At 63.6% G+C, this 85,243-nt stretch carries 85 protein-coding genes, 1 tRNA gene and 4 pseudogenes; 41 read left to right on the top strand and 49 right to left on the bottom strand.

Features of this window, described 5'->3' with window-relative positions:
- Positions 1–103: pseudogene (locus tag ACI8UR_RS01425) on the top strand (IS5/IS1182 family transposase); the annotation flags it as partial.
- Positions 104–688: 585 nt separating this feature from the next.
- Here the strand turns inward: ACI8UR_RS01425 and ACI8UR_RS01420 are convergent.
- The 15 genes from ACI8UR_RS01420 to ACI8UR_RS01350 form a co-directional block, all read right to left on the bottom strand.
- Positions 689–1,498 carry an ATPase gene (locus ACI8UR_RS01420; protein WP_411714225.1) on the bottom strand — a complete coding sequence of 270 codons (810 nt, stop codon included), beginning with the start codon at positions 1,496–1,498 and terminating at the stop codon, positions 689–691.
- Positions 1,495–1,758, bottom strand: coding sequence for a DUF5827 family protein (locus ACI8UR_RS01415; protein WP_411714224.1), 264 nt, complete (start codon positions 1,756–1,758; stop codon positions 1,495–1,497). Before ACI8UR_RS01415 ends, ACI8UR_RS01420 begins: the two co-directional genes overlap by 4 nt.
- A gap of 79 nt (positions 1,759–1,837) precedes the next feature.
- Positions 1,838–2,443 carry a superoxide dismutase gene (sod, locus tag ACI8UR_RS01410; protein WP_411714223.1) on the bottom strand — a complete coding sequence of 202 codons (606 nt, stop codon included), beginning with the start codon at positions 2,441–2,443 and terminating at the stop codon, positions 1,838–1,840.
- A 172-nt stretch (positions 2,444–2,615) separates the two neighbouring features.
- The gene (locus ACI8UR_RS01405) at positions 2,616–4,004 is read right to left on the bottom strand and encodes a cryptochrome/photolyase family protein (protein WP_411714222.1); all 1,389 of its coding nucleotides are present in this window, start codon (positions 4,002–4,004) and stop codon (positions 2,616–2,618) included.
- 65 nt (positions 4,005–4,069) lie between these two features.
- A complete protein-coding gene (locus ACI8UR_RS01400) occupies positions 4,070–4,834 on the bottom strand; it encodes a lysostaphin resistance A-like protein (RefSeq protein WP_411714221.1) in 765 nt (254 codons plus the stop codon).
- A gap of 37 nt (positions 4,835–4,871) precedes the next feature.
- Positions 4,872–5,066, bottom strand: coding sequence for a hypothetical protein (locus ACI8UR_RS01395; RefSeq protein ID WP_411714220.1), 195 nt, complete (start codon positions 5,064–5,066; stop codon positions 4,872–4,874).
- A 1-nt stretch (position 5,067) separates the two neighbouring features.
- On the bottom strand, positions 5,068–5,589 hold the full coding sequence (locus ACI8UR_RS01390) for an Lrp/AsnC family transcriptional regulator (RefSeq protein ID WP_411714219.1): 522 nt from the start codon (positions 5,587–5,589) through the stop codon (positions 5,068–5,070).
- A 6-nt stretch (positions 5,590–5,595) separates the two neighbouring features.
- Positions 5,596–6,453 carry an alpha/beta fold hydrolase gene (locus tag ACI8UR_RS01385; protein WP_411714218.1) on the bottom strand — a complete coding sequence of 286 codons (858 nt, stop codon included), beginning with the start codon at positions 6,451–6,453 and terminating at the stop codon, positions 5,596–5,598.
- Positions 6,450–7,646: an acyl-CoA dehydrogenase family protein gene (locus ACI8UR_RS01380; RefSeq protein ID WP_411714217.1), complete on the bottom strand. Its 1,197-nt coding sequence runs from the start codon at positions 7,644–7,646 to the stop codon at positions 6,450–6,452. The genes ACI8UR_RS01385 and ACI8UR_RS01380 overlap by 4 nt, the downstream gene beginning before the upstream one ends.
- A gap of 103 nt (positions 7,647–7,749) precedes the next feature.
- Positions 7,750–8,541, bottom strand: coding sequence for an enoyl-CoA hydratase/isomerase family protein (locus tag ACI8UR_RS01375; RefSeq protein ID WP_411714216.1), 792 nt, complete (start codon positions 8,539–8,541; stop codon positions 7,750–7,752).
- Positions 8,542–8,697: 156 nt separating this feature from the next.
- Positions 8,698–9,501 (bottom strand): ABC transporter ATP-binding protein, encoded by an 804-nt coding sequence (locus ACI8UR_RS01370; RefSeq protein WP_411714215.1) that lies wholly within the window; start codon positions 9,499–9,501, stop codon positions 8,698–8,700.
- On the bottom strand, positions 9,498–10,649 hold the full coding sequence (locus ACI8UR_RS01365; protein ID WP_411714214.1) for a branched-chain amino acid ABC transporter permease: 1,152 nt from the start codon (positions 10,647–10,649) through the stop codon (positions 9,498–9,500). The genes ACI8UR_RS01370 and ACI8UR_RS01365 overlap by 4 nt, the downstream gene beginning before the upstream one ends.
- A 1-nt stretch (position 10,650) precedes the next feature.
- Positions 10,651–11,514, bottom strand: coding sequence for a branched-chain amino acid ABC transporter permease (locus ACI8UR_RS01360; protein WP_411714213.1), 864 nt, complete (start codon positions 11,512–11,514; stop codon positions 10,651–10,653).
- Positions 11,515–11,517: 3 nt separating this feature from the next.
- Positions 11,518–12,843, bottom strand: coding sequence for an ABC transporter substrate-binding protein (locus tag ACI8UR_RS01355; RefSeq protein WP_411714212.1), 1,326 nt, complete (start codon positions 12,841–12,843; stop codon positions 11,518–11,520).
- A 93-nt stretch (positions 12,844–12,936) separates the two neighbouring features.
- Positions 12,937–13,692: an SDR family NAD(P)-dependent oxidoreductase gene (locus ACI8UR_RS01350; protein ID WP_411714228.1), complete on the bottom strand. Its 756-nt coding sequence runs from the start codon at positions 13,690–13,692 to the stop codon at positions 12,937–12,939.
- Positions 13,693–13,784: 92 nt separating this feature from the next.
- Here ACI8UR_RS01350 and ACI8UR_RS01345 point away from each other — a divergent pair, with 92 nt between their 5' ends.
- On the top strand, positions 13,785–14,069 hold the full coding sequence (locus ACI8UR_RS01345; protein WP_411714211.1) for a DNA-directed RNA polymerase subunit L: 285 nt from the start codon (positions 13,785–13,787) through the stop codon (positions 14,067–14,069).
- A gap of 3 nt (positions 14,070–14,072) precedes the next feature.
- On the opposite strand, the gene hisF is transcribed toward ACI8UR_RS01345, so the two are convergent.
- Both hisF and ACI8UR_RS01335 read right to left on the bottom strand, forming a co-directional pair.
- Positions 14,073–14,888 (bottom strand): imidazole glycerol phosphate synthase subunit HisF, encoded by an 816-nt coding sequence (gene hisF / locus ACI8UR_RS01340; protein ID WP_411714210.1) that lies wholly within the window; start codon positions 14,886–14,888, stop codon positions 14,073–14,075.
- A 58-nt stretch (positions 14,889–14,946) separates the two neighbouring features.
- Entirely contained in the window at positions 14,947–16,764 is a 1,818-nt protein-coding gene (locus ACI8UR_RS01335) for an LEA type 2 family protein (RefSeq protein ID WP_411714209.1), read from the bottom strand.
- Between the two features lie 219 nt (positions 16,765–16,983).
- On the opposite strand from ACI8UR_RS01335, the gene ACI8UR_RS01330 reads away from it, so the two are divergent.
- From ACI8UR_RS01330 to ACI8UR_RS01310, 5 genes and pseudogenes are all read left to right on the top strand, one after another.
- Positions 16,984–17,169: a hypothetical protein gene (locus ACI8UR_RS01330; protein WP_411714227.1), complete on the top strand. Its 186-nt coding sequence runs from the start codon at positions 16,984–16,986 to the stop codon at positions 17,167–17,169.
- Positions 17,170–17,250: 81 nt separating this feature from the next.
- On the top strand, positions 17,251–17,907 hold the full coding sequence (locus tag ACI8UR_RS01325) for an O-methyltransferase (RefSeq protein ID WP_411714208.1): 657 nt from the start codon (positions 17,251–17,253) through the stop codon (positions 17,905–17,907).
- A gap of 79 nt (positions 17,908–17,986) precedes the next feature.
- A complete protein-coding gene (locus ACI8UR_RS01320) occupies positions 17,987–19,687 on the top strand; it encodes a long-chain fatty acid--CoA ligase (protein WP_411714207.1) in 1,701 nt (566 codons plus the stop codon).
- Between the two features lie 188 nt (positions 19,688–19,875).
- Positions 19,876–20,018 (top strand): annotated as a pseudogene (locus ACI8UR_RS01315) (acyl-CoA dehydrogenase family protein); the annotation flags it as partial.
- A 43-nt stretch (positions 20,019–20,061) separates the two neighbouring features.
- Positions 20,062–20,853 carry an N-acyl homoserine lactonase family protein gene (locus tag ACI8UR_RS01310; RefSeq protein WP_411714206.1) on the top strand — a complete coding sequence of 264 codons (792 nt, stop codon included), beginning with the start codon at positions 20,062–20,064 and terminating at the stop codon, positions 20,851–20,853.
- Here the strand turns inward: ACI8UR_RS01310 and ACI8UR_RS01305 are convergent.
- The 3 genes from ACI8UR_RS01305 to ACI8UR_RS01295 all read right to left on the bottom strand — a co-directional run bounded on the left by ACI8UR_RS01305 (position 20,850) and on the right by ACI8UR_RS01295 (position 25,754).
- Positions 20,850–23,303, bottom strand: a complete 2,454-nt coding sequence (locus ACI8UR_RS01305; protein WP_411714205.1) for an efflux RND transporter permease subunit — start codon at positions 23,301–23,303, stop codon at positions 20,850–20,852. The two genes, ACI8UR_RS01310 and ACI8UR_RS01305, sit on opposite strands and share 4 nt — an antisense overlap.
- A complete protein-coding gene (locus tag ACI8UR_RS01300; RefSeq protein ID WP_411714204.1) occupies positions 23,304–24,953 on the bottom strand; it encodes a COG1361 S-layer family protein in 1,650 nt (549 codons plus the stop codon). It abuts the gene before it with no gap.
- Positions 24,954–25,031: 78 nt separating this feature from the next.
- Complete coding sequence (locus ACI8UR_RS01295) at positions 25,032–25,754, bottom strand: DICT sensory domain-containing protein (RefSeq protein WP_411714203.1); 723 nt, start codon at positions 25,752–25,754, stop codon at positions 25,032–25,034.
- Between the two features lie 200 nt (positions 25,755–25,954).
- On the opposite strand from ACI8UR_RS01295, the gene ACI8UR_RS01290 reads away from it, so the two are divergent.
- Positions 25,955–27,844, top strand: coding sequence for a 2-oxoacid:acceptor oxidoreductase subunit alpha (locus ACI8UR_RS01290; protein ID WP_411714202.1), 1,890 nt, complete (start codon positions 25,955–25,957; stop codon positions 27,842–27,844).
- A gap of 2 nt (positions 27,845–27,846) precedes the next feature.
- A complete protein-coding gene (locus ACI8UR_RS01285) occupies positions 27,847–28,782 on the top strand; it encodes a thiamine pyrophosphate-dependent enzyme (protein ID WP_411714201.1) in 936 nt (311 codons plus the stop codon).
- Between the two features lie 12 nt (positions 28,783–28,794).
- On the opposite strand, the gene ACI8UR_RS01280 is transcribed toward ACI8UR_RS01285, so the two are convergent.
- From ACI8UR_RS01280 to gatC, 3 genes are all read right to left on the bottom strand, one after another.
- Positions 28,795–28,938 carry a hypothetical protein gene (locus ACI8UR_RS01280; protein WP_411714200.1) on the bottom strand — a complete coding sequence of 48 codons (144 nt, stop codon included), beginning with the start codon at positions 28,936–28,938 and terminating at the stop codon, positions 28,795–28,797.
- A 118-nt stretch (positions 28,939–29,056) separates the two neighbouring features.
- A complete protein-coding gene (gatA, locus tag ACI8UR_RS01275; RefSeq protein ID WP_415087474.1) occupies positions 29,057–30,325 on the bottom strand; it encodes an Asp-tRNA(Asn)/Glu-tRNA(Gln) amidotransferase subunit GatA in 1,269 nt (422 codons plus the stop codon).
- Positions 30,322–30,591: an Asp-tRNA(Asn)/Glu-tRNA(Gln) amidotransferase subunit GatC gene (gene gatC, locus ACI8UR_RS01270; protein WP_411714021.1), complete on the bottom strand. Its 270-nt coding sequence runs from the start codon at positions 30,589–30,591 to the stop codon at positions 30,322–30,324. The genes gatA and gatC overlap by 4 nt, the downstream gene beginning before the upstream one ends.
- 202 nt (positions 30,592–30,793) lie before the next feature.
- On the opposite strand from gatC, the gene ACI8UR_RS01265 reads away from it, so the two are divergent.
- The 4 genes and pseudogenes from ACI8UR_RS01265 (at position 30,794) to ACI8UR_RS01250 (ending at position 32,654) form a co-directional block, all read left to right on the top strand.
- Complete coding sequence (locus tag ACI8UR_RS01265) at positions 30,794–31,759, top strand: transcription initiation factor IIB (protein WP_411714020.1); 966 nt, start codon at positions 30,794–30,796, stop codon at positions 31,757–31,759.
- 69 nt (positions 31,760–31,828) lie between these two features.
- A pseudogene (locus ACI8UR_RS01260) lies at positions 31,829–31,873 on the top strand (hypothetical protein); the annotation flags it as partial.
- 187 nt (positions 31,874–32,060) lie between these two features.
- Entirely contained in the window at positions 32,061–32,213 is a 153-nt protein-coding gene (locus ACI8UR_RS01255; RefSeq protein ID WP_411714024.1) for a hypothetical protein, read from the top strand.
- Between the two features lie 42 nt (positions 32,214–32,255).
- Complete coding sequence (locus ACI8UR_RS01250; RefSeq protein ID WP_411714019.1) at positions 32,256–32,654, top strand: universal stress protein; 399 nt, start codon at positions 32,256–32,258, stop codon at positions 32,652–32,654.
- Positions 32,655–32,663: 9 nt separating this feature from the next.
- Here the strand turns inward: ACI8UR_RS01250 and ACI8UR_RS01245 are convergent, their stop codons facing one another.
- Genes ACI8UR_RS01245 through ACI8UR_RS01235 form a run of 3 tightly spaced genes read right to left on the bottom strand, consistent with a single transcriptional unit; the run spans position 32,664 to position 35,297 of the window.
- Positions 32,664–33,755: an asparagine synthase C-terminal domain-containing protein gene (locus ACI8UR_RS01245; protein WP_411714018.1), complete on the bottom strand. Its 1,092-nt coding sequence runs from the start codon at positions 33,753–33,755 to the stop codon at positions 32,664–32,666.
- Positions 33,755–34,432 (bottom strand): PHP domain-containing protein, encoded by a 678-nt coding sequence (locus ACI8UR_RS01240; protein WP_411714017.1) that lies wholly within the window; start codon positions 34,430–34,432, stop codon positions 33,755–33,757. Before ACI8UR_RS01240 ends, ACI8UR_RS01245 begins: the two co-directional genes overlap by 1 nt.
- Positions 34,433–34,478: 46 nt before the next feature.
- The gene (locus ACI8UR_RS01235; protein WP_415087473.1) at positions 34,479–35,297 is read right to left on the bottom strand and encodes a hypothetical protein; all 819 of its coding nucleotides are present in this window, start codon (positions 35,295–35,297) and stop codon (positions 34,479–34,481) included.
- 114 nt (positions 35,298–35,411) lie between these two features.
- Here ACI8UR_RS01235 and purL point away from each other — a divergent pair, with 114 nt between their 5' ends.
- Positions 35,412–37,610 (top strand): phosphoribosylformylglycinamidine synthase subunit PurL, encoded by a 2,199-nt coding sequence (purL, locus tag ACI8UR_RS01230; RefSeq protein WP_411714015.1) that lies wholly within the window; start codon positions 35,412–35,414, stop codon positions 37,608–37,610.
- Here the strand turns inward: purL and ACI8UR_RS01225 are convergent.
- From ACI8UR_RS01225 to ACI8UR_RS01215, 3 genes are read right to left on the bottom strand one after another with little or no spacing between them, the layout of a single operon-like run.
- On the bottom strand, positions 37,588–38,478 hold the full coding sequence (locus tag ACI8UR_RS01225; RefSeq protein WP_411714014.1) for a phosphatase PAP2 family protein: 891 nt from the start codon (positions 38,476–38,478) through the stop codon (positions 37,588–37,590). The genes purL and ACI8UR_RS01225 overlap by 23 nt on opposite strands.
- Positions 38,478–40,232, bottom strand: coding sequence for an ABC transporter substrate-binding protein (locus ACI8UR_RS01220; RefSeq protein WP_411714013.1), 1,755 nt, complete (start codon positions 40,230–40,232; stop codon positions 38,478–38,480). Before ACI8UR_RS01220 ends, ACI8UR_RS01225 begins: the two co-directional genes overlap by 1 nt.
- Before the next feature lie 55 nt (positions 40,233–40,287).
- Entirely contained in the window at positions 40,288–41,547 is a 1,260-nt protein-coding gene (locus tag ACI8UR_RS01215; protein WP_411714012.1) for a hypothetical protein, read from the bottom strand.
- 112 nt (positions 41,548–41,659) lie between these two features.
- Here ACI8UR_RS01215 and ACI8UR_RS01210 point away from each other — a divergent pair, with 112 nt between their 5' ends.
- Complete coding sequence (locus ACI8UR_RS01210; protein ID WP_415087471.1) at positions 41,660–42,214, top strand: dolichol kinase; 555 nt, start codon at positions 41,660–41,662, stop codon at positions 42,212–42,214.
- On the opposite strand, the gene ACI8UR_RS01205 is transcribed toward ACI8UR_RS01210, so the two are convergent.
- The 4 genes from ACI8UR_RS01205 to ACI8UR_RS01190 all read right to left on the bottom strand — a co-directional run bounded on the left by ACI8UR_RS01205 (position 42,211) and on the right by ACI8UR_RS01190 (position 45,259).
- Positions 42,211–42,363, bottom strand: coding sequence for a hypothetical protein (locus ACI8UR_RS01205; RefSeq protein WP_411714010.1), 153 nt, complete (start codon positions 42,361–42,363; stop codon positions 42,211–42,213). The genes ACI8UR_RS01210 and ACI8UR_RS01205 overlap by 4 nt on opposite strands.
- A gap of 31 nt (positions 42,364–42,394) precedes the next feature.
- The gene (locus tag ACI8UR_RS01200; protein ID WP_411714009.1) at positions 42,395–43,192 is read right to left on the bottom strand and encodes a creatininase family protein; all 798 of its coding nucleotides are present in this window, start codon (positions 43,190–43,192) and stop codon (positions 42,395–42,397) included.
- Between the two features lie 60 nt (positions 43,193–43,252).
- Positions 43,253–44,815, bottom strand: coding sequence for an ABC1 kinase family protein (locus ACI8UR_RS01195; RefSeq protein WP_411714008.1), 1,563 nt, complete (start codon positions 44,813–44,815; stop codon positions 43,253–43,255).
- A gap of 87 nt (positions 44,816–44,902) precedes the next feature.
- On the bottom strand, positions 44,903–45,259 hold the full coding sequence (locus ACI8UR_RS01190) for a cupin domain-containing protein (protein ID WP_411714007.1): 357 nt from the start codon (positions 45,257–45,259) through the stop codon (positions 44,903–44,905).
- 93 nt (positions 45,260–45,352) lie between these two features.
- On the opposite strand from ACI8UR_RS01190, the gene ACI8UR_RS01185 reads away from it, so the two are divergent.
- The 4 genes from ACI8UR_RS01185 (at position 45,353) to ACI8UR_RS01170 (ending at position 47,944) form a co-directional block, all read left to right on the top strand.
- The gene (locus ACI8UR_RS01185; protein WP_411714006.1) at positions 45,353–46,036 is read left to right on the top strand and encodes a Bax inhibitor-1 family protein; all 684 of its coding nucleotides are present in this window, start codon (positions 45,353–45,355) and stop codon (positions 46,034–46,036) included.
- An 87-nt stretch (positions 46,037–46,123) separates the two neighbouring features.
- On the top strand, positions 46,124–46,354 hold the full coding sequence (locus tag ACI8UR_RS01180) for a hypothetical protein (protein WP_411714005.1): 231 nt from the start codon (positions 46,124–46,126) through the stop codon (positions 46,352–46,354).
- Between the two features lie 67 nt (positions 46,355–46,421).
- A complete protein-coding gene (gene thyA / locus ACI8UR_RS01175; RefSeq protein WP_411714004.1) occupies positions 46,422–47,450 on the top strand; it encodes a thymidylate synthase in 1,029 nt (342 codons plus the stop codon).
- Between the two features lie 2 nt (positions 47,451–47,452).
- On the top strand, positions 47,453–47,944 hold the full coding sequence (locus ACI8UR_RS01170) for a dihydrofolate reductase (RefSeq protein WP_411714023.1): 492 nt from the start codon (positions 47,453–47,455) through the stop codon (positions 47,942–47,944).
- Here ACI8UR_RS01170 and ACI8UR_RS01165 read toward each other — a convergent pair.
- Complete coding sequence (locus tag ACI8UR_RS01165) at positions 47,941–48,354, bottom strand: DUF5518 domain-containing protein (RefSeq protein WP_411714003.1); 414 nt, start codon at positions 48,352–48,354, stop codon at positions 47,941–47,943. The genes ACI8UR_RS01170 and ACI8UR_RS01165 overlap by 4 nt on opposite strands.
- A gap of 90 nt (positions 48,355–48,444) precedes the next feature.
- On the opposite strand from ACI8UR_RS01165, the gene ACI8UR_RS01160 reads away from it, so the two are divergent.
- Positions 48,445–51,495, top strand: coding sequence for an FAD-linked oxidase C-terminal domain-containing protein (locus tag ACI8UR_RS01160; protein ID WP_411714002.1), 3,051 nt, complete (start codon positions 48,445–48,447; stop codon positions 51,493–51,495).
- An 83-nt stretch (positions 51,496–51,578) separates the two neighbouring features.
- Here ACI8UR_RS01160 and ACI8UR_RS01155 read toward each other — a convergent pair whose 3' ends face one another.
- Positions 51,579–52,001 (bottom strand): HIT family protein, encoded by a 423-nt coding sequence (locus ACI8UR_RS01155; protein WP_411714001.1) that lies wholly within the window; start codon positions 51,999–52,001, stop codon positions 51,579–51,581.
- A gap of 208 nt (positions 52,002–52,209) precedes the next feature.
- Between ACI8UR_RS01155 and ACI8UR_RS01150 the strand changes: the two genes are divergently transcribed.
- A complete protein-coding gene (locus tag ACI8UR_RS01150) occupies positions 52,210–53,445 on the top strand; it encodes a helix-turn-helix transcriptional regulator (RefSeq protein ID WP_411714000.1) in 1,236 nt (411 codons plus the stop codon).
- Positions 53,446–53,537: 92 nt separating this feature from the next.
- Positions 53,538–56,372 (top strand): PAS domain S-box protein, encoded by a 2,835-nt coding sequence (locus tag ACI8UR_RS01145; RefSeq protein WP_411713999.1) that lies wholly within the window; start codon positions 53,538–53,540, stop codon positions 56,370–56,372.
- A gap of 2 nt (positions 56,373–56,374) precedes the next feature.
- Here ACI8UR_RS01145 and ACI8UR_RS01140 read toward each other — a convergent pair whose 3' ends face one another.
- On the bottom strand, positions 56,375–56,728 hold the full coding sequence (locus ACI8UR_RS01140; protein ID WP_411713998.1) for a thioredoxin family protein: 354 nt from the start codon (positions 56,726–56,728) through the stop codon (positions 56,375–56,377).
- 84 nt (positions 56,729–56,812) lie between these two features.
- On the opposite strand from ACI8UR_RS01140, the gene ACI8UR_RS01135 reads away from it, so the two are divergent.
- The 5 genes from ACI8UR_RS01135 to ACI8UR_RS01115 all read left to right on the top strand — a co-directional run bounded on the left by ACI8UR_RS01135 (position 56,813) and on the right by ACI8UR_RS01115 (position 59,390).
- Complete coding sequence (locus ACI8UR_RS01135) at positions 56,813–57,058, top strand: hypothetical protein (RefSeq protein ID WP_411713997.1); 246 nt, start codon at positions 56,813–56,815, stop codon at positions 57,056–57,058.
- Between the two features lie 246 nt (positions 57,059–57,304).
- Positions 57,305–58,039, top strand: coding sequence for an archaeal proteasome endopeptidase complex subunit alpha (gene psmA, locus ACI8UR_RS01130; RefSeq protein WP_411713996.1), 735 nt, complete (start codon positions 57,305–57,307; stop codon positions 58,037–58,039).
- Positions 58,032–58,724, top strand: a complete 693-nt coding sequence (psmB, locus tag ACI8UR_RS01125) for an archaeal proteasome endopeptidase complex subunit beta (RefSeq protein WP_411713995.1) — start codon at positions 58,032–58,034, stop codon at positions 58,722–58,724. Before psmA ends, psmB begins: the two co-directional genes overlap by 8 nt.
- 32 nt (positions 58,725–58,756) lie before the next feature.
- Positions 58,757–58,996, top strand: coding sequence for a hypothetical protein (locus tag ACI8UR_RS01120; protein WP_411713994.1), 240 nt, complete (start codon positions 58,757–58,759; stop codon positions 58,994–58,996).
- Positions 58,997–59,108: 112 nt separating this feature from the next.
- Positions 59,109–59,390, top strand: a complete 282-nt coding sequence (locus ACI8UR_RS01115) for a hypothetical protein (protein WP_415087470.1) — start codon at positions 59,109–59,111, stop codon at positions 59,388–59,390.
- 3 nt (positions 59,391–59,393) lie between these two features.
- On the opposite strand, the gene ACI8UR_RS01110 is transcribed toward ACI8UR_RS01115, so the two are convergent.
- Positions 59,394–60,029 (bottom strand): IS6 family transposase, encoded by a 636-nt coding sequence (locus ACI8UR_RS01110; RefSeq protein ID WP_411713992.1) that lies wholly within the window; start codon positions 60,027–60,029, stop codon positions 59,394–59,396.
- A 117-nt stretch (positions 60,030–60,146) separates the two neighbouring features.
- A complete protein-coding gene (locus ACI8UR_RS01105) occupies positions 60,147–60,758 on the bottom strand; it encodes a hypothetical protein (protein WP_411713991.1) in 612 nt (203 codons plus the stop codon).
- A 180-nt stretch (positions 60,759–60,938) separates the two neighbouring features.
- Between ACI8UR_RS01105 and ACI8UR_RS01100 the strand changes: the two are divergent.
- From ACI8UR_RS01100 to ACI8UR_RS01085, 4 genes and pseudogenes are all read left to right on the top strand, one after another.
- A pseudogene (locus ACI8UR_RS01100) lies at positions 60,939–61,049 on the top strand (phenylacetic acid degradation protein PaaI); the annotation flags it as partial.
- A 92-nt stretch (positions 61,050–61,141) separates the two neighbouring features.
- Positions 61,142–61,216 (top strand) — tRNA-Glu (locus ACI8UR_RS01095).
- 897 nt (positions 61,217–62,113) lie between these two features.
- Positions 62,114–62,941 carry a YqcI/YcgG family protein gene (locus ACI8UR_RS01090; protein ID WP_411714769.1) on the top strand — a complete coding sequence of 276 codons (828 nt, stop codon included), beginning with the start codon at positions 62,114–62,116 and terminating at the stop codon, positions 62,939–62,941.
- A 268-nt stretch (positions 62,942–63,209) separates the two neighbouring features.
- The gene (locus ACI8UR_RS01085) at positions 63,210–63,812 is read left to right on the top strand and encodes an LURP-one-related/scramblase family protein (RefSeq protein ID WP_411714770.1); all 603 of its coding nucleotides are present in this window, start codon (positions 63,210–63,212) and stop codon (positions 63,810–63,812) included.
- Positions 63,813–63,830: 18 nt separating this feature from the next.
- Here the strand turns inward: ACI8UR_RS01085 and ACI8UR_RS01080 are convergent, their stop codons facing one another.
- The 5 genes from ACI8UR_RS01080 to ACI8UR_RS01060 form a co-directional block, all read right to left on the bottom strand.
- Positions 63,831–64,058: a hypothetical protein gene (locus ACI8UR_RS01080; protein ID WP_411714771.1), complete on the bottom strand. Its 228-nt coding sequence runs from the start codon at positions 64,056–64,058 to the stop codon at positions 63,831–63,833.
- Positions 64,059–64,103: 45 nt separating this feature from the next.
- Positions 64,104–64,502: a VOC family protein gene (locus ACI8UR_RS01075; RefSeq protein ID WP_411714772.1), complete on the bottom strand. Its 399-nt coding sequence runs from the start codon at positions 64,500–64,502 to the stop codon at positions 64,104–64,106.
- Positions 64,503–64,542: 40 nt separating this feature from the next.
- Positions 64,543–65,403 (bottom strand): universal stress protein, encoded by an 861-nt coding sequence (locus ACI8UR_RS01070; protein WP_411714773.1) that lies wholly within the window; start codon positions 65,401–65,403, stop codon positions 64,543–64,545.
- Between the two features lie 2 nt (positions 65,404–65,405).
- The gene (locus ACI8UR_RS01065; protein ID WP_411714774.1) at positions 65,406–66,797 is read right to left on the bottom strand and encodes a sodium:calcium antiporter; all 1,392 of its coding nucleotides are present in this window, start codon (positions 66,795–66,797) and stop codon (positions 65,406–65,408) included.
- 141 nt (positions 66,798–66,938) lie between these two features.
- On the bottom strand, positions 66,939–67,547 hold the full coding sequence (locus tag ACI8UR_RS01060) for an FAD-dependent oxidoreductase (protein WP_411714775.1): 609 nt from the start codon (positions 67,545–67,547) through the stop codon (positions 66,939–66,941).
- Positions 67,548–67,657: 110 nt separating this feature from the next.
- Here ACI8UR_RS01060 and ACI8UR_RS01055 point away from each other — a divergent pair, with 110 nt between their 5' ends.
- The gene (locus ACI8UR_RS01055) at positions 67,658–68,602 is read left to right on the top strand and encodes a hypothetical protein (protein WP_415087469.1); all 945 of its coding nucleotides are present in this window, start codon (positions 67,658–67,660) and stop codon (positions 68,600–68,602) included.
- Between the two features lie 198 nt (positions 68,603–68,800).
- Here ACI8UR_RS01055 and ACI8UR_RS01050 read toward each other — a convergent pair whose 3' ends face one another.
- The gene (locus tag ACI8UR_RS01050) at positions 68,801–69,064 is read right to left on the bottom strand and encodes a hypothetical protein (RefSeq protein ID WP_411714777.1); all 264 of its coding nucleotides are present in this window, start codon (positions 69,062–69,064) and stop codon (positions 68,801–68,803) included.
- Positions 69,065–69,188: 124 nt separating this feature from the next.
- On the opposite strand from ACI8UR_RS01050, the gene ACI8UR_RS01045 reads away from it, so the two are divergent.
- The 4 genes from ACI8UR_RS01045 to ACI8UR_RS01030 all read left to right on the top strand — a co-directional run bounded on the left by ACI8UR_RS01045 (position 69,189) and on the right by ACI8UR_RS01030 (position 72,987).
- On the top strand, positions 69,189–69,830 hold the full coding sequence (locus tag ACI8UR_RS01045) for a dienelactone hydrolase family protein (protein ID WP_411714778.1): 642 nt from the start codon (positions 69,189–69,191) through the stop codon (positions 69,828–69,830).
- A 48-nt stretch (positions 69,831–69,878) separates the two neighbouring features.
- Entirely contained in the window at positions 69,879–70,337 is a 459-nt protein-coding gene (locus ACI8UR_RS01040; protein WP_411714779.1) for a YbhB/YbcL family Raf kinase inhibitor-like protein, read from the top strand.
- 76 nt (positions 70,338–70,413) lie between these two features.
- Complete coding sequence (locus ACI8UR_RS01035; protein WP_411714780.1) at positions 70,414–71,088, top strand: TMEM165/GDT1 family protein; 675 nt, start codon at positions 70,414–70,416, stop codon at positions 71,086–71,088.
- A gap of 96 nt (positions 71,089–71,184) precedes the next feature.
- Positions 71,185–72,987 carry a PAS domain S-box protein gene (locus tag ACI8UR_RS01030; protein WP_411714781.1) on the top strand — a complete coding sequence of 601 codons (1,803 nt, stop codon included), beginning with the start codon at positions 71,185–71,187 and terminating at the stop codon, positions 72,985–72,987.
- 2 nt (positions 72,988–72,989) lie between these two features.
- Here the strand turns inward: ACI8UR_RS01030 and ACI8UR_RS01025 are convergent, their stop codons facing one another.
- From ACI8UR_RS01025 to ACI8UR_RS01010, 4 genes are all read right to left on the bottom strand, one after another.
- A complete protein-coding gene (locus ACI8UR_RS01025) occupies positions 72,990–73,703 on the bottom strand; it encodes a sterol carrier protein (protein WP_411714782.1) in 714 nt (237 codons plus the stop codon).
- Positions 73,704–73,831: 128 nt separating this feature from the next.
- A complete protein-coding gene (locus ACI8UR_RS01020; RefSeq protein ID WP_411714783.1) occupies positions 73,832–75,835 on the bottom strand; it encodes a type II secretion system F family protein in 2,004 nt (667 codons plus the stop codon).
- The gene (locus ACI8UR_RS01015; protein ID WP_411714784.1) at positions 75,828–77,483 is read right to left on the bottom strand and encodes a type II/IV secretion system ATPase subunit; all 1,656 of its coding nucleotides are present in this window, start codon (positions 77,481–77,483) and stop codon (positions 75,828–75,830) included. The genes ACI8UR_RS01020 and ACI8UR_RS01015 overlap by 8 nt, the downstream gene beginning before the upstream one ends.
- Positions 77,484–77,578: 95 nt before the next feature.
- Entirely contained in the window at positions 77,579–78,463 is an 885-nt protein-coding gene (locus ACI8UR_RS01010; protein WP_411714785.1) for a 3-hydroxyacyl-CoA dehydrogenase family protein, read from the bottom strand.
- A 161-nt stretch (positions 78,464–78,624) separates the two neighbouring features.
- On the opposite strand from ACI8UR_RS01010, the gene ACI8UR_RS01005 reads away from it, so the two are divergent.
- Complete coding sequence (locus ACI8UR_RS01005; protein WP_411716405.1) at positions 78,625–79,716, top strand: sensor histidine kinase; 1,092 nt, start codon at positions 78,625–78,627, stop codon at positions 79,714–79,716.
- Between the two features lie 50 nt (positions 79,717–79,766).
- Positions 79,767–80,945 carry an alpha-hydroxy-acid oxidizing protein gene (locus tag ACI8UR_RS01000; protein WP_415087468.1) on the top strand — a complete coding sequence of 393 codons (1,179 nt, stop codon included), beginning with the start codon at positions 79,767–79,769 and terminating at the stop codon, positions 80,943–80,945.
- Positions 80,946–81,357: 412 nt separating this feature from the next.
- Here ACI8UR_RS01000 and ACI8UR_RS00995 read toward each other — a convergent pair whose 3' ends face one another.
- Positions 81,358–81,705 carry a hypothetical protein gene (locus ACI8UR_RS00995; protein ID WP_411716407.1) on the bottom strand — a complete coding sequence of 116 codons (348 nt, stop codon included), beginning with the start codon at positions 81,703–81,705 and terminating at the stop codon, positions 81,358–81,360.
- 138 nt (positions 81,706–81,843) lie between these two features.
- On the opposite strand from ACI8UR_RS00995, the gene ACI8UR_RS00990 reads away from it, so the two are divergent.
- From ACI8UR_RS00990 to ACI8UR_RS00980, 3 genes are all read left to right on the top strand, one after another.
- Positions 81,844–82,017, top strand: a complete 174-nt coding sequence (locus ACI8UR_RS00990; protein ID WP_415087467.1) for a hypothetical protein — start codon at positions 81,844–81,846, stop codon at positions 82,015–82,017.
- A gap of 215 nt (positions 82,018–82,232) precedes the next feature.
- Positions 82,233–83,189, top strand: a complete 957-nt coding sequence (locus tag ACI8UR_RS00985; RefSeq protein ID WP_411716416.1) for a transcription initiation factor IIB — start codon at positions 82,233–82,235, stop codon at positions 83,187–83,189.
- Positions 83,190–83,309: 120 nt separating this feature from the next.
- Entirely contained in the window at positions 83,310–84,893 is a 1,584-nt protein-coding gene (locus tag ACI8UR_RS00980) for a succinic semialdehyde dehydrogenase (protein ID WP_415087466.1), read from the top strand.
- Positions 84,894–85,243 lie beyond the last annotated feature (350 nt).

The raw sequence follows: 85,243 nt of genomic DNA, 5'->3' as shown, positions 1-85,243 counted from the left end.
CGCACGAACAGAAGTGTTCCTTGCATTGTGTCTCCGACTCGTCGTTGCAATCACCAACTTTGAGCGGGGCGATGACCCTGGCCGCGAGAAGCTCAAGCTATGAGATGGATTCTATGACAGGCTCCGTAATGGAAATCTATCGAGAGTAATGAATGAATTTCCTTTTTCTGAACCGCTCCCAAATCAGTGCGCGCATTGGCTTCGTGCAATCGTTGGATTGCACTTCTTCCCCGACGCCAACCACAGAACAGCGATGACAACATTGAATACTATATTCTCGCTCAATGACATAGAACGGATTTCATGGCGCAATAAACGCTACCGGACTGCTATTTTCAAATCCAAATTGATTCGACGCTTTGTGGTAGACGTTCGATTTGATAACCTGTGGTACGAGGATGAATTATTTCAGAACTGGCATAGATACTTTACAGAGATATTATACGATATTCCCGAGTATGAATATCCAAAGCCAGACTACCGAGATTTCGAGACGCTAATTAGTTAACTAGAAGAGTTGCCAGAATCCTTAGACGATTGTAACTGCACGTCACCCATATCGACGTAAGCGTCGTGGTTTTCGCGGTTGTCTTCTTTCAGGAGTGCCCGAGCTTTCCGTCCCATACTGATGGATACTGCCCTACACGTACTTAACGCTTGTTTCTATTAGGAGTGATCGTTCCGAGAATTAAATTACTGCCAGCAGTGCGTCGTAGGCGTCCTCGTAGGCATCGGCGACGACGCTGAGGTCGTCGCGTTCATCGCTCGACAGCGCCGCCAGCGTCACGGATTCACGCGGTTCGAGCAGCTCGATGACGTGTTCGACCCGTTCTTCGAGTCGGCCCTCGTGAGCGCTGCCACTTGCCACTTCGCAGGATTTGGCGTAGCGCTCGCCGTCGTAGATACGGCAGCGCCGTGGCTCGACCACCGCGACGGCGTCGGGAACGAACGCCGAGAGCGGGCGGGCGATATCGGAATACGATTCGACGATGGCCGAGTCGCGAGCGGTGATCGCGTCGCCGAGGTCGGCCAGTGCGGGCGCGTGCAGTTCCGCCATCAGGTCGTTGAGCTCCGGCAAAGTATCGACGACTGGTGCGTCCGAAAGCGGGAACGCCCGCTCGGCGGCCGGTGGCACCTCCACGTCGCCGTTGACGACGTAGTGTGTCGCTCCTTCGAGGGTCACTCTGTCCATAATGAACCGTCGGCCGTCGCGGCCGAGCGGGCCCTTCCCACGCCCCGGCGTCGGCAGCCACAGGCGGTGGACTGGGTTGATAGCCTCCGGTCGCACGTCGCCGGGCGAGGCGGCCGCGATGCGCTTTGCGTCCTTGCCGTAGAGTCGGCCGTTCTCGACCGCCCGGCGGTAATCGTCCTGGTCGTACCAGTAGCCGTTGCCGGCACGGGGTTTGTAGCCGCGGACGCCGACGCGGTCGATGAGGCCGGTCGTGAACGTCGTCTTGCCGGCGTCGACCTCGCTTGCGCCGCAGACGAGCAGTTTCATGCGAGGCCGTAGTAGCCCGGCTCGTCCTCGGCGTCGGGTTCAGCGAAGACGAACGCCTCACGGTGGTCGAGCATCCACGGAATCGCCCAATCGAGCAAGATGCTCTCGGTACCGGGGTCGAGTTCTCGCTCGGGGTCGAGCCCCTGCAGCATTTTTGCGATTTCGTACACCGTGTACATCTGCTCCTCCTCGAGCACTTCGTCGGGGTCGCGGAACTCGAAGGCCCGCAAATCGTCGAATTCCTCGCGTGGGCGTGGCATACGCGAAGCTACGCGAGGGGCCCTTTTGGCACTGACGGAGCGGCGCGTCGAAAAAACGCGACGGTGTGACTACGGCGCGTTACTGGCTCGTCGCCTTCTCGAACTGCTCTGCGACGTTGTCCCAATCGAGGACGTCGAAGACGTTGTCGATGAAGTCGCCGCGGTCGGGACCGTAGTCGTAGTAGTAGGAGTGCTCCCAGACGTCGAGCGCGAGGATGGGATGGCTGCCCCACAGCGCACCCTGGTCGTGCTTGTCGACGACGAGGTTGCGCAGCTGGTCTGCGACGGGGTCGTAGACGAGCAGCGCCCAGCCACCGGCGGCGCCGGCAGCGGCCTTGAACTCGCCCTTCCAGCCCTCGTAGGAGCCGAAGTCCTCCTCGATCTTGTCGGCGAGTGCGCCGGACGGCTCCCCACCACCGTTCGGGGTCATGTTCTCCCAGAACAGCGTGTGCAGGTAGTGACCGCTACCGTTGTGGGTCACGTTGCGAATGGCTGCGGGAGAGCCACCGAACTCGCCTGCCTCGCGGTTCTCCGCCAGGGTCTCCTCGGCCGATTCGAGGCCGTTGACGTAGCCCTGATGATGGGTGTCGTGATGCCACGTCATGACCTGCTCGGAGATGGACGGTTCGAGTGCGTCGTAGTCGTACGGAAGGGGCGGCAGTTCGGGGTTTGAATGTTCAGCCATTTATATCGTCCTCCAATTGTATCCTTCTGCTCGATAGCTGTTAAAAGTTCGCAAACCATTGTTAGCAACCCCCACGGAAATACCGGCCGAAAGCCCCGGGATTGTTCAGGGCTCGTCGCCGTTGCCACGCGCTGCCCGACCATCCTCTGCCCCGAACGTTTCCACCCGCCGGTCAGTCACTCTCGCCTCTCGCCCGCTCGAACATCGCAAGTGCCGTCTCACGACGTTCGCTGTGGTCGACAATCGGGTCGGGATACTCCGGCGCCGCGTTCGCCCGCTGTGTCCGCGAACACTCGTGCCACGAGTGGATGATTTCGGGGTCTGTCTTCCGCAGCTCCGGGACGTACTCCGTGATGTACGTGGCCTCGGGGTCGTAGCGTTCCCCCTGTGTCATCGGGTTGAAGATGCGGAAATACGGCTGGGCGTCCGTGCCCGTCGAGGCCGCCCACTGCCAGCCGCCGTTGTCGTTCGCGGTGTCATGGTCGACCAGCTGTGCCCGGAAGTGGTCATAGCCGTGCCGCCAGTCCACGAGCAGGTCTTTCGTCAGGAACGAGGCGGCAATCATCCGAACGCGGTTGTGCATGAACGCCTCCTGGCGAAGCTGACGCATCCCGGCGTCGACGATGGGATACCCCGTCTCGCCCCGTTTCCAGGCCTCGAGCAGCTCCGAGTCGTCCTCCCACTCGATGTCGTTGTCGTACGATTTGTAGTTCTCCGTGACCACCTCGGGATTGAAGTACAGAACGTGGGTGTAGAACTCCCGCCAGGCCAACTGCGAGCGGAACTCCTCGACGGACTCCTTGGCCTCGCCTTCCGCCGACGCGAGCGCCCCCCGGACGCGTTCGTCGACCGTCCGAATCCCGATGGTGCCGAACTTCAGGTGCGGTGAGAGCCGCGACGTGCACCCCTCGGCCGGGTAGTCGCGGGCGTCATCGTATCGGTACACATCGGTCGCGAGGAAGTCCTCCAGCTGCTCTCGGGCCGCTTCCGTGCCAGCTTCCGGAATGGCCGCTTCGGGAGCCTCGAAGCCGAGTTCATCGAGCGTCGGTATCGGCTCGTCGTCGGTGGCGTCCGCGAGGTCAGGAACCGCCCGCAGTGGCTCTTTCTCGCGGTCGCGCCACTTCTTCCAGAAGTAGGTGTACACCGAGTAGGGGTCGCCCTTGTTCGTCGTGATGGATCCGGGTTCGTGACAGATGGCGTCGTGGAATTTCTGTAGAATGATGTCGTCGGCTTTCAGTTCCTCGCTGACGTGGTCGTCGCGCCGCTGTGCCAGCCCGGAGTAATCACGGTTCCACGATACCACGTCCGCACCCTGTTCGTCAGCCAGCGCCGGGAGGACGGCGCCGGGGTCGCCGTGGCGAACGAAGAGGTCGCTTCCGCGCTCTCGGTAGCCGGCCCGAAGCTTCTCGAGGGCATCCAGCATGAACGCCACCCGCGGCGCCCCGGCGTGTTCGAGCACCACATCGTCGAAGACGAAGACGCCGGTGGGCGGCTCCGAGAGGTCTGCGAGGCCGCGATTGTCGGCGAGACGCAGGTCTCGCCGGTGCCAGTGGAGACGCATGGCCTGACACTCGCCCGGTTGGCGGGTAAATCTCCGGGTAGCACCACCGCCGTGCCGCTTCGGGCCTAGCCGAAGACGATCGACAGATACGCAAGCGAGAACAGCGTCGCGTTGTAGGCGCCGTGAATGAGCGACGGCACGACGATGTTATCCGTCAGCTCGTAGACGACGCCGAAGACGAGCCCGGGGAAAAACAGCATCACGATGGTCGTCGCCCGGCCGGATAGCGACCCGGCGAGGGCGGGGGCGTGGACGATTGCGAAGATGGCCGTCGCGATGGCGATTCCGGCCGGCGCGTCGAACGCTTCCCGGAGCCGGCTCTGGATGATGCCGCGGAACAGGAGTTCCTCGCCGGGCCCGATGACGACGAACGCGAGGACGATTAACACGAGGAACACTCGGGGGTCTTGCTGGCCGAGTTCGCCGACCCGGTTCTGGGCGGGTGTCAGGCTCAGAAGGAAGACGACGATGAAAATCATCGTGAACGCGGCCACGAAGGCGAGTACGTAGCCCGCTCCCGCGTACATCCAGCCTTCGAGGTCGGGCGTTCGCACGCCGATGTAGTCGAGCGAAGCGTCCCGGAAGCGAAGATACAGCGCTGCAAGCCCGAAGAAGGTGATTCCCTGTAACAGAAGCGTCGATAGTATCGTCGACGGGATGACAGAGAGTTCGATACCAAGCGCGGAAAGTGCCTCGCTAACGCCGAGGCCGAGCAGGCTGCCCCCGCCGAGTCCGGCGACGGCGAGCAGCACGGCCGTCAGCACGGCGAGGGCTGGCGCCGGCAGTCGCTCGGTGAGCTTCGCGATGGACGCCGAGAACGCATCGGACATACGCCCGGATACAGCCTGGGTGCCCCTAAAGCCACCCTTACTGCTTTCTGAAGAACCAGTAGAGGCCGGTCGCGATGAGTGGGACGGCGATGACAAGCGGGAGCGTCACCACGCTGGCGGCGCTTGCGCCGCCGAACTGGATGGCGAGCAACACACCGACGAAGACGATGGCGAGCATCGCAACCACGAGTGCGACCGTCCGAAATGGGTCGCTGTCGCCGTCTTCCGGCACGCTATTGCTCCGTTTCGTGCAGGCTTTCGAGTATTTCGGGGTCGGTGCGGAACTTCAAGACGTTGTGGACGATGGAGTTCCGGAGGTTATCGACCATCTCACCGTGTTCCTTGTAGAACTCGTGGATCCAGCTGGATTGGGCCCGGCGGTTCGGGAACATCATCACCGATTTCCACTGGTACTCCCCATCCGACAGGAAGTAAAACAGCGTGTTCGGCGAATCCCGGATGAACTCCATGGCGGGCCGCCAGCCGTCGTCGAAGTTCTCGGGGTTGAACTTGAACTCGAACAGCGCGAAGTGGAAGTACTCCTCGTTCGGGATGATAGCCTCGCGGAAGACGCCCTCCTCGCGCATGCCGCGAATCGACTCGGAGACGGTGACGTGTGAGACGTCGATGCCGTATTTGTCGTCGAGGATTCGCGCCAGGTCGCGCGAGGAGAGCTGTGGGTCACGCGAGAGCTCTCGGAGTACCAACACGTCACGCTCCTTGAACTCCCAATCAGGAGCACTACTCGATGCCATAGCCGGCTACTCACTCCCCCCTTTTGTGTCAGTTTCGGTCAAAAACTGCCGGAGTTCCTCCCGGTACGTCTCCGTCCGGTCTTCGACGACCCAGTGGAACGCGTCGTCGAGCTCGACGACTTTGCCGCCGACATCGTCGGCGAGTCGCTCGCCGTATTCGATGGGCTGCATCACGTCGTCTTTCGCCCACAGACAGAGCAGGTCGGCGTCGATGTCCTCGTAGGGAATCTCCATCGTGTGGTTCGTGTTCGTCGAGACGGCCGCGCGGGAGATGGCGCGTTTGCCACCCTCCCGAAGCCACGGCGCTTTCATCCCCTCGACGAACTCGGGGTCGGCCTCGCCGTAGGCGCCCTCCGCGAACGCGAAGTCGAGTTGGCCTTCGAACTCCTCGTCGTCCATCCCGGCGGTGTCGGGCAGGCCGAGGTTCACGATGAACTCGACGGGCCAGGAGTCATAGCAGACGATGTTCGAGGCGACGAACCGGTCGACGCGCTCGGGGCTGTGCGCCGCGAACCGGAGGGCAGCGCCGCCACCGATGTCGTGGGCGACGAGCGTCACTGTCTCCTGTCCGAGGCCGTCGAGCAGGTCTTCGAGCATCCCCTCTTGGGCGCGAATCGATCGGCCGAAGCCGTCGTGGCTCGCGGAGTTGCCGTAGCCGAGCAGGTCGGGGACGACGACGTGGTAGTCGTCTTCGAATTCTGGCGCGACGCCGCGCCAGAGGAACGACCACGTCGGAACCCCGTGGACGAACACGAGCGTCTCATCAGCGGGGTCACCACCCTCGTAGTAGGCGACCGAGAGGTCGTGCCCGTCAACCGTGACCGATGTCTCCGTCTGGGCCGCGCTCCACTCTTCGTGATTCATAGGACGCGGTCGGAGATGATGTTCTTCTGAATCTCGCTCGTGCCCTCGTAGATCTTCGTGATGCGGGCGTCACGGTAGATGCGCTCGACGGGGTGGTCAGAGACGTAGCCGGCGCCACCGTGTACCTGGATGGCCTCATCGGCGACATCGACGGCGTGCTCGGAGGCGAACAGCTTCGCCATCGATGCCAGGCGGACGGCGGTGTCGTCTTTGTCCTCATCGACGTGGGAGGCCGCGCGGTAGGTGAGCGAGCGGGCGGCCTCGACGTTCGTCGCCATCTCGGCGACCTTGTGCTCGATGGCCTGGAACTCCTTGATTTTCTGGCCGAACTGCTCGCGGTCGTTGGCGTAGTCGACGGCGGCGTCGAGTGCGCCCTGGGCGGCGCCGACGGCCTGGGCCGCGACGCTCGTTCGACCGGAGGCGAAGAAGTCCATGAGCTGGTAGAAGCCCTCGTTCTTCTCGCCGATGATGTTCTCCTCGGGAACGCGGACATCGTCGATGACGACCTCCGCGAGGTCGGAGGCACGGATACCGAGCTTGTTGTCGATCTTCGTCGGCTTGAACCCGTCCGAATCCGTGGGGACGAGGAATGCCGTGATGCCGCGGTGTGGCGGCTCCGCGTCGGGGTCGGTTTTCGTCATCACGACCGCGACATCGGCGACCGTCCCGTTCGTGATCCACATCTTGTTGCCGTCGAGGACGTACTCGTCGCCGTCCTGCGTCGCCTCGGTCGACGCGGGGCTCGCCGAGCCGTGCTCGGCGGTGTCCTTCTCGGCGACCGTCTCGATGCCGGCGACGTTCGAACCGTGGGCCGGCTCGGAGATGCAGGAACAGGACGCGGATTCGCCGTTCGCGATGCGCGGCAGCCATTCCTCTTTCATCCACTCGTCACCGTACTCCATAATCATCGAGGAGCCGAAGCCGGCCGAGCCGATGGCCGAGCCGATGCCGGGGTCGGCACGCCACAGTTCCTCGGTGACGATGGTTCGTGAGATTGCATCCATCCCAGCACCGCCGTATTCGAGCGGGATGTGCGGGGAGACGAAATCCAGTTCCGCCGCCTTCCGCCGAAGCTCTTCGGGATACTCCTGGGTTTCATCGTGCTCGCGCGCGACGGGTTTGATCTCTTCGTCGCCGAACTCGCGGACGGCTTCGCGGATCGCCTCGTGTTCCGCGGACAGTTTGAACGTCATACGCGGCACGTAGGCTTCCGCTGAAAAATAGATTGTCCCTGAAATCGAACAGCGTTAAGATCCGAACAACGACCGTTGCCGCGAAGCGAACCGTTCACAGCCGTTATTCGCCCTTGAAATCCGGCTCTCGCCCTTCCATGAACGCGGTCGCACCTTCCTCGTGGTCGTCGGTGGCGAACACCACCGCCTGCGCCGTGGCCTCGTTATCCATCGCTTCCTTCAGCGACGCGTTGAACCCCTGGTCGATGGACTGTTTCGAGGTGCGGAGCGCGACGGTCGGCCCGTTTGCGATGGGCTCGATGAACTCCTCGAACTCCGCCTCGAAGTCGTCCTCGAAGACGTGGTTGAAGAGGCCGAGGTCTTCGGCTTCTGCCGGGCCGAGCATCTCGCCGGTGAAGACGAGCTCTTTGGCCTTGCTGACGCCGACCTGTCGGGGCAGGAGATACGAGGTGCCCGTATCGATGGCGAGGCCGACCTGTCGGAAGCCGAAGCTGATGCGTGCGTTCTCGGAGCCGAGCGTGATGTCGGCCGCGATGGCGAGGTTCGCACCGGCGCCGTAGGCGACGCCGTCGACCTTCGCGATGGTCGGGAGGTGGAACTCCGCGATCCGCCGGATGGCACGGCTGGTCTCGTGTTGGATGCCCTCGACGGCCTCGTGGAGTTCGGCCGTCCCGCTCATCAACTCCACCATCGAGCTGACGTCACCGCCGGCACAGAAGGTGCCCTCGTCGCCGGTGACGACGAGACAGCGGGCTTCGTCCGAGGCTTCGACCTCGTCGATGGCGTCGATGATGGCACCTGACATCTCCGGGGAGAGTGCGTTACGGTTGTCCGGGCGGTTCAGCGTCAGCGTCGCGACTCCGTCCTCGATATCGAGGCGCACTGGGTCACTCATGATACACCCCGACATGCGCGGCCAGTGTCTAAAACTTTGCCACAGTGCTAACCATCGTTCATTCAGACGCGTCTATTGTCTTACAGCTGAAGGGGGTGGGGGGAGCATCGGGGACGGATCACGACTGCTCACCGATGTCGGAACGGCGGGGCGTCCTCAGACGCCTTCGCCGCCGAGATACGCTTCCTGCACGTCTGGGTTGTTCTTGATCTCTTCCGGCGTCCCCTTCGCGAGGAGTTCGCCGAAGTTGATGACGATCGCGCGGTCGATGAGTTCGAGCAGGCCGCGCATGTTGTGGTCGACGACGACGAGCGTCGCACCCTGCTGTCGGAGCTCCTCGAGCAGATTCGAGATCTGGCCGATCTCGTTGTCGGCCATGCCGGCGAACGGCTCGTCGACCAGGAGCATGTCCGGGTCGGTCGCCATCGCGCGGGCGAGTTCGAGCCGCAACATTCCCGCGTGAGGGAGTTCGTCCGGCATTCGGTGCATCTCCTCGCTGAGGCCGACGCGCTCGCAGAGCTCGATTGCCTCCGCGCGCGTCTCTCCTTTCAGCCCGGACGTCGAGAACAGCTCGTCGGGGATGAGCGCCGTCTGGACGTTCGCCAGAACCGTTCTGTCCTCGAAGGGTCGGAACTCCTGGAACGTCCGCGCCAGCCCCTTCTTGACCATGTCGTACGCCGTCGCGCCGGTGACGTCCTCACCACGGTAATACACCGTGCCCTCGGTGGGCGGATACCGGCCGGTGATGCAGTTGAACGTCGTCGACTTCCCGGCCCCGTTCGGGCCGATGAATCCGAGAATCTCCTGCTCTTCGACAGCAAAGGAGAGGTCGTTGACTGCGGTCAGGCCACCGAAGCGTTTCGTGAGGCCGTCCGCGACGAGAATGCCGTCGTCGGGGCCGTACTCCGCGCTCGACTCGCTCGTTACGTCCTCGGTCGACGGTTGTTCGCTTTTGCTCATCGCAGACCACCTTTGAGGATTTCTTTCAGTTCAGCGACCCACGCCTGGATAGCGCGGACGCCCGGCGTGTCGCCGCCGTCCGCGACCGCCTCGCCTTCCTGTGGGCCGGTGCGTTTGCGCCACTCGCTGACCAACCGTGGGACGATGCCCTCCGGCAGGAAGAACAGGAACCCGAGGGTAATCAAACCGAATAGGAGGAAGTACACCTCACCGATCGGCGTATCGATGATTGGGATGGTGAACTCGAGGTTCCGCAGCCACACGCGGAGCATATAGAAGAATATGCCCCCGATGGCCGCGCCCGTGATGGTTCCGATACCGCCGAGGATGGCGGCGATGATGACTTCGATACTGATGATGAGCGCCAGTAGTTCGGAGACGGCGATGCCACCGACGCTGTGGCCGTACATCGCGCCGGCGAAGCCGCCGACGAGTCCCGAAACGACGAAGGCGAACAGCTTGAACTTCGCCGGGTTCTTGCCCGTCGCGGCGACCGCGACTTCGTCGGAGCGGATTGCGGTGAAGACGATACCCGCATCAGAACGCGTGAGCGCGACGAAGATTCCCATCGCAAGCAGGAACACGAGCAACGCGAGGTAGTACCCCGCGAATGGGTCGAACCCCGGCGACGGAATCGGGCCGATACCCGAGAGTTTGTCGACAGTTCCGACGCTGATGAGGCCGAGCTCGCCACCGGTCAGATCCGGGAAGAACCGGAAGACGGAGATGAGAATAATCGGCGTCACAAGTGTGATGAGCGAGAAATACGGCCCTTTGACGCGGAGGGACGGGAACCCGATAACCAGACCCGCCACGGCGGCCGCGACGGCTCCAAGCGGAGCGGCGATCCACGGGTCGATACCCATATGCAGATTGAGCATCCCGGACGCGTAGCCACCGATTCCGAAGAAGAGACCGTGGCCGAACGATATCTCGCCGGTGTAGCCGGAGACGAAGTCCCAGCTCATCACGAACGTCGCGAAGAATAGCGCCGCGCCGAGCTGTATCGTGGTGATAGGTGGGGCGAACACCGGGAAGACGAACAGTCCCACGATGCCCAACAGACCGAGCTGATGATGGCGATCCATCTGTATCGGATTGAGGATGTCCCGCCACGATTTCAGTTCGGATCCTGTTTCGCTTGCCATCTTACTCCTCCACGAGTTCGCGGCCGAACAGGCCTTCCGGTTTGATGAGCAATACGAGCACCAGCACGACCAGCGCGGAGACGCCAGCGAGCCGTTCGCTGATGAACGTCACCGTCATCTGGTCGAGGAAGCTGATGAGATACGCGCCGATGACGCTGCCGCGGATGCTGCCGAGTCCACCGATGACGACGATGGCGAACGACAGCAGAAGCGGGTTCCGACCCATGAGGGGGTTCGCCGTCTGGAACGAGGCGAGGAACAGCCCCGCGAGCCCGGCGAGAATACCGGCGAGCACCCAGGTGTAGGTGTAGGTCTGCTCGGCGTCGATGCCCACCAGTGCCGCGCCTTTATCGGACATCGAGGTTGCCAGAATGGCCTGACCCGTTCGCGTCCTGTTGACGAAATAAAACATGCCTCCGATGAGCAGCCACGAGAGGGCGAACACCAGTATCCGGTTCGTCCGGATGCTGTCCCCGAGTATCTCGATTTGTCCGCCGACGAGCGACGATACCACGAGCTCTTGGCCGCCGAAGATGATGAGCACCAACTGCTCGATGATGATACTGATGACGAGTGTCAGTATGAGCACTGTCACCGGGTTGTGTCGTGCCTTGCTGATGAGCCCCTTGTACATGAACAGCGAGAACACCGCGGGTACCACCGCCGCGGCGACGGCACCGGCGTAGATACTGCCGGTGGCGGCGTTGACCGCGTACGCGGAGTACGCCCCGACCGTGAGGATGGCTCCGTGCGCGAGATTCAACACGCCGCCGACCCCGAAGATGAGGGTGAACCCAATCGCGATTAGTGAATACAGCGCCCCTAACAGCAGGACGTTCGTCGCAAAGCCGATGGCACTGACCATCGTTCAGACCCAGGGCGGCGACATGTATTCTGCTTCTTTGAGGTCGTCCGGCCAGAGCACCTTCTGGCGACCCTCGCCGTCCTCCTGCTGCCACTGGAAGTAGACGCCCTGTGAGAGTTCGGGGCCGTACTTCACGTCGTGGGGGAACTCCGAATCGGGGCCACCGAACTCGATTGTTCCGCCGGTGCCGGTGTACGACCCACCTTCCAGTTCGGGGATCAGGTCGCTTCCGGAGACGCTCTCGGTGCTCTCGATGGCCTCCTTGAGGATGTAGACCGCATCGTATGCGGAGTAGCCGGTGTAGACGGGGGATCCGCCGTACTCCTCCTGGTAGGCGTTCGCGTACGGAACCGTCTTCTCGGTGACCGCCGAGGTCGGCGTGGCGGTCGTTTGGGAGAACGTCGAGATAGCGGCGCCCTCCGTCGCCTCGTAGTACGACGGCAGCTGGGTCGGCACGTGGATGCCGCCGAAGCCGAACGGTCGCTGCTGTTTGGCCCACTGCACGAGCGCGGTCGTGCCGATGTGGGCGAGCGCGGTGTAGGCCCCATCGACGTTCGCGGATTCGAGGTCGTCGTAGATCGGGGTGAAGTCCTCGGTACCTTCGGAGACACGGCGCACCTCGGTCACCTCGACGCCGACCTCGTCTTCGAGTCGGGACTTGATCGTGTTCGTAATCGGCTCCGTCCATTTGTAGTCCTCCGCGATGAAGGCGACCGTCTCCCAGCCCATCTGCTCGAAGTAGTCTTTTGCGAACTCGATTTCGGACTCACCGAGGTAGACGGAGTTGACCGGCCCGACGCGGAACCAGTGTTTGTTCGTCTCGTAGTCGTCCTTGACGATCCGCGGAGCCTCCGGCGTTGCCGCCCCGGCGGTCATATGTACCGTCTCCGCCTGTGCGATGTTCTGCATGATCGACAGCAGATTCTCGGAGCCGAAGATGCCCACCGTCGCGTCGACGTTCTCACCCGTCGTGAGCTCCTGATAGACCTGCCGGGTCGTTCCCGGGTCGTCTTTCGTGTCCTTCGTGGAGAGTTCAACATCGGCACCGCCGATGCCGCCGTTGTCGTTGATCTCGCTGATGGCGAGCTCGGCGCTTTTGAGGATGGAATCGCCCATCGGTGAATCCGCCGGACCGAGCGCACCGAGCGTGACCGTGTCCGGGATACCGCTGCCGTCACCGCTACCGTTGTCCCCGCCGAGACAGCCCGCAAGTGCCGTGCCGACTGCACCGGCGCCCGTCGCCTTCAGAAACGACCGTCGTCCGACTCCGAACGGTGCCCCTGTTCGTGAACTATCCGACTGCCGGCTGCGTTTATCATTGTTAACCATTACCGCGAGATATGATTATAGCACAATCAGTATAAATGTGCTGCTAGTTTTCACCCTTTGTAGTGGTTGACAACAATGGACAGATATATACGATCACCTCGCCGTCCAGCCGCCGTCGACAGCGAGCGTGGCGCCGGTCGCGTAGGTAGCGAGGTCGCTGGCGAGGAATACCGCCGGCCCAGCGACCTCTTCGGGTTCCGCAAACCGGTCGAGCGGCGTTCGTTCCTCGATGGAACGGCGTAACTTCTCGTTCTCTTGCAGTTCTGTGGTGAGTTCCGTCGCAACGTACCCCGGCGCGAGACAGTTCACGCGCACATCGGGCGCCCAATCCAGCGCGAGACTTTTCGTCAGTCCCACGAGCCCGTGTTTCGAGGCGACGTAGGGATGCTGTCGGGGCAGGCCGACCAGTCCGCCGACGCTGGCGACGTTGAGCAGGGTTCCGTTCGACGCCTTCAGCGACGACTCGGCGGCGCGGGCACAGGCGAACGCACCCTGAAGATTGACGTCCATCACCTGCTCGAACCCCTCGTCGCTGACCGATTCGGGCGTCCCGAGCGCGGCATCGGGGTTGATGCCCGCGTTGTTGACGACAATATCGATTCCGAGGTCGTCATCGACACGGCCGAAACACGCCTCGACGGCATCGCTGTCGGCGACGTCGACTGTTTCGACACGGCTTTCGACGCCGCGTTCCCGAACCGATTCGACGACATTCTCGACCGCCGATTCGGTGCGCGACAGCGGGACGACGTTCGCGCCCGCCTTGGCGAACCCGAGTGCGATTGCGCGGCCGATGCCCCGCGAGCCGCCGGTCACTACCGCCGTCTTCCCTGTGAGGTCGAGTTCCATATCCCACTCCGTGGTTCGGGGCGGCAAAAAGGTGTGCCGGTAGCCGGCGCCGTTCGTAACGCTCATACGGCGCCTGGGTGTATACACGGCTAATGGATCTGCGCGTCATCGAGAACCTGGACACCGAACTGTCCATCGAGGTGCAGGGTGAAGACCACACGTTCATGAACGTGCTGAAGGGCGCCCTGCTCGAGGTCGACGGGGTCGCTGCGGCGACGTACGACATGAATCCCGAACAGTCCGGCGGTCAGACCGACCCCGTCGTCACGGTCAAGACCGATGGCAGCATTGACCCGCTCGACGCTCTCGAAGAGGCAGCAGGCGGCGTCAAAACGAAGGTCGATGCCTTCCGCGACGCCTTCGATCAGGCAGCCTGAATTTCACAACCGCACCGGCACGTCTCGCTCGTCGAGGTACTCCTTGATTTCCTCGATAGTGTACTCCCCGAAGTGGAAGATAGAAGCCGCGAGTGCCGCGTCCGCGTCCGCCTTGTCGAACACCTCGTAGATGTCCTCCGGCCCGCCGCACCCTGACGAGGCAATGACGGGCGTCGATACGTTGTCGCAAACCGCCTTTATAAGCGGGATGTCGTAGCCGTCCTTCGTCCCGTCGCGGTCGATGGAGTTCACGAACAGCTCGCCCGCGCCCCGGTCTTCGGCCTCGTTGACCCACTCGATGACGTCGATGCCGGTGCCCTCACGGCCGCCCTTCTTGGTGCACTCGAACCACGCGCTCTCACCGTCGACGTCGAAGTAGTGTTCGCCCGCCTCGTCGAAGCGCCGTCTGGCGTCGACGCTGATGACGATACACTGGCTTCCGAACGCCTCGGCGCCCTCCGTGATGAGCTCGGGCCGTTCGAGCGCGCCCGTCGTAATCGAGACTTTGTCCGCGCCCGCTCGAAGCGTCTCCTTGATATCAGCTTTCGTCCGGATACCACCCCCGACCGTCAGCGGGATGAACACTTCGTCAGCGACGGCCGAGACGGTGTCAAGCATCGTTTCGCGGCCCTCAGCAGACGCGGTGATGTCGAGAAAGACGAACTCGTCTGCGCCCGACTCGTTGTACTTATCAGCGAGTTCGACGGGATCGCCCGTGTATTCGAGGTTCTCGAAGTTCACGCCCGTGTACACCGCGGCGTTGCCATCCTCGTCGACGTCGACGTCGATGCAGGGGATGATGCGCTTGGTGAGAGCCATTACGTATCGAATCGTAGGCCGCCTTCGCGTTTGACCGTTTCGGAGTCCCCGACGACAGTTACTCGGCGAGCAGGTCGGTTTCGATAGCGACGGTGTCGGAGAGGAATTCGAGGTCGACGCGCTCCTCGTCGCCGTCGGTGTCGACGGTGGCGGTGACCTGCCGGTCGAGTTCGGAGGACTCGCCGCGGCGGATGTGGGTCGGCCACCACTCGGCCATCTTCGAGTTGTCCAACACGAGCGTGAACGTCACCGTCCGCCGCTCACCAGGGTCGAGGGTGTGTGACTGCGGCGCCCGGTCGTCGGCGAGCGTGACGTTGTTGATGTCGATGATGTAGTCGAGCTCTTTGATCGTGACAGATGCGAGCTGGTTCTCGTTTTCGAGGTCAGCCTCGACGTGGATAGTCGCCTCCTCGGCGGAGACGTTTCGCCATTCTGCGGTCGTCGAGTGCACCGTGAGGAGTCGCTGCCCCGTCTCGTCGCTCCGGACATCACGCGCGGAATCGTCGTTGAGGTCGGCCAAGAGCGCCGTCTCGATTCTCGATTCGCGGTTCTGGAGTTCCAGCGGCAGCGTCGTCACGCCGATGTCGGCTTCGCCGGAAAGCTCGGTGCGACTCGTCGAATTCTCGCCGTTGCGGAGGTGGGCCGCCCACCACTCCGGGACGGTATCGTGAGGCATCGTGCTCACGACTTCGACCTGGCCGGAGCCTTGCGGGAGGTCGGACACCTGCTCGGAGCCGTTGGTCACGGTGACGCCTGCGAGCGTCGTCCGCTGGTCGATGGAGAGCGTCAAGAGATTCGTGAACGCCTCGTCGTTGTCGTTCACGATATCGATGGTCGTCCGAACCTCCGTTTCCTCGTCCCGAACCTCGCCCCACTCGCTTTGCGTCCCTTCGACGCGCGGCTGTGTGAACTCCGGTGTTGCCTCGCCTTCGACGACTGTGACCGAGGTTTCACCGGTGCCGAGTAGGTCGGTCTCGAAGGTCGCGCGTCGCTCGAAGACGGTCAGCGGGAGGCGTTTTCGTTCCTCGCCGTCGTCGATGACTGCAAACACCTCGATGGTGAGGTCTGTCGACTCGCCATTTCGGAGATGCGTGACCCACCACTCCTGCATCTTCGGAGTGTCAAGGGCGGCGTTGACGGTGAGCGTCGACGATTCGCCCGGTTCGAGCGTGATGCCATCGTTCGTTTCGCCCTGTCCGACGATGACGCCGTTCATCTGAACCACGTAATCTGTTCCGTCGAGGCTGACGGTTCGGTTGTGGACGTTCTCCAGGTCGTTCGAGAACTCCAGCGGCGTCGTCTCCTCGTCCGCTTCGCGCCACTGGGCGCGCTGATTGCCGACGACGAGCACGTCGCTGTCGCCTAATCGTACTGTCGAACGCCCCTCATCACCAAGTGGGCCAAGCAGGTCGGTCGTGATGGTTCGGTTCTGTGCCGTTATCGTCGGCCCGAGCGGGAGGCCGTACGGACGGACACGCGCCCTCGTCTCCATCGCCGTCTGCTCACCGTTGTTGATGTGGGTGACCCACCACGCCGGTATCTTCGTGTTGTCGAACCTGGCGGTCGTCTGCAGTTCGTTCCGGCCGGGTTCGATTCGAACCCCGCGCTTCGCTCCGTTGGCCACTTCGATGCCGTTGAGGGTGACGATGACGCCGAGGTCGAACTGGCCCGGATACGCGCGGGTGTTCGGATTGTTCAGCACGATTCGGGTCTGGACGTCGGCCTCGTCTTCGCTCACGTTGTCGAACGCACTCGTCGTCTCGCGAACCTCCGGGGCGTCGTAGGAGAGGGCGACACCCACGCCCGCGGTGGCGACAACGACGAGAAGCCCGGCGACGAGAAGCCCGATTTTCTTCGGCGTAACGTCGATACTCACTACTGCTTCCCTACGACTCCGCGAATATATGTCCACGGCTTGCAACCGATCGGGACTTTTCGACGCCGTTCCGCGCCCCGATATGCAGTATCTCTGGTACGCCTTGCTCGCGCTCGCGGCGCTGGGCGTCATTCCCGTCACTGACAAGCCGCTCGTCTCGGCGCTCACTCACGAGCACGCGCCGTACATGTACCCGCCGGTCTCTGTCTCGCCGTCGGCATCATCTCGTATTACCGGGCGCTGGCAGGCGCCCCCGTCAGCGTCGTCGTTCCCATCTTCGGGCTCTTTCTGGTCGCCAGTTCGGTCGTCGGTGTCGTCTTCCTGGACGAGGCGCTGACGGTGTGGAAGGCGACCGGCATCGTCCTCGCCGGCGCCTTGGCCGAGTTGGCTGGCGCCTCGACGTAGCCCGCGAGATACGTTCCACCCCCGAGCACCGTCCCGCGAGCGTTCCTGCATGCTTTTGCCGCTCACGGTTGACTCACGAGCATGACCGTTTCCGACTCCCTCGAGACGTTCGCGGCGACTGTCGCCCCCGACCCCGACGAGGTACTCGCGGAGATGGACGACCGCACCGAGGAAACCGGCTTCCCGACCGTCGGCCCGGCGGTCGGCGGCTGGCTCCAGCAGCTCGCGGGCCTCGTCGACGCAGAGCGAATCTTCGAGTTCGGCTCGGGGTTCGGCTACTCGGCCTATTGGTTCGCCCGCGCGCTCCCCGACCACGGCGAAATCGTCCTCACGGAGATCGACGCGGACGAACTCGACGACGCCCGCGAGTATCTCGCTCGCGGCGGCTTCGACGACCTCGCAATGTTCGAACACGGCGACGCTATCGATATCATCGACACGTATGAGGGCCCCTTCGACGTTGTTCTAATCGACAACGAAAAGACTCGCTACGTGGAGGCTTTCGAGGCGGTTCGAGAGAAAGTCCCCGTTGGCGGCGTTGTTCTCGCCGACAATATGACTGCTGGCCCCTTCGATTTCAAGGAGATTCATCACCTCGTCGTCGAGGGCGGTGATACCGACAACGAGATGGCCCGCGGCGTCGCCGATTACCTCGACCACGTCCGCGAGGTCGACGACTTCGAGACGACGCTCTTGCCGCTCGGTGAAGGGGTGGCAGTCAGCCGCCGTATTCGGTAAACAACGCCGCTGTTTCTGTCAGTAGTGATACGGCTTACCGTGACAAGAACCAAGTCACGACCATTCGTACGTCTCTTTGATGCCAGGTGGCACAGACCAGACCCTTCGTCCGTTCCTGTGGCGCGCAGCAAACCTCTACCCCGACCGGGAAATCGTCTCCCGTACCCACGAGGGCATAGAGCGATACACGTACAGTGAGTATGACGACCGCACGGCCCAGCTCGCGAACGCCCTCGACGAGTACGGCATCGAAGAGGGCGACCGCGTCGCGACGTTCTGCTGGAACCATCATCGGCACTTCGAGACCTACTTCGCGGTGCCGACCATCGGTGCACAGCTCCACACTATCAATCCGCTTCTCCCCGACGAGCACATCCAGTACATCGTCGACAACGCTGACGACGAACTCATCTTCGTTGACGAGTCGCTGGCGCCGAAACTCGCACAGGCCGCGGGCGATGCCCCCGAGTTCGAGGGCGTTGATTTCGTTGTGATGTCCGGCACCGAGACGGAACACCTCGATGCGACGCCGTACGAGGAGTTTGTCGACGGCCAGCCGACCGAGTACGACTGGCCCGTCCTCGACGAGGAGCAGCCGGCCGGCATGTGTTACACCTCGGGGACGACCGGGAACCCGAAAGGCGTCGAGTACACCCACCAGATGCTGTGGGGCCACACGATGGCGTCGCTGACGCCGCAGGGCATCCCGATGGACGACGACGATGTCATCATGCCCGTCGTGCCGATGTTCCACGTCAACGCGTGGGGGATGCCGTTCACCGCGACGGCTGCGGGCTCGAAACACGTCTACCCCGGCCCCTCCCCGGAGCCCGAAGATATCGCCCACCTCATTCAGGAGGAGGGCGTCACCATCACGGCCGGCGTCCCGACCGTCTGGCTCGGGCTAATGGAGTACGCCGAGGAGAACGACCTCGACCTCTCGGAGCTCGATACGGTCATCGTCGGCGGCTCTGCGGCCCCCGAATCCATGATCCGCTGGTTCGACGACCGCGATGTCGAACTGCTCCACGCGTGGGGTATGACCGAGATGTCGCCCATCGGCTCCGTCTCCCAGCTCAAATACAACCTCGAGGACGCGGATTACGAGACCCAACTCGAACACCGCTCGAAGCAGGGGCTTCTCGCGCCCGGCCTCGAGATGAGGGTCATCGACGAGGACGGCAACGAGATCGAGTGGGACGGCGAGGAGTTCGGCGAACTGTGGGTTCGCGGCCCGTGGGTTACGAAGGAGTACTTCAAACGGCCCGAAGCGAACGAGGAAGACTTCGAAGACGTCTCCGCGAGCGGAGCAAGCGGGGAGTCGGAAGACGAACCGTCATCCGGAAGGTGGCTGAAGACCGGCGACGTCGTCACCGTCGACGAGGAGGGCTACATCAAGATCGTCGACCGAGCGAAAGATGTCATCAAGTCGGGCGGCGAATGGATTTCCTCCGTCGAACTGGAGAACGCCATCATGGCCCACGACGACGTCGCGGAGGCGGCCGTCGTTGGCGTCCCCCACGAGAAATGGCAGGAGCGGCCCGTCGCCTTCGTCGTGCCCGGCGAGAACGCCGACCGCGACACGCTCGATGAGGAGATCATGGATCTCCTGCGTGAGGACTACCCCAAGTGGTGGCTGCCGGATGCAGTCGAGTACATCGAGGAGGTTCCGAAAACCGCGACCGGGAAGTTCTCGAAGAAGGACATCCGAGAGCAGTACACCGACGAATCGCTCGTCGAGGGCACCGTGCCGGAAGAGGCGGCTCCCGACGACGACTGAATTCGGTCGCCTCGGTTCGACCCGCGGATCGTGGCCCGACCGACCGTTTTGCTGCTGTGTGAGGCAACTCCCGGTGAGAAACGTACCCTCACGTTGGAATGGAGCTTCTAGACACGATCCCCGGTTCCCGACCACGCCCACGAGGTCAAGGTCGAAGCGCGGGCGTTCGCCGAGGAACACATCGAACCGAACGCGGCATGCAACTCCAGGCGGTCGTTCCGTCCTCACCGAGAACCGCATCTCCCGTGTGTACCGCGATGTCCGCATCCCGGTCATCTACGAGGGAGCAAACGAGATTCAGCGGAGCCTCATTTACGGCCAGGGCGAGTGATAATCGGGCGACGAATTATGGGCCTGCCGACCTATCACGGCCCATGGAACTCCACGTCCTCGACCGTGGCCGCATCCACGCCGACCTGAACTTCGCGCTCGACGGCGAAGTCGCGGCCGTCCACAGCGACCGAAGCCCGGAGCTCGAATACGCCGAGTTCGCTGTCTGGAACCTCGTCATCGACCATCCCGAGGCGACGATTCTCTGGGATACCGGCTCCCATCCCGAGGCGGCGGAGGGTTACTGGCCCGCACCGCTGTTCGAGGCCTTTGCCCATCCCGATGCCGGCGAGCACGACCTCGAAACGGCGCTCGACGAGGTTGGCTACTCGGTCGACGATATCGATTGTGTCGTCCAGTCACACCTCCATCTCGACCACGCCGGTGGGCTGTATCACTTCGACGGTACGGATGTCCCCGTCTACGCCCACCGCCGGGAACTGGAACACGCCTATCTATCGGCGAAGTCGCCGGCCGGCGGCGACGCCTATCTCGCGAGCGATTTCGACCACGACCTGAACTGGCAGGTCATCGACCAGAACCGCTATCATCTCGCTGACGGCGTCGAACTGCTCCATCTCCCCGGCCACACGCCGGGACTTCTCGGCGCGCTTATCGAGCGCGAACACGACGAGAGCGTCCTCGTTGCGGGCGACGTGGCCTTCTTAGAGCCGAACTACGAGGCGGAGCGGTCGATGGGGGCGAGCCTGCTGTACGACTCCCGTGCGAACGAGGAGAGTGTCGCGTTCCTGAAAGACCTCCAGAAGCGGTACGATGCGCGGGTCATCTACGGGCACGACCTCGAACAGTTCGAGCAGCTCCGAGACGGGCTCTAGCCAGCAACCCACGACCAGATAACGAGCACCGACGGAAGGACGTACAGCGATGCGAGATACGAGTAGAAGACGCTCAGTGCAGTCAGCAAGCCGAACTGTCCGATAGCGGGGAACAGAGACAGCATCAACACGCCGATGCCGAAGACGGTGGTGAGCATACTGACGGTCAGCGCGCCGCCGGTACCCTGCACCGTCCGTTCCAGCGATTCGTACACGTCCCGGCCGAGCTCTTCGTACTCGTCGGCGAACCGGTGGGTGATGTGGACGGAGTAGTCGATGCCGAGGCCGATGGTGATGGCGAGGATCGTCGCGCTGAAGGCGTTAAAGGAGAGGCCGAACGCCCGCATCGACCCCGCGATCGCGGTCACGGTGATGGCGACAGGGACGATGTTCGCGATCCCAAGCGATGCGCGTCCAATCAGGAGCCAGTACATGAACACGAGGAAGACCGCCGTCCCGGACAGCGCGACGACGAGGCTCACGAGCGCCGATCCGAGGATGAGGTTGGAGATGGCCTGGAACACGACCGTGTTGCCTGTTGCTGTGGCATCGTATCGATATCGGTCGGCAACCGCACGAGTGTCGTCGGTCACATCGCTCTGTGCAGCGTCCGACTCGACGGCATAGACGACCCGCGTCGACCGGAGGTCTTCGGTGATGTACTGAAGCGCTTGCCCTCGTGCCGGCGAATCGAGCAGGTACTCGTAGATGGCTCCGAGGTTTCGGTCGGGGATGCCGTTATCAGAGACATCGTTACGCTCGACGAGGCGTCGGAACTCGGGGTCGCGCTCGGCGTGGTCTTGAATGACTGTCACGATGCTCGTCTCGTCGGCTCTCCCGTCCGACCGGACGAACGTCTCCGGTGGGTCGTCGCCGGCCCGGTGGATGCTTTCCAAGGCGCTGTCCTCACGTAGTTGCCCTTCGATGTACACCGTCGTCGTGTCGCCCTGGCCTGACTCGAAGTTCCGTTGGAGGAAGTTGAGCGTCGTCGTGACGCTGTAGTCGCGTGGCTGGATCTGTTCGGGCGCGTAGTCGTAATACTCTGGCACTTCCTCTGGCGGCAGGAAGTCCTCGTTGTCGAACGTCGTGGATACGCCCGTCGCGTACACGGCCGTGACGCCGCTTGTGAGCAAGAGCGCACCGATGAACACCGCCGGCGCCACACGGGCCACGCCGACGCCGAGCCCCTGTACCGCGCTGAGCCGAGACTCGCCACCGCCGAACGGGGTTTCGGAGATTGTGGGTATCGGATACGCTTCGCGAGCGTGGTCGAGTTTTACCTTCGCTGCCGGCAAGAATATGCCGAAAATCAGGAACGTGAACACGATGCCGATGGCGGCGACGGTGCCGAACTCCCGGATGGGGACGAGCTGGCTCGTCAGGTTCGCCGCGAAGCCGATGACGGTCGTCCCCGTGACGATGAAGAAGGCGACGATGACCTGGTCGGTCGCCGTCCGCATCGCGTCGTCGATACCGATACCTTGGACGCGCTCCTCGCGATATCTATTGACCGCGTGGATGCCGAAATCGATGCCGACCGCGAGCAAAAGCGGTGGCACCGTGATCAGTATCTGGCTGAACGGGATGCCGGCCAGCCCCATGAAGCCGAACGTCCATATCAGTCCCATTAACAGGGAAACGACGCCCAAAGCGAGGTCTGCGAGATCGCGGTAGGCCACGAGCAAGAAGAACGTGATGAACACCACAGCGGCCGGGACGACGATGGCGAGAGTGTCGCCGATAACAGCGCCGAACTCCTCTGCGATGATGCCGGCACCGAACACTCGGATGTCGCCGCCGACCGAATTGACGACGTTGGTGGCTTCCTGTTGAATCGGCGTTAGCGGGCTTGAGCCACCCTGTCCGGCCCCACTGCCCGTTTCGACGGACAGGTCGTGCGTGACGACGCCGATGGTCGCCGAGGCGCTCGCCGACCGCCGATTGTAATCCTTCGAGAGCAGCCCCGAAAAGCGTGGATTCCGCTCGTCAGCACGGCGGACAGCCTCTTTTATCTCCGTTTCGGTCGCGCCTTCGACCGCCCGGCGCTGGGCTTCCGGCGTCGTCGCCTTGGGGTCGAGTTGTTGGGCGACGATGCTCGCGGCGCTGCTGGTACTCGATACCCGAAGCCCAGAGCGGTCGGTGAGTCGCTCCTGGGCCCGTAACATCCGGAGCAGTTCGGTTCGAGAGAGCACGTTCTCGCTACGCTGGATGAGCTGTGTGCTGCCGGTCGAGCCGTCGAACGTCGGCGAGAACTTCTGGTTGACCTCCTGGAAGGCCTGCTCTTCGGGAATGTCCTGGGCGAACTGCCCGGTGCCGGCCGACGTCGAGACGCCGCCGAGGCCGATCGCGAACAGCCCCGTCACCAGGAGAAAGGCGAGGACGACCGTGCCGGGCCGCTCGGTGATGAGGTCGTTGACAACGTCGACGTACGGCTGATAGTCGACAGCCATCTATCGGCGCCGGAACCCGAACCCGATGGATGAAAGCGGCACGACCACGAGTGCCGACGCCAGCACCGCTCCACCGGGCGTGACCGACCCGAACAGGCTGCCGAACAGCCCACCGAACAGGCCGCCGGACGATTCCTCGACGGTGACTGGCAGGCGGTAACTGTCCGTCAATCGCGTCTCACCCGACTCGTCAACGTACTGGAAGTCCACAGAGACCGGGTAATCCTTCTGCATCGCGCCGCCGTCCGCAGAGACCCGGAACGGAACCGTCACTGTCTCGCCCGGTTCGAGGTCATCGATGAACGCCTCATCATCGTCCACCGACAGCGGCTGAGAGGTGAACATCTTCGCCGACACGTCCGTCACTGGTTCGTCCCTGTTGTTCGTCACCGCGAGGACGACGCGTGCGTCGCCGCCGGCGGTGACATTCGATTCACGCGTCTCGACGCTGAACACGTCGCGCCGTGCGTCGACTGCCTGGCGGAATCGAATCACATCGGCCATTTTCGTGTCTCCGTCAGCGTTCTCGTATTGGGTCTGGAGGGTGAACTGCCGCGGGCCGGCGCGGGCCGCGCTTGACACCTCCACGTCAAAATTGACAGTGGCGGCTTCACCGGGGTCAAGCGTTCCGAGAGCCACTTCGGGTTCGAGAACGTTGACGTTCTGGCTCGGCGGTGAAAGCGTCACGACGACGTTATCGGCGGCGCGGGGCCCCTCGTTGACGACCGTGCCGGTGAGCGTACCGTCCTGTGCGACTCGGAGCGTCGAATCGACGTTCTCGACACGGAACGACTGGTCATCGTCGGGCGTGATACCGAACGTCGACGTACTGGCGAAGGAGACGCTGTTGTTGTCCTCGTACTCGACGGATAGCGATGCGGGCAGCTCACTGAGTGGGGCGTCGTCCGCGACGCTGCCGCGGAACTGTAGCGTTCGCCGTTCGCCCGGCTGCCACTCCTCGACGTACACCTGGCTTGCCTGTCCGTCCCCGAATCGAAGGTCGCTGGAGAGCGACGAGAGGCTCACGACAGCGTCGTTCGCCGTCGCGGTGCCCGTGTTCTCCAGAGCGAGCGTGAACGTACCGCTGTCGCCGGGGGCCTGCGCCTCGACGCTCGTGACCTCGAAGCGGGCCTCCTCGTCGACGACGACGCGGACGTATCGTCGCTTCTCGACCTCCTCGTTTCGCTGCGAGAAGCCACCGCGCTCACCGATGAACGGGGTGTATTTGTATTCGACGTCGACCGGCACCCGGTAGGTGCCGGGCTCGGCGTCGTCGGCAACCGTGATATCGAACCTAGCCGGTATCGCCGCGCCGTCGGGGACGCTTCCGATGGCGGCCGTCCGCGTTCGCACCGTAATGGGGCCGGTACTGCGCGCTTGGAGCGTCACACCGCGGGCAGTCGCCACGCGCTGTTCGGCCTGGACGTTTCCGCGGTCGCTGCCGCGGTCGATCTCGCCTCGATTGACCACGTTGACGGCCAGCGTCGTCGTTTCGCCGGCGGAAACGCGGTTGTCGGCCGTCGTCAGCGTGAGCTCTGGCTCTCCGCTGACGTTAGCCGCGGCCGGCGTCGCAACCGCTGCGACGAGCGTGCCGACGAGAAGAACTGCAAGCATGACTGTCACAAAATCCGAAACGGAGGAACGAACCATACTCTATCGACGGCTGCTTCGTATTTAAAAACAGTGTTGTATCCCTGCTATGCCGGTACTTAATACGAATAGCGCTGACTACTGCGATTCCAGCAGTCCGTACGTCGATTCGAGATGCTCGATTATCCAATCGACTGTATCCGGGTCGTACGTCCAGAAGCCATAAAAGGCGCGCGGTTCGCGCTCCTCCGCCAGCAGTGCGCACTTGTTGACGTCGATGCCCGCGCCGTCGTAGACGACGAACCACGACCGCTCGATTTCGTCGCTGCGCTCGACATGGATGGTGAGGTCGGTGTCGTGTTTCGGGACGTCAGCATCGGGGGCGGCGTAGGCGTGGACGTCGAGGTCGCCTTTCTGGGCCAATCGGGCGTAGATTTCCATCTGGTCGGCCAGAATCGAGAGCTGTTGGAAGCCGGAGTGTAGCGACCCCTTCCCGACGCGCCAGGCGCGGTCTTCGATCTCGCGTGAGGCGGCGACCATCTGGTCGATGTCGTAGGAGGTGAACATCGTCTCGTCGAGATGGTCGAGAATGGGGCGATATACGCCATCCTCGAAGCCCGGCTCGGTGTCGCCGGTCGGCTCGAGAATCCCGGCGACGTCGGCCGCTGTGACGAACTGGCCGTCCTTCGACAAGACAGCGAACGCGTCGGGCTTGCCGCTCGGCGTCCGCTCTGCGACGACCGAGAGGTTCCGGTCGGAGAACTGGTCGCGGAGGGTCTCGACGGCTGTGTCGTCCGCGTTGAAGACCGTGAGCGTCTTCTCGTGGTCTTCGACCCCCGCGATGAGTTCGGTGAGAGACATTCGCTCTAGGCTCTACCATGACATTCCGCGTAATAAGGTTGTGCCCGGTGCCGAGTGCGTCCGACAGCCGCCAGAACCGCGCGGCGGCAGCGGTGTTTAAACACCTATATCATTATTAATCCATGGTAATGTGTAGCAAACGCTTTAGTCACCGGCGGTCGAAGTTCGCACAAGGCGCCCGGAAGGGCGCAGTGATATCCATGACAGAAGAACTCGTCTGGCGAATCGCGGGTGGTTCCGGGGACGGAATCGACTCGACGAGCCAGAACTTCGCGAAGGCGCTGATGCGGTCTGGGCTGCACGTATTCACCCACAGACATTACCCCTCCCGCATCCGCGGGGGCCACACGTACGTCGAGGTACGGGCCGCCTCCGAGCCCGTCAAATCCCGCGGCGACGGCTACAATCTCCTGCTCGCGCTCGGGGATTCGTTCGCCCGCAACCCACAGGAGGACGCCTACTACGGCAACGAGGAAATCAAACCGCTGGCCGAGAACCTCGACGAACTCCGAGAGGGCGGCGTCATCGTCTACGACGAGGGCCTCGTCGACGTCGAGGAAGTACCGGATTTCGAGGAGCGCGTCGAGGCGAACGACTGGCATGTGTATCCGATGGACTTGCGCGGTATCGCCCGCGAGCACGGCCGTGAAGTGATGCGCAACACCGCCGGTGTTGGCGCGACTGCGGCCCTCCTTGACTATGACATGGAGCACATCGAGGGGCTGATGAAAGACCGGATGAGTGGGGACGTCCTCCAGGCGAACCTCGATATCCTCCAGATGGTGTACGAGGAAGTCGAAGACATCGATTTCACCCACGACCTCCGGATGCCGACGGGCGAGCACGACGAACAGCAGGTGCTCCTGTCGGGAAGCAACGCCATCGCCTACGGGGCCTTGGACGAGGGCTGTCGGTTCATCGCTGGCTACCCAATGACCCCGTGGACGGAGGTGTTCACGCTCTTGACGCAACATCTCCCCGAAATCGGTGGTATCTCCGAACAGGTCGAAGACGAGATCGCCGCAGCCGCCCTCGCACTCGGCGCTTCTCACGCCGGTGTGAAAGCCATGTCCGGCTCGTCGGGCGGCGGATTCGCGCTGATGTCCGAACCGCTCGGGCTCGCGGAGATGACCGAAACGCCGGTCGTCCTCGTCGAAGCGATGCGAGCCGGCCCCTCCACGGGTATGCCGACGAAACCCGAGCAGGCAGACCTCGAGCACGTCCTCTACACGAGCCAGGGCGACTCGTCTCGGGTCGTCTTCGCGCCCGGCAACGTCGCCGAAGCGTACGAGCAGACCCGCGCGGCGTTCCGCATCGCCTACGAGTATCACTTGCCCGCCATCGTGCTCTACGACCAGAAACTCGGCGGCGAGCTCAGAAACGTTGATGAGTCCTTTTTCGACCGCGAACCGAACCCAGAACTCGGGGCGACGCTCAGCGAAGAGGAAATCGCCGAGGCTGCCCACCACGCCTCAGGGAAGTTCAACCGCTTCCAGCACGACCCCGACAACGAGAAGGGTGTCTCGCCGCGGTCGCTGCCCGGCCAGGAGGGCGGCCGTTTCCTCGCGACCGGGAACGAGCACACTCCCCAGGGCCACATCAGTGAAGACCCGCACAACCGGGTCGCACAGATGGAGCGCCGGCTGGGCAAACTCGACGCCATCCGCGAGGAACTCGATGGTGAGGAATCGAGCCATCAAACCTACCACGGCCCGGACGATGCCGACTACGGCATCATCACCTTCGGCAGCCACCAGGGCACCGTTGAGGAAGCCGTCGACCGCCTCAACGACGCCGGCCACAGCGTGCAGGCGCTCGGCGTCTCCGATATGATGCCGTTCCCCGAAAGCGAGGTAACCGAGTTCCTCGAATCCGTCGAGCAGGCTCTCGTCGTGGAGATGAACGCCTCCGGGCAGTTCCGGGGGCTCATCCAGCGCGAGCTCGGCCGGTTCGGCCCGAAGCTGAACAGTCTGCTCAAGTACAACGGCAACCCCTTCGAACCGCACGAAGTGGTCGAAGGGTTCGAAACAATTGTCGACGGGGCAGAGCCCGCTGCAACCACGCGGTTCGTCCCTGCGGCAGGTGATTAATCATGAGCGCCTTCAACGCAATCGGCACGGACAGAGAGGTAGAGCGAGACGAGTTCACCCCCGGCATCGAACCGCAAGCGACGTGGTGTCCCGGCTGTGGCGACTTCGGCGTCCTCAAGGCGCTGAAAGGCGCGATGGCCGACCTGGGCAAGAACCCTGACGAGATTCTGCTCACGACGGGTATCGGCTGTTCCGGGAAGCTGAACAGCTACTTCGAGAGCTACGGCTTCCACACCATCCACGGTCGGTCGCTTCCCATCGCCCGCGCCGCGAAACTGGCAAATCCTGACCTCGAAGTGGTCGCGGCGGGCGGCGACGGCGACGGCTACGGCATCGGCGGAAACCACTTCATGCACACCGCCCGGGAGAACCACGATATGACGTATATCGTGTTCAACAACGAGATCTTCGGGCTGACGAAGGGCCAGACCTCACCGACGAGTCCGAAGGGCCACAAATCCAAAACCCAGCCGCACGGCTCCGCCAAATCCCCGATTCGACCGCTGTCGCTTGCGCTCACTTCGGGCGCGTCCTACGTCGCCCGCACCGCGGCCGTCAATCCGAACCAGGCCCAAGAGATTATCGTCGAGGCCATCGAGCACGACGGCTTTGCCCACATCGATTTCCTCACGCAGTGTCCCACCTGGAACAAGGACGCAAAACAGTATGTCCCGTACGTCGACGTCCAGCAGAACGACGAGTACGACTTCGACACCGGGAATCGCCAGGAGGCCGCCGAGATGATGTACGAAACCGAGACGGCGCTGTACGAGGGCGAAGTGTTGACCGGGCGGTTCTACCACGACGAAGACCGGCCCTCCTACGGCTCAGAGAAGCGTTCAGTTGGTGAGATGCCTGCGGAACCGCTCGCAGAGCAGTACCACGACGACGAGTACGAGTGGGAGCGCAGCTACGACCTGCTGGACGCGCATACGTAACGGCAGAGGCGTTCAGTCGCGCTCGTCGAGTTCGTCGCGCAAGCCAGCGACGAACTGACGGGCCTCTCGAATCTCCCGACAGGATGATTCGTCGTCGAGGTTCCCGACGACCCCGTCCAGTTTCGCATCGATCGCATCGACCAGGTGGTTTTGCATGTTACGTCCCCCATAAACCACCGTTCCCCGGTTTTTCGGATAGAATTAGCGCGAGGTATACACGGGTGTTTTTCTGTTTCTTGATGGACAGGAATCTGACGCGCGGCTTCCATCCGCGTCAGGCGAGCGCCGACCCGGCGCGGATGATGGTCGCCTCTCCGAACGCCGGCCCGACGAGCTGGAGGCCGACCGGCCCCTCATCGGTTTCGCCGGCCGGCACGGAGATGGCTGGGAGGTTCGCGAGATTGACCGGGACGGTGTTCGCGTCGGCGAGGTACATCTGGAGGGGGTCGTCGAGGCTCTCGCCGAGTTCGAACGGCGGCACGGGCATCGTCGGCGAGGCAAGCACGTCGACGTCCTCGAAGGCGGCGTCGAAGTCCTGTTTGACCCACGCGCGGGCGTCTTGGGCCTGCTTGTAGTACTTGTCGTGGTAGCCAGCTGACAGGGCGTAGGTGCCGAGGAGGATTCGCCGTTTGACCTCCTCGCCGAAGCCCTCCTCACGGGCGGCGGCGAAGGATTCGTTCCAGTTGCCCTCGTAACCGCCGGATTTGCCGTAGCGAACGCCGTCGAAGCGAGCGAGGTTCGAGGACGCCTCCGACATCGCGATGACGTAGTACGCCTGGACGGCCGTTTCGACGGACGGCAGCGAGACATCTTCGGTCGTCGCGCCAGCGTCCCGGAGGTCATCGAGTGCGGCCTCGAACACCGCTCTGACGCCCTCGTCGGCGCCTTCGAGCAGTTCGGTCGGGACGCCGATGGTGAGCCCCTCGACGTCACCGTTGGCGGCGGCGGCGTACTCGACGTCTTCGTCCGGTTCCCGCGTGGTCGCATCGTTCGGATCGGGGCCGGCGATGACATCGAGCAGTTCGGCAGCCTCCTCGACGGTGGGCGCGAGCGGGCCGATCTGCTCTAAGGAGTTCGCGTAGGCGACGAGGCCGTATCGGGAGACGAGCCCATAGGTTGGCTTGATGCCGACGACACCGCAGAAGGCGGCCGGACAGCGAACCGAGCCGCCGGTGTCCGAGCCGAGTGCGAGGTCGGCCTCGCCGGCGGCGACGGCAGCCGCGGAGCCCCCTGAGGAACCGCCGGGAACGCGGCCTTCAGCGGCGGGATTCTCGGTCGCGCCGAACGCCGAGGTTTCGGTGGTCGTCCCCATCCCGAACTCGTCCATGTTGGTCTTGCCGACGATGGTGGCACCGGCGTCCTTCAGCCGCTGGACGACGGTCGCGTCGTACGGCGGGACGTACTCTTCGAGCATCGTCGATCCGCAGGTGGTTCGGACGCCCTCGGTAGAGATGTTGTCCTTGACGGCGACGGTGGCGCCGTCGAGCGGGCCGGAGGCGGTGGCCTCGATGGTTTCCTCGGTGATGAACGCGTTGTAGCTCATGAGACCTTCGGCCCCTTGAAGAAGCCGTCCTCGGTTTCGGGGGCGTTCTGCAGCGCCTCCTCCTGTGAGAGTCCGTCGTGCACCTCGTCGGGCCGCATCACGTTCGCGAGTTCGGCCTCGCGTTCGACCTCGGGTACCTCCTCGAGCGCCTCGAAGTGATCGAGGATGTCGGCGAACTGCTCTGCGAACAGTTCGGTTTCTTCCTCGTCGAGGTCGACCCGAGCGAGCGACGCGATGTGGCGAACCTCCTCGTCGTCGACAGTCATACGCGTGGTTCGGATGGGGCGCTCACTAAGGGTTTCGAATGGCGGGCCTCAGTCACCGAATGCCGGCCGGCTTGCACGCCCCACTCCCTGATTTCCAGCAAAACAGCCTGTGTCTTCCGGTTTGGCCCGAATATTTAAGTCGCTGGCAGGACAACATATTGCGCGAAAGCGTTCTCTCAGCTCCCGCTGAGTCCCATCCAAAATGACTGACACCACCGTCAGACGAAACCAGCGTGAAGACGAGTCGGAAGGGGAGAAATCCGGCGACGAGGAGCTTGTCTGCCCGGAGTGTGGCGGCCGCCTCGAAGCTGACCCCGAACGCGGCGAAACCGTCTGCAGCGAGTGCGGCCTCGTCGTCGAGGAAGACTCGATCGACCGTGGCCCGGAGTGGCGCGCCTTCGACAGCGCCGAGAAGGACGAGAAATCCCGCGTCGGTGCGCCGACGACGAAGATGATGCACGACGAGGGCCTCTCCACCAACATCGGTTGGCAGGACAAAGACGCCTACGGCAACTCCCTGTCCAGCAGCCAGCGCAAGAAGATGCAGCGGCTGCGGACGTGGAACGAGCGGTTCCGCACCCGCGACTCCAAGGAACGGAACCTCAAGCAGGCGCTCGGTGAAATCGACCGCATGGCGAGCGCCATTGGCCTCCCCGAGAACGTCCGTGAGACCGCGTCGGTCATCTACCGCCGCGCACTCAGCGACGACCTCCTGCCCGGTCGCTCCATCGAGGGCGTTGCGACAGCGTCGCTGTACGCGGCTGCCCGTCAGGCCGGCACACCCCGCAGCCTCGATGAGGTCGCCCGCGTCTCTCGCGTCGAGAAAAGCGAAATTGCACGCACGTATCGCTACGTCGTCCGAGAGCTCGGCCTGGAGATCCAGCCGGCCGACCCGAAGAGCTACGTCCCGCGGTTCGCCAGCGAACTCGAGATGAGCGACGAGGCGGAACGCCGCGCGCGACAGCTGCTCGACAGCGCACAGGAGGCCGGCATCCACTCGGGTAAATCACCCGTCGGCCTCGCAGCGGCCGCCGTCTACGCGGCGTCGCTGCTCACTAACGAGAAGGTGACTCAGGAGGCGGTCAGCGAAGTGGCCGACATCTCCGAAGTCACCATCCGCAATCGGTATCACGAACTGCTCGAAGCCGAAGAGAGCCTCCAGACGTAACCCGCTTTTTCGTCGCCACCTGCTACGTCGACGACGGCGCGACGCTTCTGCGAGCACGGGCAACTCGATATGTGGCTGCCGCCCGCCGGCCACGTCGACCGTGATGAACTGCCCCACGAGGCGGCCGTGCGCGAGAGCTACGAAGAGACGGGTCTGAAACCGCGCTCGTCACCGAAACCGGGCCGTACGACACCGACCAAGTCGAAACGCTGCCCCGACCGACCGCGTTTCTCCTGGAAGACATCGACCGCGTCGATGACGAAGTCGCCCACAGCACATCGATTTCGTCTATGTCGGGGAGGTGGACAGTCGGACGGTCGAGCCAATCGGCCGGCACGAAGCCGACGCGTCGGCCTGGGAGTGGTACACACCCGCGGAACTGGAGGCCGAGGCCGACCGCTTCCCTGACAACGTCATCGACCTCAGCAAGCGCGCCATCGAACTGGTCGAGTGACGGGGCAGGCTATAATTGTCCACCCTGCGTAGCCCGCAGCGTATGACTCACGTGCTGCTCGCAGTCGACGACGACAATGAACGCGCAGAGCGACAGGCCGAACGCGTCGCCAGCCTCGATTGGGACAGCGACGCCATCCGTGCGACCGTCCTGCACGTCTTCACCGAGAATATCGAGGGGGCGACAATCGGCCGGTTCGGCCCGGCCCGGAAAGCCCGTGACACGCTTGAGGACGCCGGTATCGACATCGAACTCGCGGAATCGAGCGGCGAGCCGGGCGTCGAAATCGTGGAGTTCGCCAAAGAAGTCGACGCCGACCTCATCTCCGTCGCCGGGCGGAACCGCACGCCAGCCGGAAAGGCCGTCTTCGGAAGCGTCGCTCAGACGGTCATGCTCGACTCTGAGCTGCCGGTGCTTTTCAGCGGCTCTGGCGGCCAGTAACGCCCCGTCTCACTCCACGAGGGAGTCGATGTACTGCCCGACGTGGTCGTCCATCCGGCGTTTGAAGCCGGCCTGCCGGGCGAGGCGGTCGAACTCCCGTGCCACGAGACTCCCGTACTGGACGGCCTTCTTATCACGGCGACGAATTTCGTCGGGCAGGAAGTCCGCAGCCTGCCGAAGCGCGACTTTCCGCACTTCGCCGTCGCCGTCGTCTGTGGGGCCGGAGCGAACGAGCAAATCGCCCGGCAGTCGCAGCGCCGTCTCCACCACGCGGTCGTGAAGCAGCGGTGCGACCGGCTCGACGCCAGCCGCTCGCAGCGTCAGCACGTCTCGTTCTAACTGGGCTGGCAGCGAGGCGATCATCTCGCGGATCGCGCCCCGAATCGTCTCCGCCTCCATGCGTTCCTCCTCGGGCGCGCGCGACACCTTCGCGTAGCCGCCGAACAGCTCGTCCGCACCCTGTCCGACAGCGAGATGCTCGTGACCGTCGGCGGCGACCCGCTCGGCGACGAGATACAGCGGCAGCGAAATCTGGACGTCCATCGGGTTCGACCGTCCCGTCGCGCGGACGATCTCCGGCACCGCGCGTTCGAGGTCGTCGTGTGAGAACTCGACGACGCGAACCGCTCGGTCGAGCGCTTCCGCGGCTGACCGGGCGGCCTCGACGTCGTGGCTGTCCTCGAAGCCGCCGACGTACAGGGGCCCGTCCAGCCGCGCGGCGAGTATCGACGAGTCGATGCCACCGGAGAAGGCAATCGCGGGCGAGCCCCCGACCTCGTCGACCGATTCGATGACAGCCGAGCGGACGGCGTCGATAGCTCGGTTGTCATTGGCGTAGGGGTCGGGATTCGGGAGCGTCCAGACCCGAGTGTCGCCGTCGGCGCCTCGTTGGTGGCCGGCCGGCACCGGCTCCGGCGAGTTGAGGTCGGTCGGGTCGACACTCCACTCGGTGTGGTCGTCAGCCTCCGAGAACAGTGGGTACCGACCGAGAACGTCGCGGACGAGCGCGCCATCCAGTTCACCGGCGAAGCCGTCCGTGCCGGGGAGCGGCTCTCGGGTGTCGAGCGCCTGACGGACGACGGCGGGGTCTGCGCCCTGCATCACCACGGGAACATGGAAGCGACGCGGCGCTTCACCCCGCCGCTGAACTGCTGGATGCTGATGAACCACGGGGTGCGCTTGCCGACGACGCTGGTGCGGCCCTCCTCGATGGCGTCGAGGATGCCCTCGGCGCTTCGGTGGTAGGCGTCGACTTCGGTGACCGCCTGGCCAACCATCTCGGCGATGTGGGCGTCGCTTCCCGCCGTCATCGGGAGATCGTGTTTCTCGGCGAAGCGTTCCGCCTGGCGGTTCGCGCGGCCGGTGAAAAGCCGGGAGTTATAGACCTCGATGGCGTCGGCGTTCGCCAGCTGTTCGCGGCTTATGTGCGGCGCGACGCCATGGCGGGACTTCTGGAAGGGGTGTGGAACGACGGCGATGCCGTCCTGGTCTCTGATTCGGGCGAGCGTCTCGTCGAAGCGCAGGCCGGCGGGGACGAGTTCCTCGACGCCGAGTGCGAGGATGTGCCCGGCGGCACTGGAGACCTCCATGCCGGGGATGCCGACGAGGCCGTATTCCTGGGCCTTCGCGGCGGCCGACAGCGAGGCCTCGATTTCGTCGTGGTCGGTGACGGCGAGGGCGTCGAGACCGACGGCTTCCGCCTGCTCTAAGAGCAGCTCGACGGGGTCGCGACCGTCGTACGACAACTCGGAGTGGGCGTGGAGTTCGACCGACAGCACGACTCCTCGTTTGCGGCCCCCCGAGAAAAGCGCCTCGGTCGCAACGCTACGCGTCGGTCTCCGGTGTCGGCGTCGACGAGTCCCCGTACCACGGCGGTTCGGCCAGCGGCTCGGCCGGCGGCGACCAGTAGATATTCTGGGTGACGGTCGCACGCTCGCCATCGAACGTCGCCTCGTACTGGACGGACAGTAGCGTGATCTGTCCGTTGGATCGAATCGTCGCTCCTACCGTGACGTTCCGCACGTCATCGAGATACGCCGGCACCGCCGAGTCCCCGACGGTGTCGCCAGACAGCCGGTAGCCGTCCGTCACCGTCCGCTCTGTCACGGTCGCGCCATCGAGTATCGCGCCGACGGGCGCGACCGCGTCGGCCATCGGCACGGGCGATTCCAGCGGCGGCGGGTCGCTGCCGTCGACCACCGACCGATCGCCATCGATGACCCGGAGCCGCGCGCTGTCGTTCTCGACAGCATAGCGGCGCTCTCGGGCCATGGAGACGTTCTCCAGTCCCGGGGCGAACCGGGGCGTTTCGGCGCCGCTGAAGGTTCGGGTTCGCAGCGAGCGGTCACCGTTCGTCGAGTTGGTGAGCGCACCGCGGTAGTCGAGCCGACGCTCTCCCGAGACGACGATACGGATGTCGACGATTCTGGTGTACACGCCCACCAACGCGTCCGCGTGGGCGGCTTCGAGCTGTCCCCCGTCGACCTGTTCACCGACGACGGGGCCTCTGTCGACCGGCGTCGATTCCGGAACTGGAGCCGGCGTCACGGTGGCCGAAGGCTCGCTTCCAGCGTCGCTCACAGGCAGGCCACTACAGCCCGCGAGGGCGACGAGCACGACGAGGGCCACGACACCGCTGCGCACGACGTACACGCGGGCATCGACTCCCCTAACAGTTCCGCACCGGGCCCCGGCTGAAATATGCACAAACGTGCACATGAAAAGCGATTTATCCCGGCAAAGGCAGCAAACAAATGAATGAGTCTCTCGCCGTCGGATCGTGAACTCGTCACCGAGGAGCTGGGCCGCGAGCCAACGCCCGCCGAGGCAGCGCTGTTCGAGAACCTCTGGAGCGAGCACTGCGCGTACCGCTCGTCGCGACCGCTCCTGTCGGCGTTCGACAGCGAGGGGTCGCATGTCGTCGTCGGCCCGGGCGACGACGCCGCCGTCATCGCCTTGCCGCTCGCTGCCCCCGACGGCGAGGAGACGTACATCACGCTGGGTATCGAGAGCCACAACCACCCCTCCTACGTCGACCCCTTCGACGGCGCCGCGACCGGCGTCGGCGGCATCGTCCGTGACACGATGAGTATGGGCGCCTACCCCATCGCGCTGGCCGACAGCCTCTACTTCGGGGCCTTCGACCGCGAACACTCGAAATACCTCTTCGAGGGCGTCGTCGAGGGCATCTCCCACTACGGCAACTGCATCGGCGTGCCGACCGTCACCGGCAGCGTCGCCTTCCACGACGATTACGAGGGCAACCCCTTGGTCAACGTCGCCTGTATCGGCTTGACGGACGAGGAACGGCTCGTCACCGCGGACGCGAAGACACCGGGCAACAAGCTCGTTCTCGTCGGGAACGCGACCGGGCGCGACGGACTCGGTGGCGCCTCCTTCGCCAGCGAAGACCTTTCGGAGGACGCAGAAACCGAAGACCGACCGGCGGTGCAGGTCGGCGATCCCTACGCCGAAAAGCGGCTCATCGAGGCCAACGAGGAACTCGTCGCCGACGGCCTGATTCGAGCTGCCCGCGACCTTGGTGCGGCCGGACTGGGCGGCGCTTCCTCGGAGCTCGTTGCCAAGGGCGACCTCGGCGCGCACATCGAACTCGACGCTGTCCACCAGCGCGAACCGAACATGAACGCCCTCGAAATCCTGCTCGCCGAATCTCAGGAACGGATGTGTTACGAGGTTCGGCCAGAGGACGTCGACGCGGTTCGCGAGATAACCGAGAAGTACGACCTCGGCTGCTCCGTCATCGGCGAGGTCACCGAGGGGAACTACGTCTGCACGTTCGAGGGGAGCGAGGCGCGGAGCGCCTCGGGAGAGCCGAGCGGCGAGGGTAACGAGCCGCGAGGCCGTGAGACGGTCGTCGACTGCGATGCGTACTATCTCGCCGAGGGCGCGCCGATGAACGACCTCGACCACGTCGAGCCCACACAGCCCGAACGTTCCCTCCCCGACGTCGACCTCACCGAGGCCTTCGAGGCTGTCGTTGGCTCGCCGAACACCGCATCGAACGCGTGGGTGTACCGCCAGTACGACCACGAGGTCGGCACGCGGACGGCGATGAAACCGGGCGATGACGCTGCGTTACTCGCGGTTCGGGAGGCCGGCGTCGGCCTCGGCTTCTCGTCCGGTGCCGACCCGAACTGGACGGACGCCGCGCCATACGAGGGCGCCCGCGCAATCGCGCTCGAGAACGCCACGAACCTCGCGGCGAAGGGCGCGACGCCGCTTGCAGCCGTCAACTGTCTCAACGGTGGCAACCCCGAGAAGCCGGACGTGTACGGCGGCTTCCGCGGCATCGTCGACGGCCTGGCCGAGATGTGCAGCGACCTCGATGTTCCGGTCGTCGGCGGCAACGTCTCGCTGTACAACGACTCGCCATCCGGGCCGATTCCGCCGACGCCGACGCTCGCGATGACCGGAACGAAAGCCGGCTACGACGCGCCGACGGCCGACCTCGACGGAACGGGCACGCTGCTCGTCGTTGGTGGCGGGGACGACCGCTCGCTCGGTGGCTCCGAACTGCTCGCACAGTTCGGCGGCAGCGACCGGTTCCCGGCCGTTCCCGACGACGCGAGCGCCATCGTTGAAGCCATCGCGGACGTCGCGGACTTCGAGAGCACGCTATCGACCCACGACGTCAGCCACGGCGGCCTGGCGGTCACGGTCGCCGAGATGGTCGGGGAGGCCGGCGCCGATGTGACGCTTTCCGGTGCTGTGTCGCCTGCCGAACAGCTCTTCTCGGAGGCGACGGGTCGCGTTGTCGTCGAGACGACCGACCCCGACGCGGTTCGGGAGCGCTTCGACGGCGTCGCGCCGGTCGAGCGGCTTGGTGAAGCGACCGCCAGTGGCCGACTGAAACTGCGCGTCGGGGAGACATCGCTCGATTATTCGGCTGCCGACATCGTCGACCTCCGGAGCGTCATCGCGGCCGAGTTGGAATAGCGTCGAAGACGCCCCTGATTCGGTCGCCGACCGCGCCGAACGTCGGCGGCGTCTCCTCCATCCGCTGGCCGATGCGAACGCTGACCCAGCCGAGCACGATGCCGAAGATGGCGTCCGTTGCCCAGTGAATACCGAGATACATCGTCGAGATGACGACGCTGACGGCGAGGACGGCGGCAATCGGCACCCATCTCGGGTACTCATCTCGCGTCGTCCACGCGAGCAGGAACGAGGTCACGGCCATCGAGGTATGCAACGACGGGAACACGTTCGTCTGGTTGTTGACCGCGTTCGTGACGAACTGGTACTCCGAGTAGGTCGTGTACAGCAGCCCTTCGGTGAAATCCGGGATTGTCAACCGCGGGCCGTAGGCGATGAAGATGACGTAACAGATGACGCCGATGACGTAGTTCGAACTGTAGGCGACAATCGTCCGCCGGAGCGGTTGCGGTGTCGGTAACGCGAAATACGCTACGAACGGGAAGACGAGCAGGAAGACGTAGCCGTACACGTAGATAACCGAGAAGTACGCGGTCAACTCCGGCGTCGCCATGGACTGGAACCAGACGACTACATGCGGGGTGTTCTCTGGGAACAGCGGCCACAGGAGCCGGCTGTCGATGCGTTTGAGGACGTCCGTGATGCGGATGCCGATGAGCCACGAGACGTTTGGGCCGATGTCGCGAGCGATCTTGTTCGCGACGAGCACGACGGCAAGCAAGCCGACGTAGGGGGCGACCGATTCGAACCGCTCGCGATACATGCGGCGCGTCTCGGTGAGCCGGGAAACGCCGATGATAGCCCCGCTTGCAAGGCCCAACGAGAGGAGGATAACGCCGAGCAGCTGTGCGACGACGAAGGCGAGCATCACGACCCCCCTCGGTGGACGAGTCGGTCGTCGTCGTACTGGTAGCCAGCGTCCCGGAAGCCGTCGCGGGCCGCCGACACGTCGAGAATGCCGTTTTCACCCGCGAACGGGAGCGACCCCTCCCCATCCCACCGGAGGTCGCTCGGCGTCCAGTCGGCCGAAAGCGGGAGTTCAGTCGCACCCGCATACCCGTTGAATGCGTCCGAGACGAGATAATCACGGTCGATAAGTCGGGCGACCGCTTGCCGGAAGCGCGGATTCGAAAGCGGCGCGTTCCGGCAGTTGTAGCCGACGTGGTAGAACGCCGCCGACTGACGAACGGTCAGGGAGATATCATCGCTACGGCCGATTCGCGGCACGACGGATGCCTGGAGGCCGTCGATGCTTGCGTCGGCGCCAGCGGTTTCGAGCACCTCGACAGCCGTGTCGTGTGACGGGACGATATCGAACCGGGCCTGCTGGAACGGGAGGCCGCCGTTCAAGGGTGATGGAATCCCACTTGCGTCGCCTGCTTCGAGGAAGTGGTCGTCGAACCGTTCCAAAAGGAGGGACTGGTCTTGGGAGGCCTCAACGAACTGCAAGGGGCCGCTGCCGATGGCTTCTTCGTTCGAGACGACGAGTGCCTCCGTCGTCCGACCGACGATGTCGAGGCCCGCGACGTCGGCGGGGTTGCTCCGCTCCGCCCAGATGTGCTCCGGGAGTATCGGGAGTTCGAGCGCGCGTCGCGCGATGTCGCGCACCGATGTCGTGAACTCGATGCGACACTCGTCGTCGGCGATGACCTCGACCTCGTCGACGAGCGACGTGGCGCCGCGGAGCCACGGGGTTGGTTGTGACGTGTCGAACTCACCGAGCGAGGTGTCTTTCAGGAAGCGGTACGTGAAGTCGATGTCCGATGCCGTGACCTGGGTGCCGTCGTGCCACGGCGTCTCCCGAAGCCGAACGGTCGCGGCGCCGTCGCCATCCCACTCGATATCGCGGGCCAGCCAGGGAACCGATTCGTCGTCGACTTCCCGAATCAGTGAGTCGTACACCAGGCCAACGATATCGCCGCGGTCGCGGTGCTCGGCCGCGATGGGATTCCGGTTGCGCGTGATACGAGGGTCGGTGAGGAGGAGCCTAATGGTGTCCGACTCAGCGACGGTTTCCAGCGCCAGATAGTCCGGCAGTTCGCTGGGGCCGCCGGCTGGCCACCCCTGGAATCGGTCATCTCTCGTGCCCGCGATACGATCCGGGAAGGAAACGACGGTGAACGGCTGCTGGCGGACGAGTTCTCGCTGGATATCGTGGATAACGTTGCGTCGTTCCTGTCCGTCGGTCTGGCGCTGACCGTCGAGCAGTTCGTCGACGCCGAGGTCGCTGAACCCGAAGGGGTTCTGCCAGCCGGCTTCCTCACCGTAACTGGAGTGTAAAAGCGACCGGAGTTCGTCCGGTGTCGCCTCGCTCGGGTAGCGAGCGACGTAGATGTCGAAGTCCTGATTGATGAGGACGTTGCGGAGGAGGACATCCTGGCTCATCAGGTCGACGGTGGTGTCGATGCCGGCCTGTTGGAGGTTGTCCGCGAGCTCGTTTGCGATACGAACCGCGTACGGGTCGTCTGAGGCCGGCATCGTCGCGATGCTAAGTGATAGCTGGCTGCTGCGTTCACGGCCCATCAGATTGCGGAGTTCACCGACGCAGCCGCTGGTGGCAGCGAGCGTTCCCGCTGCCCCGGCGAGTAGCGTTCGACGACGGAGGGCGGAATCGGGGGCCATACCTACCGAAGTTTCGCGCTCGAACAGTTATAAACTTCTCCGTCGGCCGTCCATGTCATACATACCCGAAAAGCGGCGCACCGAGCGCGAGCACCCAGCCTGCTCCCCCGACGAGAAGCGGCGTCGGGCGTCTGTTCTCAGGTGTTCGACGTGCGCTCCCGAGTGCGATGAGACCGACCGCAAGGAGGAGGGTCGCCCGATGGAGCACGACTCGCAACGGCAGCACGGAGACGCCCATCGCGGCGAGGTCGACGATGAGCGCTGCTCCGAGTCCAACGCCAGCGAACGCGAACGCCCACGTCCGGGTCGACTCTCGCCCCCCGACGTAGGCGATTGCGGGCACGCCGAACACGAGCGCGAGATACAGCGGCCCGGCGATGAGCTTCGGCGAGAGCCCCGGAAGCAGCTTTTCGGCACCGATTGCGACGTAGCGGATACCGACGTACAGCGCAAAGAGGGCGGCACCCAGCGAGATCTCTCGGCGTTGCCGTTGGAGGAATCGCCTGGCTTGCTGTTTCGCCTCCCGCGTCCGCCCGATGAAGCCGACGACGAGTGGCAACAGCAGGCCGGAGAGATAGACGGCTGTCGCCCAGCCGTCGCTGTCACCGGTCGGGTTCTGGAACGGCAGCCGAGCGACGCTGTCGACGTACGGTTGCCGCATGAAATCGCGTTCGACCTCCTGTCGAGGGTCGCTCAACCCCGTTACGGTGTGGCGAAGCCGGAACCAGTCCCAGTGTTCTTCGTGAACCTGGAGGGCCGTCCACTCGCCGTTCGGGTCGTCGTAGGCGCGGACGTGCATTCGCGACCCGAAATACGTGCCCGAGTGAAGCTGATAGGATTCGTCAATCCAGCGACCCGTCCCGTCGGATTCGACGTACACGTACCGCGTCGACCCTTCAGCTGGCCGCCAGGCGATGAGCTCCGAGACGTTTTCGGCGTCCACGTCGACCTCCACGCGGTCACCCGAGACGGTGTCGCTGTCGGCGTCTCCCTCGTGTACCTGTTCATCCTCCCACTCGAAGGTCGTCTCCTCGGCCAGAATCGTCTGGACGTCTGCTGGGTCGCCGAACACCACCATATTGATGCCCAGCGTCCGGCTCCGGTAGGTCGTCGATTTTGCAGTGTAGGGCCACAGCTTCGTGCCGTCATCAGCCGGTTCGACGAGCGTGGGCTCGTCCGGCTGCTCGGGTGTGACCCCCAACAGCGGCCACTCGGCGAGGACGACGGCGCCGCCGAGACACGCCACCAACAGGAGTGCCGCGGCGACCCACGCCGCATCGGCGCCGATATCGAGTTGCCCCGCGGCGTCCGACATACCCGAACCTTCCGCCGATGATTACAAATATGTGTGGCTCGCCCGAAACGCGGAAGATAAGGCCCCCCGTCGCGACGAAGGGCACATGCCGCCCGAAATCGGCCGTCGGCTGGTGCATGCATCCGGCGCTTTTGTCCCCGGTCTGTATCTCCTCGACCAGCACGTCCTTCAGTCGGGCATCGTCACGTGGCGTCTCGTGCAGGCACTGGCCGTCGGCGGCCTCATCGTGACCGCGATCCTCGAAGCCGCTCGACTGTACGCCGGCTTCGACCACGTCATCTACCAGCGGCTCACCCGCGAATACGAACAGGAGAAAGTCGCTGGGTACGCGCTGTACGTTCTCAGCAGCACCATCGTCGTCCTGGTGTTCGACCCACAGATCGCGGTGCCCGCGCTCCTGATGTTGATGCTCGGCGATCCGGTGAGCGGCATTCTGGCCGGCGACGAGCTCCGGCTGATAAAACGACCGCGCGTTCTCGTCGGCATGTTCGTCGTCTGCCTCGCGCTCGCGTATCCGTTCGTCTCACCCCTCGCTGCCATCCTCGGCGCGCTCGGCGCAATGGTCGCTGATGGAGTCAAACTCACGGTCGGCGACTATATCGTTGACGACAATCTCACCATCCCGATCCTGTCGGCGGTGGTGATGCGCGCCGTCCTCGCGGTTTAGGCTACAAGCAGCGGAATCCCGAACGTGACGCCGAGCCCGATGAGCGCGACGACGGTGCCGATCGCGACCTCGCGCATCGAGTAGTCGCTCTGCGGTGCTGTCGTCCGTCCCTCGTTCGACTCGTCATCGTGATCGTCGTGGTCGGCCATACCCATCGGTGCGACCGGCCGGTACTTTGTGCTATCGCTTCTGACCCCGTTCGTCGTGCTCGCGAACGTGCTCACGCGGCGCCAGCGTCTCCCACGGCTGTTTCCCGAGCCACGTACAAAGGTCGACCAACTGTTCCGTAGCCGCCTCGAAGAGCTGTTCGCCCTTCTCCGCCGAGGCGTCGGTCGGATCGCCGAAGGCGCCGTTGCCGCTGTTCTCGATGGCGTCATAGAAGAGCCGGGCGCCGTTGCGTTCGGTCATCGCCGCTTCCAGGTCGAGTAGGCCACCGTCGCGCGCGGCTTCGAGTTCGCCCTCACGAACCAGGTCGGCGATGTGCCACACCATCGACGTCTCCTTCGGGCCGGCGTGGGGGCCGTTCTGCTCGAAGAGCGCATCGACCAGCTCGGGGATGGACTCGTTCCACATCCACTCGATTGCGTAGGCGGTGCCATCGTCGTGAAGCCGGCGGCCGACCTCCTGGAGATGTTCGACGTTGCCGCCGTGGGCGTTGACGAAGACGATGCGGTCGATACCCTGGTACACGAGGCTTCGGGAGAGCGATTCCATGTAATCGCGGAAGACGGGCGCGTCGACCCACATCGTCCCGTGGAACTGCCGGTGATGTGGGCTGACTGCGATGTTGACCGTGGGCGTACAGAGTACGTCGGCGCGGTCGGCGGCGGCGCGGGCAAGCCCCTCCGCGATGACGTGGTCGGTCGACAGTGGCAGATGCGGGCCGTGCTGTTCCGTCGAGCCGACGGGGACGAGGGCAAGCGAGTTCTCGTCGAGATGGTCGCCGACCTCAGGCCAGGTGGCGTCGCCGAGGTACATACCTGAACGAGGGCACCCGGCGACAAGAATCCCGTCCCCGTCGCGCCGGCGCGACCGGCGCTACCGCCCGAGGTGGCTCCGGACGAACAGCATCAGAAAGACGAGGGCACCGAACAGGCCGACGAACTCGTAGGGGCGTTCGTGTAGCGCCAGTACGGCCGTTGCGATGAACAGCGCGGCCGCGAGCACTGCGTAGCCGAGCGTGTGCCGTGGCGGTTCGGTTGGCTGTCTGGTTTCGACTGTCAGATCGCCCCGTTCGAGGCGGTCGATGAGTCGGTCGGCACGCGCCGGCAGGCGGGCCAGCGCCGGCGCCGATGCCCGGATGTCGGTCGAGAGGGCTTCGACGATATCGCGGAGTTCTCGCTCGAAGAGGCCGTGTTCGAGGAGGAACGACCGGACGAACGCGACGAAGTCGAACTCGGGGTCGAGCTGTCGACAGACGCCTTCGGTAACGGTACCGACGCGGATGAGCAACATCACGTTCGGTGGGATGCGGAACGGGAACTCATGGAGCATCTCGAACAGCTCGGTGATGATGTCCCGCCAGCCGATATCCGAGCGCCCTTCGAGGTTCTCCATCGCGAGTTCGAGGACGTGGCGCACCTCCGCGCGGTCGGCCGACGGCGCGAGCACGTCCAGCGCGATGAGCGCATCGATGAGGCCGTCGACGTCCCGGCGGGCCAGCGACCGATAGAGGTTTACGATCTGTGTCTGGGTTTTCTCCGAGAGCTTCTCACTCATCCCGTAATCGTAGATGAGCAGTGTGCCGTCGTCCATGACCGCGAGGTTCCCCGGGTGTGGGTCGGCGTGGAAGATGCCGTGTTCGAGCCCCATCTCGAGATAGACGTCGGCGATGCGTTCGGCCATCTCCTCGGGTTCGACCCCGACGGCCCGAAGTGCGGCCTCGTCCGTGACCTTCTCGCCTTCGACATACTCCATGACGAGGACGCGTTCGGTCGTTCGCGCTTCGTCGACATCGGGGATGTACACCCGGTCGTCGGCCTTGAAGTTCTCGCCGATGAGCGCCATCATCCGCGCCTCACGCTCGAAATCGAGCTCTTCGAGGATGATGCGCTCGAAATCGTCGGCGATGTTCCGCAGCGAGTAGCGCTGTCGTTCATCCGCGAAAAGGCCGACGACCGGAACGAGTCGTCTGATGATACGCAAGTCGCGCTCGATGCGGGGTTTCAGACCGGGACGGCGAACTTTCAGGCCCACTCGCTCGCCGTCGACGTCGGCGGTGTAGACGTACGCCAGCGATCCGCCGGCGATGGGTTCCAGCGTTTCGGGGTCGAACGCCTCGCCGAGGTCGTCGGCGACGACGGTTCGGGGGTCTTGCCCCGTCTCCTCGGGGACTTCGTCCTGCAGCGCCGACAGCGCCTCGGTGTAGATTGGCGGGACGATGTCGGGCCGCGTCGACAGCACCTGGCCCGCTTTGATGAACGCCGGCCCGAGGCCGAGCAGCGTCTCGGCGAGCGTGTCCGCGCGGCGCCGATGTGCCTCTTCGGGGACGTGTCGGCTTCCACCGAACAGCAGGAAGCGCCGCTTGTCGCGGAGGAACGCGATGGCGAACGGGAACAGCCGGACGATGACCTCGACGAACCGGCCGTAGAAACTCCTCATACCGTCGCCTCCGTTGATCGACCGACGACATGTCGTGGCATACGGCTGACTTGATGTCGAGCCGTCAAATACGTGCAGGGGTGTCAGCTACGGCGCGCCGGCGATGACGACGCGGACGAGCTCGTCACCGTGATTGTGCAGTTGCCTGCGGGTTTCCGGACTGACCCGGACTGCCTCACCGGGTTCGAGCGTAACCGCTTCGTCGGCCGGTTCACCCTCGCTCCCGCCGAGTTCGACGGTCAGCTCGCCGTCGACGACGAGATACACCTCCTCGTGGTTCTCCTCGGCGTGGTCGTGCGGTTTGCCCTTGCCGTTCGGCTCCAGCTCCAGCAGCGTGATACCGAGGTTCTCACAGTCGAGGGCGTCACGGAAGAACCACATGCCGCCCCACTCGTTCGGGACTACGCTCTCGATGTCGTCCGTTCCGGCTACGGTGTAATCCATATCGGATGTCAATCGCCCGTGAATAAATACGCTGGCGTCGGTCACCGGCCGCGTGGCCGATGGGTATAATCAGTCAACGCGTGAACGGCAAATATGAGCCAGACGTACTCCTCCAGCGCGCGCTATGCGCACCCGAAGTTCCGGAACGTGGCACTCCCCGCAGCGGCGCTCATCGGCGTCAACATCGTGTTGATGTATCTCGTCGCGGTGACGCCGCTTGCGGCCGTCAACAACCTCCTGTTCTCCATCCCGATTCTCGGCCTTATCGTGTACGGCGCGGCGCTCACGGGCGGCAACATCCTCGCCGAGCGCGGCCTGGAATCGGGGTCGATGGGGACGGCCGCCGCCGGCGTTCTGCTGCTTGAAGGGGCATACGCACTGTTCGGCGGCGGAATCCTCGCCCGCGCACCGCGCGACCTACAAGGAATCGCCCTCGCCGTCGCGCTCGTCGTCACCGTCGCGATGACGATTGCCATCGCCGCCTACGTCTATCTGCGTGACCGGGAGTTCGACCACTGGAGCAGCTGGTCGCTCGGCGCGTTCATCATCGGCGCGGTGTTCGTCCTCATCGGGTCGTTCGTCACCATCGCGCTCCTCGCCGGCTTCGTCTTCATCTTCGCCGGATTCATGCTGCGGCTCGGCTACGAGATCTGGCACGTTCGCGCGTCCTACGACGCTGACACGCCGCTCGTCCATGCGGTCGGCATCTACGTGGCGTTCACTGGTGTGTTCGTCCACGTCCTTCAGATAGCGCTTCGGGTACTGTCCGATCGCTGAACCCAGTTCGGCCGAGCAGCAGGGTTTTGTAGCACTAACACGAGCAACGAATAGATGAGTGGAGACGATGAATCGGGGTGACACCGTGTGCGATTGATTCGTGCAGCCGCGGTGCTTGGCTTCGTCATCGGCTTCGCGCTCGTGTTGGCGCTGCCGCTGGCACTCATTGATGCGATGTTACAACCCGGCGAACCGGCGTCGTTCCCCACGCTAACCACCAAAGACGTGCGGCTCCTCGCTGGAATCATCGGCATCGGTGTCCTCTTTGCGCTGTTCAGCGTCGCGCTGTGGCTCGTCGCCGATGCCGACGCGAAGTGAATACGGGCTCGCCGGTGCCCGCGACCGAATCGTTTTAGCCCCGTGGGTCGCCACTCGTAGGTAGTAAATGCGTCAGTATCTCGACCTCGTCGCCGACGTCCTCGCCGGTGGGACGCACAAGCCGAACCGAACCGGCGTCGACACCGTCGCCTCGTTCAGCCACCACTACGAGGTCGACCTCGCCGCGGGGTTCCCCCTTCTGACCACGAAGAAGATGGATGGCTACCGCTGGAACTCCCTCATCCACGAACTGCTCTGGTATCTCTCCGGAGAGGAACACATCCGTAATCTCCGCGAGGAGACGAAAATCTGGGACGCCTGGGCCGATGACGACGGCATGCTCGACACTGCCTACGGCCGTTTCTGGCGGCGCTTCCCCGTCCCCGACGACACCGGCCGTCTGCCCGGCGAAAGCTGGCCCGAGGAGGGCCACCGCTGGACGAACACCGAGACGGCCGCCGACGGCACCGAGAAGCAGGTGTTCGACCAGATCCAGTACGTCCTCGACACCCTCGCGGAGAGCCCGAACTCCCGGCGGATGGTCGTCAACGCCTGGCATCCCGCAAACGCCGCCGTCTCGACGCTGCCGCCGTGTCACTACACGTTCGTCTTCAGCGTCCAGGGCGACCACCTGAACGTCCACCTCACGCAGCGCTCGGGCGACATCGCACTCGGCGTCCCGTTCAACCTCGCGGCGTATTCGCTTCTGGCCCACGCCGTCGCCAATCGTACGGAGTTCGAGGTGGGGTCGTTCGGCCACACCATCGTCGACTCCCACATCTACTGCGGCCAGGGTGACCGCGGCGAGTGGTATGCCGACAACCTCGGAACGCTGCAGAAACGACTCGCGGATGTCTCCGAGCGCTCGGAGTATGCCGAGGTGCGCGAGTGGCTGGAAGCCGAAGCACCTGCTGAACCCGACGACGAGACGGGCTACGACCACGTACCCGGCCTGCTGACCCAGCTCTCTCGGGAGCCGCGCTCGCGGCCGCGAATCGAGGTCGCGGACAACCCCCTTGACGCGCTCGAATACGACGATGTCCAGTTGCACGACTACGACCCGGCGCCGGGGCTTGAGTTCGCCGTCGCCGAATGACGATGCGTCTCTCGCTCGTCGCCGCGGTGGCCGAGAACGGCGTCATCGGAAACGACGACGGGATGCCGTGGCACTACCCGGAAGACCTCCAACACTTCAAGGAGACGACGATGGGCAACCCCGTGATTATGGGGCGGCGAACGTACGAGTCAATCGAGGCGCGACTCGGCGGGCCACTTCCCGGTCGGACGAACATCGTGCTCTCGCGTCGGGAGTCACTTGACCTGCCCGAAGGCGCGGTACACGCACGCGACGCTGCGGAGGCCCTGGAGCTGGCCGAATCCGCCTTGGACGCCGACAAAGAGACCGTCTACGTCATCGGCGGCGCAACCGTCTACGAGCAGTTCATCGACGAGGCGGACGAACTCGTCATCACGGAGATTCCCGAGGCTCCGGAGGGGGATACCTACTTTCCTGAAATCGGCGAGGAATGGAACCCAGTCGACCGCGAGACGGCGAACGAGTTGGCGTTCGTCACCTATCGGCGGGACTAGAGTTCGTTTTTTACGTACACGCCGATTGCGCCGCCGAGCGTGCTTAATCCGACCACGTAGAGGGCGCTGAAAACCAACAGCACGATGCCGAGCAGTGCGACGCCGAGGATGCCGCGGTGCATCATCATGCCCATCATGAACAGCGCGACGATGACGGCGATGAAGAAGAGCGGAATGGCGGCGACGAGCCCCGCAAGTCCGCCGACTTTCAGCCCATCGTTGGTGTCGCCGCCTTCGAGATAGCCGGCGATACCGCCGCCGAATACCGGCGAGAACGGGATGAAAAACACCGTGATGGCGCTGATGAGGGCGCCGATAAGCGCGTTGAAAAGCGTGTTCGGCGCCCGCTCGTCGTCGGTCGTGTCGGGGGTCTCAGCGGGGTCGCCAGGGGAAGGGCCACTTGCGGACATTGCTCTGGGTTCCGCGCGCTCGTATAAAAACCTCGGCGTCACTGTCCGGGACGACCGGGCTTTTAGATGTGCCCGCCCGTACGGCGGTGTATGGCTACGGAGGGTGGAGACGACGTGATGGGTGGTCGCCCAGACCCCGCTACCGACCACCGCGCGGCGTACGATTACACGGGTGGCGATGTCGACCGCCCCGGACTGGTGTCCGATCTGGAGCGTCTCGTCGACGGCGAGGTTCGTTTCGACGAGTACACCCGAACGCTGTATGCGACCGATGCCTCCGCCTACGAGGTGACGCCTATCGGCGTCGTCTTCCCGACCGACACCGACGACGTGGCGGCCGTAATGGAGTACTGCGATGACCGGGCGATTCCGGTGCTCCCGCGCGGCGGCGGCACGTCACTGGCCGGCCAGACGGTCAACGAAGCTGTCGTCCTCGATTTCACGAAGCATATGGACGCTCTGCTGTCGTTCGATACCGACTCCCTGCTGGCAACCGCCAAACCCGGCGTCCGCCTCGGCGACCTCAATGCCGAACTCGCCGACGATGGACTGAAGTTCGCGCCCGACCCTGCCTGGGGCGACAAGAGCGCCCTCGGCGGCGCCATCGGCAACAACTCCACGGGCAGCCACTCGCTCGTCTACGGGAAGACCGACGCCTACATCGAGGAGCTGGAGATCGTCCTCGCGAACGGCGAGGTGCATCGGTTCGGCGAGGTGACTCTCGAGGAGTGGCGCGACCGCGCGGACGGCGAGACGTTCCTCGCTCGCATCTACGCGATGCTGCTCCGGGTTGCGACCGAGGAAGCCGACGCCGTCCGCGGGGCGTATCCCGAACTGAAGCGGAACGTCTCCGGGTACAACCTCGACCGGCTCGTCGAGGAGTACGCGGCGGTACAGGACGGCGACAGCGAGACGGTCAACCTCGCCCGGGTCTTCGCCGGCAGCGAGGGCACGCTCGGCATCGTCACCGAGGCGACCGTCTCCCTGGAGCCGATACCGGAGACGAAAGCGATGGCGCTGCTGGCCTACGACGACCTCATCACGGCGCTCGAAGATGTCGAGCCAATCTTGTCCTTCGACCCGGCGGCCGTCGAGGTGCTGGACGACGTGCTGCTCGACCTCGCAAGCGACACCTCCGAGTTCGGAACGCTCGTCGAGGAGACGCTTCCGGAGGGCACCGGGAGCGTGTTGCTCGTAGAGTTCTACGCCGGCTCCGACGAGGCGGGCCGCAGGCAGGTCGCGAATCTACTGGCCGACCGTCAGCCCGATACGGAGCCGGCGGTCGAGCCGGCCGACGACCGCCGTTCGACCGACGCGTCCGTCCGGGCGTTCTACGCCGACGAGGCCCACGCGAAGGCCGACCGCGACCGCTTCTGGAAACTCCGAAAGTCCGGGCTTCCCATCCTGCTCGGCCGCACGACCGACGAGAAACACATCTCCTTCATCGAGGATACCGCAGTCCCGCCCGAACACCTCCCGGAGTACGTCGCCGACTTCCAAGAGGTGCTGGACGAGAACGACACCTTCGCGAGCTTCTACGCCCACGCGGGGCCGGGCTGTCTGCACATTCGACCACTCATCGACACGAAGACGACGGAGGGTATCGAGCAGATGCGCGGCATCGCCGACGGCGCGACCGACCTCGTTCTGGAATACGAGGGCAGCGTCTCGGGCGAGCACGGCGACGGCCGCGCCCGTAGCCAGTGGAACGAGAAGCTCTACGGCGAGGCCGTGTTCCAGCTGTTCGAGGAACTCAAGACCACGTTCGACCCCGGGTGGCTGCTGAATCCCGGCCAGGTCTGCGGCGACGTGGAGATGACCGAGAACCTTCGGTTTGACCCCGACTACGAGTTCGACCTCGGGTTCGAGCCCGTCCTGCAGTGGGACAACGACAACGGATTCCAGGGGATGGCGGAGTTGTGCCACGGCTGCGGCGGCTGTCGCGGGCCCCAGGAGACGACGGGCGGTGTGATGTGCCCGACGTACCGGGCCGCAGAGGAGGAAATCCAGAGCACGCGCGGGCGGGCGAACTCGCTGCGGGCTGCGATGGCCGGCGACCTCGACGCCGAGGCGACCGACCCCGAGTTCATGCGCGAGGTGCTCGACCTCTGTATCGGCTGTAAGGGCTGTTCGAACGACTGTCCGAGCGAGGTCGACCTCGCGAAAATGAAAGCCGAAGTCGAATACGAACACCACTACCGCCACGGAGCGTCGATTCGGGAGCGACTGTTCGCGAACATCGATCTGGCATCGAAGTGGGGCAGCCGGCTCGCGCCGGTCGCGAACCGCCTGCCGTCGATACCCGGCGCGCGCTATCTCATGGAGAAGACGCTCGGCATCGCCCGCGAGCGCGACCTGCCGACCTTCGAGCGTGAATCGTTCGCCGAATGGTTCGACGAGCGCGGCCCCGCGGTGCCCAAATCCGAGGCCGAACGGCGCGCGCTCCTGTTGCCGGACACGTTCACGAACTACACCGACCCGGAGGTGGCGAAAGCCGCCGTCCGCGTGCTGGAGGCTGCTGATGTCCACGTGGACGTGCCCGACATCGGCCCGAGCGGGCGGGCGGCCTTCTCGAAGGGGTTTCTCGAAACCTCGGCCGAGCGGGCCCGCGACGTCGTCGACGCGCTTTCCCCTCGCGTCGAGGAGGGGTGGGACGTCGTCGTCTGTGAGCCCTCGGATGCCGTGATGATCCAGTCGGACTACGGCGACCTGCTTTCGGGCACTGCGGCCGAGGTGGTCGCCGACTACACCTACGGCGTCTGTGAGTATCTCGACACGCATCGGCTCGATGAGCGTCTCCCCGTCGACGAATCGACGGTCGACGACCGGCTCGTCTATCACGGCCACTGCCACCAGAAGGCGACGAAGCGCGACCACCACGCCGTCGGCGTCCTTCGGCGCGCCGGCTACGAGGTCGAACCGTTGGATTCGACCTGCTGTGGGATGGCCGGGTCGTTCGGCTACGAGGCCGAACATTACTCGATGAGCCAGGCCATCGGCGAGCAACTGTTCGAGCAGGTCGATGCGGCGGCCGCCCAGCCGGTCGCGCCCGGCGCTTCCTGCCGCACCCAACTCGGCGACCGCGAGGGCGAGACGAAGCCCGACCACCCGATTCAGCGGCTCGAAGCGGCGCTCGAGTGATATGGACTGCTGTACCTGTTTCCCGCGACGACCATCCGAATGCGGGCGGTTGGTGCGGAAACGACGTACAGCAGTCCGTATGATTACACTGCTTCGCGCAGTCGCTCTGCGAGTGCGACGCCGGCTGTCTCGTCCAGTTCCGTCCGACGCAGCGCCAGAGAGATATCGTCGTCTTCCGACCGCGGGAGGAGGTGGACGTGTGCGTGCTCGATGCGCCCCACGAGCGGGCCGGAGGTGTGGAACACGCTGAATCCCTCCGGTTCGATAACGCTGCCGAGCGCATCCGCGACGACGTCGAGCGCCTCGAAGACGGCGGTTGCAGCCGTCGGTTCGGCCGTGACGATGTCGCGGACGTGCGCTTTCGGGGCGACGAGCGTGTGTCCCTCGACGGCCGGGTTCGTGTCGAGGAAGGCGATGACCTCGTCCGTCTCGTGAACACGGTGGGCGTGTTGCGTGCCACTCCCGATTCGACAGAACGGACATTCCGGGGACGCTGCATCGCTCATACCCGAACTCGTGCCGCTGTGAACTTATACTGCCGGCTGTAATTCCGCACCGGTCGTTTTGAGATATTCGGATTACGGGGGACTGGAACGCGGAATTTCGGAAGGTATCGTTTCAGATAGTTACAGCCGGCAGTATTAGTGGACTCGCCGGCACGCCCCCATCGAGACATAGGTGTTTTATAACTCGGCGGTTGTGGGTTCCGTATCGATGGTACGGTCGCGCGCCGGGTGGGTTGTGCCGGTCATCGCGAGCCTTCTCGTCTGCTCGCTCGTAGCGCCCGCTGTCCTCGGGAGCGTCGCTGCCGAACAGCCGAACACTGCCGTCGGCCCGACGGCCGAGCGCCTCGACGTCGTGGAGACGCAGGAGTTCGAGGCCGACCGCACCGAGTTCCAGATTACGGTGTACGAGAACGGCTCCGCGACGTGGCTGTTCCGCTATGAGCGGACGCTCTCTTCTGACCAGGAGCGGCAGGACTTCGAGGCATTCGCCGAGGAGTTCAACACGAACGAGACGGAAATGTACACGAAATTCCAGGAGCGGGCGGTGTCACTGACGGAGTCTGGGACGAACGCCACCGGGCGTGCGATGAGCGCGGAGAACTTCCAGCGGAATGCCCGCACCGAGGGGTTCGATGATAGCCTCGGCGTCGTCGAGATGTCGTTCCGCTGGGATGGGTTCGCGGCGGTCGACAACCGCATCGTCGTCGGCGATATCTTCGAGGGGGGCCTCTATCTTGGCCCCGACCAGCGACTCGTCATCAAGGCGGGGACAGACTTGGCGTTCGCTAACGTCCAGCCCGAGGACGGACAGCTCTCCGGGGAGACGTTGGCCGGGAGTGATTCGGTGACGTGGGATGGTGAACGCTCCTTCACGGACAACCGCCCGCGCGTCGAGCTCGCGGAGGCTGGAACTGTCACTACGCCGACAGAGACAAGCGGTGAACCGAGCTCCGGCGCCCCTAGCTGGCTGCTTCCGGTCGGTGCGTTCGTCGTCGTGCTACTGCTCGGGCTCGGCGCGGCCGTCGCGTACCGCTCGGGGATGCTCCCACCGAGCGGCGGTGCGGCCGCGGAAACCGGTGCCGAACCGCCAAGTGGCGGCGAGGGTGACACGGCAGGCGGTGCCGAAGCAGCCGGCGCGGCGGCCGCGGCCGGCACGGCTGCCGACTCCGAGGCGGCTGACGCAGAGCCCGAGCCAGCCGTCTCGGACGAGGAGCTCATATCCGATGAGGAGCGCGTCATCCAGTTGCTCGAAGACCACGGCGGCCGGATGAAACAGGTCAACATCGTCGACGAGACCGGCTGGTCGAAATCCAAGGTATCGATGCTGCTCTCGGAGATGGAAGAGGCGGGCGACATCTCGAAGCTTCGGGTCGGCCGGGAGAACATCGTCTCGCTTTCCGGACATGAACCGGACGCGGCTGGATCGCCGTTCGACGACGAGTAGGGGCCCCGAAACCGAGCGTTTCGTTCACGGCTGTTCAGGAAGAATGTGCTGGTGGCCGGTGGATTTATAGGCGAGAATACACGTTCCCGTGTATGGGAAGTGCAGAGGGGGAAGAAAGCGCTGACCCGGCTGTGAGTGACGATGATGACGTTGTCACGCGGGATTCGTCCCTCGTCGATGACCTCGCAGACGGGCTCGTTCGCCTCGGCGCGAACGGCGAAATCCGGGCGGTGAACGAGACGCTCGCAGAGCTGGCCGGCCGCCCTCGCAAGGAACTGCTCGGGGAGCGCGTCTCTGCGGTTTTCGCAGAGCCCACACCCGAACAGCTCTATACGGTCGGACACTCGCTGTACGAGGCCGACGACGCGACGACGGTCGAGTGCTCGCTACGCACCGGCGACGGCGACACCGTGCCGTGTGACGTTCGCCTGCAAGCCTGTGCGGACGGCGACGAGTTCGACGGCCTCTCGGGCGTCGTCCGGCCGCTCGACAGCGACACCAACCCCGCCGAACCGGAGCAGCCGGCTGACATCGACCAGGTGTTAGATCGTATCACTGACGCAGTGTTCGCGCTGGATGAGGAGTGGCAGTTCACGTATCTCAACGATCAGGCGGGAGAGTTGCTCGAATCACCCGAGGGCGAGCTGATTGGTTCCGTCGTCTGGGATGAGTTCTCAGAGGCAGTCGACACCACGTTCCAACAGCAGTACGAGCGTGCGATGCGAACGCAGGAGGTAGTCACGTTCGAGGAGTATTTCCCGCCGCTCGATACGTGGTTCACGGTTCGGGCGTATCCCTCGAAAACGGGACTGTCGGTGTATTTCCGTGACATCACCGATCGCAAGGAGATGGAGGCCGAACTCCGGGAGCGCGAACAGCGGTTCGTAATGCTCTCGGAGAACCTCAACGAGGTCGTCTGGATGACATCCCCGGACGGCGAGGAGATGCTCTATATCAACTCCGCCTACGAGAAGGTCTGGGGGCGTGAACGCGACGAACTGTACGACGACGCCGAGGCGTTCCTCGACGGCGTCCATCCCGACGACCGCGAGCGCGTCCGGGAATCGTACCAGGCGCTCCCCGAAGAGGAGTTCGAGGAGATCTACCGAATCGTTCGCCCGGACGGCACAGAGCGGTGGATGGAGGCCCGCGGCTCGCCGGTCAGGGACACCGACGGTGAGGTCATCCGCGTCGTCGGTATCGGCGAAGACATCACGGAACGCCGCGAAGCCGAACTCGAACTCGAAGCCCGGGAAGAGCACCTCCGAGAGACGACGGAGATCATCGCCGACAAGACCCGGACGTTCGACGAGCAGGTCGAGGAACTGCTGGAAATCGGCCGTGAGACACTTGACGCCGAGTACGCGACCGTCTCCAGGATCCGGGGCGACCAGTACGTGTTCGATACCGTCGTCGGGCCGGAGGGTGGCGACATCGACTCCGGCGACGTCGTCCCGCTTTCCTCGACGAACTGCGAGCGAACCATCTCCTCCGAAGAGACGGTGATTCTGGAGAACATCGAGGACGAAGCGCCGGAGTTGGCGCGTCGCGAAGGCAACCAAACGACCGACATCAACTGCTATCTCGGTACGCCCATCTTCGTCGACGGCGAGGTCATCGGCACGTTCTGTTTCTATGGGTCGTCCGTCAGCGGCTTCACGGAATGGGACGAGACGTTCGTCGACCTGGTCGGCGACTGGCTCGGCAGCAGACTCGAAAGCCGCCGCAACACAGAGCGCCTCGCCGCGCTGAACGAACTCAACGGCGTCGTTCGTGGCATCTCCGAAGCCGTCATCGAGCAGTCCACGCGCGAGCAGATCGAGGAGACGGTGTGTGAGCGACTGGCCGAATCGGAGTCGTACACGTTCGCGTGGCTGGGCGAACCGAACACGGCCACCCAGGAGATCGAACTGCGAGCGGAGGCCGGTGTCGAGGGCTACCTCGACGGTGTCACTATCTCCGTCGCCCCCGACGACGAGGAGAGCCAGGGCCCGACCGGCCGAGCGATTCGCACCGAGGAGGTACAGACTGCCCAGAACGTCACAACCGACCCGCAGTACGAACCCTGGCAGGAGCAGCCCGAGCGCTACGACTTCCAGTCATCGGCCGCCGTCCCCATCGTCCACGAGGGGACGATATACGGCGCCCTCAACGTCTACACCGAACGGCTCGACGCGTTCGAAGGCGAGGAGCGTGACGTCCTCGAACATCTCGGTGAGCTCGTCGGCCACGCTATCGCCGCCGTCGAGCGCAAGCGCGCGCTGATGGGTGACAACCTCACCGAACTCGAGTTCGGCGCGCCGAACTTCCTGTCCGGGTACGGCCACGACTCCATGGAGGGTACTATCTCTCTCGAACAGTCCATCCCGGTCGGCGACGAGACGTTCCTCGTGTACGGCACCGCCGACGAGGAGTCCGTCGACTCGCTCAAAAGCATCGCCAAGGCGTTGCCTGACTGGGACGAACTCACCGCCATCGACGAAGACCTCGACGGGACGAGGTTCGAGATTCGGCTTTCGGAACCGCCGCTGCTATCGGCCGTCGCGTCGCTCGGCGGGTCGGTCGAGCGAGCTGTCTTCGAGGACGGCGACTTCCGGATGACCGTCCACGTCCCGGGCGGTGTCGACGTACGAACCGTCATCGACGCCGTCCAGGACATGATGCCGGAAGCGAACGCGCTCGCGCGCCGGCAGGTCACAAAATCCGACGCGCCCTCCGAGCGCGTCGACCGGACGCTGTCGACCGAACTCACCGACCGCCAGCGAACCGCACTGGAGGCGGCCTACTACGCCGGCTTCTTCGAGTGGCCGCGCGACAGCTCCGGCGAGGATGTCGCCGAGTCGCTGGATATCGCTTCCCCGACGTTCCACCAGCACGCTCGGGCCGCGGAGAACAAGATCTTCGGCGCGCTCTTCGACGAGACGTAGGGTCAGTTAACAGCTTTTGCGGCCTCTGACGCGTGTGCTTCGAGGAAGGCGATGACCGATTCGGCGCCCTGGAACCCCTCAGCTTTTCTCGCGACCGGGTGGCCGTCCCGGAAGAGAATCAGCGTGGGCACCGACTGGATGTCGAACCGCTCGACGAGGTCGAGGTCGTTGCCGGGGTTGACCATGCCGACCGCCACGTCGGTCGCGGCGGCGACGGTGCCCAGTACGGGCTCCATAGCGTCGCATTTCGAGCAGCCCTTCGTGTAGAACTCCACGAGCGCCACGTCGTTCTCGGCGACGAACGAATCGAGATCATCACCGTCGTCCAGACGGGTCGGGGTCGCTGTGAGACTCATAGGAGAACTTCGCGTTCGCCGAACAAACCGGTGTCGCCCGCGTGTAGCCTGAACGCTTTTCGGCCCGCCGGACGAGGCGTTCGTATGAGTGATGTGAAGAGTGACCTCCGAGACGCGTTCGAAGCGCACGGCCACGACGTTGCGTCCGTAAGCGAGAACCGTGACCGGATTCGCGTCGAACTCATCGAAGCGGGAGCGAACGCGGCCGAACTCCGGACGATACCCTTCGACACTGTCGAGGAGGACGCTGTCGTCGGGGTCGACGTATCGACCGAGACGAGCGACGGCCAGGACGTTCGGATGGTCGTTTCCTTCCGGCTGCGAGCCTGACCGCTCTGAACTCGGTGGCGGGTGTCTCCGCGCGCAACGGGGCGGTGACAGCCCTCGTCGACACATCCGGTAGAAGAGGAGCGCATCGAGCGACTGGCGGCCCTCGCCGCCGATTGAGTGTGGCCGCCACAGCCGAAAGGCAGATACGTGCTCGTCGGGGTCGAGGCAACGTTCACCTCTTATAAGCAAGGTATATATGTGGGGTTCCATAACCCGAGGTGAAGGCCACTGCGGCCCTCTATCACAATGCAAGGACAATCACAGCAGCAGGCGTACGACCGGGGGATCACCATCTTCTCTCCCGACGGACGTCTCTATCAGGTCGAATACGCACGCGAGGCCGTGTCGCGCGGCACCGCGAGCGTGGGCGTCCGCACGCCCGACGGCGTCGTTCTTGGCGCCGTCCGGCGCGTCCGGTCGGAACTCATGGAGCGGTCGTCGGTCGAGAAGCTCCACAAGGCCGACGACCATATCGGTATCGCCAGCGCCGGCCACGTGGCCGACGCGCGCCAGCTCATCGACTTCGCCCGCCGACGCGCTCAGACCGAGCGCCTCCGCTACGATGAGCCAATCCCCATCGAGACGCTGACGAAATCCGTCACCGACCACATCCAGCAGTTCACCCAGACGGGCGGCGCCCGTCCGTTCGGTGTCGCACTGCTCGTCGGCGGCGTCATCGACGGCCAGCCGCGTCTCTTCGAGACCGACCCGTCCGGGACGCCGTACGAGTGGCAGGCCACCGCCGTCGGCGGTGACCGCGAGGCCATCCAGGAGGTTCTCGAGGAGGGCTACCGCGACGACCTCGACCTCGAAGCCGGCGTCGACCTCGCGCTTCGCGGCCTCTCGTCCACGAACGAAGACCTCGAAGCCCAAGGCGTCGAAATCGCGACCATCGACACCGAGTCGGAGTCCTTCGAGACGCTCGACACCGCGACCATCGAATCCCATCTCGCCGAAATCGGCGGTGAAAGCGATGAATAACGCCCCCGTCGGCGGCGAGGAGCTCTCGCCGTACGAGCCGGAGCTCGGCTCCTTCGAGGACATCGAGGGCGACGAGGATGCCGTCAATAAGACGGGGACGACGACCGTCGGTATCGCGACCGATGAGGGCGTCGTCATCGCGACGGACATGCGCGCCTCCCTCGGCGGCCGCTTCGTCTCGAACAAGGACGTCCAGAAGGTCGAGCAGATTCACCCGACGGCCGCCCTGACGCTGGTCGGCAGCGTCGGCGGTGCCCAGTCGTTCATCCGCTCGATTCGCGCCGAAGCGTCACTGTACGAAACGCGCCGTGACAAGCCGATGAAGATCTCGGCGCTGGCCACCCTTGCGGGCAACCTGGCCCGCGGCGGGCCGTTCATGGCCATCCGCCCGATTCTCGGCGGCGTCGATGAAGAGGGCAGCCACGTCTACTCGCTCGATCCGGCTGGCGGTGTCATGAAGGATGATTACACCGTCACTGGCAGCGGGATGCAGCTCGCCTACGGTGTTCTGGAAGGCAACTACGAGGACGACCTCTCGATGGAGGAAGCCTCCTCGCTGGCCGCCCGTGCCGTCGAGGCCGCCGTCGAACGTGACACCGGCTCCGGAAACGGTGTCTACCTCGCCACCGTCACCGAGGACGGTATCGACATCAAGGGCCACAAAGACTTCGACGACGTCCGATAACCGCGGCGTTTCGTTTTCGCACCCCGGTCGCTGTGTCACGGTGCGCAGACGACGACCGCGAACTGCGAATCGACCCCGAGTCGTTCGCTGGCGGCTACTTCAAACACGCCGTCTACAACCACTGGGATCACTACGAGGACATCCCGCAGTCGAAACTCGACACTGACCGAGAACGATTCATCGAGGACGACCCGACCGAAGCCGAATTTGACGAGCTTCGGACGCTCGTCGCCATCGACGGTGCCGAGCAGGCCGGCGCTGCGGACGACTGACGGCAACCCCGTTTTCGCTGTTCTTTGTGCTTCATTCGTCCGATTAGCGCTTGCTCTCCTAAGATGTTAGGAACTAGAAAGAAACACGGGTCGAGTCGATATGTACCGAGTGATGGATGGGGCCGGCACCCGTGGGCAGATTCTCGTTATCGGAGCCGTAGCTATCGCCCTCGTGTTGGTCGGCCTCGGTGTGGTGCTCAACTCTGTGTTGTACGCTGACACGCAGGCGGCACAGGAGCGGGCAACGAGCGGTGGCGACACGCTCCGATTCCAGCAGTCGCTGGACAACGCCATCGGGGGAAGCATCTTCTATGCCAACTACGACGACCACGAGAGCTACGCGACCCTCCTCGAACGCGTCGAGAACGGGACACAGGGGTGGGTGGATCGGTAGTGTTCAGATAAGCTGATTCCATGCGAAGGCGAAGGATCTGAGCCAGTCATCGGCAGTTTCTGCTGTGGCGTTGCTGAAGCAGTTTGAAAATGAAGGGGTTCGTCGTTTTACCTCACGAAAGACACGTTCGACGCTGTTCCGATTCCCGTGTTTTTCGCATCGGAATCGGAGTCCGTGTCGGTTACAGGCGTCTTTCAACGGCGTCGCGCCGTCGACGAGAAACATGGCGTCATCGACGTCGTGTTTCTCGCGAAGCTCGCGGAAGAACGAGTGAGCGAGAACGTTGGTTCTCGTCGGCTCAAGCTTTGTATGGAGTAATTCGTTTGTTTCAGGATCGACCGCAGCGTACAGCCAGTACTGCTCGTCGTTGAGTTGGATCACCGTCTCATCAACCGCAACGTGATCCGGGTTCCGACCGTCGTCGGGCTGTAGATCGGCCTTGTGAACCCAGTTATGAATAGTGGATTGAGCTCGTTCGACGCCGAACATTTCAAGAATAAAAACAGTATTCGAAAGCGATAGTCCAGCGAAATGAAGCTGAATACTGAGCGTCATCAACAGCTGCGGTGTCGCTTCTCGTTCCACAAACTCTAACTCGATCTGGCCGAGATTACCGTTGAGGCGGTCGATTTCGGGCATAGACAACTCAGAAATCACACCGCCTCACTCTTCATCCTTATCTGAACACTACCGCGCTGGTGGCGTGTTGCCGACCGGAAAAGAACCGCTGAGATACGTGTGACGAGGTGTCCGCGATTAGGCGGAGAGGTTCGTCTGCTCGGTGACGCCCTCGACTTGCTCGGTCAGGTTCTCGAACTGATCCTGGAGCGTGTCAGCCTGCTCTTCGAGCTGCTCTTGGAACTCGTCGCCGCGCTCTTCGAGTTCGTCCTGGAGGCTCTGAATCTGCCCTTCGAGCTCCTCGAGGGCCTCGACGGACTGGTCTTCGAGGTCTTCGTGGGCTTCGAGGAGGGAGCTGACCTGTTCGTCGAGCGTCTCGAGGAAGTCCTCGAGCAGCTCGTCGACGGAGTCGGTGCTCTCCTGGAGGTTCTCTTCCATCGTGTCGATGGCGTCGGTCTGGCTGTCCTCGAGGGTGTCGAGCTGTTCGTCGATGGTCTCGCGGATGTCAGCGACGACGGTCTGTTCGCCGGGGACGGCCGACTCGATAGCGTCGAAGTACATGTCGACGCCCGAGCGGACGACATCGTTGCTCTGCTCTTGGACATCACGCGTCGCGTCGAGGCTGTCGGCGACGGAGTCGTTGAGGGTGCGCTGGAACTCGACGCCGCTCTCGATTGCGCCCTGCGTCTGGCTGATTGCGTTACGCTGGAACTCGAACATCATGCTTACCGGGGAGTCGTTCTGGCTCATTGTACTCATACAAACACCCCCACCCACATAAAATTACCGCTCAATACCACTCAATACCATTGAGATACAAGTGGTGTCTGGAAGCGGTGGCTAGGCCCTACCCAGCTCCCCGGCCAAACGATTACAACGCTGCCGGGTATCGAGGAACGTACCGATGAGCCGTGACCTCCCTGACCCGTAGCATCGACTACACACCGAAGCGGCAGCACCGCCGAATACGAGGTCGTTGTCACCGACGAATCGGACGACAGAGTCGCGACGTTCCGCGGGCGCGTGTACAAACCAGACTGAACAATACGGTGGCAAACCGGCCCACAGCGACGGTGAAGCGCAACGGTTATACGTTTCTCTCGGATACGTTTCCATGCGTTCAGACGAACCACGCTCCGTTGGTGTAGTCCGGCCAATCATCTTGCCCTCTCACGGCAAGGACCAGGGTTCGAATCCCTGACGGAGCACTCTTCTGAGGAACGTAGTGGCGAAGAAGGAAGCACACGGAAGGGATTCGAATTAGAGAAGTCGCAGCCGCGAGCGGATGTCTTTGCGTGGTTCGAACCCCTGGCGAAGCATGTTGATTCTACTCCCGTATAGCGGCTTCCGCTCGGCTCAAACCGCGTAGATTCGGACACATTACGACAACTCGATTGCTGCAGGGCACCGTGTGAACGGTACAGTAACGCTACTTACTGATTGAGAACCGTCGTGCTTGCCACCCCCATACCAGCTCAACTGCGAGCCAGACCCCAAGCCACATCAAGAGGAGTATAAACACCAATACAGTCGACCATAATAGCTGTAGTCGTCCAACGACAGCTACTAACTCTGAATAGAACAGCAGGGAAATTACAATCGTTGCAGTCACTCCAATTATACAGCAAGCGCTGTGTTTGACAGTCTGACGCGAGGGCGATTGAGGGGCATTATTGGGGTGTTGTCCATCCCCGAATGGTGTGTGCACACATACCACTCCGACTATCTGAATATTAACAATTGATGGTTATAAATATTGCGGCAAACAAGATACGGTGAGCATTTCCCTCATACGGATTGTTGTACCAAATTATTGGCGAGCGGTCGGGACGACTCGGCGTTCGCCGGGAAACGACTACAACAATCCGTATCAGTGGACATACGAACTGAGCGAGAGGCGCTATCCGTGCGTGCTTTCTGGGCGATCGGATCTATCTTTACCTCGGGTAAACCCCGATATTCGTCTGTAGTAAGGTCGATCCCGACCCCGCTTATAAATTGGCGTTTAGGAACATATAACCGCATTCTAAAGATATTCGCAGTGTTATCTCGGGAATAAGAATGCAACCAATAGATAAATATGGGGTTAACATTTTATACGTACTATGGCGGAAACCGTAGTTGGCAAACTCCAATCACAAGAGTTCCTCAAGGCTCGAGTCGAGGCCGGCGAGGCGCCTTCTTGGGTGGCGAATCATTGGCGAACATTCAGTAACGGACTCCTGGGTGAGCGCAATGATACTCCATTCCCTTGCTTTTTCGGCGCGGAATCCGTACGAGATGGTGACCCGTTGTATACCGCCGTTCCATCTATGACGGACAAGGACGCGCTCTTCGAGTTCGGTCGAACCCTCCTAGAATATCTAGAGACGTACCAGGAATACAGCGAACGGGCCTCGCTCGTAACGTTCTTTCGCCCCCCGAATCGGTCATACTCTGAAGCCGAATATCACGAGAGTCTCTGGCACATCCTTCAGTTCCTCCACGTTCATGATCCCGAACCGTGGCCCGAAGACATCCCGACGGAACCAGACGATCCACACTGGGAATTTTCGTTCGGAGGCGAACCGATTTTCCCGACGTGTCGGGCTCCGTTCTATGATGAACGGAAGAGCAGATACTGTCCGGTCGGTCTAGAGATCACCTTTCAGCCACGACCCCTGTTCGAGAACCTCAACGTCACCGCAGATGATGCGGCCGGACAACAGGCCCGTGAAATCATCCAGGGCCGGTTAGAAGACTACGATGGTGTCTGTCCACATGCCGATCTCGGTGACTGGGGCGTCGAGGGAGATCGTGAATGGGTTCAATACATGCTTTCGTCAGATGAGAACCAGATGCCGGACGAATGTCCGATCAACGTGACACGGGAGTATCCGAAATCGGAAGTTCTCGTCGACGGCGCGAATCCAGTTGCCGACACCATTCAGTGATGATGACGACAACGGCCCCGCCGGCAATAGTTCTCGTCGACTTCCAGCGAGGGTTTGACGATGTGAGATGGGGAAACGCAGTGAATGGAGGGCGACGGCATACGTCGTGGTTATTGGGCGTTGGTAAATGCCTTCTGTCAGAGCCCCCCGCCGAAGCACTCGACAGAACACGCTACCATCCTGTGACTCCCGTCGACAGCTTCGGCTACTCCATACTCCTTCTGGGCGGGCAGAATGCTTTTATCCGAACGTTGTCCACTACCAATCCATGACCGAACCCTCCCCGTCCGAATCGGCGTCGCCCTCCTACGACATCTCCACCATCGAACTCGACGACGACCACTACGAGGTCAAACAATCAGCCATCCGGAACAAGTACGTCGTCCGCGACAGCGCAGGTGACGTCGTCCTGCGCGGGAAACAGAAGCTGTTCAAAATGAAAGAGGAGTTCCCCTTCGTCACTGGCGACGACGAGGACGCCTTCAGCGTGAAGGCAGGCAGCATCCTCGATGTCGCGGGGAACTACACCATCACGGACGCAGGCACCGGCGAGGAGGTCGTCGTCCTCGATGAGGACTACTCGCTGTTCGTGGAGAACTGGACGATTCGAGACCCCGATACGGGAGAAACCCTGGCGACGATCAAGTCGAAAAGCAAGCTCATTTCGGCGCTTCGGCACCTCGTTCAGGTCGCGAATCTCATCCCGAACAAATACGAAATCTTCGACCCTGATGGAGGCCACGTCGGGAACATCGACGGGAAGTTCTCGCTGCGCGATACCTACACGGTCAGCATCGACGACGCCAGTACTGTCCCGAAGGAGGCGGTGATCGCCGCCGCCTGTATCCTCGACGCGCTTGAAAACGAGTGAGCTGCTCAGCCCACGACGCTACTCCCACCCGCCACGAACCTGCTGTACCGCGTCTCTGAACTGCTGGTCGCCCCGCAGCAGATGACCAGCAAGCTCGCCGACGAGCGCGAGCATGCCAGCCACCACGGCGACACCGAGTGGCTGTAGCCCGACCAAAAGCCCGACCGCGCCCCCGATAGCGCCGGCCAAAAGGCCGATGACGACCGACTGGCCAGGGGTGTCACAGAACGGAACGGTGATGCCCATACACTGACGAACGTGCCGAACGCCCCTTTCGTTTGCGGTGGTTCGTTACTCTGCTGCCGTCTTCAGCTCGATCTGATAGCCGAACGGGTCGGTGACGTACACGGCCGGCGCCCTGCCGGTCGCACCCAGCGGGGCATCGAGCTCCATATCGATGGAGACGCCGATGTCCGCCAGCTGCTCTTTGAGCGACTCGACATCCACATCGACGAGCAGTGCGACGTGGTTGAAATTATCCCCCGATGGCGGCTCGAACTCGGCTGTCGGCCAGAGGTGGATGACGTGAGCGGGCGCGAGCCGAACGTCGAAGAACGATTGGTCGCCGCTCCGGTAGCGTTCCATCCCTTCGATGTCGAAGCCGAGTCGGTTACGATAGAAGTCGACGGCGTCGTCGCTACCGTCGTCGGGAATCCTGAGGTTGACGTGGTCGATGGACGTGACTTCCATGACTCCTTTCTCGGGGGCGCATCCAAGAAAACAGCGCCGATTACGGAGTAACGACTAGTACGGGCACGGAGACCGTCCGTAGCGCGTAGTCCGTGACGCTGCCGAGATACTGTCCTTTGAGCTTCGATTTGCCCGTCGAAGCCATGATGAGCAGGTCGATGTCGTGGTCGGTCACGTACTCGTCGATGGTCTCCTCAGGCCTCCCCCGTATCACCGCTGACCGGGTGTCGATGTTGCCACCCAACTGTCCGAGCAGTCGGTCGACGGCGTCTTCACTCTCCGATTCCAGTCGGTCGAGGAACTCCTCCGTCACGCCACCGGCGTCGAAGACGCCTGCCTCGGTTTCGACATCGACCACGCTGAGGACGTGCACCGTCGCTCCGAACTGTTCGGCGACGGTTCGGCCATAGGTGTCCGCCCGCTCTGCGGCCTCGCTCCCGTCGGTCGTGAGCAGGATGTCGTCGAGTGCGACATCGGCTGCGGTTTCGGCGCCGCCGCCCGGAACAACCAGCACGGGGCTGCTGACGCGACGGAGCACGCGGTCGGTAACGCTCCCGAGGAGCCGCTTTTGGATGTTCGACCGGCCCTGTCGGCCCATCACGACGAGGTCGGTGTCGTTCCGCTTCGCGTTGTCGATTATCTTCCGGTGTGGGCGTCCCTCTTCGAGGTGGGTGTCGACGCTTGCGTCGATGCCGTCGGCCATCTCCGCGACGGTTTCGAGGGCGGCTTCGCCAGCCGCCGTCGCCTCGTCCGACCGCATCTCACGGCGCTCGGATGGCTCTTCGATGACGTAGAGGACATCGACGTGGGCGTCGTACCGCTCCGCGACCGCCAGACCGACCGCAGCGGCGCGTTTCGACTGCCCGCTACCGTCGACGGGGATGAGGAGTTGCTCGAACATGGTCAATCATCAGCACCTGGTACTTGTTCGTCGCTTGATGAAAAGGCATGGCTAATCGTGCCTGCCGTGCGCCGGAGGAGATAGCCGAGCGCCTCCCGCCGGGAGATGAAAAGCGAGAGTGCGAGGACGACGTAGATGCCGCTGAACAGCAAGAGGAGTTCGTAGCTCGTCAGCGGCAGGGCGACGATATCGCGAATGATGACGAACTCGAGGAAGACCTGCGATACGAACAGCGTCAACAGGACGAGCGCCTCCCGTACCGATATCTCGAAGTTGACCAGCACGGAGATGGCGAAAAGCGACTGGGCGGCAGTCAGCCAGATCTCGCCGGCCTGTTTGAGGTCGAACCCGAGCGCGCCGTACCGGCCCAGCCCGATGGAGTAGACGATGACGAGCGTCCCGATGAGAAGCGTCCACTGATTCAGCTTCGAGGAGATGAGCGCGTTAAAGCCGGCTGTCGACCGCGCCTTGTTGACCAGATAGAGGACGACGATGAGCTCGGGTGACTCGGAAGCAAGCGGCGCGATCCACTGAATCATGAAGAAGGAAGGGATGCCGATCTGCGTGCCGAGTTCCTCCAGGCCGTGCGCGAACGGCTCGACAGCGGTGAATATCATCACGCCCGAGTAGGCGAACAGCGCGACGACGGTGAGAATCCGTTTCGCCTTCGGGAACTGTTGTAGATACGCGGGCACGCCGACGTGTTCTTCGCCGGTCTCGACGTCACCCCGAAGCACGATTGCGATATAAGCGACGTACAGCCCGACGAGAAACAGCATATCGAGAATATCGATGCCGCCGTTCAGCGGGACGAGAAACGCCCACAGCGTCGCAAGCATCAGGAAGACGATGTCGAGGCTGAGATCGTGATCGAGCGTCACGGCATCCGCGAGGAATCCCTCACGGCGCTCGACGGAGGGGTCGGCCGATGACCCTCGTCGGAAGACAGTGAAAAGTGCGATGCCGGCCCACCCGAGGCCGATGAGGATGCGGTTCGCCCCGGTCATGTTGGCGACGGCGAGATTGCCCGCCTCGATGCCACGCTGGGTCTCTGCGAACTGGCCAGCGTTGAACGCGTAGAGGGCGTCGACGGCGTACTCGGGTGCGACCGCGAGCACGGCGAGCACGGCGATAGCGAAGGCGCGCGGAACGTCCTTTTCGGCCGTTTCGGCGCCCCACGCCAGGAGGAACGCGGCGCCGAGGACTGACAGCCCACTGATGGCCACCGTTCCGATGGTCGGAAGGCCCGTGATGAACGCCGGCGGTTCGTAGGCAGCGCCGGGCGCAAGCACCGCCAACAGATTGGGCAGTGCGGTCGTGGCGCCCCAGACGACTACCCATGGAATCGTTAGTGCAACTGCCGCCGAAATCGCCCCGATGGATTGTCGTTTCATGTGTGGATTCGGTGACGCCACCGCTCGGTCGAACGCGACCGGGCGACCGCGGCGCCACACTGTTATCTCAAAGCAGGACGACCCAGTTTATAATTCACCGGATATCGACTCCACGACTTACCCCGCCACTGATATCGGCGGTTATTCGCCGCCTATCTCGCCGAAAACGGCAGCCGCGTCCGCAGGCACATCGAAGTCGTGGAAATGCTCGCCGCGCTCCTTCGTGAGGATATTCAGCGCGGCAGCGGCGCCATCGCCGGCCGAAATGATGGCTTGCCACTCCTCGGCGCGAACCATCGCGCCCGTCGCATACACGTCGTCGACGCTCGTCTTCATCGTCACGTCCACGTCGACGACGTCCTCGTCGGTGAACGCACAGCCCAGCGATTCCGCGAGGTCACGGTTCGTCCCCGTTGCGAGCACGACGTACGACGCCTCGTAGTCGCCGTCGTCGGTCGTCACGCGGAACCCCACGTCGGTCTCCTCGATACCGGTCACCTGCTGGCCTTGGTGCCGTTCGACGCCGTAGCTGTCGGCCTGTTCGCGCGCGGTTTCGAGGAACGCCGTCCCGTCCTGTGAGCCGATGCCGAGATAGTTGAACAGGTGTGCCTTGTGCAGCCACGTCTTGTCCGTGTCGAAGACGGTGGTTTCGAGCCCGTTCTTCTGTGTGAAAAGCGCCGCGCTGAGGCCGGCGGCACCGCCACCGACCACGATTACGTCTGCCATGTAACACCCTTCGTTGCCATTCATTAAGGGATTTGTCCCGACGCTACTGGCGGTTCAGTCGTCGACCACCGGGCCGGGCGGCCCCAGAACACACCACGCCGACATTTATTGCCGCTGCGCGAGTAGTTGCAATGATGGCGTTCGGCTCCGACCGCGCGCCGCGGCTGTCCGCGAGCGAGCGTGAGCGACTGGAGCGACTCCGGAACGCGACGCAGCTGGCCGACCTCGTCGACCTGACCGGCGTCGGCACCGAGCACGATGCCTACTTCGAGGCCAAAGGCGAGTGGGCCAAACTCCGGGACAGTGAGCTGCCAGCATCGACGCCGACGGGCGACCTCCCCGGTGACTCGGTAACTGTCGATGGCGAACGGTTCGTCGTCCACGGCGTCACCCACGCCGATACGGACGCCGAACGGCTCTTCATCCGAGCACACGTCTCGTCGTTTCTCGAAGCTGGCGACTCGGTGTACTGCGAACAGGGCATCCGCCCGATGTATTTCCAGGACATCGGCGGTGTCTGTGAGATGGACGATTACCGATGGGCGCTGGCGGAGTGTGAGAAACGCGATATCGACTCGCATCTCGACGGCACGGTCGGCTTCGATAGCCTCGTCGAGGACGTCACCGACGCTGCCTCACAGTTCCGGGACGCAGTCTTCTCGCTCATCCACTCGGATGGGGACGGGTACAGCGACGCCTTCCGCCGCGTGCTCGGCGATGTCGCTTCGGGGTTCCTGATGAGTCACGAAGACGCCGCGATGGGGCAGGACTTCGAGTCCTTCGCTCGCTCGAAGCAGGCCGCCGAGAACCCCCGACTGCTCGGCGGCCTCCAGCGATACTACAAACGCATGTTCCTCCCGCAGCCGCTCGAACGGGAGTGGCTGCGCCGCCACGACCCCGAACTCGAATTGGTCTCTCACGCCCGCAACGAACGGATGGCGGACTACGCCGTCTACCACAACGAGGCTGACACCTCTCATCTCATCGTCGGCGCAGCCCACCAGCCCGGCCTCGTTTACTATCTCGAACGCCACCGTGACGGCCACCGCCACGTCGACGATTTCGAACTGGCTGAGTGAGACCCTGGGGACTACTCCCCCAGATAGGGTTCGATAGCTGTCAGGATGCGTTCGGCGGCTGCCTCGGCGGTCATCTCGTCCATGTCGACGGTTTACACGCTTGAATCCTCACGTCCGCCCGTGGGCGCTCTACAGTTCGGTCGCGACGGTCGTCTTGCCGACGCCAGCGGGCCACGGACGAGCACGACGACCATCCGCTCAGGCCGATGCGAGCACTTCGTCGATGCGTTGTTCGAGTCCCTCGATTTCCTCGTGTAACGATTCTGCTTCCGCATCCTCCAGTTCAGCGAGGCGGTCTTTCAGCCCCTGGAGCCGGGACTGCTTCTCGCTTTCCTCGACGCCGGTCTTCTGGATGTAGACCTGCTCGGTCGTGTCGTACACCGCCGATTCCTCGACGTCGGTCACCGCGAGCACGACGTCGAGCTTCTCCTCGTCGACGCCGAGCACCCACTCTCGCGGCACGCCTTCGGCGTCCAGTGCATCGAAGACCGCCTCGGATGGCCGACACTCCGACGCCCCGGCCGAAAAGACTGGGCCTAAACGTGTTGGGAGTTCGTTATTAACGGCTCGGCAACCATTCGATATCATGAGCGCGGACTCGGCAAACATCGTCTCGATTCCGGTCGACAGCGTCGAACTCCAGGGCGACCTGCGGGTGCCGGACGGAGCGTCTGGCATCGTCGTGTTCGCTCACGGAAGCGGGAGCAGCCGTCATAGCCCGCGAAACAACTACGTCGCCGAGGTGCTCCGCGAGCACGGCGTCGGCACACTGCTTTTTGACCTGCTCACGGAGGAAGAAGACGTCGTCCGGAAGACGCGATTCGACATTCCCTTGTTGACGAACCGCCTCGAGAAGGTCACGGATTGGGTATCCGACCAGCCGGATGCCAGGGAATTGGATGTCGGTTACTTCGGAGCGAGTACGGGCGCCGCTGCGGCGTTGCGGGCGGCCGCTAACCGCGGTGATGACATCGGCGCCGTCGTCTCTCGTGGTGGCCGCGTCGATATGGCCTCGGAGGCACTCGGTGATGTCACCGCCCCGACGCTGTTCGTCGTCGGCGGCGAGGACGACGATGTCCTCGAACTCAACCGCGAGGCGTTCGAGACGCTGGACTGTGAGAAAGACCTCCACGTCGTCGAAGGCGCAGGACACCTCTTCGAGGGCGAGGGGGAGCTCGAAATCGTCGCTGACGTCGCCGCCGAGTGGTTCGAGCGATACCTCGACTGAGCCGGCGGTACGCATACAAACCGGGGGGTTGTAGAAACAGTTGGAACAATGCCACTTTCGTTGACAAGCCCGGCCTTCAGCGATGGCGACCCTATCTCCGAGGAGTACGGCTACACCGAGCGGAACGTCAATCCCCCATTGGAGATCGAAGGCGTTCCGTCCGACGCCGAATCGCTCGCGCTCATCATGGACGACCCCGACGCCATCGAGCCGGCCGGAAAGATCTGGGAACACTGGCTCGTCTGGAACATCGACCCCGGCCGAGAACGGATTCCGGAGGGCTGGAACCCAGAATCTGCGGGCGCCGAGGCGGGAGAGAACGATTTCGGTGAACAGGCGTACGGTGGCCCGAACCCCCCAGACAGGGAACACACCTACCGGTTCGAGCTGTACGCGCTTGATACCGAACTCGATCTCCCGTCGTCGACGACGGCGAACGACCTCCGGGACGCCGTCGAAGACCACGTTATCGCGGAGGACGACCTCCACGGGACGTACACGCCCTGACGAAAGCAGATCGCTCCTCCGCATCGAGCATCCGAACCCGACGTTTTCATACGTCGCCTGGCCCACGCTTCACACGATGGCTGCCTGGAGCGAAGTACTCGTGACAGCGTTCTTGCTGCAGCTTCTGGCACTTCCCGGCGAGAAGGGACAGCTCGTCATCGCCGGCCTCGCGACGCGATACAACCCCTACCACGTCGTCGCAGGCGCGGTGACGGCTTTCGGCGGCTGGACGATACTCGAAATCGTCCTCGGTGAGGCACTGAAGGCTGCCTTCCCACAGCTGTATCTGGATGCGCTGACCGCCACAATGTTCGTCGCGTTCGCGGGCATCATCCTCTATTCGCACCACCGATACGACGGAAGTGGGGCGTTCGAGCCCGATGTCCCCGACGAACCTGACGAGCCCGTAACGACCGACGGGGACGCTACGCGAGTCGACCTCGAAGAGACTGGCAGTCGTGCGGGTGGGTACGTCACCGCCTTCTCCGCGATGGGTTTCGCGGAGTTCGGCGATAAAACCCAGCTCGTTACGATCGGGTTGGCCGTCCAGTACGGCGCTCACCCGGCTATCTGGATCGGCGAGATGCTCGCTATCGTCCCCGTGAGCCTCATGACCGCGCTCGTATTCCACCGGGCCGCTCGCTTGCTCGACCGGACGTGGTTCCACTACACGGCGGCCGCGATGTTCCTGCTTTTCGCCGCTGATATCGGGGCTGAGTACGCCTTCGGGGTCTCCGTGCTCCCGATCTGACCCACCGCGCATGACTCGGCGCAGCCGCCTGTGGTCTCTCACCTTCTGAAACGGAAACGTTCTTTATCCGGGCGCCCACCAATTCAGCCACATACCGTGGGAGACGCCGTTCTCTGCCTTGGGGAGGGCAGGTTCACGGGCCGCGTTGGCTCGGAACTCGACGACAGATTGCAGGTGAACGTCGTCACGGAGCCGTCGGTCTCGGCAGCGACCCCCCGGCTTGAAACCGACGCCATCGACTGTGTGGTGACTGCCGGCTCACTCCCCGATGAGGGTGCTATCGATGCCGTTACCGAGGTTCGTGACACCGCCGACGTGCCGGTCGTAGTGGCGCCCGACGAAGGAACGGAACAGCTCGCCGTCCGCGCGATGCGAACCGAGCGAGTCACGTACGTCCCCTCTACTGCCGACGACCGTCTCGAGCGACTGGCCGAACACGTCGAGGAGCGCGTCGACAGCACGCTCACGCCACAGGAGGCGGACGTCCGCGTACGGAGTTTCAAACGCGCCGTCGAGCAGGCTGGCCACTCCATCTACATCACCGACACCGACGGCACGATTCGGTACGTCAACCCGGCTTTCGAGGAGGTGACCGGATACACCGCATCGGAAGCCATCGGCCGAACGCCACGGATTCTCAAATCCGGCGAACACGACGCGGCGTTCTACGACGGGCTCTGGGACACCATCACCAGCGGCGAGGTCTGGCAAAGCGAGATCATCAATCGCCGAACGGACGGCGACCGATACGTCGTCAACCAAACCATCGCGCCCATCGTCGTCGACGGCGATATCGAGCGATTCGTCGCCGTCAACGCCGATATCACCGACCGCATCGAGTGGGAAGAGCGGCTCGAAACCCTCCACGACGCGACTCGGCGCTGGCTCGACACCTCCTCGGAGACGGGCGTCTCCGAACGCGCTTGCGAGCAGTTGGACGACCTCTTCGACGTCACGTCGGTTTGTATATACTGCTACGACGACTCCGAGGAGGCACTCGTTCCGCGAGCCTCGACGCCCGAAAGCCATGACCCGGAGCCGCTTTCGTCGGCCAACGAGCGTCTGTGGAGCGCATTCGAGGCCGGAGAGACACGGCACGTCGAGCAGCCGCCTGGCATGCTCGACGCCGAGAGCGAACTCCTGTTGCCCGCTGGCGAGTACGGCCTGGCGCGTCTCACCGCCGACGACCCGGCAGCGTTCGACGCCCCCGATATCGCCATCGGGCGTGTGTTCATCTCGAATCTCGAAGCCGTCCTCGACCGACTGACGAACTACCGGGCGCTCGAACGCCAGAACGAGCGACTCGACGAATTCACCGCCGTCGTTTCACACGACCTCCAGAACCCACTGTCTGTCGCGATGGGGTATCTGGAACTCATGGACGACCGCGTCGACGATGACAACATCGGCAAGGTGCAGGAATCGCTGGAACGGATGGACGAGATCATCACCGACCTGTTGTGGCTCGCTACCGAAGGCAAACGCGTCGGCGAACAACAGTCGGTGTCGCTTCGCAACCGGGCCGAGCAGGCCTGGCCGCTCGTCGAAACCGGGTCGGCGACGCTCGCCGTCGACGGTGACCTCCAGTTCGACGCTGACGGTGAGCGGCTCCACCAGCTGTTTGAGAACCTCTTTGCCAACGCCGTTGACCACGGCGGCGCCGACGTGACTGTCTCGGTCGGCCCGCTACCGAACGGTTCCGGGTTCTACATCGCCGACGATGGCGACGGCATCCCCCCAGAGAAACGCGAGGGCATCTTCGATTCGGGCTACACGACGAGCGACGACGGCACCGGCTTCGGCCTCACTATCGTCGAGCGCATCGCCGACGGCCACAGCTGGAGCGTCGATGTCCAGGAAAGTGCCGATGGCGGTGCCCGGTTTGCCGTCCAGCTGTGAGCTTACAGGAGGTTCAGCGTCTTCGAAGCCAACGTCGCCTGGCGGTGTGCGAACCGCTGGAAGATGACCGGCTGTCTGACGGCATTGTCAACAACGACATCACTGGGAGAGGAAGACGGCTTCTCGAAGATGTGATCCGTCTCCACCTCGGCCGCGAGGTCACCGAGCAGTTGCAGCACCGCGAAATACTGGAGCTGTCGCGGACGGCTTCCCTCGACGTGCAGGTCACCGCTCAGGATGGCCGAGGCGGCCGGACGCCCGTCGACGATTTGTCGCCACGTTCCATAGGAGCCGCTGATCTCGAATCCGACGTCCCGCTTGTCGGGGTCGTCGAGCACCTCGACGCCAGTGCAGTTGCCCGATTCGAGCCCTACGTAGGCGTAGATGGTGCCATCGATGACGTACTCCTCCAGTTGCGTGAGGAGGTCTCGGGGTCGCTCCGGAAGCGTCGCTCGAATTGACTCATCGATCGAACTGGGTGCCTCAGCCAGCGACAGGTCGAGCAGTTTCGTGCGGAACGCTTCGGGCACCCCTTCGAGGACGTCGTCGGGAAGGTCACCGAGCGTCGTCTCCGAGAGCGGCAGGTCTTCGATATCGATGCGGATGTCACCGTTGAACGACGTGCCCCAGCCCGTGGCCACGTCGTCCATCGCCTTGCTCTCGTCGATGATCCGGCCGTATTCCTCCAGCCACTGTTTCGTGGGATATAGTCTCATGAGTACCGGTATCTACACGACGGTATGAGAGCTTATAACACTCACGTCTAGTCGACGCCTCGAAACGCGGTTTTTCGTGCTCGGCCGGCGACCGTTCGCTCTCACTGTCAAGACCGCAGGTAGAAGACCTACGCGACGGCGATGAACACGGCCGTCGAGACGGCCACCATCCCGATGGCGTATTTCAATCCGCTGGCGGCTCGTCCATCGACGAGGGTGCCGACGAGCAGACCGTTGAGCGTCGCCTGAATCAACACCGAATGGAAGAACAGTCGTCGGTACGCGCTGCCGTCGACGGAACCCAGGTTCAACGCCGTTCCCTCGAACATCGACCCGGAGGCATCCGCGGCCTCCGCGACGACGGGCAGGAAATGCGTCTCGAAGAACACGACGATGAACAGGTAGACCCCGACGCCGACGAACACGACGAGCACGTACGGGAGCGTGTGGCGGCGCCGTTCGGTTCGGAGGTCGTTGCGAATCCGGAGGTTCTCCGAGACGATGTCGAGTACCGGCGCGAGATCGTCCGTCATCTCGATGCTCGACGTGACGAGCCGCGTCGACCGTTTGACCTCCGGGACGCCCAGCCGGGTCGAGAACCGTTCGAAGGCAGCCACGAGATCGTGGTGCCACGCCACGTCCCGACGAACCCGGTCGAGCTCATCGGAGAGGTGGCCGCTCGTCCGACTCGTCACGAGTTCCAGCGATTCGACGAGCGGCAGGCCGTTCTCGTCGCCGTCTGCCATGATCTTGAGTGCCGCCGGGAATCTGTCCCTGACCCGGCGTTCGTGTCGCCGGCGACGCTCGTGGAAGTACGCATACGGCGCGGTAGTGATGACGAACGGAATCGCAAAGAGCGCGCTCGATGTCGCGACGGGCGCTGAGGTGGGAAACGGGTTGATGACGAAGAGCCCGATACTGACGACGGCCGCGATTGGTGCAGATACCAGGAGGCTGGCGTGTGGGTGCGACTGTAGCGTTTCCAACGGTGCGGTGAGGAACTGTCCGAGCAGTGTCTGATGGTGCTCACGCTCGTAAGCGATGATTCGGTCGTCGTCGTACTCGTCCGTGCCCCCACCTTCCAGCAGTTTCGACAGTTGTCGACCTGGGTGGGAGTCCTGCTGTGGTTCGGTCAGATACGACGACCACACCCAGATGACGAGGACGGACAGTGGCATACCGACGTACACCAGCGCCTGCATCGGGATGAACAGCCCCGGCTGGAGGAAGCTCACCACCATCAGGATGACGAGCAGGAAAATCGGCCCCGCGAACACGACCGTGACGTAGGCCTCCGCGAGCGTCTCCAGTTCGTCCAGCAGCTGTTCGTGTTTCTGCTCTGCGAGTTCGAGGTGGCGGTTCGCCTCGTTTTCGAGAAACTCGTCGACGTTGCCGCCCGTCTCGAGGACGCTCACCAGTTCGTCGAGGAACGTCTCCGTCGCATCACCGGGTGCGATATCGCGCGCGGCGGCGATAGCCGCGAAGAGGTCACGATTGAACCACCGGACGTCGTCGACGATGCGGTCGTACGTCATGGCAGCCTCGCCGTGGACATCCGTCGATTCCCGGAGCTGCTCCATCGACTCGAAGAGGTCGAGCCCGCCGTGTGAGAGCGCATAGAGGAACACGACCGTCTGCGGCAGGAGGTAATCGGTGTGTCTCGCGCGCCGATAGGCGCGAACGGACGGCAGATACCGTCGCGCCGTCCAGACGGCGCCGCCACCGAGGAGCGCGCCGACGAGTGGGGATACGAAGAGGGCGACCAGCCCGAGCGGGAAGCCGAGCGAACTGGCCATGACGAAGCCGGAAAGCAGACCGATTACGCCGCCGACGACGCCACCGCGAACGGCAAGCCGGGCGCTCCGGGTGAGATACTCGTCAACTGGGACGTCGGTTCTGGACGCCCGGAGCGTGTGGTCGAGGGCATCGAACTCGCGCGCGCGATACCGGAACCACCCCCGAACGTCGCCGTAGGCGTCACGGAGGTCGGACTCCTGCAGTTTAGGGTGTCGCTCGGGTGTCTCGAACCGGTAGGCGTCGAGATTCCCGTCGCTGGTCTCGATTTCGCTGATGTCGTAGGCTTCACGCTCGATGGGCGGCCAGCCGTCGTCCGGACGCTCGCCTTCACTCATGGCTCACAACGTCGATAGCGGTCGTTTCGCCGAGCGATGCCGACTCGATGCGGTCGAGAACGGTTTCGGGGTCGCGACCGAATCGGAAGAGGAACGCAGTCACCGGCTCGTAGGCGGTGATGCCGTTCTCGACCAGATACGTCAGCGCCTGTCTGCGCTGCTGAAGCTCCTCGGACAGCTGGGCCTCCGTCCATCCCTGCCGGTCGGCAACGTCACGGAGCAACCGTGAGGCGGCCGACTGCTCGAAGACGTCCGCGCGGGCGTCGTACTCGAAGACCCGGTGGAGACGCGGCTGTGTCACATCCGGGTCGTCCGGTTCGCGGACTTCCGTCAGCGTTCGGGCCTTCCGCGTGAGTTCGCCATCGAGTTCCATCTGGTGTTGCAGCGAGATGATATCGATGTCGGAGACGAGTTCGTCGGGTATCGAAAGCGGGTCGTTGCGGAGGCGCCGGACGGCGTCCCGAGCCGTATCGGCGTGAAAGGTCGTGAAGCCGGCGTGGCCGGTTCCCATCGCCTGGAAGAACGTGAACACGATGTCGGGGTCGGTACGAATCTCACCGACGATGATGTGTGTCGGCCGCTGGTGGAGCGCCTCGGAGAGGAGTTCGTAGGTGCCGACGCCGGGGCGTTCGCTGGCGAAATCCGTCTCGCGAGTGACGGTCGCGATCCAGTTGTCGTGGGGGAGGTTCACCTCGCGAGTCTCCTCGATAGAGACGATTTTCGCGTCCGGCGGGACGAAAAGCGAGCTGGCGTTCATCGAGGTGGTTTTGCCCGACGCCGTCGGCCCGATGAACAGCACGGAACAGTTGTGCTCGATGGCCAGCCACAGATACGCCATCTGCTCGATGGAGAAGGTGCCGTAGTTGATGAGTTCCGGCGGCGTGAACGGCTCCTCACGGAACTTCCGGAGCGTGATGTTCGAGCCGTGGGTGGCGACATCAGTGCCGAGCGTCACCTGGAGCCGGGAGCCGTCCGGTAGCGTCGTCGTCAACAGGGGTCGCGAGGCCGAGAGATGCCGCCCGGCCCGCTGTGCGAGGCGGACGACCACCGAATCGAGTCGGTCGGCATCCCACGAGCGATTCGTACCGACGTTGCCGAAGGTGTCGTGGTAGATAAACGCCGGCAGGTCGGCGCCGCCGACGTGGAGGTCTTCGATGGCCGGGTCGCGCATGAACGGGTCGACGGTGCCGTAGCCGAGGAGATCTCGCCGGAGGTAGTAGCCGATTTTCTGACGAATCCCTGGAGCGACGTGTTCGGCTTCGCGGGCGATATACTCGTCGAGTTCACTTCCGAGGCCGCCCCCGACGTCGTCCGGGTCGATGCCGGCATCCAGCAGCCGTGTTCGCACCCGGTCGGCGACGTCTTGTCGAACGTGCGCCTCGAAGTCATCGAGCGCGGGTTCGGTCAGATGGTATCGGCGCTCGCGCGTCTCCGGGTTCCGGAGGATGGCTACATGTGCGAACGGCTCGTTGACCCAGTAGCGTCTCTCGAGCGTCCAGGCCGGCGGCCACCGGAACTCGAAGAGCGATTCGTCGAGGAACGACTCCGCTGGCTGCCCCAGTGATGATACGTCGTCGAACGCCCCTCGAACGTCGTGTAGAACTGCGTTTCGGGCATCGTCGTGGCTGCCCGAGACGTCACCAGACATGTGACAAACAAATTATATCAAATCCTGATAAGTATGCGGGGCTGTTCGGCAACCAAACTGTGTAACCGCGGCGACAATCTGCTCGCCGCTTCGTTCTACTGGCTCCCGGAGTCGTCAGCGGGCGCGACAGCCTCGCCGTCCTCCCAGACGTAGAACCCCTCACCGGATTTCTTGCCGAGCTTCCCGGCCCGCACCTTCTTTTTGAGTAACTGTGGCGGTCGGAACCGCTCGCCCAGTTCCTCACGGAGGTATTCGGCAATATCGAGCCGGACGTCGAGTCCGACGAGGTCGGTGAGTTCGAGCGGCCCCATGGGATGGCTGTACCCCACCTCCATTGCGGTGTCGATGTCCTCGACGCTTGCGACGCCGCTTTCGACCATCCGGATGGCCTCCAGTCCGAGCGCGACGCCGAGCCGCGAGGAGGCGAATCCGGCACTGTCCCGAACCACGACGGCCTCCTTCTCTAGCCTCTCGACGTAGTCGCTGGCCGCCTCCTCGACGTGCTCGGCCGTCTGTTCGGCGATGATAATCTCGACCAGATTCATGATGTGGGGCGGATTGAAGAAGTGCAGCCCCACGGCCCGCCCCGGTCGGTCGAGGGTGCTCGCGAGCTCCGTCACGGAGAGTGACGACGTGTTCGAGCCGATGATGGCGTCGGCTGGCGCCGACGCCTCGATGTCGGTGAAGACGTTCTTCTTCAGTTTCATATCTTCGGGGACGGCTTCGATGACGAGGCCGGCGTCCGCGACGGCCGAATCGAAGTCTGCATCGGGGGTGATACGCGCAAGCGCCGCGTCGCGTTCGGATTCGGTTATCTTGTCTCGTTCGACGCCACCCTGGAGGTTCGACTCGATGCCTCCGAGGCCGGCCTCGATGCGCTCTTCGTCGACATCGTTCAGCCGAACGTCGTGGCCGGCCATCGCCGACACCTGTGCGATGCCATGCCCCATGCTTCCCGCGCCGATAACTGTGATGTCCATGCTCGTGGCTGGTGGCTGCCGGCGACGATAAAGTTCTGTTCTCGGCCGTCGTGTTGCTGTTGACTGTCTCGCCGAAAAAGCGTGAGCAGCGACGTTTCACCACACTCACGTTCTGATGCGTTCGGAAAACGTTTTGTGACCCGAACGTTACCCATGTGTAAATGGACGGGGCCTCCAGGTGGTATATAGATGGCTCCGAACTCGTTGCGGCGCTGGGCCTCGTCTTCGTTATGAGCGGTGTCACCCTCTGGTGGGAGTCGATTCTGCCGACCACGATGTCGATTCAGGCCGCGCTGTACGAGCTCGTCGTCCACGTCCTGTTCGGCGGTATCGTCCTCATACTTGGCGTCCACATCGAGCGAAGCGAACTCTCCCGGGACGAGCGGTTCGCAGTCATGGTGTGGTGTTTCTCCGGCTTCCTGTTCCTGTTTCTCATCGCCGTCTGGTCAGGGCTGGGCGCGCTGTTCGAGGGCAACGTCACCGCAGCGTTCGTCAGCGAGGTCGTCGTCTTCGGAAGCATGGGCGGTGCCTTCGGCGTCATCGCTGGCGTGAACCACGGCCGCTCGGCTCGGAACCGCCGTCTCGCCGAACGCAACGAAGACCAGCGCGAGACGCTCGTTCTCCTGACGCGGCTGCTTCGCCACGATATTCGCAACGACATGACCGCGATAAGCGGCCACGCCGAAATCCTCGAGGAACACGTCGATGAGGCCGGCGAGGCATCCGTGGAGGTCATCCGCCGTCGAAGCGAGGCCATCATCCGCCTGCTTCAGGACACGGATACGCTCGTGAAGACGCTCGGCGACGACCGCGAGTTCCAGCCGATCGACTTCTCGGCAGTGCTGCGCGAGGAGGTCGCGTCCGTCGTCGATGACCATCCGGCGGTCTCCGTCGAATCAGATATCCCCGATGGCCTGTGGGTCTTCGCGGATGGCCTCGTCCACCAGCTGTTCTCGAATCTTCTCGGGAACGCCGTCGCGCACAACGACCCCGAGGAGCTGACGATTCGAATCGAGGCGACGCGCCGTGACGGCACCATCGAGACGGTCGTTGCCGACGACGGATCGGGTCTTCCCGAAGAGATTCGCGACCACTGTTTCGAACTCGGTGAACAGGGCCCCGAAAGCGAGGGCGACGGACTGGGCCTGTATCTCGTCTCACGGCTTGCGGACGTGTACGACGGGTCGGTCGACCACGAGGAGTCGGAAGACGGCGGCGCGAAGTTCATCATCAGGCTTCCCACGCCGGAGTAAAACCAGCGTTCGGCTGAAACTATTTGATGCCTCGCGCCGACGGCGTCTGCATGAGCGATACGAACCGCGGTTCCGACAGACAGGTCGAGATTTTCATGGAAGGGATGGCGGACATCACACCGGACATCCCGCCGTCGTTCGAGGAACTCGAAGAAGCCGCTTTCGGGGCCATGGACGAGAAGGCCTACGGCTACGTCGCCGGCGGCGCTGGCGGCGAACGAACCATCGGCCACAACCGCGATGCCTTCGCCGCATGGCGGCTCTGGCCCCGGATGCTCCGGGACTTCTCCGAGCGTGATCTCTCGACGGAGCTTTTCGGAACCGAACTCTCCGCACCCGTGCTGCTCGCGCCGATTGGCGTCCAATCGATCATCCACGAGGCGGGCGAGCTTGGAACCGCCCGCGCCGCGGCAAGCCTCGACGTACCGATGGTCGCCTCATCGGCTTCGTCCCACACGATGGAATCCATCGCGGAGGAACTCGGCGAGACTCCCGGCTGGTTCCAGCTCTACTGGTCGTCGAACGACGATGTCGCGAAGAGCTTTGTCCGCCGCGCGGAGTCGGCCGGCTACGAAGCCCTCGTCGTCACGCTCGACAACAACATCCTCGGGTGGCGCGAGCGCGACATCCGTGACGGATACCTCCCCTTCCTCGACGGTGAAGGCGTCGCGAACTACTTCTCCGACGACGCCTTCCGAAGCCTGCTCGATGAACCCCCGGAGGAGGCGGAACTCAAAGCCATCCGGACGTTCATCGACATCTTCGGTGATCCATCGCTGACGTTCGACGACCTCGAGTGGCTCTGTGAGTTCGCCGATATCCCGGTCGTCGTCAAGGGCGTCCTCCACCCCCAGGACGCCCAGGAATGCGTCGACCGCGGGGCCGAGGGTGTCATCGTCTCGAATCACGGCGGCCGACAGGTCGACAACGCCGTCTCCGCACTCGATGCGCTCCCGCACATCGTCTCGAAACTCGACTCCGAGATCCCCGTACTCTTCGATTCGGGCATCCGACGGGGTGCGGACGCGCTCATCGCCCTCGCGCTCGGCGCCGATGCCGTCCAACTCGGGCGGCCGTACGCCTACGGGCTCGCTATCGACGGCGAGAATGGGATCGAAAGCGTCGTGAAGAACTTCCTCGCCGACCTCGACCTGACACTCGGTCTCATCGGTTACGACGATGTCGAGAACGTCGACCGGGAGGCCATCGTTCGGGCCGACGAACTCTGAGCAGCGGATAGCCACCGACGCCGACGGCTGTTGTCGCTTCGTGACACCACAACCCAGATGTGTCCGCCAGCGTACAGCGATATCCGTCGAATACCCTTGGTAGAGCGTCTCAAACCACCAAAACCACTAATACCCATGCGCTTACACGGTGATATAACGCGGAGGCCCCGATGATCACCAGCCACATTCCGACGTCCGCTGCCGCCAAGCGGCGCGTCTCGGGTGTGACTGTGTGGCTCGTCGCTCCGCTCGCATCCGCACCCCGCGCCGCATAACGAGCTTCCCCGGTTCGGCGGCGCAGCGGCCTTCTCCGATATCTTCCGGTGGAGTGCCGTCTGTGCGGGTGTGACCCGTTCTCTGCGCCGTTCTGACCTGGGTGCCATGTGGCTGTCCGCCACGAGGCTTCGTCGCCTCACCACCCCCGATAGCCGTCGGCTTCGCACTCCCGCGAAGCGGGTTCGATTCCCGCTGGGGGCGTATGCTCGCCCAGACCTGCCGAGCCACACTGACCGTTCGCGTCCCGAGAGGTGCCGTCGGTGACGTCGAGGGAGGTGTCCGTGATGTCCTTGATGGCGTCGAGGGCGTCGACAACGTCGAGGTGCACAACCTGGAGGGCGTTCGGCCTGACGCGCTCGATCTCTACGTCGACGCCAGCGTCACCGTCGCCTTCGAGACCGGGATAGCAGCTCCCGACGAGCGCCTCCGAGACGGTTTCGGTGTCGTCGCGGTCGCCGCCGAGTGATACGGATTGTTGTACCAAATTACCGGCGAGCGGCCGGGACGGCTCGGCGTTCGCCGGGAACCGACTCCAACAATCCGTATGAGTCCGGTTCCGTGCCAGCTGGGGCCACGCGGGTTCGATTCCCGACGGAACCCTGGGGCATCGCCCCGTGATACGATGAGACGATCCGACCTTCGGCCATCCACAGAGTACCGTCCCGACGAACGCCCGCCGCCCGGCGTGGTCACCGTCGTCACCATCGCCTGTCTTGCGGCGCTCGCGCTGTCGGCCCTGTCGCCGTACGCGGTGATGGCGACGCTCGTTGCTACCACCGCCTATTCGGTCACTTAAAAGCCGGCCGCCGGAACGGCGCGGGCGCCCGCCAACCACGACCCATCACCGGCCGAGTTCCACGGTCGAACCGCATTATGGTTGGGGGATTGATAGCAAACAACCGTTGTTACGCCGACCGTCGGCTGAAACAACGGCATTTATATATGAAGACGTGGCAAGAACCCCGGTGTGCAAAGCATTTATATGTTGAGTAGTCAAACCATATAAGCATAATGCCAGGGCCAACCCGCCAGCGAGAGCAGACCAGCGAAGAGGAGACGGAGACTGAGGAAGAAACTGGCTGTCCCGAGTGCGAATCTGACTCGCTCGTCCGGAGCGCTGACGGCGGGGGCGAGCTCGTCTGCGATGACTGTGGCCTCGTGGTCGAGGAGGAGAACATCGACCGCGGGCCGGAATGGCGGGCGTTCAACCATTCCGAGCGGCAGTCGAAATCCCGTGTCGGTGCGCCGACGACCCAGACGATGCACGACAAAGGGTTGACGACACAGATTGACTGGAAGGACAAGGACGCCTACGGCCGCTCGATTTCTTCGGAGAAACGCTCACAGATGCACCGACTGCGCAAGTGGCAAGAGCGCATCCGAACCAAGGACGCCGGCGAACGCAACCTTCAGTTCGCACTCTCCGAGATCGACCGGATGTCCTCGGCACTCGGCGTCCCTCGCTCCGTACGCGAGGTCGCCTCGGTCATCTATCGACGCGCGCTTGACGAAGACCTCATCCGTGGCCGCTCCATCGAGGGCGTCGCCACGGCTGCTCTCTACGCCGCTTGCCGACAGGAGGGAATTCCCCGTAGCCTCGACGAAGTCGCGGAGGTCGCTCGCGTCAAACAGAAGGAGATCGGCCGCACCTACCGATACATCGCCCAGGAACTGTCACTCGGGCTCGAACCCGTCGATCCCGTTCAGTACGTTCCCCGCTTCTGCTCGGAACTCGGCCTCAGCGAGGAGGTCGAACAGAAGACGCGCGAGATCATCGAAGTGACCGCCGAGAAAGGCATGCTCTCGGGGAAATCTCCGACGGGCTACGCCGCCGCAGCAATCTACGCTGCCTCACTGCTCTGCAACGAGAAGAAAACCCAGCGTGAGGTCGCTGAGGTCGCACAGGTGACCGAGGTCACCATCCGCAACCGTTACCAGGAACAGATCGAAGCGCTCGGCATCCACTAATCGGTCTCTTGGTTCCGTTTCTTCGCTCTCACTCCGGTAGCGACGGCGTTCTCGGACAACTCCTGAGGCGTTGTCCCACATTCCCGTATGATTATGCCGAGTTAGCGTGTATACGTAGTCATGACAGTCTCCGAGGCAGTCGAGGGAAGCGAGATAGCGGTCGAGCCCGAGTTGCTCGCCGGGCTCGAATCCGGCGTCACCACATCCGGTGTCGTCGAGGAGCGCTTCGACGTCGAGGCACCGTTCAGAGGCACCGTCGTCGGCCAACTGCCGGCCTGCGATGACGATGATATCGAGGCGGCGTTCGACCGCGCCGAGCAGGGCCAAAAAGCGTGGGAGGAACGCAGCATCGAGGAGCGAGCCGAGGTGTTCAAACGCTACCACGATCTCGTCATCGACCACACCGAAGACCTCCTTGATATCGTCCAACTGGAGAGCGGCAAAGCGCGCCGTCACGCCTACGAGGAGGTACTCGACGTCGCCCTCACGTCCCGCCACTACGCCTACCGCGCGTCCGACTACCTCGAGAGCGAACAGCGCGAGGGGGCTCTCCCCGGCCTCACCGAAACCGAAGTGCATCACCACCCGGTCGGTACCGTCGGCATCATCTCCCCGTGGAACTATCCCCTATCGCTCGCCGTCTCCGACGCGATTCCGGCGCTGCTCGCGGGCAACAGCGTCGTCCTCAAGCCGGCCGAACAGACTTCCTACACCGCGCTGAAGGCAGTGGAGCTGCTCCGAGAAGCTGGCCTGCCGCGTGACGTCTTCCAGGTCGTCACCGGCTTCGGGCAGACGCTCGGGGAGCCACTCGTCGCACGCTCGGATTTCGTCTGCTTCACCGGCTCCAGCGAGACGGGCCGAATCGTCGCCAGCCAGGCCGGCGAGCACCTCACCAAATGCTCGATGGAACTCGGCGGCAAGAACCCTGGAATTATCTGTGCGGACGCTGACATCAACAAGGCCGTCGAGGGGCTCATCCGCGGCTGTTTCACCAACGCCGGCCAGCTCTGTATCTCCATCGAGCGGCTCTACGTCCATGAGGATGTGTATGGCCAGTTCGTCGAGGCGTTCGTCGACGAGATCGAGAGCCTCCAGATCGGCGCCAGCTACGACCATGACGTCGACGTTGGCAGCCTCATCTCGGAAGACCAACTCGAGAAGGTGACCGAACACGTCGAGGACGCGAAAGCCGAGGGGGCGACCGTCCTCACGGGCGGCACCGGCCGTCCCGACCTCGGGCCGTACTTCTACGAGCCGACCGTCCTCACGGACGTCGACGAGTCGATGGCACTGTGTGCAAACGAGACGTTCGGCCCCGTCGTCGCCGTCTACGAGTGGAGCGACGAGGACGATGTCATCGAGCGCGCGAACGACTCCGACTACGGGCTAAACGCCTCCATCTGGACGGAGGACATCGACCGCGGGCGCGAGATCGCCAAACAGATCGAAACGGGTACGGTCAACATCAACGAGGGCTACGCCGCTGCCTGGGCCTCCATCGACGCTCCGATGGGCGGGGTGAAGAACTCCGGCATCGGCCGACGCCACGGTGACGAGGGCATCATGAAGTACACCGAATCACAGACGGTGGCCGTCCAGAAGCGCCTCGGCATGACGAACCCGCCGGGCGTGCCCCACTGGCTGTACGCGAAACTGATGAACACGACGTTGAAGCTGCAGCGGCGGATTCCCGGGATGCGATAAATACCCACTTTTAACCCACTTTTTGCACGCTCCGGCGGTTCGGCGCGGAACGCGCCGAACACGCCTCCGCGGCAAAAACTTGGGGAAAATATGCGCGCCCTCCTCCAGCCGCGGCGCCGGAGGCGCCGCGTTAGTCGTCGGGCGCTACGGCGACTTGGCGCTCCACGCCTCGTCGCCGGGAACCGCGCTCGCTACGCTCGCGCGGACACTACGTTTTACTCAAATTGATTTAGCAGCAGGTGTAGCATCCGCGAGCGAACGCAGTGAGCGAGCGGTTCGCCGGACGCGACCGGAGGGAGCGTCCGGTAGCGCGCACGGACTGAGGCGGCCGGAGGCCGCCGAAGGAGTAC

The sequence above is a fragment of the Natronomonas sp. genome (assembly GCF_047616845.1).
Taxonomy (GTDB): Archaea; Halobacteriota; Halobacteria; order Halobacteriales; family Haloarculaceae; genus Natronomonas.
Note: the sequence above shows the minus strand (reverse complement) of the source record. Positions and strands in the feature narration are given on the sequence as shown.

What these genes read in the sequence shown, in the direction of transcription:
- ACI8UR_RS01420 (WP_411714225.1), bottom strand. Translation starts at nt 1,498, where the DNA reads ATGAAACTGCTCGTCTGCGGCGCAAGCGAGGTCGACGCCGGCAAGACG.
- ACI8UR_RS01415 (WP_411714224.1), bottom strand. Translation starts at nt 1,758, where the DNA reads ATGCCACGCCCACGCGAGGAATTCGACGATTTGCGGGCCTTCGAGTTC.
- sod (WP_411714223.1), bottom strand. Translation starts at nt 2,443, where the DNA reads ATGGCTGAACATTCAAACCCCGAACTGCCGCCCCTTCCGTACGACTAC.
- ACI8UR_RS01405 (WP_411714222.1), bottom strand. Translation starts at nt 4,004, where the DNA reads ATGCGTCTCCACTGGCACCGGCGAGACCTGCGTCTCGCCGACAATCGC.
- ACI8UR_RS01400 (WP_411714221.1), bottom strand. Translation starts at nt 4,834, where the DNA reads ATGTCCGATGCGTTCTCGGCGTCCATCGCGAAGCTCACCGAGCGACTG.
- ACI8UR_RS01390 (WP_411714219.1), bottom strand. Translation starts at nt 5,589, where the DNA reads ATGGCATCGAGTAGTGCTCCTGATTGGGAGTTCAAGGAGCGTGACGTG.
- ACI8UR_RS01385 (WP_411714218.1), bottom strand. Translation starts at nt 6,453, where the DNA reads ATGAATCACGAAGAGTGGAGCGCGGCCCAGACGGAGACATCGGTCACG.
- ACI8UR_RS01380 (WP_411714217.1), bottom strand. Translation starts at nt 7,646, where the DNA reads ATGACGTTCAAACTGTCCGCGGAACACGAGGCGATCCGCGAAGCCGTC.
- ACI8UR_RS01375 (WP_411714216.1), bottom strand. Translation starts at nt 8,541, where the DNA reads ATGAGTGACCCAGTGCGCCTCGATATCGAGGACGGAGTCGCGACGCTG.
- ACI8UR_RS01370 (WP_411714215.1), bottom strand. Translation starts at nt 9,501, where the DNA reads ATGAGCAAAAGCGAACAACCGTCGACCGAGGACGTAACGAGCGAGTCG.
- ACI8UR_RS01365 (WP_411714214.1), bottom strand. Translation starts at nt 10,649, where the DNA reads ATGGCAAGCGAAACAGGATCCGAACTGAAATCGTGGCGGGACATCCTC.
- ACI8UR_RS01360 (WP_411714213.1), bottom strand. Translation starts at nt 11,514, where the DNA reads ATGGTCAGTGCCATCGGCTTTGCGACGAACGTCCTGCTGTTAGGGGCG.
- ACI8UR_RS01355 (WP_411714212.1), bottom strand. Translation starts at nt 12,843, where the DNA reads ATGGTTAACAATGATAAACGCAGCCGGCAGTCGGATAGTTCACGAACA.
- ACI8UR_RS01350 (WP_411714228.1), bottom strand. Translation starts at nt 13,692, where the DNA reads ATGGAACTCGACCTCACAGGGAAGACGGCGGTAGTGACCGGCGGCTCG.
- ACI8UR_RS01345 (WP_411714211.1), top strand. Translation starts at nt 13,785, where the DNA reads ATGGATCTGCGCGTCATCGAGAACCTGGACACCGAACTGTCCATCGAG.
- hisF (WP_411714210.1), bottom strand. Translation starts at nt 14,888, where the DNA reads ATGGCTCTCACCAAGCGCATCATCCCCTGCATCGACGTCGACGTCGAC.
- ACI8UR_RS01325 (WP_411714208.1), top strand. Translation starts at nt 17,251, where the DNA reads ATGACCGTTTCCGACTCCCTCGAGACGTTCGCGGCGACTGTCGCCCCC.
- ACI8UR_RS01320 (WP_411714207.1), top strand. Translation starts at nt 17,987, where the DNA reads ATGCCAGGTGGCACAGACCAGACCCTTCGTCCGTTCCTGTGGCGCGCA.
- ACI8UR_RS01310 (WP_411714206.1), top strand. Translation starts at nt 20,062, where the DNA reads ATGGAACTCCACGTCCTCGACCGTGGCCGCATCCACGCCGACCTGAAC.
- ACI8UR_RS01305 (WP_411714205.1), bottom strand. Translation starts at nt 23,303, where the DNA reads ATGGCTGTCGACTATCAGCCGTACGTCGACGTTGTCAACGACCTCATC.
- ACI8UR_RS01300 (WP_411714204.1), bottom strand. Translation starts at nt 24,953, where the DNA reads ATGGTTCGTTCCTCCGTTTCGGATTTTGTGACAGTCATGCTTGCAGTT.
- ACI8UR_RS01295 (WP_411714203.1), bottom strand. Translation starts at nt 25,754, where the DNA reads ATGTCTCTCACCGAACTCATCGCGGGGGTCGAAGACCACGAGAAGACG.
- ACI8UR_RS01290 (WP_411714202.1), top strand. Translation starts at nt 25,955, where the DNA reads ATGACAGAAGAACTCGTCTGGCGAATCGCGGGTGGTTCCGGGGACGGA.
- ACI8UR_RS01285 (WP_411714201.1), top strand. Translation starts at nt 27,847, where the DNA reads ATGAGCGCCTTCAACGCAATCGGCACGGACAGAGAGGTAGAGCGAGAC.
- ACI8UR_RS01280 (WP_411714200.1), bottom strand. Translation starts at nt 28,938, where the DNA reads ATGCAAAACCACCTGGTCGATGCGATCGATGCGAAACTGGACGGGGTC.
- gatA (WP_415087474.1), bottom strand. Translation starts at nt 30,325, where the DNA reads ATGAGCTACAACGCGTTCATCACCGAGGAAACCATCGAGGCCACCGCC.
- gatC (WP_411714021.1), bottom strand. Translation starts at nt 30,591, where the DNA reads ATGACTGTCGACGACGAGGAGGTTCGCCACATCGCGTCGCTCGCTCGG.
- ACI8UR_RS01265 (WP_411714020.1), top strand. Translation starts at nt 30,794, where the DNA reads ATGACTGACACCACCGTCAGACGAAACCAGCGTGAAGACGAGTCGGAA.
- ACI8UR_RS01250 (WP_411714019.1), top strand. Translation starts at nt 32,256, where the DNA reads ATGACTCACGTGCTGCTCGCAGTCGACGACGACAATGAACGCGCAGAG.
- ACI8UR_RS01245 (WP_411714018.1), bottom strand. Translation starts at nt 33,755, where the DNA reads ATGCAGGGCGCAGACCCCGCCGTCGTCCGTCAGGCGCTCGACACCCGA.
- purL (WP_411714015.1), top strand. Translation starts at nt 35,412, where the DNA reads ATGAGTCTCTCGCCGTCGGATCGTGAACTCGTCACCGAGGAGCTGGGC.
- ACI8UR_RS01225 (WP_411714014.1), bottom strand. Translation starts at nt 38,478, where the DNA reads ATGCTCGCCTTCGTCGTCGCACAGCTGCTCGGCGTTATCCTCCTCTCG.
- ACI8UR_RS01220 (WP_411714013.1), bottom strand. Translation starts at nt 40,232, where the DNA reads ATGGCCCCCGATTCCGCCCTCCGTCGTCGAACGCTACTCGCCGGGGCA.
- ACI8UR_RS01215 (WP_411714012.1), bottom strand. Translation starts at nt 41,547, where the DNA reads ATGTCGGACGCCGCGGGGCAACTCGATATCGGCGCCGATGCGGCGTGG.
- ACI8UR_RS01205 (WP_411714010.1), bottom strand. Translation starts at nt 42,363, where the DNA reads ATGGCCGACCACGACGATCACGATGACGAGTCGAACGAGGGACGGACG.
- ACI8UR_RS01200 (WP_411714009.1), bottom strand. Translation starts at nt 43,192, where the DNA reads ATGTACCTCGGCGACGCCACCTGGCCTGAGGTCGGCGACCATCTCGAC.
- ACI8UR_RS01195 (WP_411714008.1), bottom strand. Translation starts at nt 44,815, where the DNA reads ATGAGGAGTTTCTACGGCCGGTTCGTCGAGGTCATCGTCCGGCTGTTC.
- ACI8UR_RS01190 (WP_411714007.1), bottom strand. Translation starts at nt 45,259, where the DNA reads ATGGATTACACCGTAGCCGGAACGGACGACATCGAGAGCGTAGTCCCG.
- ACI8UR_RS01185 (WP_411714006.1), top strand. Translation starts at nt 45,353, where the DNA reads ATGAGCCAGACGTACTCCTCCAGCGCGCGCTATGCGCACCCGAAGTTC.
- thyA (WP_411714004.1), top strand. Translation starts at nt 46,422, where the DNA reads ATGCGTCAGTATCTCGACCTCGTCGCCGACGTCCTCGCCGGTGGGACG.
- ACI8UR_RS01170 (WP_411714023.1), top strand. Translation starts at nt 47,453, where the DNA reads ATGCGTCTCTCGCTCGTCGCCGCGGTGGCCGAGAACGGCGTCATCGGA.
- ACI8UR_RS01165 (WP_411714003.1), bottom strand. Translation starts at nt 48,354, where the DNA reads ATGTCCGCAAGTGGCCCTTCCCCTGGCGACCCCGCTGAGACCCCCGAC.
- ACI8UR_RS01160 (WP_411714002.1), top strand. Translation starts at nt 48,445, where the DNA reads ATGGCTACGGAGGGTGGAGACGACGTGATGGGTGGTCGCCCAGACCCC.
- ACI8UR_RS01155 (WP_411714001.1), bottom strand. Translation starts at nt 52,001, where the DNA reads ATGAGCGATGCAGCGTCCCCGGAATGTCCGTTCTGTCGAATCGGGAGT.
- ACI8UR_RS01150 (WP_411714000.1), top strand. Translation starts at nt 52,210, where the DNA reads ATGGTACGGTCGCGCGCCGGGTGGGTTGTGCCGGTCATCGCGAGCCTT.
- ACI8UR_RS01145 (WP_411713999.1), top strand. Translation starts at nt 53,538, where the DNA reads ATGGGAAGTGCAGAGGGGGAAGAAAGCGCTGACCCGGCTGTGAGTGAC.
- ACI8UR_RS01140 (WP_411713998.1), bottom strand. Translation starts at nt 56,728, where the DNA reads ATGAGTCTCACAGCGACCCCGACCCGTCTGGACGACGGTGATGATCTC.
- ACI8UR_RS01135 (WP_411713997.1), top strand. Translation starts at nt 56,813, where the DNA reads ATGAGTGATGTGAAGAGTGACCTCCGAGACGCGTTCGAAGCGCACGGC.
- psmA (WP_411713996.1), top strand. Translation starts at nt 57,305, where the DNA reads ATGCAAGGACAATCACAGCAGCAGGCGTACGACCGGGGGATCACCATC.
- psmB (WP_411713995.1), top strand. Translation starts at nt 58,032, where the DNA reads ATGAATAACGCCCCCGTCGGCGGCGAGGAGCTCTCGCCGTACGAGCCG.
- ACI8UR_RS01115 (WP_415087470.1), top strand. Translation starts at nt 59,109, where the DNA reads ATGGATGGGGCCGGCACCCGTGGGCAGATTCTCGTTATCGGAGCCGTA.
- ACI8UR_RS01110 (WP_411713992.1), bottom strand. Translation starts at nt 60,029, where the DNA reads ATGCCCGAAATCGACCGCCTCAACGGTAATCTCGGCCAGATCGAGTTA.
- ACI8UR_RS01105 (WP_411713991.1), bottom strand. Translation starts at nt 60,758, where the DNA reads ATGAGCCAGAACGACTCCCCGGTAAGCATGATGTTCGAGTTCCAGCGT.
- ACI8UR_RS01090 (WP_411714769.1), top strand. Translation starts at nt 62,114, where the DNA reads ATGGCGGAAACCGTAGTTGGCAAACTCCAATCACAAGAGTTCCTCAAG.
- ACI8UR_RS01085 (WP_411714770.1), top strand. Translation starts at nt 63,210, where the DNA reads ATGACCGAACCCTCCCCGTCCGAATCGGCGTCGCCCTCCTACGACATC.
- ACI8UR_RS01080 (WP_411714771.1), bottom strand. Translation starts at nt 64,058, where the DNA reads ATGGGCATCACCGTTCCGTTCTGTGACACCCCTGGCCAGTCGGTCGTC.
- ACI8UR_RS01075 (WP_411714772.1), bottom strand. Translation starts at nt 64,502, where the DNA reads ATGGAAGTCACGTCCATCGACCACGTCAACCTCAGGATTCCCGACGAC.
- ACI8UR_RS01070 (WP_411714773.1), bottom strand. Translation starts at nt 65,403, where the DNA reads ATGTTCGAGCAACTCCTCATCCCCGTCGACGGTAGCGGGCAGTCGAAA.
- ACI8UR_RS01065 (WP_411714774.1), bottom strand. Translation starts at nt 66,797, where the DNA reads ATGAAACGACAATCCATCGGGGCGATTTCGGCGGCAGTTGCACTAACG.
- ACI8UR_RS01060 (WP_411714775.1), bottom strand. Translation starts at nt 67,547, where the DNA reads ATGAATGGCAACGAAGGGTGTTACATGGCAGACGTAATCGTGGTCGGT.
- ACI8UR_RS01055 (WP_415087469.1), top strand. Translation starts at nt 67,658, where the DNA reads ATGGCGTTCGGCTCCGACCGCGCGCCGCGGCTGTCCGCGAGCGAGCGT.
- ACI8UR_RS01045 (WP_411714778.1), top strand. Translation starts at nt 69,189, where the DNA reads ATGAGCGCGGACTCGGCAAACATCGTCTCGATTCCGGTCGACAGCGTC.
- ACI8UR_RS01040 (WP_411714779.1), top strand. Translation starts at nt 69,879, where the DNA reads ATGCCACTTTCGTTGACAAGCCCGGCCTTCAGCGATGGCGACCCTATC.
- ACI8UR_RS01035 (WP_411714780.1), top strand. Translation starts at nt 70,414, where the DNA reads ATGGCTGCCTGGAGCGAAGTACTCGTGACAGCGTTCTTGCTGCAGCTT.
- ACI8UR_RS01025 (WP_411714782.1), bottom strand. Translation starts at nt 73,703, where the DNA reads ATGAGACTATATCCCACGAAACAGTGGCTGGAGGAATACGGCCGGATC.
- ACI8UR_RS01020 (WP_411714783.1), bottom strand. Translation starts at nt 75,835, where the DNA reads ATGAGTGAAGGCGAGCGTCCGGACGACGGCTGGCCGCCCATCGAGCGT.
- ACI8UR_RS01015 (WP_411714784.1), bottom strand. Translation starts at nt 77,483, where the DNA reads ATGTCTGGTGACGTCTCGGGCAGCCACGACGATGCCCGAAACGCAGTT.
- ACI8UR_RS01010 (WP_411714785.1), bottom strand. Translation starts at nt 78,463, where the DNA reads ATGGACATCACAGTTATCGGCGCGGGAAGCATGGGGCATGGCATCGCA.
- ACI8UR_RS01005 (WP_411716405.1), top strand. Translation starts at nt 78,625, where the DNA reads ATGGACGGGGCCTCCAGGTGGTATATAGATGGCTCCGAACTCGTTGCG.
- ACI8UR_RS01000 (WP_415087468.1), top strand. Translation starts at nt 79,767, where the DNA reads ATGAGCGATACGAACCGCGGTTCCGACAGACAGGTCGAGATTTTCATG.
- ACI8UR_RS00990 (WP_415087467.1), top strand. Translation starts at nt 81,844, where the DNA reads ATGAGACGATCCGACCTTCGGCCATCCACAGAGTACCGTCCCGACGAA.
- ACI8UR_RS00985 (WP_411716416.1), top strand. Translation starts at nt 82,233, where the DNA reads ATGCCAGGGCCAACCCGCCAGCGAGAGCAGACCAGCGAAGAGGAGACG.
- ACI8UR_RS00980 (WP_415087466.1), top strand. Translation starts at nt 83,310, where the DNA reads ATGACAGTCTCCGAGGCAGTCGAGGGAAGCGAGATAGCGGTCGAGCCC.